The organism is Streptomyces sp. GESEQ-35 (genome assembly GCF_017948485.1).
Taxonomy (GTDB): domain Bacteria; phylum Actinomycetota; class Actinomycetes; order Streptomycetales; family Streptomycetaceae; genus Streptomyces.
Map to the genome: position 1 here is coordinate 55,450 of NZ_JAFFSX010000029.1, position 95,977 is coordinate 151,426.

The following is a 95,977-nucleotide window of genomic DNA, read 5'->3' on the forward strand; positions in this document are numbered from 1 at the left end:
TCCTCGACAACCCCGCCGCCGTCGACGGGGAGACCTTCGTCATCGCCGACGACCAGCGGCTGGCCGCCCTGGACATGCAGCGCACCGCCGTACGAGCCGCCGGATACACCGGCGAGATCGCCCTGGAGAGCGCCGAGGTGGGCGGCATGATGCAACTGGCTGCCGACCAGGACGAGTTGGTGACCAGCGCCAAGGCCCACCGCCTCCTGGGCTGGACCCCCCGCCACACCTCCTTCACCGACGATCCCACCCGCCACTACCACGCCTGGAAGGCCGCCCGACCCGCCGCATGACACTCCGCCGGGTGCGGGTAACGCGTTCGGCGGCCCGCACTCCGGTACCCGTCTCTCCCACCGCACTGGCACGGCGGTAGCCGAATTCACCTGAACCCTTCCCCCCCTTCCCCCGTCTACGTACTGACGAAAGGGACGGAGGGGGACATGAAGAACCGAACGTGGATCGCAGCCGCCATCGGTACCGCCGCCGTGATGGTCGCCGTCAGCCTGTGGGCAGACGCGTCGCGGACAGGGCATACCGACGGCGGCCTCAAGGCCGGCCCTGCCGGTGCCAAGGGCACGTCACCGTCCGGTGCGGTGACCGATTGCACCGGCACCCGACCCCCCGGCAGCCTCCCCGGCTTCCCGGGCGTCCCCGAAGGCAGTTCCGACGACACCCCGCTGTACCGGACGCTTGCCTACATCGATCTGGATGCCAAGCGCCGGTACTCCGCCGCCTTCACCGGGCTGTCCATCGACGAGCCCCACCGGACCCTGAAGGTCTGGCGCATCCCCTCCGCCGCCCTCGACGCCGACCTCTGCGGTGCCGCCGAGAAGGGCGTGAAGATCCGGCTGTACGACACCGACGTCAACCGCAAGACCCTCGACGCCCTCGCGGACCGGATCAGCGAGGACATGCACCGCTGGGACGGCACCTTCCAGATGCGTGAAGTCGGTGTGCAGGAGGAGGGGTTCGTTGGCATCGGCGTCGACGATCCCGCGAAGGCCGAACCGATCCTGAAGGAGGCCTACGGGGAGAGGTACCTCAAGGTCGGGCACGTGGAGCAGGCGCAGGACGCCGGGTGAGTCCGGCAGCGGGCGCCGGGGCGGGTCGAACAGCCGCACAGGGTACGGGGTTTCGATGTAGGCGTTCGGTGCTGCGCTTATGCTGAGCGTGCCCGCACAGGTCACAGGAGTCACCAGAGCCACAGGGCTCATACGGTCACCCTGGCCACCGGGCATGCGTGAACGTACCTGGAGGGGATTGTGGCAGCGCTGGAGCCCGACGACCCGGCCTCCGTGGGCGACTACCGGTTGCTGAGCCGACTCGGCGCGGGCGGCATGGGCCGGGTGTACCTCGGCCGGTCCCCCGGCGGGCGGCTCGTCGCGGTCAAGGTGGTGCACGCCGAACTGGTCCGCCGGCCGGAGTTCCGGTCCCGTTTCCGCCGGGAGGTGCGGGCGGCCCGGCTGGTCAGCGGGGCCTTCACCGCACCGGTGATCGACGCCGACCCGGACGCGACCCAGCCGTGGCTGGTCACCAGCTACATCGCCGGGCCGTCACTGGCGCAGCGGGTCGCCGAGAACGGTCCGATGTCCCCGGAGGCCGTGCTGGGCCTGGCGGCCGGGCTGGCCGAGGCGCTGCTGTCGATCCACTCCGTGAACCTCGTCCACCGCGACCTCAAGCCCTCCAACGTGCTGCTCGCCGAGGACGGCCCGAGAGTCATCGACTTCGGGATCGTCCGCACCATCGAGGCCGACTCGATCACCAGCACCGGCAGCATGGCCGGCTCGCCGGGATTCATGTCCCCCGAGCAGGTCAGCGGCGACGAGGTGGCGCCGGCCAGCGACGTCTTCTGCCTCGGCGCGGTCCTCGCCTTCGCGGCGACCGGCGGCAACCCCTTCGGCGGCGGCCCGACCCCCGCCCTGCTGTACCGCGTCGTCCACAACGAACCCGACGTCCAGGCGATCGCCGACCCCGCCCTGCGGTCCCTGATCAGCGCATGCCTGACCAAGGACCCCGCGGGCCGTCCCACACCGCGCGAGATACTCGCCCGCGTGGGCCCGGCGGGCGGCGAGGACATCGTTGCCATGTCGCGCGCCGCCCAGTGGCAGTCGGCTCCCGCATCGGGGGCGGCCCCGCTCCCGCACCCGGCCGTTCATGACGCATCGGCGCACCCGGCCGCCCATGAGGCGGGTACGCCCCCGGTCGCCCCCACCCCGGCCACCCGGCCGCACCCGCGCACCCCCACCCAGCCCGACCCGGACCATCCGGCCACGCAGTCGGACTCGGCCGGCGCCCCGCCCTCTCTCAGTGAGCCGCACCAGCAGACCGCCTTCTCCACCCCCGCCGCACCGCCCCGCGCCCGCAACCGCCGCGCCTTCCTCCTCTCCGGCGCCGGTGTGCTCGCCGCGACCGGGACCGGCGCCGGTTTCTGGCTCAACCGGTCCGCACGGGACGACGCGGCGGACAAGGAACGGGCCGGCACCGACGGTACGGGCGCGGCGGGCGGTGCCTCGCCCGCACCGTCCGCCACGCCCCGCCGCCCCCAGCCCGTCGGCGTATGGCGGCTCGGCGAAGCCTCGGGGAACGTCGTCAGAGCCACCGTCGGCGGCCGCAACGGCACGGCGACCGACGTCCGTTGGAACGCGGGCAAGGACGGTGCCGCCGCATTCGACGGGTCCAGCAGCCAGGTCGTCATCGACGGCCCCGTGCTACAGACCGGCCCCGGCCGCAGCTTCACGGTCGCGGCCTGGGTCTGCCTGCCCGCCGAACCGGACTCCTTCGCCACCGCCGTCAGCCAGGCGGCCGCCTCCGACAGCGGCTTCTACCTTCAGTACTCGGGCGCCGAGAAGCGCTGGGCCTTCGCCCGCCCCGGCCTGTGGGCGGTCGGATACACCGTGCCCGCCATGAACACCTGGACGCATCTGGCCGGCGTCTGCGACGGCCCCGCCCGCAAGCTGCGGCTGTACGTCAACGGCGTCCAGGAAGCGGCGATCGACGACACCAACCCGACCGTCTCCACCGGCCCTCTGCTGATCGGCCGGGCGCAGTACCAAGGCCGGCCCAGCGGCTTCTTCCCCGGATCCATCAAGGACGTCCGCGTCTTCGGCCAGGCCCTCACCGCCGCCCGGATCAAGACCCTGCCGTGACCGGCGGCTCCGTCTCCACCTGAGCCTTGGCCCGCAGTACCCGGTACAGCCCCGCGCTCACCACGAACCCGACCAGACACGTGATGTCGCCGAAGGACGGCCACTGCTCCGGCACCCAGCCCACGAACTTCTCCTGGTTGGAGAACAACGGCACGGACACCGCGATGCCGGTCAACAGGGCGGCGATACCGGGCCAGTTGGCGAAGGTACGGTCACTCAGGCGGCGGGACAGCACCGGGTCCGGCGTACGGGCCTGGAGCCACCGCTCCACCAGGACCACCCCCAGCCACGGACCCACCCAGTAGGCGATCACCAGCAGGAACGCCTCGTACGCATGCCCCGCGTCCGCGAGCGACGCCCACGCCGCCGCCGTACCCGCGAGACCGCACAGCACGACGATCGCGCCGCGGCCGAGCCACGTGGGCAGCTTCAGGCCCAGCGAGGTGATCGACATGGCGGAGGAGTAGACGTTCAGGGCGTTGGCGGAGACCGCGCCGAGGATGATGGCGAGCAGGACCAAGTTGCTGAGCCAGCCCGGGAGATGGCCCGTGAAGGCGGCTGTCGGGGTGGCGTCCTCGGGGGCGACGATCGTCGCCGATGCCGCGCCGATCACCGAGACCACCGCGACGGAGACGAAGAGGCCGACGGCCGGGTACAGGGCCGTCCGGAAGCGGTTCGCCGTGCGCGGGAGGTAGCGGGAGTAGTCGGAGGCGCCCGGGTTCCAGCCCGCCGCGTAGCCCCAGGCCGCGCTGAAGGCGAGCAGGAAGCCGCCGATGCCGCCGGCCGCGTCGGGGGCGCCGAGGTCCGCCTCCTTGAAGGTCCACACCCCGGCCAGCAGGAAGATCACCGCGAGGGCCGGGAACGCGTACCTCTCGAAGGCATGGACGAAGTTGTGGCCGATGAAGCCGATCACGATCTCGGCCGCCACCACCAGCAGGAGGGAGGGGAGCGGACGTAGACCGGTCAGCGTGTTGAGCGCGAAGGCCGCGCTCACGCTGTTCACCGCGAACCAGCCGACACCCGCGACCAGCGCGTTCACCCCGGAGGGCAGCAGATTCCCCTTGAACCCGAAGGCGAAGCGGCCGATCGCCATCTGCGGGACCCCGAACCGCGGGCCGTCCAGGGACAGGATCCCGTGGGTCAGCGCCCCGAGTGCCGTGCCCAGCAGCAGGGCCGCCGTCGCCTGCCAGAAGTTCAGGCCGAAGAAGAGGACCGAGATCACGCCGATGTAGACGGTCGCGAACTCGATGTTCGGAGACGCCCACGTCCACAGCAACTGGAGCGGACTGCCGTGCCGTTCGGCGTCGGGGATGGGTTCCGAGCCCGCCGTCTCGACGGCGATGACCTTGTCACCGTATTCGGGGGCGATCGTGCCGGCGGAGTCGGCGGGAGCTGTCGTCATGCGTGACAAGTGTCCGGCCCGCACGCACCCCGGCCCAGGGGCGCATTGTCCGCTTCGGGGGGCTCGGAGGCGTACAGCCTGTCAGTCGCGCAGCCTGTGGGTCGCGCAGCGTGTCAGTCGCCCTTGGGGTCGTCGCCGCGCTTCTTGTCCTCCTCCTCTTCCTGTTCCTTCTCGTCCTTGAGGGACTTGAGGAAGTCGGGGTTGTCGTCGGGCGCGACGAATTTCGTACGGCGGCCCGGGGAGAAGGGCGTGATGCCGCTCGATGGGGTCCTGCGGACCTTGCCCGCCACGAACCAGGCGACCGGGCCGACCAGCACCTCGCCGAAGAGCAGGATGATGAACACCCACGCCACCTTCGGCAGCCCCTTCACCTCGTTCTCCGGGGTGTTCAGGCAGTCGATGAAGGCGTAGATCCACAGGGCCAGGACCAGCAGAAGGGGCAGATACCTGAGCATGAACGCGGCGATCCCCCAAGAGACGGCGAGGGGCTCGGGACGGCCCCGGTGACGGGGCCAGGGTAGCCCGTGGCCGATACTGGGACACATGGCTTACGACGATCTTCGCTCCCTGCTCAGGGCGCTGGAGCGCGAGGGTGACCTCAAGCGCATCAAGGCCGAGGTCGACCCGTATCTGGAGGTCGGGGAGATCGTCGACCGGGTCCAGAAGGCGGGCGGCCCGGCGCTGCTCTTCGAGAACGTACGTGGTTCGAGCATGCCGCTCGCCATGAACGTCTTCGGAACCGACCGGCGCCTGCTGAAGGCCCTGGGCCTGAAGTCGTACGGCGCGATCTCCGAGAAGATCGGCGGCCTGCTGCGCCCCGAGCTGCCGCACGGCTTCGTCGGCGTGCGCGAGGCCTTCGGGAAACTCGGCGCGATGACGCACGTACCGCCGAAGAAGGTGAAGGACGCACCCGTCCAGGAAGTCACCTTGTACGGCGACGAGGTCGACCTCGACGACCTGCCCGCCCTCTTCACCTGGCCCAAGGACGGCGGCTCCTTCTTCAACCTGGGGCTCACCCACACCAAGGACCCCGAGTCCGGCATCCGCAACCTCGGGCTCTACCGCCTCCAGCGCCACGACAAGCGCACCATCGGCATGCACTGGCAGATCCACAAGGACAGCCGGAACCACTACCAGGTCGCTGCCCGGCGCGGTGAGCGCCTGCCGGTCGCCATCGCCTTCGGCTGCCCGCCGGCCGTGACCTACGCCTCCACCGCCCCGCTCCCCGGCGACATCGACGAGTACCTGTTCGCCGGGTTCATCGCGGGCAAGCGGATCGAGATGGTCGACTGCAAGACCGTGCCGCTGCAAGTTCCGGCGCAGGCGGAGGTCGTCATCGAGGGCTGGCTGGAGCCCGGCGAGATGCTGCCCGAGGGGCCCTTCGGCGATCACACCGGCTTCTACACCCCGCAGGAGCCCTTCCCCGCGCTGAAGATCGACTGTGTGACGATGCGGAAGCGGCCGCTCCTACAGTCGATCGTCGTAGGCCGCCCCCCGACGGAGGACGGACCGCTGGGCCGTGCAACGGAACGCTTCTTCCTCCCGCTGCTGAAGATCATCGTCCCGGACATCGTGGACTACCACCTGCCGGAAGCCGGGGGTTTCCACAACTGCGCGATCGTCTCGGTCGACAAGAAGTACCCCAAGCACGCCCAAAAGGTGATGCACGCTGTATGGGGTGCGCACATGATGTCCCTCACCAAGCTGATCGTGGTCGTCGACTCCGACTGTGACGTCCACGATCTGCACGAGGTCGCCTGGCGGGCACTCGGCAACACGGACTACTCCCGCGACCTCACCGTCGTGGAAGGTCCGGTCGACCATCTCGACCACGCCTCCTACCAGCAGTTCTGGGGCGGCAAGGCGGGCATCGACGCAACGAAGAAGTGGCCCGAGGAGGGCTACACGCGAGACGGCGGCTGGCCCGACATGGTGCTGTCCGATCCGGAGACGGCGGCGACGGTCGACCGCCGGTGGAAGGAGTACGGGCTTTGAGTTCGGCATCCGCCGCGATCCCGCAGCCGGGACGCACCAAGGCGTTCCTGCGTCTGGTGATGATCGAGCACTCGGTCTTCGCCCTGCCCTTCGCCTACATCGCGGCGCTGACCGCGATGTTCCAGTGGGACCGGAACATCCACTGGGGCCGGCTGCTGCTGGTCACCGTCTGCATGGTGGGTCTGCGCACCTTCGCGATGGCCGTGAACCGGATCATCGACCGCGAGATCGACGCCCGCAATCCGCGGACTGCACACCGTGAGCTGGTCACCGGTGCGATGTCGGTGAAGCACGCCTGGACCGGCGCGCTGATCGCCGTAGTGATCTTCCTGGGCTCCGCGGCGCTCCTCAACCCCCTCTGCCTCGCCCTCGCCCCGGTCGCCGTCATCCCGATGGTGATCTATCCCTACGGCAAGCGGTTCACGAACTTCCCGCAGGCCATCCTCGGTCTCGCCCAGGCGATGGGGCCGGTCGGGGGCTGGCTGGCGATCACCGGTGAGTGGTCCTGGGACGCGGTGATCCTGGGGCTCGCCGTCGGTATCTGGATCGGCGGCTTCGATCTGATCTACGCCTGCCAGGACGTCGAGACCGACCGTGAGGTCGGTGTCATGTCGGTTCCGGCGCGCTTCGGGATTCCGGCCGCGATCTGGGGCGCGCGCGTCTGCCACGCGATCACGACGGCGCTGTTCGTCTGGTACGCCCTGGACACCGGCGCCGGCGCCTTCTTCTGGTTCGGTCTGCTGATCGTCGCGGCCGCGTTTGTGTACGAGCACAACATCGTCCGCCCGCACGACCTGTCCCGCCTGAACAGGGCGTTCTTCAGCGTCAACGGGTTCATTGGGATTGCCCTGTTCGTGTGTGCGCTGATGGATCTGCTGGTGCGGGGACTTACCGTCTAGGGCGGTCTGTTGTCGGTCGGCTGCGGCGCCGTTGTGGCTGGTCGCGCAGTTCCCCGCGCCCCTGGGGGCGTTGCGGAACCGGGGTGGGTTTGGTGGCCGTGGGAGGTGCGGCGGTCTGTTGTCGGTCGGCTGCGGCGCCGTTGTGGCTGGTCGCGCAGTTCCCCGCGCCCCTTGCGGGGCGCTGTGGTGCACCGGGATTCGCCAGTCCCCGCCTGTGCGGCGGGCTGTGGTGCACCGGGATTCGCCAGTCCCCGCCTACGCGGCGCGCGGACCTATTGCCGGGCGGCGGAACAGATACGCCGCCACGACGCCCGACACCAGGCCGATCAGGTGGCCCTGCCAGCTGACGCTGGTCTGGGTCGGTGCGAGGCCGGCCAGGATCGAGCCGCCCCAGACCGCGGCGATGAGCAGGCCGACGAGGATGCCGAGTGGCCGGCGCTCCACGAAGCCGGTCACCAGCAGGAAGCCGAAGAGGCCGAAGATCAGGCCGGAGGCGCCCGCGGTGTTGCTGTGCGCCGGGGATATGAGCCACACACCCAGTCCGTCCGCGACGATGATCAGCGCGCAGACCATCGCGAACCGGCGTAGGCCGCCGAGGGCCGCGAGGAAGCCGAGGATCAGCAGCGGCACGCTGTTGGCGGCGACATGGGCGAAGCCGAAGTGGAGGAAGGCGGCGGGCACGATGTCGACCAGCTCGGACGGTTCGCGCGGGGTGATGCCCAGGCCGTCCAGCGCATGGCCGCTGACCACGTCGACCACTTCGAGCAGCCACAGCAGGGCCACCCAGCCCACCATCAGCTTGGCCGCGGTCTTCGCACGGTCGCCGCGCGCCAACACCGGGCCCGCACCCGCGCCGACACCCGCTTTCGCCGCCGCGGCACGCTGCCTCGCTCCCGCCCTCCAGCCGGAGCCCGCACCCATATCCGCCATGGCGTCCCCCAGCCCTAGCAGTCCTAGCCCGTCACTCATGGCAACGGCCCGCACCCTCGGCCGGTTCCCACCCCGTGAAGCCGGATAGGCTCGGGGTTGTGAACCGAGTCAAGCCAGGAGAGACGGGGCGTGTGCCTTGGATCGTAGGGGTGTCCGGTGCCTCCGGCACCCCGTATGCCGCTGCCGTGCTGCGCGCGCTGCTGGCCGCCGGGGAGGGCGTCGACCTGGTCGTCAGCCGGGCCTCCCGGCTCACGCTGCTCGATGAGACCGGCATCTCCTTCCGGGACGCGCACTGGCGGGAGGACCTGCGGGAATGGCTGTCGCGGGGGGCCGACGGCAAGCCGGACTCCTTCGACGTGGACGTGGACGTCACGGGCGTACGGCACTGGGCTCCGGGTGACCTGGCCGCGGGCCCGTCCTCGGGGTCGTACCCCACCAAGGGGATGCTGATCGTGCCCGCCTCCACCGCCTGCGTCGCGGGCGTCGCGCTCGGGCTGTCCAAGGACCTGTTGCAGCGAGCGGCGAGCGTGACCCTGAAAGAGCGCCGCAAGCTCGTCGTCGCCGTACGCGAGACACCCCTGAACGGGCAGACCCTGCGCCACCTGGTGACACTGGACGACGCGGGCGCGACCGTGGTGCCCGCCTCGCCCGCCTTCTACGCGGGGGCCACGCACATCCAGGACCTGGTGGACTTCGTGGCCGGCCGGGTCCTGGACGCGGCGGGTGCCGAGCACGACCTCTACCGCCGCTGGACGGGCGAACTCGGCGGCGGGGCCGGCACCACTTGAGGCGGCACCACTTGAGGCGGCACCACTTGAGGCGCCACCTGAGCCACTCAGCACACCAGAACATCGGAATCGTCGGAATCGGCGGAATCAGCGGAAGGCTTCGAATCGCATGGACGCGGTGGACAGGCAGCTCATCCAGGCCCTGAGAGAGAACGGCCGGGCCTCGTACGCGGAGCTGGGGCGCCTCGTCGGCCTGTCGGGACCCAGCGTCACCGACCGCATCAACCGGCTGGAGGCGGCCGGCGTCATCACCGGCTACCGCGCCACCGTCGACGCCGCCTCGCTCGGCCTCGGCGTCACCGCCCTGATCGGCATCTCGCTCTCCGACGCCACCGACCACGAGGACGTGGCGCAACGGCTGAAGGACCTCTCCGAGATCGAGGACTGCTGGTTCATCGCGGGCGAGGACTCCTACATGCTGAAGGTGCGCGCCGCGGACGTCGACGGTCTGGAGAAGATCATCCGCCGGCTCAGCGGCACCAAGGGCGTCTCCCGGACCCGCACCACGATCGTGCTCTCCACGAAGTGGGAGAACCGGGTCGGGGAACTGCCCGAGGAAGCGTAGACGTACGGTTGGACAGGTTGTCGGAGAAAGGTGTGAGCATGGACGTCGGGCTCAAGCGCGAGCTGGAGCAGAAGGTCAGGGCCGGTGAGCGGCTGACCCGCGAGGACGGCATCGCGCTGTACGAGTCGGACGACCTGGCCTGGCTGGGCGGTCTCGCGCACGAGGTGCGGACCCGCAAGAACGGCGACGTCGTGCACTTCAACGTCAACCGTCACCTCAACATGACCAACGTCTGCACGGCCTCCTGCGCCTACTGCTCCTTCCAGCGCAAGCCGGGCGAGAAGGACGCGTACACGATGCGCATCGAGGAGGCGGTGAAGCTCGCCAAGGCGATGGAGGGCGAGAACCTCACCGAGCTGCACATCGTCAACGGGCTTCATCCCAATCTCCCGTGGCGGTACTACCCCCGCTCCCTGCGCGAGCTGAAGGCCGCCCTCCCGAACGTGTCGCTGAAGGCGTTCACGGCGACGGAGATCCACCACTTCGAGACGATCTCCGGGCTGAGCGCGAGCGAGATCCTGGACGAGCTGATCGACGCCGGGCTGGAGTCCCTCACCGGCGGTGGCGCGGAGATCTTCGACTGGGAGGTGCGCCAGCACATCGTGGACCACCGCACCCACTGGGAGGACTGGTCCCGCATTCACCGCCTGGCGCACGAGAAGGGTCTGAAGACCCCGTGCACCATGCTGTACGGCCACATCGAGGAGCCGCGGCACAGGGTCGATCACGTCCTGCGCCTGCGTGAGCTCCAGGACGAGACGAACGGCTTCCAGGTCTTCATCCCGCTGCGCTACCAGCACGACTTCGTGGACATGAAGGACGGCAAGGTGCGTAATCGCCTTCAGGCGCGTACGCAGATGGCCACGGGTGCCGAGGCCCTCAAGACCTTCGCGGTCTCGCGCCTCCTCTTCGACAACGTCCCCCACGTCAAGGTCTTCTGGGTCATGCACGGCGTCCAGACCGCCCAACTGGCCCTCCAGCACGGCGCCGACGACATGGACGGCTCGGTCGTCGAGTACAAGATCACACACGACGCGGACAACTACGGCACGCCGAACAAGCTGACCCGCGAGGACCTGCTGGACCTCATCACGGACGCCGGCTTCCGTCCGGTGGAGCGCAACACGCGGTACGAGATCATCCGGGAGTACGAGGGTCCGGACCCGGAGCGCCGGGAGTCGCCGCAGCCGATGCGGGTCTGACCCGCCGTAATAGGTACGATCGGTCCGTGTCCCTTACTTTCACTCTCGACCCCGCCGTGGACCCCGCCCTGCGCGACGGGGTCCTCGACCTGTGGACCGATGTCTCCAACGCGGGCGGATCCGTCGGCTTCGTGCCGCCGGTGACGCGGGAAGCGATACGTCCGGAGCTGGTGAAGCACCTCGTGGCCATGGCCGAGGGGCGGACCCGGCTGCTCGTCGGGCACGACGACACCGGGCAGGTCGCCGCCGCGGCCTTCCTCGCCTTCAACACCCACCGGCTGATGACGCACTGGCTGTGGCTGTACACGGTGATGGTGCACCCCCGGCACCAGGGCAAGGGGTACGGGCGGGACCTCCTCGCCGCCGCCGAGGACGCGGCCCGCGGCTTCGACGGCGTCGAGGCGATCCGGCTGACCTGCCGCGGCGGCAACGGCCTGGAGCGGTTCTACGGCTCCTGCGGCTACAAGGAGGTCGGCCGGGTGCCGGGCGCGATCCGCGTCGCTCCCGGGGACGACCGCGACGACATCCTCATGCTGCTGTCGCTGAGGTGAGCCACGCACCCCCCTCCAAGATCGGATGCGGCGCGTGCTTCACTGGACGGGACTGTTCGTTACGGAAGAGTGGATTGAGATGCTCCGCTACACACTGATGCGCCTCGGGATCTTCGCGGGCTGCTTCGTGGTCGTCTGGGGCCTCGTCTACTCCGGCCTCGCCCCGCGCGGCCTCGGCGCCTCGAACGGCATGTGGGTCGTCCTCCTCGCGCTCGTGCTCTCCGCCCCGCTCAGCTTCGTTCTCCTGCGCAAGGAGCGGGACCGGGCGTCGGTGAAGATCGTCCAGAAGGTGGACCGGGTGAAGGCCAACCTGGACGCCAACCGCTCCCAGGAGGACGTGGCGGACGACACCTCCCGCGCACAGGGGCACGCTTCTTAGGGCTCTGCCGCGGCCTGCGAACCGTAGGCTGACCCTCATGGGTGTCGTGAAGACCAAGCGGATGCCGCGTGCCGTACGTGAGCAGCAGATGCTCGACGCCGCCGTACAGACCTTCGGCCAGCGTGGATACATGGCCGCGTCGATGGATGAGATAGCCGAACTCGCGGGCGTCTCCAAGCCGTTGGTCTATCTGTACCTCAACTCGAAGGACGACCTCTTCACGGCGTGCATCCGCCGGGAGGCGACCGCTCTGACCGAAGCGGTGCGCAAGGGCGTCGACCCGGGCCTCCCCGCGGACCGCCAACTCTGGGCAGGGCTGCGGGCGTTCTTCACGCACACCGCGCGGAACCCGGACGGCTGGTCGGTGCTGCACCTCCAGGCCCGTACGCACGGTGAGCGGTTCGCCGCCGAGGTCACCGCGATGCGCGAGGAGATCGTCGCGTTCGTGACCCAGTTGATCCTGGCCGGCGCCCGCGAGGCGCACCGCGACCCCGATCTGCCCGAGCGTGAGGTCGCCGGTCTCGCGGAGGCCCTGGTCGGCGCCGCCGAGTCGCTCGCCGCCTGGGCGAACGCGACCCCCGGCGTGACCGCCCGTCAGGCCGCCGCGACCCTGATGAACTTCGCCTGGGCGGGCCTGGGCGATCTGACGGAGGGCCGACCCTGGTCACCGCCGGAGGGTCAGACAGGGTAGACCCCGCCGCTGACGTGCGTCCGGTCGCCGCCCCGCAACTCGAACCGCTCTCCGCGCGCCGCGTATGTCACCGTCCCCGGCAACAGCACCGGCGCCCTGAACTCGGCGCGCACCAGCGCCCGTTCGGGAACCCCGTGCGCCGCCAGACACCGCGCCACCGTCCACATCCCGTGCGCGATGGCCCGCCGGAAGCCGAACAGCCGGGCGGTCAGGGGATGGAGATGGATCGGGTTGCGGTCCCCGGACGCGGCCGCGTACCGCCGCCCGATGTCCTCACCGAGCCGCCATTCGGCGATGTCGGGCAGCGGCCCCGGCCCTTCCTGCGGCGCCCGGTCCATACGGCCGTCCGTCCGGTGCCGGGCGAGATACGTGCTCCTCGACTCCCATACGACGTCCCCGGCCGCCCGCACCTCCGTGACGACCGCGGCCTCCGTGCCCCGTCGATGCGGCGCCAGTCCGTCGACGTAGACCGTCACTTCGTACTCCTCGGTCGCCGCCAGAGCCCGCCGCTGCGTGATCTCGATCGACGTGTGGACCAGTCCCAGCAGCGGCAGTGGAAAGCCCCGTCCGCTCATCAGCCGCATGGCCAGCGGAAAGCCCAGCACATACGGGTAAGTCACCGGCAGCGCGTCGTCCCCGGTGGCGAACCCGCACACGCGCTCGTACGCGGCCAGCCGGGCGAGGTCGACGCGCACGCCGGGCAGGACGAGCCGGGTGCGGGGGAAGTCGGCGTCGGGGCGGGGCCGCTTGAAGGGGGAGAGGAGCGCGCCGCGGGCGAGCAACGGCGCGAGGGCGGGCGCATCGGTCAGGACGGCCATGTCCAACTCCCCACGTGAAGGTCTCCGCTTACTCGGAAGTAAGGTTACCGCAGGTAAGGCTAGGTCGAGGAGTACGCTCGGAGGGCGTCGGAGGTGAGGATTTCTCACCTTGGGAGGCCGTCAACGGCCAGGTAGATTGGGTAAGTTGACCTCGTTTCGGCAGGGGCCTCGGTGACCGCCGAGGTTGCACATCCCCGGCCCTGTACCACCCCGTAACCCGCACCAACTCCACACCTGGGCACCGTACGATCTCCCACCTAACCAGCGGTAACACGCGTGGCCGCACACCCGCTGGTGAACGCCGCAGTACGCGCTGCGCGTACCTCATGCAGCAGAGCGGTACGAGCTGCACGCCCCAGGAGCTGCCATGTCGATCCCGCAAGCGTCATCGTCCGGCTACACCCCCGACTTCGGCATCGACCTCGACTACGACGGCGAGCCGGTCCTCAGGGCACCGGAGATACGCCGGCTCGACGGGGTGGTCCGGGAGGTGTCCATCCCTCCGCTGGTCGCGCCGGCCGCGCACGGCTCGCTCGCCGACCTGCCGTTCGACAACGAGGAGGCGGCACCGGGACAGGTGGTCCTCAGCCGCAAGACGGCGGACGGCAGCTGGACGGACGTGACGGCGGCCGAGTTCGCCGCGCAGGTGCACGCGGTGGCCAAAGGGCTGATTGCCGAGGGACTGGTCCCCGGCGACCGGGTCGCCATCATGGCGCGTACGACGTACGAGTGGACGCTCCTCGACTTCGCCGCCTGGGCGGCCGGCCTGGTGACCGTCCCCGTCTACCCCACCTCCTCCGTCTTCCAGGTCCGCTGGATCCTCCAGGACTCCGGCGCGGTCGCCCTGGTCACCGAAACCGTCGGACAGGCCTCCGCCCTCGGCCCCGAGCGCGAACGCCTGCCCGACCTGCGTCATATGTGGGTCATCGAGAAGGGCCATGTGGACCGGCTGGCGGAGCTGGGCGAGCGGGTGCCGGACCAGGAAGTGGACGTACGCCGCGGGATGCTGGTCCCCGACACCCTCGCCACCCTCATCTACACCTCGGGCACGACCGGCCGCCCCAAGGGCTGCGCGCTCACCCACGGCAACTTCTTCGCCGAGGTCGACAACGCGATCGAACTCCTCTACCCGATCTTCAAGTCGAGGACGAGCGAAGAGCCGTCGGTGCTGCTGTTCCTGCCGATGTCGCATGTCTTCGGCCGCATGGTGGCGATCGCCTGCGTCCGGGCGAGAGTACGGCTGGGCCATGCGCCGAGCCTGAAACCGGACGAACTGCTGCCGGATCTGGCGAGCTTCAAGCCGACCTGTCTGCTGGCCATCCCGTACATGCTGGAGAAGATCTTCAACAGCGCGCGGGCCCGTGCGGAATCCGGCGGCCGGGTCTCATCCTTCGACCGCGCGGCGAACGTGGCCATCAAGTACGGCGAGGCGACGGAGGCGAAACAGGCGAGGTCGGGCTCGGGCCCGAACCGGGCCCTGAAAGCCGCGCGCACCTTCTACGACCCTCTGGTCTACCGCCGTATCCGCAACGCCATGGGCGGACGCGTCCGGTACGCGATCTGCGGCGGCTCACCGCTGGGCAGGCGGCTGGCCGCGTTCTACGCCGGCGCGGGCATCGAGATCTACGAGGGCTACGGCCTGACCGAGGTCACCGGCGCGGCGACCATCACGCCCCCGCTCAAACCCCGCCTGGGCACGGTCGGCTGGCCGCTCCCCGGCACGAAGGTCCGGATCGCGGCGGACGGGGAGATCCTGCTGGCCGGCGATCAGGTACTGCGCGGCTACTGGGACCCGCAGGCCGGCGGTGTCGTCCCCGCCGCCCCCGACGGCTGGCTGGCGACGGGGGACATCGGCGTCCTGGACGACGAGGGCTACCTGACCATCACCGGCCGCAAGAAGGAGCTCCTCATCACCGCGGGCGGCAAGAGCGTGGCCCCCGCCCCCCTGGAGAACTGGCTCCGCTCCCACCCCCTGATCTCCCAGTGCATCGTCCTGGGCGACGGCCGCCCCTACGTCTCCGCGCTGATCACCCTCGACCTCGACGGCATCACCCACTGGCGCCAGATGAACGGCAAGCACCCCGTCCCCGCGGAACTCCTCGTCAACGACGACGAGTTGATCGCCATCCTCCAGCGCGCGGTGGACGAGGCGAACAAGCTGGTCTCCCGCCCCGAGTCGATCCGCCGCTTCGCGATTCTGCCCCAGGACTTCACGGAGTTCTCCGGCCACCTGACCCCTTCCATGAAGCTCCGGCGCGATGCGGTCATGCGGGACTTCTCGCAGGAGATCGAGGGGCTCTACGCGAGGTAGGTGGTGGGGGCGTACGTGAGGAAGTCGGCCCAGACGGTGGGCGAGACGGCGAGTCGGGGACCGTCTCCCTCCGGGTGCTTGGAGTCGCGGATGTGGATGGTGTGGGGGCAGGGGGCGACCTCTAGGCATTCGCCGCCCCCGCCGCTGCTATAGCTGCTCTTGAACCAGGTGAGTTCTTCAGCGTTCATAGCCGTCCCCGCAGTCTCTCGATCAGGTCCAGTGACTCGTTGGGCCTGAGGGCATGTGCCTGAAGGAGTCCGTAGCGCTCGTTCAGAACGCGCACTTCTTCCACGTCGGTGATCAGTCGTGGATACGTATGGATCTCCACGTACGCTACCTGCTCCCCCCTCCGGACTGTCAGCAGGTTGAACGGGCCATCCATGCTGGGTTGTTCCTCGCGATCCATGGGCATCACCTGGAGGGCAACGGTTCGCAGGCTCCCGAGCCGCAGCAGGTACTCCAACTGTGCGGCGTGCACGTCCCGCCCGCCGACGGGCCGCAGCAGCACGCTCTCGTCGAGCACGAAGCTGAACGTCGGCGACGGCCCGTTCTCGAGGATCCGCTGCCGAGCGATGCGGTCCGCCACACGTTTTTCGATGGCCAGCTCGTGCAGAAGCGGACGCCACTGGGTGAACACGGCTCCCGCGTAGTCCCCGGTCTGCAGCAGTCCCGGCACCAACTGGTTGCTGTACACGTGCAGAGCCGTGGCTTCGGCCTCCAGCACCGCATAGCCGCGATACCACTCCGGGTGCCGCGTCCGAGTCTTGGCCATCGCCTTCTTGACGTCAGGAATCGCCTCCTTCAACAACCCACCCGCATCCAGCAGTTCATCCGCCTTCTCCAGGAACTCCGGCCGAGTGACCCGCACCCCCCGCTCCATCGCGCCGATCTGGTCCGGCCCGTACCCGACCTTCTGTCCGAACTCCTTCTGCGTCCACCCCTTCCGCTCCCGCAGCAGCCGAATCATCTTGCCCAGCGCGCTGAAGAGTTCGGTCGTCCCCTCGGCCTCCGCCGGAGTCTCCGGCCTCCGCTCGTCCGTCACACGCGTCACCGCCCTCACGTCGTCGTGGTCACGGCCGACCGCCCGACTCCGTACCCCTCGCAGCCGTACAGCTACGCAGAGTCGCTCCGTCGCCCCTGGTCAGCGTAGATACAACCGACCACGCTCAGTGATGTGAAAGCCGAAATCTCCACCCCCGCGACCGTCCTCACGCAGCGCCTGAGCGCCACCCCCCGAGGCGCCCGCCTCGCCAGACGCCTCACCGCCCTGCAACTCACGGCCTGGGGGCACCCGTACGACAGCGAGGTCAACCGCACCGCCCAGCAACTCGTCGCCGAGCTCGCCGCAAATGCCGTGACCCATGGCCGTGTTCCCGGGCGGGACTTCGAGCTGCGCCTGCTGCTCCTCCCGGAGGGCACTCTGCGTATCGAGGTGAGTGACGCGAGAGGCGACCGGCAACTCCGGTTCGTCAATGAACCGGAGGGCGAGAGCGGTCGAGGCCTGATCCTGGTCTCTCTCCTCGCTCTCACCTGGGGTGTAGCCGAGCGGGGCGTCGGCAAGACGGTATGGGCGGAGCTCGCGCTCAAGGAACCCGAGCAGTGATCACGGAAAACGGTTGCTGTCTCGTTACGACAACAGCTTGACGTGACATGCCCTCTCCGCGTTTGCTACCGCCACTCGGGTTAGCAATGTCGCTCGTCCGCTCGGAAGGCGCCAGCAGTGAACGCTAGTTCCCCCCACACGTCAGCCGCACGTCGTGTTGTCATAGCCCTCGCCGCCTCGGCCTCGGCCTTTTCGCTCACCGCTTGCGGTGTCGTCGAGGGGATCGGGGGCGGCGACAGCTCCGCGTCCCCGGAGAAGGGCGACGACATCACGGTCGGTCTCCTCCTGCCCGACAAGGACACGGCACGTTTTGAGAAGTTCGACTACCCGCTCATCAAGAAGGAAGTCGCCACCCTCACCAACAACAAGGGCAAGGTCGTCTACGCGAACGCCGAGGCGAGCGTGGACGAGCAGAGCCGGCAGTTCCAGCGGATGATCGACGACGAGGTGGACGTGATCCTGGTCGACGCGCTGGACGCCAAGTCCATCGCGTCGGACGTGCAGAAGGCCAAGGACGCGGAGATTCCCGTCATCGCCTACGACCGGCTCGCGGAGGGGCCCATCGACGCGTACGTCTCCCACGACAACGAACAAGTCGGCGAGGTGCAGGGCCGCACCCTCGTGGACCAGCTCGGTTCCAAGGCCGCGTCCGGCAAGGTCGTCATGATGAACGGCGATCCCGACGATCCGAACACGGCGCGGTTCAAGAAGGGCGCACTCGACGAGCTCAACGGCAGGGTCGAGATCGTCAAGCAGTACGACACCGACAAGTGGTCGCCCGAAGTCGCCAGGGCGAACATGAAGAAGGCGATCGAGGCCGTCGGGCTGAACAACATCGCCGCCGTCTACTCCGCGAACGACGGCATGGCGGGCGCCGTCATCGAGGCCCTGGAGGACGCGGGCGCCACCAGTGTTCCGCCGGTGACCGGGCAGGACGCCAATCTGGACGCGGTGCAACGGATCGTCTCCGGTGAGCAGTTCATGACCGTGTACAAGCCGTTCCAGCTGGAGGCGACCAACGCCGCGAAGATGGCCGTGTACAGGGTCCAGGGGCGCTCGATCCAGTTCGACTCACTGACCCAGGACTCGGTCGACAGCCCGACGCAGAAGGACATCCCCGCGCAGCTGGTGCCCGTGGTCGCCGTCACGAAGGGCAACATCGAGGAGACGGTGATCGAGGACGGCGTCTACACCGTCAAGCAGATCTGCACTTCGGCGTACCAGGCGGACTGCGAGGCCATCGGCCTGAAGTAGTCGGCCCGCCCTTGAGGCTGCCGCGAATGGCCGCCTGGCGTCTGCGGGCCCGTCGTGGCTAGTCGCGCAGTTCCCCGCGCCCCTTTGGGGCGCTACCGCTCGGCGGGTTTGTGGACGATCAGGCTTGCCTGTCGGGTTGTCTCGTTCGGGGCGGGTTCGCGCACCATCCGCATGACGGGTGCGAAGCCGGTGGCCCGGAGCAGTCCGTCGATCCGGTCCGGCTGTCGCCGCTGGAAGTCCAGCACCACCTCGTGCCCGAAGGGCCGGTCGTGGCGGCGGGGCTCGTCGCCGATCTGGAAGGCGATCAGGAGGTGGCCGCCGGGTGCCAGGACGCGGCGGAACTCGGCGAACAGGGAGGGGAGTTCGTCCACAGGGGTGTGGATGGAGGAGTACCAGGACACCGCCCCCGCGAGCGAACCGTCGGGAAGGTCCAGCTCCAGCATGGAGCCCTGCTCGAACCGCAGCCCGGGATTCTCCCGCCGGGCGATCGCGAGCATCGACTCCGACAGGTCGAGCCCGAACACATCCAGCCCCAGCTTGGCCAGATGCCCCGTCACCCGCCCGGGTCCGCAGCCCAGGTCGGCCACGCGACCGCCCGTCCCCACCAGCTCCGCGAACCCGGCGAACACCGCCCGGTCCAGCGGCTTGATGGCGAGCTCGTTGTGGAAGAGGTCGGCGTAGTCCTCGGCGATGGCGTCGTAGAAGGTGCGGGTGGCGGTGAGGAATTCGGCTTCGGTCATGGTCGCGGACCCTATCGACCCCCACTGACACTCACCCCACTCCCGCCGCCCGCAGCACCGCCGTCGTGCCCGCCGCGCCGAGCACGACCACCACGAACGGCGCCCTCAGCCAAGCCAGCACCCCCGCCACCAGCACCCCACCCGGCCGCGCCCACCCCGCGAAGTCCCCGCCCTCGGTCAGCGCGCCGGTCGCGAGGAGGGCGGTGAGCAGGACGACCGCGCCTGCCGACATCAACTCCTGGACCCTCGCGGGGAGTTCGACCCGTCCGTAGAGGACCGGTCCGACCAGCCGGAAGGCGTACGTCCCGACCGCCAGCGCCAGAATCATCGCGATCGTCGCGCTCATATCGCCGCCCGCCTCCGTCCGTATATGAACAGCCCGGCGAGTGCCGCCAGCACCGGCACGCCGGCCGGGACGACGGGGGTCACCGCCAGCGCCAGGGCCGCGCCGAGCACGGCGGCTCGCCGTACCCCCGCGTCCTTCCGCAGCGCGGGCAGCACCAGCGCCACCAGGACGGCCGGGAAGGCCGCGTCGAGGCCGTACGTCCCGGTGTCGCCGAGCGCGCTCCCGGCGAGCGCCCCGGCCGCCACGCCCGCGTTCCAGACGACGAACAGGCCGATCCCGGAGACCCAGAACGCCGTACGTCGCCGTACGGGATCCGCCTGGGCGAGGGCGAAGGCGACCGTTTCGTCGGTGACGAGGTGTGCGCCGAGGAGGCGGGCCAGGCGCCCGGGGCCGATGATTTCCGCGACGGCGAGGCTGAAGGCGACCGTGCGGGTGTTGAGCAGCAGACCGGTGGCGGCCGCCGCGACCGGGCCGCCACCGGCGAGCAGCACGCCGACCGCGCTGAACTGGGCGGAGCCCGCATAGACGACCAGCGACATCACCACCGGCACCCACACCGGCAGCCCACCGGCCACCGCGATCGCGCCGAACGAGACACCGACGACGCCGCTGGCCAGCCAGACGAGGGCGCTGTCGCGTAGGAGGGGTGTCATCATCGGTGTTCGGATCAGCGAACGCATGTTTTCCACAATGAACGGTCAGCTATCGTTCGTCAAGGCGAACGATCGTACTTGCAGAGCGAACAGACGGAAGTGAACCGCATGAGCGAGCCCCTCACGTGGATCGCCGCCTCGCTGCGGCGCGAGCGTGCCCGGACCGGGCTGTCACTGTCGGAACTGGCCAAGCGGGCGGGGATCGCCAAGTCCACGCTTTCCCAGCTGGAGGCGGGCAGTGGAAATCCCAGCGTGGAGACGCTGTGGGCGCTGGGCGTCGCGCTGGGGGTGCCGTTCAGTGCTCTGGTCGAGCCGCCGACGCAGGCCGTACAGGTGGTCCGAGCCGGGCAGGGACCGACCGTGGCGTCCGAGCGGGCGGACTATGTCGCCACGCTGCTGTCGGCCAGTCCGCCCGGTGTTCGGCGGGACATCTACCACCTGTGGGCGGAGCCGGGGGCGGCCCGGGAGTCGGAGCCGCACATTCCGGGGACCGTGGAGCATCTGATCGTCAGCTCGGGGCGGCTGAAGGCAGGGCCGCGCGGGGGCGAGGTCGATCTCGGGCCCGGTGACTACATGTCGTATCGCGGGGATGCGCCCCATTCGTATGAGGCACTGCTGCCCGGGACCACGTTCGTGCTGGTCATGCAGCACATGTGAAAGGCAGGAGCCCCGCTGCCTTGCGGCACGGGGCTCCTTGGGTACTGCTCTCAGTTCCGGATCAAAGCACCAGGCTCCGAGGACCGAATGATCAGACGGGGGTGACGTTCTCCGCCTGCGGGCCCTTCGGGCCCTGGGTCACGTCGAAGGAAACCTGCTGGTTCTCCTCGAGGGAGCGGAATCCGCTCGCGTTGATCGCGGAGTAGTGGACGAAGACGTCGGGGCCTCCGCCTTCCTGGGCGATGAAACCAAAGCCCTTTTCGGCGTTGAACCACTTCACGGTTCCGGTAGCCATAAGCCCTCCTTGGGCCCAAAGGGTTGCCCTGCTCCAGAACCTGCAAGTGTGAAAACAGTGCCGCACAACTGCATACGTCTGAAAACGACGAGAGCCCGCGGTTACATGCTCCGCAGGCTCTGTACTGCAAGGGAAACCAAACTGCAACTTGCGGCGAGCCTAGCACGCAGGCAGCCGAAAGCAATAGAGGCCAAGATCACGTCACTCGGAAGTTTGAGGACCTCGGCTTGAGGTTGACGGGGCCTGTGTGGTGGTTCGCGGGCACCCTGAAGAGTGCACCGTACCTCATGGGGTCTAGTCTCGCGATGTGGACATTTCTCGCACCCGGCCGCGCGTCGGCCACATCCAGTTCCTGAACTGCTTGCCCCTTTACTGGGGGCTCGCGAGAACCGGCACCCTCCTCGATTTCGAGCTGACCAAGGACACGCCGGAGAAGCTCAGCGAGCGGCTGGTGCGCGGAGACCTCGACATCGGGCCCATCACGCTCGTCGAGTTCCTGCGCAACGCCGACGACCTGGTCGCCTTCCCGGACATCGCCGTCGGCTGCGACGGACCCGTGATGTCCTGCGTGATCGTCTCGCAGCTCCCGCTGGACCGGCTGGACGGGGCCCGGGTCGCCCTCGGTTCGACCTCGCGCACCTCGGTCCGCCTCGCCCAGTTGCTGCTCGCCGACCGTTACGGCGTACGGCCCGAGTACTACACGTGCCCGCCCGACCTCAGCCTGATGATGCAGGAGGCCGACGCGGCCGTACTCATCGGGGACGCCGCCCTGCGCGCCAACCTGCTCGACGGGCCGCGGTTCGGCCTTGAGGTGCACGACCTCGGCGCGCTGTGGAAGGAGTGGACGGGGCTGCCGTTCGTCTTCGCGGTGTGGGCCGCCCGACGCGACTACCTCGAACGCGAGCCGGTCATCACCCGACAGGTCCACGAGGCCTTCCTCGCCTCCCGCAACCTCTCCCTCGACGAGGTCGGCAAGGTCGCCGAACAGGCGGCCCGCTGGGAGGCCTTCGACGAACGGACCCTGGAGCAGTACTTCACGACCCTCGACTTCCGCTTCGGGGGCCCGCAGCTGGAGGCGGTCGCCGAGTTCGCACGCCGCGTCGGTCCGACGACCGGCTTCCCGGCGGACGTGAAGGTGGATCTGTTGCAGCCGTAGGAGCGTCTGGACCAATAGGCTCCCGGTTGGCGCAGGCGTACGGGGAAAAGGGGGCGCCATGCAACCGCTCGACGTCGACGAACCCACCGCCGTGGGTCCCTACCGGCTGCTCGGCCGGCTCGGCTCCGGCGGCATGGGCCGGGTCTACCTGGGCCGCAGCTCCGGCGGCCGCACGGTCGCGGTCAAGATCGTGCACCCGCACTTCGCGCTCGACGAGGAGTTCCGCGCCCGTTTCCGGCGCGAGGTCGAGGCCGCGCGCCGGGTGGGCGGAGCGTGGACCGCGCCGGTGCTGGACGCCGATCCCGACGCGCGGGTGCCGTGGGTGGCCACGGGGTACGCGGCGGGCCCGTCGCTGACCGCGGCGGTCGCGGACGTGGGTCCGTTGCCCCCGCATTCCGTACGGGCCTTGGGTGCGGGTCTGGCCGAGGCGCTGGCGGCCGTGCACGAACTGGGCCTGGTCCACCGGGATGTGAAGCCCTCGAACGTGCTGCTCACCCTCGACGGGCCGCTGTTGATCGACTTCGGGATCGCGCGGGCCACGGACGGTACGGCGTCCCTCACGTCGACCGGCGTCTCGATCGGCTCGCCCGGCTATATGTCGCCCGAGCAGATCCTCGGCAAGAGCGTCACGGGCGCGGCGGACGTCTTCTCGCTGGGGGCGGTGCTGGCGTACGCGGCGATGGGCGAGCCGCCGTTCCCCGGTGACTCGTCGGCGGCGCTGCTCTACAAGGTCGTGCACGAGGAGCCCGAACTCGGTTCCATGACAGGGGACTTGCGGGAGTTGACGGCGGCTTGTCTGACGAAGGACCCGGGTGGGAGACCCGCGCCTGGTGAGGTGGCGCGGCGGTTGGCTCCCGAGGGTGCGGCTCGGCTGGTCGCGGGTGGGTGGCTGCCGGGGGCGCTGGTCGAGCAGGTCAGTCGTAGTGCCGTACAGCTGCTGAATCTTGACGCGGTCGGGGAGCGGCCGTCCGGGCCGGTGGGGTTCAGCAGTCCGTCGGTGGGCTCCGGCAGTCCGTCGGTGGGGGAGTTCGGGCCGCCGCCTGTCATGAGCCCGCCGTCTGTTTCGGTGCCTGAGCAGCGTGACGCTTCCGTGCCTGAGCCGCGTGACGCCGAACCGGGGGCCGCCCAGCCGCCCGGCAAGCTCTCCGTCTCCGTCGCGGCGACGTCGGCGCCGGGGGCCGGTGGGCGTGGGCGTCGGCTGAGTTGCACGGTGGCTCTCGCGGTCGCCGGAGCGCTGGCTGCGGTGACGGTCGGGTCGGTGTTCGTGTTCGACCTGCTGCCGGGCAACGGCCAGGGCGACGGGGGCAGTTCGGACACCCAGGCCAGCCCTTCGGCCGGCGGGAGCGAGACCGAGTCGCCGGGTGCCGGCGGGTCCGCCGTCCCCGCCGCCTACCTCGGCACCTGGGAGGGCCAGGCCACCGGGCTCGGCGGCAGCCTGCCCATGGGGACCTTCCGGCTCACCGTCCACAAGGCGGACGTGGGCGAGGAGTTGGGCCGACTCCGGCAGACCGATCAGCTCGGCCTGGCCTGTAATGACGTACTGACCCTGAAGAGCGTGTCCGAGAAGCAGATCGTGGCGACGTCCGTGGGGGCGGAGGGCAATCACTCGGGGTGCAGTCAGGCCGCGGCGACGGTTCGGATCACTCCGGTCGGGGACGATCTCAACTACCGGTCGGACAGCGCGGAGTCGGGGAATCCGACGTCCCGGATGTCGAAGATCAAGTAACGGCCGCACTGTCAGGACATCTTTCGTCCATTCCTCCCCACGGTTCCGTATGTCAGACAACCATTCGTGAAGCACGCTCATCTAAGACGGCGAATCACCCGCAATTCGCCGGAGGCTTGCCGAGAATGGTCAGTCCGAGCCTGTCCTTGGCCGGTTCCCTGAGTGGAAGTGGCTTTACTCACAGGAACGCAAACCGCCGACCGGACAGGGACAGGGTGTGAACCCGACCACCCGTCCCGAGCGGACGCAACAGGCGACCCCCGCACCGCAGTCGCCCGGAGCCGCGCACGGTCCCTGGACACGGCTCCGCCTCCGCCTGCCGGGCCGGCCCACCGGTCCGGCCCCCACCGCCGCTCTGCTCGCCGCGGCCCTCACCGTCACCGTCCTGTGCGCCGGCGACATCGTTGCCCGCAGCTACCCCTTCGGCTTCCGTACCCGCAGCGTCAACGACCTCGGCAACCAGTACGTACCCTTCCACGCCCACCTGTGGGACCTGCTGCACGGACGGGCCGACGGCGGTCTCCTCGTCAACTGGCAGTCCGGCTACGGCTCCAGCTTCCTCCCCGACCTCGGTACCTACGTCAGCAGCCCGTTCGCCCTGCTCGTGGGGGTGTTCCCGCGGGACGAGATCGACCTCGCGGTGTATGTGATCACCCTGCTGAAAGTGGCGTCCGCCGGGGCCGCCATGGCCTGGCTGCTGCTCAGGATGCGCCCCGGCCGCTGGTGGGTGGCGGGGCTGCTCGGAGCGTCGTACGCCTTGTGCGGCTGGACCCTGGCGACGTCCGTCTACAACACGATGTGGCTCGACGGCCTCATCGCCCTGCCGCTGCTGTGCCTGGTCGGTGAGTGGACGCTCGACGACCGGCGCCGGGTTCTCGGTGTGGTGGTCGTGGCGGTCGCCTGGATCGCCAACTTCTATACGGCGTACATGGCCACGCTCGCCGTGGGTCTGGTGCTGCTGCTCCGGCTCTGGCTCGCCGACTCACCGGTGCGGCAGAAGCTCGCGGCCGCGGGCCGGGCGGCCCTGACCGTCGCACTCGGCGTGGGCCTGGCGGCTCCGCTCGTGGTGGTCGTGTACTTCGGCACCAAGCACGCCTACCCCGGCATGGTCCGGACGTTCGTGCCCGCACCGACGGAAGACCTGCTGGCCCGGCTGCTGCCGACGACGTACAGCTTCGGCTCGCCCGCCGTGTACGTCGGCATGACAGCGCTGCTGCTCGCCCTCGCCCTGCCCTTCCACCGAAAGGTCCCGCGCCGGGTCCGCTACGGCTGGACGCTGCTCGTGGCCGCCGTCGCGCTGTCGCTCCAGTGGGGCCCGACCCACCTTCTCTGGCACGCCTTCTCCACCCCGAACGGCAGCCCGTACCGCCAGACCTTCGTGCTCTGCGGGCTGCTGGTGATCGCCGCGTGGCATGCGCTGTCGTACGGCCCTCCCGGCCTGCGTGCGCTGGGTGCGGCGGGTGGGCTGCTGGTGCTGGTCATCGCCGTCGCGATCGGCAGTGCGCTGACGGACCGCTCCTTCATCCTGCCGCTCACGCTGCTCGCCGCCGTGGGCGCACTGGGCGGGCTGGCCCTGCTCGCCCAACGCCCCGCCAAGCGCCCCGCTCTGATGGCGGGGCTGGCCGTGACCCTGCTCCTGGGCACGCAGCTCGGCGAGGCCACCGCCACCTCCGCGGTGGCCACCCGGCTGCGCTTCGGGCACCTGGACGACTACGCGCCCTGGGGAGACCGGCAGCAGCAACAGGCGGACGCGATCGCCGAGGCCGACGGCTGGCCCCGGTACCGGACCGACCCGGGCCGGGAGCAGACCGTCGGCAACGACCCGCTGATGGTGGGCGGTCAGGGCGCCCAGTACTACAGCAGCCTGACCTCCGACGTCCTCAGCCGCACGCTCATCGCCCTCGGCGACGGCTACACCTCGCGCGGCCGCAACATCCAGAGCCTGGACAACGCCGTCACGGACGCGATCTTCTCCGTCGGCGCGCGGGTGCACTCCCCGCCGGACCCGCATCAGGGATGGTTCCCGCAGGACGGCAGCAAGGTGACCGTGTCCCGGCAGGAGGTGCCGCCCCTGGTGACGGTACGGCCGTCCGGCGGCGCGGGCGTCTCCGCCTTCGGTCCGTCGGCGTACCGCAATCAGGAACTGCTGCTGGGCGCCCGGGTGTACACCGTGCCCCGCATCAAGCGCGTCGAGACTTCCGCCAGGTCGACGATCACCACCACCTGCCCGGCCGGCAGCGAGGCGTACCTCTGGGCCCCGCGCTTCTCGGGCACCGCGAGCATCACCGGCTCGGACACCCCCGGGCGCTTCCGGTCCGACCCCGGGACCAAGATCGCCGCGATGGAGCGGCTCGGCACGGTCCCGGCCTCCGGACGGCTCCGCATCGAGCTGTCCCCGAACCGGCCGGGCGTCGTCGCGGACGGAGCGGTCGGCTGTCTGGACACCGCGCGCCTGCGGGCGGCCGTCGACCGGCTCAGGACCACCGGCGCCACGAAGGTGACCGTCTCCGACGGCACGATCCGTGCCGAACTCCCCGCCGGCAGCAAGGGAACCGCGGTGGTCGCGGCACCCCGCATCGCCGGGTGGCGGTGCACGACGGGCGACGCCGACGCCGTACCCGCACGGCAGTACTACGGCCTGATCGCCGTGCCCCTGGACGGCTCCTCGACCAGCCTCACCTGCACTTTCCACCCACCGGGCCTGCGACTGGGCGGAGCAGTGGGGGCCGCGTCCCTGCTGACCCTCATCGTCCTCGGCACCTTCGCCGCCGTCAGGCGACGGCGCGCACACGACCACGCGAGCGCATGACCACCGCTCTCTGACCGAATCCCACGGGGAGAACTCGCACCATGCTGATATCGATCGTCGCACCCTGTTACAACGAAGAAGACGTCATAAGCCGATTCCACGACGCGGTCCAGAAGATCGCGGAAGAACTCCTGCCGCTCGGCCACGACATGGAATTCGTGTACGTCGACGACGGCAGCCGCGACCGGACTCTCGCCGAATTGCAGCGACTGTCCGAACTCGACGCGCGGGTACGGTACGTCTCCTTCAGCCGTAACTTCGGCAAGGAGGCGGCGCTGCTCGCCGGCCTGCGCCACGCCTCGGGTGACGCCGTGGTCGTCATGGACGCGGACCTCCAGCACCCGCCGGAACTGATCCACCGCATGGTCGAGTTGCACGCACAGGGCCACGACCAGGTCATCGCCAAACGCACCAGGACCGGCGACCGGATCACCCGCACGGTCACCGCCCGCCTCTACTACCGCCTCATCAACCGCCTCGTGGATGTCGAACTGGTCGACGGCGTGGGCGACTTCCGTCTGCTCTCCCGGCGTGTGGTGGACGCGATCGTGGACCTCACCGAGTACAACCGCTTCTCCAAGGGCCTGTTCGCCTGGGTGGGTTACCCCAGCACCACCTTCGAGTACGAGAACGCCGTACGCACCCACGGCCGCAGCTCCTGGAGCTTCCGCAGCCTGCTCAACTACGGGCTCGACGGCCTGCTCTCCTTCAACAACCGGCCGTTGCGCGCCGCGCTCTACCTCGGCATGGGGCTGCTGCTGGTCACCGGGTTGTACACGGCGTGGATCGTGGGCGCCGCTATCGTCAACGGAGTGGAGACACCCGGCTATGTCACGATCATCACGGCCGTCACCGCCGCCGCCGCGATGCAAATGATCATGCTGGGGATCATCGGTGAGTACACGGGCCGGATCTACTACGAGGTCAAGGGGCGCCCGCACTTCCTGGTGAAGGCGACAAATGTGAAGCGAGTCCAGCACCAGGCGCCCTGCGGCGGGCACCCGACCAAGGATCTCATTCCCTGATGAGCACGAGCACGAGCACGAGCACCGCGGCACGGGAGGCGCGCCCGATATCGGGCCAGATCCTCGTCTTCGCCATTGTCGGTGTCATCAACACCGGGACGTACTACGGCCTTTACCTGCTCCTCCTCCCGCACCTGCCCTACATGGCCGCACATCTCCTCGCATCCGCCCTCAGCATGGTCGGATCCTTCTTCCTGAACACCCGCTTCACCTACCGGACCCGGCCGACCTGGCGGAAGTTCCTGCTGTTCCCCCTCACGAACGCCACGAGCTTCGTCGTCACGACGGCAGGCGTGTACGTCATCGTCGACATCCTTCACGCCGGGAGCCGATTCGCCCCGCTCCTCGCATCGATGGTGGCGATTCCGGCGACCTTCGTCGTCTCCCGCACGATCATGCTGCCGCGTAGTCAAGAGGATCTGCCGGCGTGAGCACCGTTTCGCTGATCGCCGTCGCCGCGCTGTGGGGCGCTGCCGCGGGGGTGTTCCTGCCCCGCGCCGCCTACCGCCTCTCCGTCCCGTCGGAGGAGGAATGGCGGGAGCGGTGTCCGGGCGGGCATGCGATCCGGGGATGGATCGGGCGGGCGCGCTGCGGAGAGTGCACGGATGATCCGTCGTACGGTCCCTCCGTCCCGCTCCTCTCCCTCGCCACCGCCCTCGTCTGCGCCGCCCTGGCCGCCGCCACCGACACCCGCCCCGAACTCGCCGTATGGCTCCTCCTCGCGCCGGTCGGCGTCCTCCTCGCGGTCGTCGACTTCCGGGTGCAGCGGCTGCCCGACGCCCTGACTCTCCCGCTCGCGGTCGCGGCGCTCGTCCTCCTCGGTGCGGTCGCGCTCGTCCCCGAGCACACCGGGGACTGGCTCACCGCCCTCCTCGGCGCCCTCTCCCTCGGCAGCGGCTACTTCGTCCTTTTCCTCATCAACCCCGGCGGCATGGGCTTCGGGGACGTCAAGCTGGCGCTCGGGACGGGCGCCGTGCTCGGCTGGTACGGCTGGGCGACCGTGATGCTCGGCACCCTCGCCGGGTTCCTGCTGGGGGCGCTGTACGGCGGTGTGCTCGTCGTCGCGCGGAAAGCGGGCCGCAAGACGGCGATTCCGTTCGGGCCGTTCCTGATCGCCGGCGCGTACGTCGGGCTGCTGATCGGTGCGTACACGGCCTGACGTGGGGCGGGCTTCATGGCTGGCGTAGGCTGGCTGGGTCCGTCCACAACCCTTGACGAAAGGGACGCTCCCGGTGACCGAGAAGGCCGACCTTCAGTCCGTCCTCGACCGTGCCGCCGAGGGTGGGCGGATCACCCCCGAGGAGGCGCTCGACCTCTACCGCGACGCCCCGCTGCACGCGCTGGGTGCAGCCGCCGACGCCGTACGACGCCGCCGGTACGCCGGGACCGAGCACATCGCGACGTACATCATCGAGCGCAACATCAACTACACGAACGTCTGCGTCACGGCCTGCAAGTTCTGCGCCTTCTACGCGGCCCCCAAGGACGCGGCCAAGGGCTGGACCCGCGACCTCGACGACATCCTGCGGCGCTGTGCCGAGACCGTCGAGCTCGGCGGTACGCAGATCATGTTCCAGGGCGGCCACCACCCGGACTACGGCGTCGAGTACTACGAGAAGCACTTCAAGGCGATCAAGGACGCGTTCCCGCAGCTGGTGATCCATTCGCTGGGCGCGTCCGAGGTCGAGCACATGGCCCGGATCAGCAAGGTGTCCGTGGAGGAGGCCATCTCGCGCATCCACGCCGCCGGCCTCGACTCCTTCGCCGGCGCCGGCGCGGAGCTGCTCCCCGCGCGCCCCCGCAAGGCCATCGCGCCCCTCAAGGAGTCCGGCGAGCGCTGGCTGGAGATCATGGAGGCGGCGCACAAGCTGGGTGTGGAGTCGACGTCCACGATGCTCATGGGGACCGGCGAGACCAACGCCGAGCGCATCGAGCATCTGCGGATGATCCGCGAGGTGCAGGACCGGACGGGCGGCTTCCGGGCCTTCATCCCGTACACCTACCAGCCCGAGAACAACCATCTGAAGGGCCGCACGCAGGCGACGCTCTTCGAGTACCTGCGGATGATCGCCATCGCGCGGCTGTTCATGGACAACATCCAGCACATCCAGGGCTCGTGGCTGACCACCGGCAAGGAAGTCGGGCAGCTCTCCCTGCACTACGGCGCCGACGACCTCGGCTCGATCATGCTGGAGGAGAACGTCGTCTCCTCCGCCGGCGCCAAGCACCGCTCCAACCGCATGGAGATCATCGACCTGATCCGCAAGGCGGGACGCGTCCCGGCGCAGCGTGCGACGACGTACGAGCACCTCGTCGTCCACGACGACCCGGCGAACGACCCCGTCGACGAGCGCGTCATGTCCCACATCTCGTCCACCGCGATCGAGGGCGGCACCGCGCACCCCGAGCTGAAGCTGCTCGCTTCCAACTGATGTACGCGTGCTGACGATTCACGCGGCGGACGAAGTCCGGTACGCCTGGGAGGGCGGGGAGTCCGTCAAGGACGGTGCGGTCGTCGTCGACGGAGCCCAGGTCGCCGCCGTGGGGCCGCTCGCCGAGCTGACGGAGCGGTTCCCCGACGCGAGGGTACGGCGCTGGCCCGGCGGGGTGCTCGGGCCCGCGCGCGTGTACGAGGCCCCGCTCCCGGTCGCGCCGACACCGCGCGAACGCATGCACGCGGTGCTGAAGTCCGGGGCGGTGGCCGTCCTTGCCGAGTACGCCGACACACCCGAACTCCGGGCAGCGGCCGCACGGAACGACGTGGTCGTGCTGATGCGCACGCGTCCCACGGCGATCATCGTCGACGGCAGGGCGGACCTGGCCGTATTCGACGAGACGGGCGAGTGCATGGCGACGGTGTGCGCGGGCCGACTGGTCCACAGACGCCGCTAGCTACAGCGCCCCGATAGGGGCGCGGGGCTGTGTCAATTTGCGGCTCCGCCGCGTGGGCGCGACCAGCCACGACGGCGCCGCAGACAACCATCGCACCGTCACTCCGCGAACGCCTCCGCGAACGCCCCCGCCTCCTGCTCGACCCCACTACAGTTCGTCGCCGCGTCATCGTCGTCCGCGTTCCCGTCCTCACACTCCTGATCCCGGAACGTCGACCACATCGACACCCAGGCGACCTCCTTCTCCTCCGCGAACGTCCGCACCTGCGCCGCGTCGGACAAAGTGAACGTCTCGTTGTCCACGTCATTGACCCCGATCATCGAAGTCAGCGCCATCCCCCGCCACGCGGCGGCATCGGACAGCCCGAAGACATCGGCCAGTTGGTCGTGCGCGGCCTTCGCCGCGGTGATCGCGTAGGCCCCCATGTCGTCGGCATACGACTCGCCGTAGTTCATGGTCATGATGTTGACCGTCGAGACCTGCACGGAGTTGTTGTTGGCCGACTCCAGCAAGGACAGGCTGTCGTCGTCCAGCCCCGACGGCATGACCGGCAGCGTGTACGACACCGTCAGGTCACTGCGCTCCTCCTGAAGCAACGCGATTGCCTTGGAACGGAGTTCGACCGACGCGGTGTCGGTCAGCGCGTCGCCCTCGATGTCGAAGTCGGCCTGTGTGGACCCGGCGGCGTCCAGTGCCTTGCCGTACGCCTTGGCCAACGCGCTCGCGCTGTCGCAGCTCTCCGCCAGCTCCTCGCCGGACGCCCCGCCGAAGGAGACGCGCACGGACGCGCCGGACTCCTTGAGCGCGGATATACGGGACTGCACGGCCGTGTCGCCGATGGCGTTCGTGCCGTTCCACTTCGGCGTGCAGCTGCTGCCGTCGGAGATCACGAAGGCCAGGTTGTACGTCGTGGGGGAGCCCGCGGAGTCGTTGTCGGACGCGGTCGTGGCACTGACGTACGGGGCGTACGACGTGCTGGACGACGCGGATTCGGAGGGGGACGCCGCCTGTGTCGGCGTCTCGGACGCCGAGTCCGAGGAGTCGTCGGAGCCACTGGAGCACCCCGCGGTGGCCAGGGCAATCAGACAGGTGAGCCCGGCCGCCGGCTTCAGGAAACTCCGCATTGCGTATGCACCCGCTCTCGTGATTTCTGTCTCAGGACGGAAACAAAGTGTGTTTTCTCGAGTGGAAAGGTCTCACACGGAGCTGAGCTTCATGAGGACAGGTATCGTACAGACGGCGCACAGATTCAGGTGAGCAAAGCGGGCCATACGGGCAAGGGGGCGGGACATTCAACTCCTTTTGCTGACCGATGGGTTCCGCAGCCGTCTCGGCAATCTCTCAGCGAATGGACAGGTTAAGGCGTTTCTCATGGGCGTCTCACATGAACTCCTGAGTTTTTGCCACATATAGGCTCCCTAATATCCGGGGAATGCATTCCGAGCCTGCCATCGAAACCCGCGCCGCGGTGCGCGGTCGCCGCCGCAAAAGCGGCAGTGGGCCCTCCGGCGAGGGCCCCGTGTTCGTTGACAACTCCGGGCGCCGGTCCAAGGCCCTGCGCCGGATCGGCGTCCTCGTCGGTGTCGTCTGCTTCGGGTACGCGGTCGTACTGGGCATGGCGTTCATGGGTGTCGGCATCTCGCTGAACCCGTCCCAGCTGCTGCCCTTCGTCGGCGGCCAGGGCGCCCCCGGCGGCAACCAGGGGCCCGGCGGCTATCAGCCGCAGGGCGGCGTCGCCCCCACCGGCACTCCGCCCACCGGCACTCCCCCCACGGGAGCCGCCACCGGCGCCCCACCGAGCGCCGCCCCGTCCGCGACCTCCGCCGCCAACTGACCGGAACGCAGCCACTCACATGACTTCGACGACGTCCTCTCGCGGCCGCAGGCGAGCCCCCTCGAAAGTGCAGCGGGTCGCCGGCAAGGCCGCGGCGCTCCAGAAACCGCGTGTGATCCTCGCCCTGCTGCTCCTGCTCGCGCTGACCAGCATCATGCTGCTCGACGGCTATCTGCGTGCCGAGGTCGGCGGCGATCAGCGGGTGCGCAGCGGAGCCAGCTCCAGCAAGGTCCCGGACAAGATCCTCGACGGCGGCCCGATCGTCACCTTCCGGGCCGGCGAGGCCACCTCGATGTCCGTCCCGAAGAAGACCATCGCGCTCACCTTCGACGACGGTCCGAACCCGACGTACACGCCCCAGGTACTGAAGATCCTTGAGGAGTACGACGTCCCGGCCACGTTCTTCGTGGTCGGCTCGATGGTCTCCCGCTACCCGAGCATCGTGAAGGACCTGGTCGAGCAGGGCAACGAGGTCGGCATCCACACCTTCACGCACGTCGACCTGTCGTACCAGAGCGATGCCCGCATCAAGCGCGAGATGACACAGACGCAGCTCGCTCTTGCCGGCGCCGCCGGCATCACGACCACCCTGTTCCGAGCCCCGTACTCCTCGGAGACGGACGCCATCGACAACTACAGCTGGCCCGTCTACAAGAAGCTCGGCGAGGACGGCTACACCAGCGTCTTCGTCGACACCGACAGCGACGACTGGAAGCAGCCGGGCGTCTCGAAGATCATCAAGTGGGCCACGCCGTCGAAGAGCAAGGGCGCGTCGGTCCTCTTCCACGACGCGGGCGGTGTGCGTGAGCAGACGATCAAGGCGCTGCCGACGTACATCAAGAAGATGAAGGCGAAGGGGTACACCTTCACCACCATCAGCGGGGTGATCCAGGACCAGCGCGAGAGCCAGCAGGCCGCCGCCGGGCAGCAGTCGGGCGCGGCTGCGGGAGCGGCGGGGGCAGCGGGAGCGGCGGGGGCTGCTGGGGCTGCGACCGGCGCTCCGGAGGCCGAGGGCCAGCGGCCGGGAGGGCAGCTGGACGGCCAGGCGGACAACGGCCGGACGGGCAACGGCACGTCGAACCTCCAGGCCGCCCACCGCACCGCCACCGGCGCCACCCTCTACGAGGGCAAGGCCCTCATCATCGCCGTCGCGGTCGCCGAATTGACCGTGCCGACGCTGTCCGTCGGGCTGCTGGTCGTCGGCGTGGCCGTGATGGGCCGGTTCGGGATGATGCTGATCCTGGCCCGCCGCCACTACAGACAGCGCAACAAACGCCGGTTCAGCTGGGGGCCGGCGGTCACCCGGCCGGTGAGCGTGATCGTCCCGGCGTACAACGAGAAGGAGTGCATCGCCAACACCCTGGAGTCGCTGGCGAAGAGCACCCACCCGATCGAGATCATCATCGTCGACGACGGTTCGTCGGACGGTACGTCCGAGATCGCGCGCAACGCCGCCGACTCGTTCGGCATGCGCAACGTCCGCGTCATCCGCCAGGAGAACGCGGGCAAGCCCGCCGCCCTCAACAACGGTGTCCGCAACGCCAGTTACGACATCGTCATCATGATGGACGGCGACACCGTCTTCGAGCCCGACGCCGTGCACCAGCTCGTGCAGCCCTTCGCCGACCCCGAGGTCGGCGCGGTCGCCGGCAACGCCAAGGTCGGCAACCGCAACACGATCATCGGCGCCTGGCAGCACATCGAGTACGTGATGGGCTTCAACCTCGACCGCCGCATGTACGACCTGCTGCGCTGCATGCCCACCATCCCGGGCGCGATCGGCGCGTTCCGCCGCGAGGCGGTCCTCCAGGTCGGCGGGATGAGCGAGGACACCCTCGCCGAGGACACCGACATCACCATCGCCATGCACCGCGCGGGCTGGCGGGTCGTCTACCAGGAGCACGCCAAGGCCTGGACGGAGGCGCCGGGGTCCTTGAAGCAACTCTGGTCGCAGCGCTACCGCTGGTCGTACGGCACGATGCAGGCGCTGTGGAAGCACCGCAAGTCCCTTACGGACAAGGGTCCTTCGGGCCGCTTCGGCCGGGTCGGTATGCCGCTGGTGGTGATCTTCCAGATCGTCACGCCGGTCTTCGCTCCGCTCATCGACGTCTTCACCGTCTACTCGATGATCTTCGTCGACTTCCAGGCGGCGCTGCTGGCGTGGCTCGCGGTCCTCGGCGTCCAGCTGTTCTGCGCGGCGTACGCCTTCCGCCTGGACCGGGAGCAGTACCGCTACCTCCTGATGATGCCGCTCCAGCAACTGGCCTACCGCCAGATGATGTACCTCGTCCTGATCCACTCCTGCATCACCGCCCTCACCGGCGGCCGCCTCCGCTGGCAGAAGCTGAAGCGCACCGGCGAGGTCGGGACACCGGCGGGGGCGAGCTGATGAGCTGGGAGCAGCAGGGGTACGGCCAGGGGTACGGCCAGGGACACGGCCAGGGCTATGGGTATGGCCAGCAGCAGGATCCGTACGGCTACCAGTACGGGTACGGGCAGCAGCAGCCGTATCCACAGCAGTACACGGACTACGGGCAGCAGCAGGCGGCCGACTCGACCGCGACGCTGCCCGTGATGGAGGAGCCGAAGCCGCAACCGGAGCCCGTGGGGGGGCTCAAGGCCGAGGCTGCTGTCGGGGCGGAGGAGGAGAAGCCTCCGCCACCGGCAAAACCCGCCGGCCGCGACCGCTACTTCGACACCCTGAGGGCACTCGCCCTGATCCGCGTCGTCACCTACCACACCTTCGGCTGGGCCTGGGCCGGCATGGTGTTCCCCTCCATGGGCATCATGTTCGGCCTGGCCGGCACCCTGATGGCGAAGTCCCTGGAGCGCCCCGCGGTCAAGGTGGTCAGGAGCCGGCTGCGCCGGCTCCTGCCGCCGTTCTGGTTCTGGGGCTTCTTCGTGGTCGTCGCGATGCTGATCCATGACTGGATGCCGGGCTGGCAGATCGTCTTCTGGATCGTGCCGCTCGGCGATCCGCCGGGCAACCGATGGGGGGTGCAGGCCTGGGAGATCCTCTGGTACCTGCGGACGTACCTCTGGTTCGTGCTGCTCTCCCCGGCGCTGCTGTGGGTTTTCCGCAAGGCGCCGGTCCCGGTGCTGCTGCTGTCCCTCGCGCCGATCCTGGTCGTGAACTTCGTCTGGGCGGGCCCGCCCGACCGCTTCGGCAACGCCCTGTGGGACCTGTCGACGTACCTCTTCTGCTGGATGCTCGGCTTCGCGCACCGCGACGGTGTGCTTCAGAAGATGAAGCCGGCCCTGGTGGTCGTCCTGTCGCTGGCCGCGATCGGCTTCGGCGGCTGGTACGCCTTCACGCACCAGGGCGAGGTGGGCACGTACGACCTCGACGAGATCCCGCTCGCGCAGGCCTTCTGGTCGGCCGGGTTCGTGATGCTGCTGATGTGGGCCAAGGCGTACTTCGGGATCGACTTCGCCGGGCTGACCCGCTTCAAGCGGCTGGACCGTCTCGTCACGATCTTCAACGCCCGTGCGGTGACGATCTATCTCTGGCACGAGATCGCGCTGATCCTCGCCGTTCCGCTGATCGACCAGTTCTGGAACGTGCCCGCGTTCGAGAAGTACCTGCCGCTGGAGAGCCAGTGGTTCATGTTCGGCATCGGCTGGATCCTGATCGCGGCCTTCGTGCTGCTGTGCGGCTGGGTCGAGGACGTGGCCGGGAAGAAGAAGCCGCGGCTCCTCCCCTGAGCAGGTACTGGAGGCCGTACTGCAAGAATGGCGGCGTGACCCGCGCTTCCCTGAACAAGCAGCCGCACGAAGTCGCCTCGATGTTCGACGACGTCGCGGAACGGTACGACCTGACGAACGACGTGCTGTCGCTCGGCCAGGACCGGGTGTGGCGCAAGGAGGTCGCCAGGGCCGTCGACGCCCGCCCCGCCCAGAAGGTCCTGGACCTGGCGGCCGGTACGGCGACGTCCTCACTGCCCTTCGCCCGCACCGGCGCCTACGTCGTCCCCTGCGACTTCTCCCTCGGCATGCTCCAGGTGGGGAAGCGGAACCATCCCTGGCTTCCAATGACCGCGGGGGACGCGACGAAGCTGCCCTTCGCGGACGATGTCTTCGACGCCGTCACGATCTCTTTCGGGTTGCGCAACGTCCAGGACTTCGACGCCGCCCTGCGCGAGATGTACCGGGTGACCAAGCCCGGCGGCCGGGTCGTGATCTGCGAGTTCTCGCACCCGACGTGGGCGCCCTTCCGCACGGTCTACACCGAGTACCTGATGCGCGCCCTGCCGCCGATCGCCCGCACGGTGTCCTCCAGCCCCGACGCCTACGTCTACCTCGCCGAATCCATTCGCGCCTGGCCCGACCAGCCCGCGCTGGCGGAGCGGCTGCGCAAGGCCGGCTGGTCGAAGGTTGCCTGGCGGAACCTGACCGGCGGGGTGGTCGCCCTGCACCGGGGCTTCAAGGAGAGCTGAGCTCAGGTCACCGGAGCGCCTTCACCGGATGACCTCGAAGGCGTCCCCTGGTGCGTCCAGCTCGCGCTGCATTCCGCCCCTGGGCGGATTCGGAAGCCTCGGCTCGCGCACGCCCGCACCTCCGCCGCCCTCGCCCTCACCGAAGTCGAACCACACGGTCACCACGGCCCCGCGCGGCACCTCGGCACCGGGCAGCGGGTACTGCCGTACGACGTAGTCGACGACCGTGAGATGGAAGTCGGGCCGGTCGGGTGCGGCGAGCAGCACTCCGTGTGCCTCTGCCGTCTCGCGCGCGTCCATGGCCATCAGACCGACCAGCTTCGGTACGCGCACTTCGGGCGTCTTGGGTGTTATGCGCACAGATGTCACCCCCTGCGGTACTGGCAGGGTAACCGCCCGGGGGTGTTATCCGGAAGCATCAAGTGGCTTTCTGTAGCAGCCAGTTACCCAGAGTTACAGATCAAGTCGGTAGCAGTGCCCCTCCTGCTTCGACTCCTGCGTCGTGAAGACCTCGGCCAGGTGCATACCGAGCCGCTGCGTCACCGCGATCGACCGTGCGTTGCCGGCGAGGACCATCGCCACGACGCTCGGCACCCCCGCCGCCCGCACCCGCTCCAGCGTCATCTGCGCGGCGGCGGTGACATATCCCCTGCCCCAGTACGCCCGCCCGAGCCGCCAGCCGATCTCGATCTCGCCCGTGGGACCCCACTCCCGCTCCCACGGCTGAGCCCCGGTGAAGCCGATGGCCTCGCCGGACTCGTCGAGCATGGTCCACAGACAGAAGCCGCGTTCGGCGTCGTGCCGGCGCTGGCGGGCCGTGAGTTCCTCGTAGACGGACAGCTCGGCCGACTTGCCGCCGTGGAACTCCATGACGTCCGGGTCGTCGAAGATCCGGTGCCAGGCGACGGCGTCCTCGTCGGTGGGGACACGGAGCCGTACCAGGGGGAGCGCTCGGTTCACGGGGCAGCCCTTCAGCCAGGTGATCAGTAACGCTGAATAGACTGCCCATGTCCAGTGCCCGTCGGCACGCAGATTTCGAACTTGGGGAGATCCCGTCGTGACCGAGCCCCTCTCCGAAAACACCGCCGATGTGATCGTCGTCGGCGCGGGGCCAGCCGGCTCCACGACCGCGTACTACCTCGCGAAGGCCGGACTCGACGTACTGCTGCTGGAGAAGACCAGCTTCCCCCGCGAAAAGGTGTGCGGCGACGGCCTGACCCCGCGAGCCACCAAACAGCTCGTCTCCATGGGCATCGACATCTCGGAAGAGGCCGGCTGGCTCCGCAACAAGGGGCTCAGGATCATCGGCGGAGGTGTGCGGCTCCAGCTGGACTGGCCGGATCTCGCCTCCTTCCCCGACTACGGCCTCGTCCGCAAGCGCGACGACTTCGACGAGCAGCTCGCCCGCCAGGCCCAGAAAGCGGGCGCCCGCCTGTACGAGCGCTGCAACGTCGGCGCCCCGGTCATCGACGACCGCACCGGCCGCATCACGGGCGTGCACGCCAAGCTCGGCGAGGAGAAACGCGAGGTCACCTTCCACGCGCCCCTGGTGGTCGCCGCCGACGGCAACTCCACCCGCCTCTCCCTGGCAATGGGCCTGCACCGCCGCGAGGACCGCCCGATGGGCGTCGCGGTCCGTACGTACTTCACCTCACCGCGTCACGACGACGACTACCTGGAGTCCTGGCTGGAGCTGTGGGACCGCCGAGGGGCCGAGGACCGGCTGCTCCCGGGCTACGGCTGGATCTTCGGCATGGGCGACGGCACGTCGAACGTCGGCCTCGGCGTCCTGAACACCTCCGACTCGTTCAAGGAACTGGACTGGCGCGAGGTCCTCAAGGCCTGGTGCGCCTCCATGCCCGAGGACTGGGGCTACACCCCGGACAACATGACCGGCCCGATCCGCGGCGCCGCCCTGCCCATGGCCTTCAACCGCCAGCCCCACTACACCAAGGGCCTCCTGCTGGTCGGCGACGCCGGCGGCCTCGTGAACCCCTTCAACGGCGAGGGCATCGCCTACGCCATGGAGTCCGGCCAGATCGCCGCCGACGTCATCGTGCAGGCACACGCGCGTGCCACGCCGGCCCAGCGCGAGATCGCCCTCCAGCACTATCCGCGCGTCCTCAAGGACACCTACGGCGGCTACTACACGCTGGGCCGCGCCTTCGTGAAGCTCATCGGCAACCCGAAGGTCATGAAGATCGCGACCCAGCGCGGCCTGACCCACCCGCTCCTGATGAAGTTCACCCTGAAAATGCTGGCCAACCTCACCGACCCGACGGGCGGCGACGCGGCGGACCGGATCATCAACGGGCTGAGCAAGGTGGCGCCGAAGGCCTGAGCCGGCAACGCCGAAGACCTGAGTCGGCAACGCCGAACTCCCCTTCGTCCGCTGTCTGTTGTGAGGATGCTGTAGGTGGCCGGGAAACGGGGTTCCGGCCTCCGGCGCCCCTCCCTACCCTCCCGTAGTCATGACAACAGAACACACGCAACAGCCCGAGCAGCAGTCCGGCCACACCCGTAGACGCTTCCTCGCCGGTGCGGGCGCGGGCGTCGCCGGGGGAGTGGCCCTCGCCTTAGGAGCCGCCGGGGGCGCCGTCGCCGCGGCGTCCGGCAAGCGCGTCGCCGTTCTCGGTGGCGGGGTCTCCGGACTCAGCGCCGCCCAGGAACTCGCCGAGCGCGGCTACGCGGTGACCGTCTACGAGTACTACGACACCCTCGGCGGCAAGGCCCGCTCGATGCCCTTCCCCGGCACGGCGGCCGGAGGACGGGCGGACCTCCCCGCCGAACACGGCTTCCGGTTCTTCCCCGGCTTCTACCGCAACCTGCCGGACACGATGCGCCGCATCCCCTTCCCCGGCAACGCCAACGGCGTCCACGACAACCTCCGCAGCGGCACGGAGGCCCTCTTCGCCCGCGAGGCCGGCCGCCCCGACCTGCACTTCCCGCTGCGCCGCCTCACCACCCCGCCCGCCCCCGGCGACCTCACCCCGTCCTGGATCCGGGACCAGCTCCTGTCCGTCCTCGACCTCGGCACCCGCCTGCCCGCCCACGAGGCCGCCTACTTCGCCGACCGTCTGCTCGTCCACCTCACCAGCTGCGAGGCCCGCCGCCAGGACCAGTGGGAGAAGACCTCCTGGTGGGACTTCATCCGCGCGGAGGAGATGAGCGAGGAGTACCAGACCCTCCTCGGCATCGGCCAGACCCGCAACCTGGTGGCCACGCGCGCGGAGGTCGCCTCCACCCGAACCGTCGGCCGCATCATCATCGAGGCCCTGCTGCTGTGGGGCCTCCTCGGCCGCGGCATGGACGGTGACGCCGACGTCGACCGCGTCCTCAACGCCCCCACCAGCGAGGCCTGGATCGACCCCTGGGAGACACATCTGCGCTCCCTCGGCGTCGAGTTCGTGCTGGGGACCGAGGTCAAGGAGATCCAGTACGAAGCCGGCCGGGTGACCGGCGTACGGGTCTCCGCGCGGGGCGGCGGCCAGGACCGCACCGTCACCGCCGACCACTACATCTCCGCCCTCCCCGTCGAACACGCCCGCCTCACCTGGGGCTCCGCCCTGCGCGCGGCCGACCCGCAGCTCGGGCGCTGCGACGTGCTTCAGACGGACTGGATGGTCGGCGTGATGTTCTACCTGCGCACCCCGACGCCCGTCGTCAACGGGCACATCAACTGCCTCGACTCACCCTGGTCGGTCACGGCCGTCGGCCAGGCCCAGTTCTGGGACGGACGGGACTTCTCACGCGACTACGGAGACGGCCGGGCGCACGACTGCCTCTCGGCCATCGTCTCCGAGTGGGACAAGCCGGGCATCCTGTACGGCAAGACTGCCCGCGAGTGCACACGCGAGGAGGTCGTCGCCGAACTCTGGGCCCAACTGAAGGACGGCCTGAACGACTCCGGCAAGACGACCCTCACCGACGAGGACCGGCTCGGCTGGTTCATGGACCCGGCGGTGACGGGCCTGGGCGGCGGCGACCCGCAGAACCGCGAGCAACTCCTCATCCACCCCACGGGCACCCTCTACAACCGCCCTACGGCCCGTACAAAGGTGCCCGGCTTCTATCTCGCGGGCGACTACGTCCGCACGGATGTGGACCTGGCGACGATGGAGGGCGCCAACGAGTCCGCGCGGCTGGCCGTCAACGCGCTACTGGACGCGGACAATTCGGACGCCGAGCGCTGTGAGATCCAGGAGCTGTTCCGCCCGCCGGAGATGGAGCCGCTGAAACGCATCGACGAGGTCCGCTACCGGCTGGGCCTGCCCAACACCTTCGACCTCGGCTGAACGCCCCGTAGAACGCCCCGGAAGGGCCGCTGCCCCCGAGCGGCTGCGGCCCTACCGGTCGTACGTTCGCTGTGCGCGGCTTCAGAGCACGCGCACCGCTCCGGACGCCGGGTACCCGGACAGGTCCTGGACGACAACGCCCTTGGAGGGGTTGGCCGCGTCCAGGTACTGGCCGTTTCCGACGTAGACGCCCACGTGGTACGCGGAGCCCTTGCCGCCCCAGTACAGGATGTCGCCCACCTGAACGTCGGACAGGGGGACATCGGTGCCGGCCATCGACTGGTCCTGCGAGACCCGCGGAAGGTCCACGCCGACCTGCTTGAACGCGGCCTGCACCAGGCTGGAGCAGTCCCAGGCGTCGGGGCCGGAGGCGCCCATGACGTAGGCGTCGCCAAGCTGCGACTGGAGGAAGGAGACGACCGTCGCGACACTGCCGCTGGCCGGTGCGGACACCGACGTGGACGTGGACGTGTCGGCGGAGAGCGTGGTCCGCTCGGCGGCGCGGGAGGCGGCTTCCTCCGCAGCGGCCCTGCGGGCCTCCTCCGCCTTCTTCTTGGCCTCGGCCTTCTGCTTCGCCTCGGCGAGGTCCTTCTTGGCCTCCTGGGCCGCCTCGGCGGCGGCCGCGTCACGCTCGGCCTGTAGCTCGTAGTTTGCCGCGGCCAGCTGGGTGGCCGCGGCGGACTGCTCGACCTGAGCGGCCAGGTCGGCGGTGAGCGTGGGCAGTTCGAGCGTCTGCGTCACCGGCTCGGCAGCGTAAGCCGAAGCGGACGCGCCGGCCACTGCCACGGTGCTGATGATGCCACCGGCAACTCCGGCTCGCATCGCGACTGTCGACGCGCTGCGGCGGGGTTTCCGGTGGCTGCGTATGTGAGCGGTGTGGGACATGGGACTAACCGGTATCAGGGGCTCCTCCATACCTTCAAGAAACGTGTGGTGCGCCACAGTTGTTCAATCGGCGCCCCGAATCCTGGGTGCGTCACTCTTTATTGACGCCGTAACGGACATTGTGGACGCAGCTCATTACGCCGGTGATCACGGCCTTTCCTTGTTACGCCCGAATTGCCCCCCACCTACCATTGGTTGGGACGGGTGGCCAAGCCCCGCTCTCAGCCGCCTCTCATGGGTGTGTCCGAGGTCACGCAACGGTCACGGCATTGGGTGCGTCCTGTGTGCACGCCTCCAGTGGATCCGCTCGTGAACCCGTGCACGCGTCCACGCCGCACCCGGCACCTCCCTCCGACGTGTGAATGCGGCCTCTACCAAGGCGTCCCGTCCAGCGCGAATTTGCATGCAAGGGAAGTCTCTTGATATGGAGACGCCGCCCCTCAACTGCGCCGACGAGCGGAAATATCACCTCTGGTGATCAGCTGGACGCTTCTTGTACGAAGATCACCGCTGATCCGACTTCATGATCCTTCGTCAGGTGGTGGAGATCACAAAGCTTGTGCAATACCCCGTGTCGCAGATCACAGAGCGCCGGGCATAAGATGCGAGGCAGTTGGGCTTGTGACCTGCTTCACATGTTCTCGATCTTCGCCGGGACGAGCGGGGCTCGTGGGATGGGTGAGGCGGGTGTGAACCCGACCAACCGCCAGCAGTCAGTGCCGACTGAGAGGAGCGAGGAGCGGTGAACGCGTATGCGCCCATCCTCGTACTGGGAGCCCTCGGGGCAGGCTTTGCGATCTTCTCCGTGGTCATGGCCACGCTGATCGGTCCGAAGCGATACAACCGGGCCAAGCTCGAGGCCTACGAGTGCGGTATCGAGCCGACCCCCACGCCGGCCGGCGGCGGGCGCTTCCCCATCAAGTACTACCTGACGGCGATGCTCTTCATCGTCTTCGACATCGAGATCGTCTTCCTCTACCCGTGGGCCGTCACCTTCGACGCCCTGGGTGTTTTCGGGCTCGTGGAGATGCTGCTCTTCGTGCTCACCGTCTTCGTGGCCTACGCGTACGTATGGCGGCGCGGCGGTCTGGAATGGGACTGAGGGGCCTTAGTCATGGGACTCGAAGAAAAGCTGCCGAGCGGCTTCCTGCTGACCACCGTCGAGCAGGCCGCGGGCTGGGTGCGTAAGTCGTCCGTCTTCCCCGCCACGTTCGGCCTCGCCTGCTGCGCCATCGAGATGATGACCACCGGCGCCGGCCGCTACGACCTGGCGCGCTTCGGCATGGAGGTCTTCCGCGGATCTCCGCGCCAGGCGGACCTGATGATCGTCGCGGGCCGGGTCAGCCAGAAGATGGCGCCGGTGCTGCGGCAGGTCTATGACCAGATGCCGAACCCCAAGTGGGTGATCTCCATGGGGGTGTGTGCCTCCTCCGGCGGCATGTTCAACAACTACGCCATCGTCCAGGGCGTCGACCACATCGTCCCGGTCGACATCTATCTGCCCGGCTGCCCGCCACGGCCGGAGATGCTGATGGACGCGATCCTCAAGCTCCACCACAAGATCCAGACCTCCAAGCTCGGCGTGAACGCCGAGGAGGCGGCTCGTGAAGCGGAGGAAGCGGCCCTCAAGGCCCTGCCGACGATCGAGATGAAGGGGCTGCTGCGGTGAGCGACGCCAACGGCACCGGCGCGAACGGTGTGAACCCCGAGAAGGACCTCGGCACCGACAACCTCCCCGGCCAGCGCGGCGAGGGCGGTGAGGAGATCCGCGTCCAGCGCGGCATGTTCGGCGCCAGCAACGGCGGCGACACCTCCGGCTACGGCGGGCTGGTCCGCTCGATCCGGCTCCCCGGACCGGCGAGTCGCCCCTACGGCGGCTGGTTCGACGAGGTCGCCGACGAACTCGAGGGCGCGCTGGAGGAACAGGGTCTCCTCCCCGAGAACGCGATCGAGAAGACGGTCGTCGACCGCGGCGAGCTCACCTTCCACATCGAACGTGAGCACCTGCTGCGCGTCGCCCGCACCCTGCGCGACGACCCCGCCCTGCGCTTCGAGCTCTGCACGGGCGTCAGCGGTGTCCACTATCTCCACGACAAGGGCCGCGAGCTGCACGCCGTCTACCACCTGCGCTCGATCACTCGTAACCGGCTGATCCGCCTCGAAGTCAGCGCCCCGGACGCGGACCCGCACATCCCGTCCCTGGTCTCCGTCTATCCGACGAACGACTGGCACGAGCGCGAGACGTACGACTTCTTCGGCATCGTCTTCGACGGTCACCCGGCCCTGACGCGGATCATGATGCCGGACGACTGGCCGGGCCACCCGCAGCGCAAGGACTACCCCCTCGGCGGCATCCCCGTCGAGTACAAGGGCGCCCAGATCCCGGCTCCGGACCAGCGGAGGTCGTACTCATGAGCACGCAGCACGCAACTCCGCGTGAGACCACCGAGGGCACCGTGTACACGGTCACCGGTGGCGACTGGGACGAGGTCGTCCAGTCCGCGGCCCGCGCCGACGACGAGCGGATCGTCGTCAACATGGGCCCCCAGCACCCCTCCACCCACGGGGTGCTCCGCCTGATCCTGGAGATCGACGGCGAGACGGTCACCGAGGCCCGCTGCGGCATCGGCTACCTCCACACCGGCATCGAGAAGAACCTCGAGTTCCGCACGTGGACGCAGGGCACCACCTTCGTCACGCGCATGGATTACCTGACGTCCTTCTTCAACGAGACCGCCTACTGTCTCGCCGTCGAGAAACTCCTCGGCATCGAGGACGAGATCACCGAGCGCGCCAAGATCATCCGGGTTCTCCTGATGGAGCTGAACCGGCTGTCGTCGCACCTGGTGTGCATCGCCACCGGAGGCATGGAACTCGGCGCCACCACGATCATGATCTACGGATTCCGTGATCGTGAAATGATTCTCGACATCTACGAGCTCATCACGGGCCTGCGGATGAACCACGCGTACATCCGCCCCGGCGGACTCGCGCAGGACCTGCCGCCCGGTGCGGTGGACCACATCCGCGAGTTCGTGAAGAAGATGAAGAAGAACCTCCCGGAGTACGACAAGCTCGCCACCGGGAACCCCATCTTCAAGGCCCGTATGCAGGACGTCGGCTATCTCGACCTGTCCGGCTGCATGGCTCTCGGTGCCACCGGCCCGATCCTGCGCTCCACCGGCCTGCCGCACGACCTGCGCAAGACGCAGCCCTACTGCGACTACGACACCTACGACTTCGACATCCCGACCACCGACACCTGTGACTCCTACGGCCGCTTCCTGATCCGGCTTGAGGAGATGCGCCAGTCGCTCAGGATCGTCGAACAGTGCCTGGACCGGCTACAGCCCGGACCGGTCATGGTCGCCGACAAGAAGATCGCCTGGCCCGCCCAGCTCGCGCTGGGACCGGACGGGCTCGGCAACTCCCTCGATCACATCAAGAAGATCATGGGCACCTCCATGGAGGCCCTGATCCACCACTTCAAGCTGGTGACAGAGGGCTTCCGCGTGCCGCCGGGGCAGGCGTACGCGGCGGTCGAGTCACCCAAGGGCGAACTCGGGGTGCACGTCGTGTCCGACGGAGGCACCCGCCCCTTCCGGGTCCACTTCCGTGACCCGTCCTTCACCAACCTTCAGGCCATGGCGGCGATGTGCGAGGGCGGCCAGGTCGCCGACGTCATCGTCGCCGTCGCGTCCATCGACCCCGTGATGGGAGGCGTCGACCGGTGACCACCATCCCTGAGGGTGTCAGCCTGGGCATGCCCCAACTGCCCGCGCCCGACTACCCGGACGACGTTCGAGCCCGGCTGGAGGCTGACGGGCGGGAGATCATCGCCCGCTACCCGGACTCCCGGTCCGCGCTCCTGCCGTTGCTGCATCTCGTGCAGGCGGAGGAGGGCCATGTCACGCGCACGGGGCAGCAGTTCTGCGCGGACCTGCTCGACCTGACCACGGCCGAGGTCGCCGCGGTCGTGACCTTCTACACCATGTATCGGCGCAGGCCGAGCGGTGACTACCAGGTCGGCGTCTGCACCAACACGCTCTGCGCGGTGATGGGCGGGGACGCGATCTTCGAGGAGCTCCAGGAGCACCTCGCGGTCGGCAACGGAGAGACCACCGACGACGGCAAGGTCACCCTGGAGCACATCGAGTGCAACGCGGCCTGCGACTTCGCGCCGGTCGTGATGGTCAACTGGGAGTTCTTCGACAACCAGACCCCGGTGAGCGCAAAGCGACTCGTCGACGACCTCCGCGCGGGACGCCCGGTCGAGCCCACGCGCGGGGCGCCGCTGTGCAGCTTCAAGGAGACCGCCCGGATCCTGGCCGGCTTCCCCGACGAGCGGCCCGGGGCCGTCGAGGCAAGCGGCGGAGCGGGACCCGCTTCGCTGGTGGGCCTCCGCCTGGCCAGGGGAGAGGCCGCACCCGCGCGCGTGGTCCACCCGAGGGAGGGCGGCCCGCACACCGAGCCACGGGACGGGGCCGTACACGACCCGTCACCGGGGGAGCACCTGAGCTCGCACGACGCGCCGCAGGACACGTCGGCCTCCGACCCTGCCCACCCGGCAGGGCCCACCGCCGAGGAGGGGGAGTGATGACCTTGGCACCCGAGTTCAAGGACACGAGTCCGGAGAAGCTGCTCGCACCCGTGCTGTCGGCCTTCTGGGACGAGGACAGGTCGTGGACGCTGGACGTCTACCGAAGGCACGAAGGATACGAGGGGCTCCGCAAGGCACTCGCCATGTCACCGGACGACCTCATCGCGTTTGTGAAGGACTCCGGGCTGCGTGGCCGCGGTGGCGCGGGATTCCCGACGGGAATGAAATGGCAGTTCATTCCGCAGGGTGATGGAAAACCGCACTATCTAGTTGTCAACGCCGACGAATCGGAGCCCGGAACCTGCAAGGACATCCCGCTCCTCTTCGCGAACCCGCACAGCCTCATCGAGGGCATGATCATCGCGTGTTATGCCATCAGGTCGTCGCATGCCTTCATCTATCTGCGTGGTGAAGTCGTCCCAGTGCTGCGGCGGTTGCACTCGGCCGTGAGCGAGGCCTATGCGGCCGGCTACCTCGGCAAGAACATCCTCGGTAGCGGCCTCGATCTCGAAATCACCGTGCACGCGGGCGCTGGCGCGTACATCTGCGGTGAAGAGACCGCGCTGCTCGACTCGCTCGAAGGCCGTCGGGGTCAACCGCGGCTCCGTCCCCCCTTCCCTGCCGTCGCGGGCCTCTATGCCTGCCCGACTGTGGTGAATAACGTCGAATCGATCGCGTCAGTTCCCGCCATCCTGAAAAACGGCAAGGAATGGTTCAGGTCGATGGGCAGCGAGAAGTCCCCGGGCTTCACGCTCTACTCGCTCAGCGGCCATGTCACCAATCCGGGCCAGTACGAGGCGCCGCTCGGCATCACACTCCGGCAGCTCCTCGACATGAGCGGCGGCATGCGGCCGGGACATCGCCTCAAGTTCTGGACGCCGGGCGGGTCCTCGACGCCGATGTTCACCGACGAGCACCTCGACGTCCCTCTTGATTACGAAGGAGTGGGTGCCGCGGGTTCCATGCTCGGCACCAAGGCTCTGCAGTGTTTCGACGAGACGACCTGCGTCGTGCGCGCCGTCACCCGCTGGACCGAGTTCTACGCCCACGAGTCCTGCGGCAAGTGCACACCGTGCCGCGAAGGGACGTACTGGCTCGTGCAGTTGCTGCGCGACATCGAGGCCGGCAAGGGCGTGATGACTGACCTCGACAAGCTCAATGACATCGCCGACAACATCAACGGCAAGTCCTTCTGCGCCCTCGGCGACGGTGCCGCCTCGCCGATCTTCTCCTCGCTGAAGTACTTCCGCGAGGAGTACGAGCAGCACATCACGGGCCGCGGCTGCCCCTTCGACCCGGCCAAGTCGACGGCCTGGGCCGACCGCACGGAGGTGAACGCATGACCGTGACCACCAACGCTCCCTCCGGAGGGGGAGAGGCGGCGGTCCCGCCGGAAGACCTCGTCACGCTGACGATCGACGGCGTGGAGATCAGCGTGCCCAAGGGCACCCTGGTCATCCGGGCCGCCGAGCAACTCGGCATCGAGATCCCCCGGTTCTGCGACCATCCCCTCCTCGATCCGGCCGGCGCCTGCCGCCAGTGCATCGTCGAGGTCGAGGGCCAGCGCAAGCCGATGGCGTCCTGCACGATCACGTGCACGGACGGGATGGTGGTGAAGACCCACCTCACCTCGCCGGTCGCCGAGAAGGCGCAGCACGGTGTGATGGAGCTGCTGCTCATCAACCACCCGCTGGACTGCCCCGTCTGCGACAAGGGCGGCGAGTGCCCGCTTCAGAACCAGGCCATGTCGCACGGCCAGGCCGAGTCCCGCTTCGAAGGAAAGAAGCGGACCTACGAGAAGCCGGTCCCGATCTCCACGCAGGTGCTGCTGGACCGGGAGCGGTGCGTGCTCTGCGCCCGCTGCACCCGGTTCTCCAACCAGATCGCGGGCGACCCGATGATCGAACTGCTCGAGCGGGGCGCGCTCCAGCAGGTCGGTACCGGTGAGGGCGACCCCTTCGAGTCGTACTTCTCCGGCAACACCATCCAGATCTGCCCGGTCGGCGCGCTCACCTCGGCGGCGTACCGCTTCCGCTCCCGGCCCTTCGACCTCGTCTCCTCGCCCTCCGTGTGCGAGCACTGCTCCGGCGGCTGTGCGACCCGCACCGACCACCGGCGCGGCAAGGTCATGCGACGCCTCGGGGCCAACGACCCCGAGGTCAACGAAGAGTGGATCTGCGACAAGGGGCGCTTCGGCTTCCGGTATGCGCAGCAGCGGGACCGGATCGATACGCCGCTGGTGCGCAATGCCGAGGGCGAACTGGTCCCCGCTTCATGGCCGGAGGCCCTACAGATCGCCGCCCAGGGGCTGCTCGCCTCGCGCGGTCGCACCGGTGTGCTGACCGGCGGACGCCTCACCGTCGAGGACGCGTACGCCTACAGCAAGTTCGCGCGCGTGGCGCTCGACACGAACGACATCGACTTCCGCGCGCGCGTCCACACCGGCGAGGAGGCCGACTTCCTGGCCGCCCGGGTCGCCGGGCGCGGACGGGATCTCGACGGTACGGGCGTCACGTACACCTCTCTGGAGAAGGCGCCCGCGGTCCTGCTGGTCGGGTTCGAGGCCGAAGAGGAGGCGCCGGGCGTCTTCCTGCGGCTGCGCAAGGCCTGGCGGGGACACGGACAGAAGGTGTTCGCGCTGGCCACGCATGCCACGCGCGGGCTGGAGAAGGCAGGAGGCACGCTGCTGCCCGCCGCTCCCGGCACCGAGACCGAGTGGCTGGACGCGCTCGCGAGTGGGGTCGGCCTGGAGGACGACGGCGCGAAGGCCGCCGAGGCGCTGCGCACCGAGGGTGCGGTGATCGTCGTCGGCGAGCGGCTGGCCGCGGTGGCGGGCGGACTGACCGCCTCGGTACGGGCCGCGTCCGCGACCGGCGCCCAGTTGGTGTGGATTCCGCGCCGGGCCGGCGAGCGGGGCGCGATCGAGGCGGGGGCGCTGCCGTCGGTGCTGCCCGGCGGGCGCCCGGCCACCGACCCACGCGCGCGTGATGAGGTCGCAGCGGTTTGGGGTGTCGCCGAACTCCCGCACCGGTACGGCCGTGACACCGGCCAGATCGTCGAGGCCGCCGCCGCCGGCGAACTCCAGGCGCTGCTTGTCGCGGGCGTCGAGATCGCCGACCTGCCCGACCCGGCACGCACGCGTGAAGCGCTTCACGAAGTGGGCTTCGTGGTGTCGCTGGAGCTGCGGCCCAGCGAGGTCACCGAGCTCGCCGACGTCGTGCTGCCCGTCGCCGCGGTGGCCGAGAAGGCGGGCACGTTCCTCAACTGGGAAGGCCGAGTGCGTCTCTTCGAGGCCGCTCTCAAGCCCGACCACATGACCCGCACCCTCGCGCCGACCGACGCGCGTGCGCTGCAGATGCTGGCCGACGCCATGGACGTACACCTGGGGCTGCCGGATCTGCGCACCGCGCGCGCGGAGCTGGACCGGCTCGGTGCCTGGGACGGGCCGCGAGCCACCGAACCGCTGGAAACCGCGGGCGTGTTGCCGCGGCCGGCCGCCGGGGAGGCCGTGCTCGCCGGGCACCGGCTGCTGCTGGACCAGGGGCGCCTCCAGGAGGGCGACGACGCGCTCGCCGGGACGCGACATGCGGCCCACGCGCGTGTGTCGGCCGCGACTGCCGCCGAGGCGGGCGTCAAGGACGGTGACGTGCTCGCGGTGACGGGCTCAGCCGGAGTAACCGAACTCCCGCTGCGGGTCACTGAGATGCCCGACCGGGTGGTCTGGCTCCCGTTGAACTCCGCCGGTGGGGGCGTCGCCTCCGACACCGGGGCGCTGCCCGGCGCCCTCGTCCGCATCGGCCCGGCGACGCTCGCCGGCGAGGCCCCCAAGGAGGTGGAGGCATGAACGCGTACTTCGCTGCTGAAGACCTCTCGATGTTCGGCCGCGACCCCTGGTGGCTGGTCGTCATCAAGGCGGTGTTCTGCTTCGCCTTCCTGATGGTGACCGTGCTCTTCTCCATCGTCTGGGAGCGCAAGGTCGTCGCCTGGATGCAGTTGCGCATCGGCCCCAACCGGCACGGCCCCTGGGGCATGCTCCAGTCGCTCGCCGACGGCATCAAGCTGATGCTCAAGGAAGACCTCATCGTCAAACGCGCGGACAAGGCGGTCTACGTCCTCGCGCCGGTCGTCGCGGCCATCCCGGCCTTCATGGCGATCGCGGTGATCCCCTTCGGACCGGCCGGCAACGAGATCTCGATCTTCGGCCACCGCACGACGATGCAGCTCACCGACCTGCCGATCGCGATGCTCTACATCCTCGCGGTTGCCTCGGTCGGCATCTACGGCATCGTCCTTGCGGGTTGGAGTTCTGGATCCACCTACCCGCTGCTCGGCGGTCTGCGCTCCTGCGCACAGATGATCTCCTACGAGATCGCCATGGGCGCCGCCTTCGCCTCCGTCTTCCTCTACTCGGGGTCGATGTCCACGTCGGCGATCGTCGAGGCGCAGCAGGACCGCTGGTACATCATCCTGCTGCCGGTCTCCTTCGTGATCTACATCATCACGATGGTCGGCGAGACCAACCGCGCCCCCTTCGACATGCCGGAGTCCGAGGGCGACCTGGTCGGCGGCTTCAACACCGAGTACTCGTCGATCAAGTTCGCGATGTTCATGCTCGCCGAGTACGTGAACATGGTGACCGTCTCGGCGGTGGCGACCACGCTCTTCCTGGGCGGCTGGCGGGCCCCCTGGCCGGTCACCACCTTCTGGGAGGGCGCGAACCACGGCTGGTGGCCGATGCTCTGGTTCGTTGTCAAGGTCCAGTTGCTGTTGTTCTTCTTCATCTGGCTGCGCGGCACGCTCCCGCGGGTCCGCTACGACCAGTTGATGAAGCTCGGCTGGAAGGTCCTCATCCCGGTCTCCGTGGTCTGGCTGATGCTCGTGGCCACGGTGCGGACGCTGCGGAACGAGAACTACGACTTCGCCGACATCGCCCTCTACGTCGGCGGCGGTGTCCTCGCCCTGCTGCTGCTCTCCTTCGTCGCCGACATGTTCCGCGAGAAGGGGAAGGCGGCCGATCGGCCCGCCGATGGACCCCCGGCCTTCGACCCGATGGCGGGCGGATTCCCCGTACCGCCACTGCCGGGACAGGACTTGCCGCCGGTGCCCCGGCGCCGTTCGCGCCGCGAGCGGGAGTTGATTGTCAGTGGTGGGTCGGATACTGCCAGTGACGGATCTCTGGATGGAAAGGAGGCGTCCGATGGCTGAGGAGCCCAAGGAGGCCGGGCAGACGAAGCCTGGTTTCCAGAACCCCGTGGCCGGCTTCGGCGTGACCTTCAAGGCCATGTTCAAGAAGCGGCTGACCGAGCAGTACCCGGAGCAGCAGAAGACCACCGCACCCCGGTTCCACGGACGGCACCAGCTCAACCGCCATCCGGACGGCCTGGAGAAGTGCGTCGGCTGCGAGCTGTGCGCCTGGGCCTGTCCCGCCGACGCGATCTACGTCGAGGGCGCGGACAACACGGACGAGGAGCGCTACTCGCCGGGCGAGCGGTACGGCCGCGTCTACCAGATCAACTACGCCCGCTGCATCCTGTGCGGCCTGTGCATCGAGGCGTGTCCCACGCGCGCGTTGACGATGACGAACGAGTTCGAGCTCGCCGACTCCAGCCGCGCCAACCTCATCTACACCAAGGAACAGCTGCTGGCCGGCCTCGAAGACGGCATGGTCGACGCGCCGCACGCCATCTACCCGGGGATGGATGAGCAGGACTACTACCGGGGCCTGGTGACGGAGGCCGCGCCCGGCACCGAGCCGCAGGTGGCCGTCTCCAAGGGCGAGAAGCCCGAGGACGAGGGGGTGGGCGCGTGAACGAGCAACTCGCCGCCTATTCGACCTCCACCGGAGAGGCCTTCCAGTTCTGGGTCCTCGGCACCGTCGCGGTGATCGGCGCCCTGTGCACCGTCTTCATGAAGAAGGCCGTGCACAGCGCGCTCTGCCTCGCCGGGACCATGATCATCCTGGCGGTGTTCTACCTCGCCAACGGCGCCTACTTCCTGGGCGTCGTACAGATCGTCGTCTACACCGGCGCGATCATGATGCTGTTCCTGTTCGTGGTGATGCTCGTCGGCGTGACGGCGGCGGACTCCTTGAAGGAGACCATCAAGGGCCAGCGCTGGCTGGCCCTTCTCTGTGGGCTCGGCTTCGGCATCCTGCTGGTCGCGGGCATCGGCAACGCCTCCCTGACGGAGTTCAACGGCCTGGCACAGGCGAACGCGAACGGCAATGTGGAGGGCATCGCCACCCTCCTCTTCACCAAGTACGTCTTCGCCTTCGAAATCACCGGCGCCCTGCTCATCACGGCCGCCGTCGGCGCCATGGTGCTCACCCACCGCGAGCGCACCGAGCGGGCCAAGACCCAGCGCGAGCTGGCCGAGGAGCGCGTGCGCGAGGGCAAGCACCTTCCGCCGCTGCCCGCGCCCGGCGTCTACGCCCGGCACAACGCGGTGGACATCGCGGGCCTGCTGCCCGACGGCACCCCGTCCGAGCTCACCGTCAGCAAGACGCTGCGCGAGCGCGGCCAGATCCGTGATGTGTCCGCCGAGGCGATCAGCGACCTCAAGGCCCTGGAACAGCGCTCCGAAGACCGTCTGGAGCGCACGAACAGCGGGGAGGCGTCGAAGTGAACCCGGTCAACTACGTCTATCTCGCCGCCCTGTTGTTCACGATCGGCGCCACCGGCGTGCTGATCCGGCGGAACGCGATCGTCGTCTTCATGTGCGTCGAGCTGATGCTCAACGCCTGCAATCTCGCGCTCGTCGCCTTCTCCCGGATGCACGGCAACCTCGACGGTCAGGTCATCGCGTTCTTCACGATGGTCGTCGCCGCCGCGGAGGTCGTGGTCGGGCTCGCGATCATCGTGTCGCTGTTCCGTTCCCGCCACTCGGCCTCGGTCGACGACGCCAGCCTGATGAAGCTCTAAGGGGTCGCTGAATCGTGGAGAACCTGATTGCGCTGCTGATCGCGGCGCCTCTGCTCGGAGCGGCCGTGCTGCTGTGCGGCGGTCGGCGGCTCGATGCCGTCGGCCACTGGATCGGGACGGTCCTCGCGGCCGCCTCATTCGTGATCGGCGCCGTCCTCTTCGTCGACATGCTGGGGAAGGGCGCCGACGAACGCGAGCTCAGCCAGCACCTGTTCAGCTGGGTGCCGGTCGAGGGCTTCCAGGCGGACGTCGCCTTCCAGCTCGACCAGCTGTCGATGACGTTCGTGCTGCTGATCACCGGCGTCGGCTCGCTGATCCACCTGTACTCGGTCGGGTACATGGAGCACGACGAGCGGCGCCGCCGCTTCTTCGGCTACCTGAACCTGTTCCTCGCGGCGATGCTGCTGCTCGTCCTCGCCGACAACTACCTACTGCTGTACGTCGGCTGGGAGGGCGTCGGTCTCGCGTCCTACCTGCTGATCGGCTTCTGGCAGCACAAGCCCAGCGCGGCGACCGCCGCGAAGAAGGCCTTCCTGGTCAACCGGGTCGGCGACATGGGCCTGTCGATCGCAATCATGATCATGTTCACGACGTTCGGGACCTTCGCCTTCGGCCCGGTGCTCGGCACCCACGAAGAGGCGGGCCTCTCCGCGGACACCAGTGAGGCCACGCTCACCGGCATCGCCCTGATGCTGCTCCTGGCAGCGTGCGGCAAGTCCGCCCAGGTGCCGCTGCAGTCCTGGCTCGGGGACGCGATGGAGGGCCCGACCCCGGTCTCGGCCCTCATCCACGCCGCGACGATGGTGACCGCGGGCGTCTATCTGATCGTCCGCTCCGGCGCCATCTTCAACGCGGCGCCCGACGCGCAGCTGGTCGTCACCATCGTCGGAGCCGTCACGCTCCTGTTCGGTGCGATCGTCGGTTGCGCGAAGGACGACATCAAGAAGGCGCTGGCCGGCTCGACCATGTCGCAGATCGGCTACATGATCCTCGCCGCGGGCCTCGGTCCCATCGGCTACGTCTTCGCGATCATGCACCTGGTGACGCACGGCTTCTTCAAGGCCGGGCTGTTCCTCGGCGCCGGCTCGGTCATGCACGGCATGAACGAGGAGGTCGACATGCGCAAGTACGGCGGCCTCCGCAAGTACATGCCCGTCACCTTCGTCACCTTCGGCCTCGGCTACCTCGCCATCATCGGCTTCCCGGGTCTGTCCGGCTTCTTCTCCAAGGACAAGATCATCGAGGCGGCGTTCGCCAAGGGCGGCACCGAGGGCTGGATCCTCGGCGGCGCGGCCCTGCTGGGCGCGGCCATCACGGCGTTCTACATGACGCGCGTGATGCTGATGACGTTCTTCGGCGAGAAGCGCTGGCAGCCCGATGCGAACGGCAATGAGCCGCACCCGCACGAGTCGCCGAGGTCCATGACGATCCCGATGATCGTGCTGGCCTTCGGATCGGTCTTCGCAGGCGGGTTCTTCAGCATCGGCGACCGCTTCCTGCACTGGCTGGAGCCCATCACCGGGCACGACCACGGCGACTCCCCGGTCAGCGCTCTGACGGTCACCCTGGCCACCATGGTGGTCCTGGTACTGGGCGTCGCCCTCGCCTACGCCCAGTACGGCCGTCGCCCGGTCCCGGTCCTCGCCCCGCGCGGATCGCTGCTCACCCGGGCCGCCCGCCGTGACCTGCTCCAGGACGACTTCAACCACGTCGTCCTGGTCCGCGGCGGCGAGCACCTCACGCGGTCCCTGGTGTACGTCGACCACACCCTGGTCGACGGAGTCGTCAACGGCACGGCGGCCTCGGTCGGCGGCCTCTCCGGACGCATGCGCAAGCTGCAGAACGGCTACGCGCGGTCGTACGCGTTCTCGATGTTCGGCGGTGCGGCCATCCTCGTCGCCGCGACCCTGCTGATGAGGGCGGTCTGATACCGATGTCCTTTCCACTGCTGACAGCGACGGCGGTGCTCCCCGCGATCGGGGCGATCGCCACGGCCGCCGTACCGGCCGCGCAGCGCACCGCCGCCAAGTGGCTTGCGCTGGTGGTCTCGTTGGGCACCCTCGGGCTGGCCATCACGACCCTGGTGCGCTTCGATCCGGACGGCGACCGCTACCAGCTCACCGAATCCCACGCCTGGATCGCGGAGTTCGGGGTCAGATACGAGCTGGGTGTGGACGGCATCGCGGTGGCGCTGCTCGCGCTGACCGCCCTGCTGATCCCGTTCATCATCCTCGCGGGCTGGCACGACGCCGACCCGTTGGAGACCGGCAGCAAGCGGTGGCGGCCGACGCAGGGCTTCTTCGCCCTGATCCTGGCCGTCGAGGCGATGGTGATCATCTCCTTCGAGGCCACCGACGTCTTCCTCTTCTACATCTTCTTCGAAGCCATGCTGATCCCGATGTACTTCCTCATCGGCGGCTTCGGGGACCGTGCTCACGAACACGGCGAGAAGGCGGCGTCCACGCAACGGTCGTATGCCGCCGTGAAGTTCCTGCTCTACAACCTGGTCGGCGGCCTGATCATGCTGGCCGCGGTGATCGGCCTGTATGTGGTCGCCGGGAACTTCTCGCTCCAGGAGATCGCCGAGGCGCGGGCCAACGGCTCGCTGGACATGGCGACCAACACCGAACGCTGGCTGTTCCTGGGCTTCTTCTTCGCCTTCGCGGTGAAGGCCCCGCTGTGGCCGCTGCACACCTGGCTGCCCAACGCGATGGGGGAGGCCACCGCTCCGGTCGCCGTCCTCATCACGGCGGTCGTCGACAAGGTGGGCACCTTCGCGATGCTCCGCTTCTGCCTCCAGCTGTTCCCGGAGGCGTCGAAGTGGGCGACGCCCGCCATCCTCGTACTGGCGCTGATCAGCATCATCTACGGGGCACTGCTCGCCGTCGGCCAGCGGGACATCAAGCGGCTGGTGGCGTACGCGTCGATCTCGCACTTCGGGTTCATCATCATGGGCATCTTCGCGATGACCAGCCAGGGCCAGTCGGGCGCGACGCTGTACATGGTCAACCACGGAATCTCGACGGCCGCGTTGATGCTGGTGGCCGGCTTCCTGATCTCGCGGCGTGGCTCGCGGCTCATCGCGGACTACGGAGGCGTGCAGAAGGTCGCTCCGGTGCTCGCCGGGACCTTCCTGATCGGAGGCCTGGCGACCCTGTCGCTGCCGGGACTCGCGCCGTTCGTGAGCGAATTCCTGGTTCTGGTCGGCACGTTCGCGCGCTATCCGGTGATCGGCATCATCGCCACCTTCGGCATCGTCCTCGCCGCGCTGTACACCCTCGTCCTCTATCAGAGGACGATGACGGGCCCGGTGAAGCCCGAGGTGGCGGCGATGCCGGATCTCAGGGTGCGTGAACTCGTGGTCGTCGCCCCGCTGGTCGCGTTGCTGATCGTCCTGGGCGTCTACCCGAAGCCCGTCACGGACATCGTCAACCCGGCGGTCAAGCAGACCATGTCCGACGTAGAGCAGAAGGATCCTCAGCCCGAGGTGGAGGCGGCCAAGTGAGTACAGCAGTCGTCCACAGCCTGTGGACAACCGCGGCCGATCCGATCTCGAAGATCGAGTCGCCGAAGATCGAATACGGACAATTGTCGCCGACCCTGATCGTCGTCGGTGCGGCGGTGGTCGGGGTGCTGGTCGAGGCGCTTGTGCCGCGCAAGGCCCGCTACTACGTGCAGGTGTTCATCTCCGTAGTCGCGCTCGTCGCCGCCTTCGCTGCGGTCGTCGCGCTCGCGGCGGACGGATACGGCACGACCAAGGCCGGTATCGCGGCGATGGGAGCGATCGCCGTCGACGGGCCGGCGCTGTTCCTTCAGGGCACGATCCTGCTGGCCGGGCTGGTGGGCCTGTTCACCTTCGCCGAACGGAGGTTGGACCCGGCGGCGCACGGCAACCGGGTGGACTCGTTCGCCGCACAGGCGGCCTCCGTGCCGGGCAGCGACAGCGAAAAAGCCGCGGTCAAGGCGGGGTTCACCACCACCGAGGTGTTCCCCCTGCTGTTGTTCGCGATCGCGGGCATGCTGGTCTTCCCGGCGGCCAACGACCTGTTGACGCTGTTCATCGCCCTGGAAGTCTTCTCGCTGCCGCTGTACCTCCTGTGCGCGGTCGCCCGCCGCAAGCGGTTGATGTCGCAGGAAGCCGCGGTCAAGTACTTCCTGCTCGGCGCGTTCGCCTCCGCGTTCACGTTGTTCGGCATCGCGCTGCTGTACGGCTACGCGGGCTCGGTGTCGTACGCGACGATCGCGCAGGTCGTCGACGGCACGGTCACCAACATCACCCCGGCCCTCGCGGACACCATGGGCAACGACGCACTGCTGCTCATCGGCGCCGCGATGCTCGTGATGGGCCTGCTGTTCAAGGTCGGCGCGGTGCCGTTCCACATGTGGACGCCGGACGTGTACCAGGGCGCACCGACCCCGGTCACCGGATTCATGGCGGCGGCGACCAAGGTGGCCGCGTTCGGAGCGCTGCTCAGGCTCCTGTACGTCGTGCTGCCCGGCCTGCGCTGGGACTGGCGGCCGGTCATGTGGGCGGTCGCGATCGTCACCATGCTCGGCGGTGCGATCGTCGCGATCACGCAGACCGACATCAAGCGGCTGCTGGCGTACTCGTCGATCGCGCACGCGGGCTTCATCCTCGCGGGCGTCATCGCGACCACGCCGGACGGAGTGTCGTCCGTCCTCTTCTATCTGGCCGCCTACTCGTTCGTGACGATCGGCGCGTTCGCGGTGGTCACGCTCGTACGGGATGCCGGTGGTGAGGCGACGCACCTGTCCAAGTGGGCCGGTCTCGGGCGCCGTTCGCCGCTGGTGGCGGCCGTGTTCGCGGTGTTCCTGCTGGCCTTCGCCGGTATTCCGCTGACCTCCGGCTTCGCCGGGAAGTTCGCCGTGTTCAAGGCGGCGGCGGAGGGTGGCGCGGCCCCGCTGGTCGTGGTCGGCGTGATCTCGTCGGCGATCGCCGCGTTCTTCTACATCCGCGTCATCGTGCTGATGTTCTTCAGCGAACCGACGCCCGAGGGCCCGACCGTCGCCGTGCCGTCGGCGATGACGACGACGGCCATCGCGGTGGGCGTCGCCGTCACGCTGGTACTCGGTGTGGCACCGCAGTATTTCCTGGACCTGGCGAGCCAGGCGGGAGTGTTCGTGCGCTGACCGATCCGCACACACAACCGCCCGGCATCCCTGGTTTCGGGATGCCGGGCGGTTGTGTGTGCGGGGGCGACTGCCGGTTCACGGACCGGGGCGCGGTCACCGCGGACTGCCGGGCGATCACGAGAGGGGACGGGTGAAGCCTGTGGATAACTCCGGGACTGTCGGTGCGGGCGCCTATCGTGGACGCAGTGGTCGAGGCACGACGTACGGGGGCACGGCGATGGGTGGGACGGGCGGGATCGGTGGAATGACAGCGGTAGCCGAGAGTGAGGCTCTTGCCACGCTCCACAGGGTCTTCGGGTACGACGCTTTCCGCGGCGAGCAGGAAGCGGTCATCGAGCATGTCGTGGCCGGCGGAGACGCCGTCGTGCTCATGCCGACCGGCGGCGGCAAGTCGCTGTGCTACCAGATCCCGTCCCTGGTCAGACCGGGTACGGGAGTGGTCGTCTCGCCGCTCATCGCGTTGATGCAGGACCAGGTCGACGCGCTGCGGGCGCTCGGTGTGCGCGCCGGGTTCATGAACTCCACGCTGGACTTCGACGAGCGCCGGGTGGTCGAGGCCGAGTTCCTGGCGGGTGAGCTGGACCTGCTGTACCTGGCGCCGGAGCGCCTGCGGCTGGACTCCACCCTCGACCTGCTCTCCCGCGGCAAGATCGCCGTCTTCGCGATCGACGAGGCGCACTGCGTGTCCCAGTGGGGCCACGATTTCCGCCCCGACTATCTGGCCCTCTCCCTGCTCGGCGAGCGCTGGCCGGACGTCCCGCGGATCGCGCTCACGGCCACGGCCACGCACGCGACCCACCAGGAGATCACCCAGCGGCTGAACATGCCGACGGCCCGCCACTTCGTGGCGAGCTTCGACCGGCCCAACATCCAGTACCGGATCGTCCCGAAGGCCGACCCCAAGAAGCAGCTGCTGAGCTTCCTGCGCGAGGAGCACCCGGGGGACGCGGGCATCGTGTACTGCCTGTCCCGCAAGTCGGTGGAGTCGACGGCCGAGTTCCTGAGCCGCAACGGCGTCGAGGCGGTGCCCTACCATGCGGGCCTGGACGGGGGCACGCGCGCGGCGCACCAGTCCCGGTTCCTGCGGGAGGACGGCCTGGTCGTGGTGGCGACCATCGCCTTCGGGATGGGCATCGACAAGCCGGACGTACGGTTCGTCGCGCACCTGGATCTGCCGAAGTCGGTGGAGGGGTACTACCAGGAGACAGGACGTGCGGGTCGAGACGGACTGCCGTCCAACGCCTGGATGGCGTACGGGCTCAACGACGTCATACAGCAGCGCAAGCTGATCCAGTCGGGCGAGGGTGACGAGGCGTTCCGGCGACGGGCCGCCGCCCACCTGGACTCCATGCTGGCGCTGTGCGAGACGGCGCAGTGCCGCCGGGCACAGCTCCTCGCCTACTTCGGTCAGGACCCCGATCCGGTGGGCTGCGGCAACTGCGACACGTGCCTGACTCCGCCGGAGACATGGGACGGCACCGTCGCGGCGCAGAAGGCGCTGTCGACGGTGGTGCGGCTCCAGCGGGAGCGCGGGCAGAAGTTCGGCGCGGTGCAGATCGTCGACATCCTGCTGGGAAAGCGCACCGGCAAGGTGATCCAGTTCGACCACGACCAGCTGTCCGTCTTCGGTATCGGCGAGGACCTGTCCGAAGGCGAATGGCGAGGCGTCGTACGGCAGTTGCTGGCACAGGGGCTGCTCGCGGTCGAGGGGGAGTACGGCACTCTGGTGCTCACCGAGGCGAGCGGGGCGGTACTGCGGCGGGAGCGAGAGGTGCCGCTGCGCAAGGAGCCGAAGAAGCCGGCGTCCGCGCGCACCACGTCCTCCTCGTCCGGCCGGGGAGAGCGCAAGCCCAAGGCGGCCGCGGCCGAGCTGCCCGGCGAACTGCTGCCCGCCTTCGAGGCGCTGCGCGCCTGGCGCGCCGAACAGGCCCGCGAGCAGGGCGTCCCGGCATACGTCATCTTCCACGACGCCACACTCCGGGAGATCGTCACGGTTTGGCCGACGTCCGTGCGGGGGCTGGGCGGCATCACCGGGGTCGGTGAGAAGAAGCTCGCCACGTACGGGGAGGGCGTCATCGCGGTACTGGCCTCGCTGGAGGGCGGGCCGTCCGGCTCCGCTCCGGCGGCCGCCGACACGGCGAGAGACGACGACCACTGGCCCGAGATGGACGCGGAACCGGAACCGGACGACTGGATATGACGGTCTGGGCCGTCGGCTCTCAGCGGTCGGCCGCCGGCCGCCTGCGGGGTCGGCCGACGGCCCTCCTCACAGGGCCCGGACCGCGTACGCCCTGACGTCCGCGTCAGAGTCCGACGTGACCGTGGCGAGAGCCGCGCGGGCCTCCTCGGTGTGGCGGTGCCGGGTCAGGGCCAGCACGGCGGCCTTGCGGACGTCGGCGTTCGGGTCCGCGAGAGCCTTGGTCAGGGCGGGCACGGCCACTTCCGGCTCGGTGGTGGACAGCGCCGTGGCGGCACCGGACCGCACCTGCCAGGCCGGATCGGCCAGGGCGGTCACGGCGCGGGCGGCGAGCGGGGCCGGGCAGCCGGTGGTCCCCAGCGCGGTGTAGGCGGCACCGCGGACAAGGGCGTCCCAGTCCAAGGTGAGCCGGTCCAGGGCGCTGTTGGGGAGCTCCCGGTCCACCGTCGGGAGGGTGGTCGCGCCGACGCCGGCCAGCGCCTTGGCCACGGCGACGCGAACCTCACGGGAGGCGTCGACGGCGGCCCGTGCCAGAGGGGGCACCGCGTCGACCGAGACGAGTGCGCGCACGGCCTCGATGCGGACGGCGATGTCGGGGTCGTCCAGGGCGACGGCGAACACGTCGGTGTCGCCCAGCCGTAGGGCGCGCAGTACGTCGAGGGCGGCGGCGCGGACGACGGGGTCGGCCTCGGTGAGCGCCTCGGTGAGGGCGTCCCGCAGGGCGGGTTCGGGCGGGAGGGTCTCGACGAGCTCGCGCAGGGAGGCTGCCGCGGCCGAGCGGACGCCGGCGTCGGGGTCGGAGAGGGCACCGGCCAGCGCCTGTCCGGTGCCGGAGGGCGCGGTCTCCGAGAGGACGGTGACCGCCGTTCGGCGTACTGAGGGATCGGGGTCGGTCAAGTAGGGCTTGACGAGGGCGAGTTCGGGCTCCTCCTCGGCGAGGGTCAGCAGTTCCAGGAGCCTGGGTGAGGCGGTGTCGCGCGGGCTGTCCAGGGACTCGGCAACGCGCGGGGACGTGGGCTCTGTCGCCACCAGCGGCACGTCCCGCGCCCCGGCCGTGGCCACGTGCTCGGGACGGATCTCGCCGAGATGCCGGGAGGGGCCGCCGGTCGGGGTGAACTCCTCGATCGGGACCAGATACGGAGCCACGGGACGGGCCGTGAACTCCATCGCACCAGAGGGGGACTTGTGCAGATCGAGATGGTGGAACCAGGACGCGTCGTCACGCCGGGGGTGGTCGAGGCGCTCGTGATAGAGGCCCCAGCGGGACTCAGTGCGGGCCAGGGAGGCGCGCGCGGCCATCTCCGCGCAGTCGCGGATGAAGGAGACCTCGGCGCACCGCATCAGCTCGTGCGGGTTGTGGGCTCCCATCGAGGCGATGTCCTCGCGCATCCGCTCGAAGGCCTCCAGGGCCAGCGAGAGGCGGGCGCCCGACTTCGGCGGGGCCACGTAGTCGTTCACGAAGCGGCGCAGTTTGTACTCGACCTGGGTCTGCGGCGGGCCGTCCGGGTTGCGCAGCGGGCGGTAGATCAGCTCGTGCGCCTCGCGGAGCTGGTCGAGGGGCAACTCCCCTTCGTACGGCGTGTACCGGGACGCGTCCGCGCCCGCCAGGTCGCCGAAGACGAACGCGCCGATCATGTAGTTGTGCGGGACGCAGGCCAGATCGCCGGCGGCGTACAGGCGGGGCACGGTCGTACGGGCGTGGTCGTCGACGCGGACGCCGGAGGCCGAGTGGCCGCCGCACAGGCCGATCTCGGAGATGTGCATCTCGACGTCATGGGTGCGGTAGTCGTGACCGCGGCCGGAGTGGAAGGTGCCGCGGGTCGGCCGCTCCGTGGAGTGCAGGATCGACTCCAGGGCCGAGAGCGACTCCTCCGGAAGGTGGCTCAGCTTGAGGTACACCGGGCCCCGGTCCGAGGCCACCTCGGCCGCGAACTCGGCCATCATCTGCCCGGACCAGTAGTCGGAGTCGACGAAGCGTTCGCCGTGCCGGTTGACCTGGTAGCCGCCGAAGGGGTTGGCGACGTAGGCGCAGGCCGGGCCGTTGTAGTCCTTGATCAGCGGGTTGATCTGGAAGCACTCGATGCCGGTCAGCTCGGCGCCCGCGTGGTAGGCCATGGCGTAGCCGTCGCCCGCGTTGGTCGGGTTCTCGTACGTGCCGTACAGGTAGCCGGAGGCGGGCAGACCGAGGCGGCCGCAGGCACCGGTCGCAAGGATCACCGCGCCGGCGCGGACCGAGACGAACTGCCCTGTACGGGTGTTGAAGCCCGCGGCTCCTACGGCCCGACCCTGAGCCGTCAGCACCCGCACCGGCATCACCCGGTTCTCGATGCGGATCCGTTTGCGCATCTCGCGCCGCCGCAACTGCCGGTACAGGACCTTCTTGACGTCCTTGCCCTCCGGCATGGGCAGCACGTACGAGCCGGAGCGATGGACCTGCCGGACCGCGTACTCGCCGTGCTCGTCCTTCTCGAACTTCACGCCGTACGACTCCAGGCGCTGCACCATCGCGAAGCCGTGGGTCGCGGTCTGGCGGACGGTGGACTGGTCGACGATGCCGTCGTTGGCGCGGGTGATCTCGGCGACGTAGTCGTCGGGTTCGGCGCGGCCGGGGATGACCGCGTTGTTGACGCCGTCCATGCCCATGGCGAGGGCGCCGGAGTGGCGGACGTGGGCCTTCTCCAGGAGCAGCACGTCCGCGCCGTGCTCGGCGGCGGTCAGTGCGGCCATGATGCCGGCGGTGCCGCCGCCGATGACGAGGACGTCGCAGCTGATCTCCTCGGCGTCGGTGAGGGCCGGAATCTGCACAGGGGTGTCCACCGGGGTGCCTTTCACGTACCGAGTGAGCTGAGGACGTCGCGGCGCAGCGCCACGCGGGCCGGGTCGTGGCGGGCGGTGCGGTCGCGCGGGCGCGGCACATCGCGCACGGAGACCGGCCGGCCGGTGCCGAGCAGCGCCACCCGGTCGCCGAGGAACAGCGCCTCGTCCACGTCGTGGGTGACGAACACGACGGTCGCGCCGGTGCCCCGCAACACCTCCACCAGCAGCTCCTGCATGCCGGCCCGGGTCTGGGCATCGAGGGCGCCGAAGGGCTCGTCCATGAGGACGGCGCGCGGGCTGCCGGCCAGGGCGCGGGCGAGCTGTGCGCGCTGGCGCTGGCCGCCGGAGACGCGGTGCGGCAACTGCCGTGCCTGCGCGGTGAGTCCGACGCGGGTGAGCCAGGAGTCGGCCTGGGCGCGGCGTTCGGCTCGTGGCAACCCCTTGATGGCGAGCGGAAGTTCGAGGTTGGCGCGCAGGGTGCGCCAGGGCAGCAGGGCATCCTCCTGGAAGACCAGCGCGCGGTCGGCGGACGGGCCGGGCAGCGGCTTCCCGTCCTGCTCGACCGAGCCGGCGAGCGCGGGCAGCAGGCCGGCGAGCGTGCGCAGCAAGGTCGACTTGCCGCAGCCCGAAGGACCGACGACGGTGAGGATCTCGCCGGCCGCCACGTCCAGGTCGAGATGGGTCAGGACCGGGGCACCGGGCCGGCCGAGCGTGGCGGCGCGGAGGGTGAGCCGGGTGCCGGGCGCGGCCTGCGCCTGCGCCGACGCATCGGCGAGGGTCTCAGACGAGGTGCTCATCACGTGCCTCCTCGGCCTCGGTCTTCGTGAGTACGGGGGCGGCGGACGCGGCGGCGGCCCGGGGTGTCCGGGGCCGGGCGCCGGGGACGTACGACGTGCGCGGCAGCCAGCGGGTCAGACGGCGGCCCAGGAGTTCCACGAGCGTGGAGGTGACCCAGCCGAGCACGCCGATCGTGACCATGCCGACGAACACGCCCGGGTAGTCGACGACCGTGTAGTCCTGCCAGGTGCGGTATCCGACGCCGTACTGGCCGGAGATCATCTCGGCGGAGATCACACAGATCCACGAGACGCCGATGCCGACCGACAGGCCGCCGAAGATGCCGGGCAGGGCGCCCGGCAGGACGACCGAGCCGAGGATCCTCCACCGGCCGCCGCCCATGGTGAGAACTGCCTCCTCCCATACGGGAGTCAGGGCGCGGACCGCGTGCCGGGTGGAGACCAGTACGGGGAAGAAGGCTGCCGTGCAGGTGATGAAGACGATGCCCTGTTCGTTGGAGGGGAAGAGGAGGATCGCGACGGGGACGAGGGCGATCGCCGGGATCGGGCGGATCACTTCGAGGACCGGGCCGAGGAGGTCCTCGGCCAGCCGGGAGCGGGCCACGAGCACGCCGGTGGCCACGCCCAGGACGGCGGCGAGCAGGAAGCCGGTGAGGATGCGGGTGAGGCTGTCGGTGAGGTCCGTCCAGTAGTCGGGGCCGGTCACACGGTCGGCGAAGGCTCGGGCCACGTCCGCGACGGTGGGGAACTGCGAGAAGCGCAGCCACAGGTCGACGTTCAGGCTGGTCAGCAGCTGCCAGAGGCCGAGGGCGGCAGCCAGGGCGGACACCCGCAGCGCATACCGGGTCACGACGCCCGCTCCAGCGCGTCGGCGTATGTGATGACGCGGGCGCCTCCGTGACCGGCGACGTACGCCTGCGCGGTTGCCGGTACGACAAAGGGGAGGAGCCGGCCGCCGTCGGCCACCCACACCGCTTTGTCGGCGAACCACAGGGTGCCGGTGGTGGCGTCGGGGACGTAGGCGGCGCGGGTGCCGTCCTTGTGCTGGGCGACGTAACTCAGCAGCTCGGCAGGGGACTTGAAGCTTCGCGTGTCCTCGGCGCCCTTGGGCCAGACCTCGCTCGCCGCGGGTGCGGGCGTGGCGGCGAGGCGCTTCGCATAGTCCGCGCCGAGGGCCTTCCTGACGTACTGGTCGTCGACGAAGGAGTCGACGTCCACATCGCCGGTCAGCTTCGCCGACTTGAGGACCGCGACGTCGTCCTTCAGGACGGAGACCAGCTGGGGCTTGATCGCCGGGTCGAAGGTGGCGATGCCGTGGGCGCCGTTGTAGAGGTAGACGACCTCGGCGGGCAGGCCGGTGGCCTCGGCGACCTTCTCGGCAGCGGCAACGGGGTGGTCTTCGACGTAGTCGGTGGCCTCCGCCTGTGCCTTGAGGAAGGCCTCCAGGACGGCGGGCCGCTGCTGGGCGAAGTCCTCGCGGGCGGTGACGCCGTGGAAGGTGGGGAGGTTCAGCTGGGCGCCGTCGTACAGGGCCTTCGCCTTGCCCTGGTAGGCGAGCAGGCCCGGCCAGGCGACGAACTGCGAGAGGGCGTCCGCGCTGCCGGAGGAGAGGGCCGAAGCGCCCACCGCGGGCTGCTGGTTGAGCTTCTCAATGTCCTGGTCGGGGTCGATGCCGGCGCGCTGGAGGGCTCGTACGAGGGTGCCGTCGGCGGCCGAACCGACGCTTGTCGACACCTTCTTGCCGCGCAGGTCGGCGAGGGAGGCCAGTTCGGAGTCCGGGGAGGTGACGATGGTGTTGAGGCCGCCGCGGAGGTTGTAGCCGGTGACGGAGACGAGGTGGGTGGGCTTGCCGAGTTGCTTGCCCCGGGCGGCGTTGATGAGGAGCGGGAAGTCGCCCATCGAGCCGATGTCGATCTTCCCCGCGGTCATCTGGGCCGTGATGGGGGCGCCGGTGGCGTAGTCCTGCCAGTTCACCTTGTAGGTGGTGCCGTCGTGAAGGGAGTTCAGCTGTTTCTCGAAGGAGCCGAGGGAGCGCAGCAGGGTTCCGGCCGTGACCGTGTTGATGGTCTTGGACTGGTAGCCGATGGTGACGGTGACCGTGGAGCCGTCGCCCGCCTCGGCGCTGCCGCCGCAGGCCGTCAGGGGCGCCAGCAGCAGGATTGCCGCGGCAACTGCTTTGTGTTTCATGCGAGTTCGAGGCCTCTCACCGGAGCAGATAGGGCATGTTGACCGTGACGGCTCCGGTGGGACAGCGGGCCGCGCACGGACCGCAGTACCAGCATTCGTCGACGTGCATGTAGGCCTTGCCGCTGCTCTCATTGATGGCGAGGGAGTCCAGCGGGCACATGTCCACACAGAGCGTGCAGCCGTCGATGCACTTCGACTCGTCGATGGTCACGGGCACGTCGGCCCGCTGGGGCGCCAAGGGCATGGCTGTCTCCAGGAAACGAGGCAAGCAGGGGTCAGAGGGAGCGGTGCAGCAGGCCGCCCATCGTGATGCGGTCGCCGCGGAAGCGGATGAACTCCAGGTCGACGGGGCGGCCGTCGGCCAGGTGCGTGAGGCGTTCCAGCATCAGGACGGCCGTGCCGCGCGGGGCTTCGAGTACGGCGGCGGAGTGGGCGTCCGCGTTCACCGCCTCCAGGGTGATCTCCGCGTGGCCGAGGTGCTGTCCGGTGATCGTCTCCAGCAGGCGGAAGACGTCGGTGTTCTCCAGGTCGGCGCCGAGCAGGTCGGTGCCGATGTCCAGGGGGATGTACGTGAGGTCCAGGGAGAGGGGGAGGGCATTGAGGCGGCGCAGGCGTTCGATGTAGAGGACGTCGGTGCCGGGTGGGATGTGCAGGCGTTCGGCCACGGGCGTGGGCGCCGGGGCGGGGCCCATCGTGCGGACCTCGTTGGTGACCCGGCCGTGTTCGAGGAGGGTTTCCGCGAGGCCCATCAGGCGGTCGAGACCGTGCGGGTATTTCTGGGCGACGACCACTGTGCCGACGCCGGGGAGGCGTTCTACCAGGCCTTCCGCGCGGAGTAGATCCAGGGCTTGGCGGACCGTGTTGCGGGAGGCCCGGTAGTCGGCGGCGAGGGTGGACTCGTGGGGGAGGGTGCCGTCCGGGAAGCCGCCGGTGAGGAGCTGGTGGCGGAGGAGGTCGGCGAGTTGGCGGGCCTGGTCCGCGCGCAGCCGACGCCGCGCGCGGTGGGCGGCGACGGTGGTCGCGCCCTGGCCGGCGTGGTCTCGGATGCGGTCGGAGGGGGGCATGTTTTGAACCATAGCGATCCGGTAGGGAAAGCTGTGTTGCGTGAATGTTGCGCCACCGGGGGCTCCGCCGGGTTGGCCGTTGAGCTGGGGTTTCTGGAGGGTTCGGGGGAGATCTGCCACCCGGGCTTGAGGCTTGCCCGGGGTGAGGGCTGGGCGGGGGTGGGTTGCGCAGCCCGGCGATGGCGGGGTGCCGCCTGCGCCCACCCGTGCCGCCCTAGGCGGCACGAATGCCCGCAGCTGTGCGGGGAGGCAGCGCCCACCCGCAGCGGCGGCGCCATGCGACTCACCGCGACTGCGACATACCTAGGGGCGCGGGGAACTGCGCGACCAGCCCCCACCGGCCCGCAGCCGAACGACGGCCCCCACCGGCCCGCAGCCGAACGACGGCCCCCTACGCCAGCGTCGACAACCCCGGGCCGAAGACGATCAGCAGCGGCAGCAATGGCACTAGCGCGGCCGTGGCCGTCGCAAGTGCCCGGTGCCGGCGGCCGAGCCGTGGCCGCGGTTCGAGCAGACGGTCCACACGCTCGCCCAGCAGGCGATGGCTGGACGCACAGGAGAGGACGCCGCGGTGTTGGTTGAGCTCGATCAGCGCCAGCGCGGTGGTCAGATGGCCGCACCGGCGGGACGCCGTGTCGTCCGCGGCGAGTTCGACCAGGCGATGGGTCTGGTCACAGAAGTGGGCGAACAACGGGATGCGGGGGAATCCGGTGGCCAGCGCGGTGGACAGGTGCAGCAGCCAGTCGTGGTGGGCGCGGGCGTGGTCGCGTTCATGGGTGAGGACGGCGTCGAGCTGGTGGTCCGTGAGGCGGTGCAGGGCGCCGGTGGTGACGACCAGCTGGGGCGGGTTGCCGGGCATCCACCAGGCGTCCGGGTACTCGTCCTCCAGGACCAGAAGGGGACCGCGCGCGGCGGCACCCAGCCCGGCCGGCAGTTCCGGGGCGCGTTCACGCAGGTGCGCTCGGGTCTGGCCGCGACGCCTGCGGGCCTCCACCAGCTCGCGGGCGAGCATCGCCGTCGTCCAGGCGGCACCGCAGGCCAGCAGCAGGGTGAGGGCGGCAGCCCAGGCCGGGGCCGTGGAGAGGTCGTACGCGGCGGTCACCGACGGCGGCGCCGGGGCGAACACATGGTCGCGGACGGTGTGGAAGACGGCGGCCGCGCCCAGCACGAGGGCCGTCAGACAGCACAGCAGCACGGTGGCGACCAGGCACTGCCACACCCACAGCCCGACCACGGGTTCCCGCTCCGGCCACAGGGCCCGGGTCAGCGTACGCGGAACCGGCACGGCGGCCGTGAGGGCGACGACGCTCAGCAGGAGCAGGCAGACAGTCATGCCAAGGGCTCCGGATCCTGGTCGGGAAGGGTGCGGCTACTCGTTGTGCGGTACGGGTGGCACTTGCTGTGCGGTACGGGGGCGGACGGCGCGACGGGCGCGTCGGGCACGTCGCCCGCCGTAAGTATGACGGCGATGGCCGCCCGCGTCATGGGCCAACCGTCACCCGACTCCCGCCCGGGTCATGGACGGTCGCCGCCCGATCCCCGGCCGAGTCCGGGACAGCCGTCACCCGATCCCCGCGTCAGCTCCCCGCCACAATCCTCCCGACAACCTCCCCCAGCCCCACCCGAACCCCGTCCGCCCCCGGCGCCCACGCCGACAGCGTCACCACATCCCCGTCCTCCAGGAACGTCCGCTTGCCGTCGGGGAGTTCGAGGGTGTCGCGGCCGTTCCAGGTCAGTTCCAGGAGGGAGCCGCGTTCGGACTCCGTGGGGCCGCTGACCGTGCCGGATCCGTACAGGTCGCCGGTGCGCAGGGAGGCGCCGTTGACGGTCATGTGGGCCAGTTGCTGGGCGGCCGTCCAGTACATGGTGGAGAAGGGGGGCTCGGAGATCACGTGGCCGTTGACGGCGACCGAGATGCGCAGGTCGTAGCCGCCGGGCTCCACGTCGGACGCGGTGTCGTCCAGATACGGCAGCAACGCGTGCGTGCGCTCCGGCGGCGCCGTCCGTGCCTCCTCCAGCGCTTCCAGCGGTGTGATCCACGCCGACACCGAGGTGGCGAAGGACTTGCCGAGGAACGGGCCGAGGGGGACGTACTCCCAGGCCTGGATGTCGCGCGCGGACCAGTCGTTGAGGAGGCACAGGCCGAAGACGTGGTCCCGGAAGTCGCCAAGACCCACCGGTCGGCCCATCCGCGACGGCGCACCCACAACGAAGCCGACCTCCGCCTCGATGTCCAGGCGGACGGACGGGCCGAAGACAGGCGCGGGGTCGGCAGGGGACTTGCGCTGGCCGGACGGTCGTACCACGTCCGTGCCCGAGACCACCACCGTGCCGGAGCGGCCGTGGTAGCCGATCGGCAGATGCTTCCAGTTGGGGGTCAGGGAGTCGGGGGCGTCGGGGCGGAAGATACGGCCGACGTTCCGGGCGTGGTTCTCGGAGGCGTAGAAGTCGACGTAGTCCGCGACCTCGAAGGGCAGGTGCAGGGTCACGGAGGACAGGGGGTGGAACAGCGGCTCGATGGTCTCGCGGTGGGACGGGACCGTCAGCCATGCCGTGAGGGCGCGCCGTACGTCCGACCAGGTGGTGCGGCCCGCGGCCAGCAGCGCGTCGAGGGTCGGCCGGGCGAGCAGGGGGGCGTACGGCGAGCCGAGCGCGTGCGCCGCCGCGCCCGCGTCGAGGACGTGGTCGCCGAGCCGGACACCGACCCTGCGCTCGGCGGTACCGGCGGGGGAGAAGACACCGTACGGAAGGTTGTGCGGGCCGAAGGGGTCGCCCTCGGGGACATCGAAGGGGGGCATGGGTGCTGCCTCGCTCTCGTGCGGTCCGTATGCCGGCTGTGTCATGCGGTCGCGGCACACGTTACGGGTGCGTTGCCCGCCGGGGGAGGCGCAGGTCAGCGAGGTCACGAAGTCGTCGAGGAGCCGGCCGGCGTCAAGATCTCAACGAGGCCCGGTTCACGGGGTGTTCGGGGCGCCGGGGGCGCATGTGTGCGCGGGAGGCGTCCGGTTCACGTCGAGTCGGTCAGGGATTCTGTCCGTATTCTCTGATCATGGCCGCACCCACCGCATATTCACTCATCGCCACTGACCTGGACGGCACGCTGCTCCGGGGCGATGACACGCTCTCCGACCGGTCGCTCGCCGCGATTGCGCAGGTGGCGGCGTTCGGCGCCCGGCACTTGGTGGTGACGGGGCGGCCGGCCCCGAGAGTGCGGCCGTTGCTCGACATCCTCGGCTGCGGGGGGCTCGCGGTGTGCGGACAGGGCGCGCAGGTGTACGACGCCGGCGCGGACCGTCTGCTGTGGTCCGTCACCCTGGACCGGGAGCTGGCCGAGACCGCGCTGGGCAAGATCGAGGCCGAGGTCGGGCAGGTGTACGCAGCCGTCGACCAGGACGGCGTCGAAGGGCTCACGCTCATCGAACCGGGGTACCTGATGCCGCACCCGACCCTGCCCGCCGTACGCGTCGGGCGCCGCGACGACCTGTGGTGCGCGCCCATCAGCAAGGTGCTGCTGCGCCATCCCGCCCTGTCCGACGACGAGTTGGCGGCGACGGCGCGATCGGTGGTGGGTTCTCTCGCGACGGTCACCATGTCGGGGCCCGGGACCGTCGAACTCCAGCCATGCGGAGTGACCAAGGCGACCGGTCTCGCGCTGGCCGCCGAGCACCTGGGGCTGGGGCCTCAACAGACCATCGCCTTCGGGGACATGCCCAACGACATTCCCATGTTCGACTGGGCGGCTCGTGGCATTGCCATGGCAAATGCCCATCCCGAACTCAAGGCGGTGGCCGACGAGGTCACCCTGTCGAACGAGGACGACGGCATTGCCGTCGTCCTCGAACGACTCTTCCCGAAGGGGTAGTTCTCCGTACCCGTCGAGGAATCGGCGCGCGTCGGGGACTCAGTACGCGCCGAAGACGTTGTCGATCGAGCCGTACCGCTGGAACGCGTAGTTGCAGGCGGCGGTGATGTTCGCGACCGGGTCGTACGAGTCGAACGACGTGCCGGCCACGTGGTAGGCCTGGAAGGTCGGGTCGATGACCTGGAGGAGGCCCTTCGACGGGGTGCCCGCGGCGGCGTTGGAGTCCCAGTTGTTGATGGCGTACTGGTTGCCCGAGGACTCCCGCATGATGTTGCGGTAGATGCCGTCGTAGGACCCGGGGATGCCGTTCTGCGCCATCACCTGGAGGGACGCCTGGATCCAGCCGTCGAGGGTGTCGGAGTAGCCCAGCGAGGTGGCGGTGGTCACGGTCGGGGTGGCCGCGGAGGCGCTGGTCGCGCCGACGATCGGCAGCGCGAGCACGGCGACGCCGGTGCCGGCGACGGCGATGGCGCGGGTGACTCGGGCGGTTCTGGTGCGGCGGTGCTTTCCGGCTGCGGACATGGCGAAGTTCCTCTCCGGCGCCTGCGAGGTGAGCTGTCGGGTTCGGGCTGGGAGGTGCCCGGCCACACCCTCACGGGCGTGACTTGACCCCAAGCCGTTCCGTCGTGATCTCCGGTCCGGCGGCTTACCTGGGTCCCCCGCTCCTGCCGTGCGGTGAGTTCGTCAACGGGTCGTTCGGGCGGCGGCAGGATTCGGCGTCCGCCCGACAGGCCGGGAACGTATGCGAGAGCACATGTCCGGAACAAGTACCGGATTCACACATCGCACCTATTGACCTTGGTCTGAGGTGAATGCGGCGCTTGATCCTTTGCGGTCGCCAAGCCCAACTGGCCGCAAAGAAAAGGCGGATCCGCTCATATCTGTGTGATTGCCGTGCGGGCCCGGACGTGAGTCAAGTCACGTCGGTGCGCAAGAATGGCAAATCGGGCAATCGGGCCAAGAGGGTTTAATTAACCGGCCGTTCGCGGGATGCGCTTCTCCCACGTCCGGTGGAAGAGGACCTGGCCGCCCTCCGTGCAGATCACTTCGTCGGAGGTGATGAAGTCGTCCCCCTCGCAGCTGATCTCCGAGCGGGTGCGGACCGTGGTGTCCCAGGCCGACTCCGGGCGGTGCAGCCGGATCGACCAGTCCGAGCGGGTACGGGCCGAGAGCGGATCCGTCTCCTCGATCGTGTACGTCTCCAGCGCGTCCTCGGTGAACTCGAGGCCGTCGGGGTACACGCGCGTGCCGCCGTACCGCGGGTCGACCTCCAGGCGCCACGAGCCCCGGGCGACATCCCGCACCACCAGGCGCTCGGGGCGCGGCTCATCGAGCGTGGCGGGGCTCCATCCACCAGCGGCCACGCCGTGGGTGACCCCCAGCGGCTCGGCCTGCTCGGGCTCCTCGAAACGGACATTCCGGTCCACTTCCTGCTTCCGTACGGGTAGTTCGAGGGAACTGCCCGCCGGGTCGAGGGTGAAGCCGGCCGCGGAGTCGGGCTGCGGCCAGATCCACGGCCAGTACGCGGAGGAGACGGCGAGCCGGATGCGATGGCCGGGCGGGAAGGCGTGACCGATGCCGTTCAGCTCGAAGGTCACGTCCTCGGTGGCACCCGGCGTCCACGGCACGGCCCGGTCGCGCCCCTGCCGCGCCGACAGGTTCAGCACCCCGCGCGTGACCAGGGTCGACGAGCCGTCCGGGGCCACGTCGCAGACCCGGGCGATCACCTGGCCGCGCGGGACGTCCGAGGTCAGCCGCAGCGTCACCCGCGGCCGCCCCAGCACCCACGTCGCCTCGGCCACCGGGAACTCGAAGCACACCGACCGCGCGTCCTCCTCCCGCTGGTCCGGCGGCAGGTCGGCATCGTTGCCGAAGGGGAAGAAACGCCCGGCGTCGATCCCGGTGTGCATCGGCGACCGTACGAGAACGGGGGCGCCCTGACAGCCGTACGACACTGTCGTGATGTTGGGGGAGGGCCAGGCGGGCTCGCCGACCCAGCGGCCGGGCAGGGTGTCGTAGAGCGTGGCCGGGGGGTGGGAGTCGGTGACGTAGGCGCGCAGCAGGGGCTCGGGGAGTCGCCCCTCGCCCTTCAGCCAGTGGTCCCACCAGCGCAGCGTCTCCTGGAGGAAGCCGATCGCCGGGCCGGGTGGCAGGCCGCGGTCGGGGTACTGGTGCGACCAGGGGCCGATCAGGCCCCGTACGCGATCGGAGGGAAGGTGCTCGACGAGCCGCAGCACCGTGTCGCGGTACGGGTCGTGCCAGCCGCCCACCGCGAGGACCGCCGCCTTGAGCGCGCCGTAGTCCTCGCAGACGCTGCTACGGCTCCAGTAGCGGTCCCGGGTCTGGTGGGCGAGCCAGGTGTGGATGAAGGGTTCGACGGCCTCCAGGCGCTCGACCCACATGTCGCGCCAGGCCTCGCCGGCGTACCGCGGATCGGGCGGGCGGGAGACGAAGGCGAGCATGGTGGCGGCCCAGGCGTGCATGTCGACCGCGAGGACGGAACCTCCCATGTAGTGCACGTCGTTGTCATAGCGATCGTCCGTGGAGCAGACCGTGACGATCGCCTTGAGCGGCTCGGGAGCGAGGGCCGCGATCTGGAGGGAGTTGAAGCCGCCCCAGGAGATGCCGAACATGCCCACTTTGCCGTCGCACCAGGGCTGCGCCGCCAGCCAGTTGACCACCTCGACCCCGTCGGCCAGCTCCGTCACCGAGTACTCGTCGCCCGGCACGCCCTCGCTGTTGCCGTGCCCGCGCACGTCGACGTGGACGGAGGCATAGCCGTGGCCCGCGTACCAGGGGTGGCGCTGGAAGTCGCGCGGGGCCGTCCAGTCGGTCAGGCGGTACGGGAGGTATTCCAGGAGCGCCGGTACGGGCTCGTCGGTCAGCGGGCGCCACACGCGCGCGTACAGCAGGGTCCCGTCCGACAGCGGGATGCGGAGGTCGTCGTGGGTCGTCTCGTAGGGGAAGGACGTACGGATGTGCATGCTCATCGCAGTGACCTCGGTGGACGGGGTGCATGGTGCGGCGCAACCTCCGCGCCGGAGAGTGTGAGCAGGCTTTTCGGCTGGCCGAAGAAGGCGGTGTCGTCCTCGGGAGGCGGTTGGCTGCCGGGCTCGGCATCGACGGTGGTTCCGGACACGCTCCACTACTTCCGGGTAAGTCGATAGATATCCATTCTTTTCAGATGATCGAAAACATACCGGTCGTGATCCGATACCGCCCGTGCTGCACGGGTGGGCGGCATCGGTGATCGAAAGATGACCGGATACGCTGACACGAGTGATGGCAGCGACCTATCGACAAGCCGTGTAACCGCAGTAGACACCAGCAGACAGGAGACCCCTCGTGACCGTCGTCGGGCCGTTCGGGCTGAGCGTGCGGGACCAGGCTCTGGAAGCCGATGTCCAGGCCGGATTGGCGGCTGTCGAGGAAGGGTTGCTCGAAGCCACCAAGAGCGAGGTCCCGTTCATCACGGAGGCCGCGCAGCATCTGGTCCGGGCCGGGGGCAAGCGGTTCCGGCCACTGCTCGTGATGCTCGCCGCGCAGTTCGGAGACCCGTATGCGCCGGGGGTCGTGCCGTCCGCGGTGGTCGTCGAGCTGACCCACCTGGCGACGCTGTACCACGACGACGTGATGGACGAGGCGGCCGTACGGCGCGGGGTGCCCAGCGCGAACGTCCGCTGGGGCAACTCGGTCGCGGTCCTCACCGGTGACTTCCTGTTCGCCCGGGCCTCGCACACTCTCGCCGATCTCGGTCCGGAGGCGGTGCGGGTACAGGCCGAGGCGTTCGAGCGGCTGGTGACCGGACAGATCCTGGAGACGGCCGGACCGACGGACGGTCGGGATCCGGTCGAGCACTACTTGGACGTCCTGGCCGGGAAGACCGGGTCGTTGGTCGCGGTGTCGTGCCGGTTCGGGGCGATGATGTCGGGCGCCGACGAGACGGTGGTCGACGTGCTGACGCAGTACGGGGAGCGGCTGGGAGTCGCCTTCCAGCTCGCCGACGACGTGCTGGACATCGCCTCCGACGCGCGCGAGTCCGGGAAGACGCCCGGGACGGACCTGCGCGAGGGGATTCCGACGCTTCCGGTGCTGCGGCTGCGCGAGCGGGCGGCCCGGCTGGGGCTGGCCGAGGATGTCGCGCTGAGCGAACTGCTGGACTCCGACCTGAGCGACGACGCGCGACTCGCGGAGGCGTTGGCGGGGTTGCGTGGGCATCCGGCGCTGGAGCAGGCGCGGCGGGACACGGTGCGGTACGCGGAGGACGCGCGGGCGGCTCTTGCTCCGTTGCGGGAGTGCGATGCGAAGGCGGCGTTGGTGGAGTTGTGCGACGCCGTGGTGCATCGGGCCGGTTAGATCTCGTCCCCCGAGCGGCGCCGACCGACACGGACAGACGTACGTGATACAGGTCACAGTTCTGGACTGAGTCCAAATTAAGATCCCCTCCGTATTCATGCCCAGAAGCTGACGCAGGGGGCGTCGGCTGCATTACGGGGAGAAAAAAGAAAATGGGCATGAACGCGACGTTCTCAACGCGCCGTAAGAGCCTGATCGTCACCGCTGTCGCGGTGGCCGCCGCCGGTGGTATCGCCGCCGCGGTGATTCCCGCGTTCGCCGCCGGAGACAACCGCGCTGACCACGCGGGGCACGGAGGCGAGGGCATTGTGAGCCAGAGTGGCACCGTGGCGGGCGGCAGGGGCGGGACCATCCTCGCCGCCAGTCTGCGGGGCGCCAACGAGGTGCCCGTGGAGGGCGGTCCGGCCGTCGGGGACAAGGACGGCGCCGCGCTCCAGTTCGTGAAGGTGGACGGCAACACCGTGTCCGTCGCCGTGAAGTGGCGCGCCACCGGCAAGCCGACCCTCCTTCACATCCACCAGGGCGCCAAGGGCACCAACGGCGGCATCAAGGTCGACTTCACCAAGCTGCTCGCGGGCAGCAAGGGCAAGACCGTCACCGGCAGTGTCAAGGTCGACGACCCCGCCCTGCTCAACTCGCTGAAGTCCGACCCCGGTTCCTTCTACGCCAACCTGCACACGGCTCAGTTCCCGGGCGGAGCCGTCCGCGGCCAGCTGCACAAGGTGACCACGGCCTTCGACTTCCGCGACGCACTCGACAACTTCCAGGCATCCGTCCTCAAGGGCAAGCAGATCTACGAGTGCAAGGCGGCCGAGGGCGGCGGGTTCGCCTTCGCCCAGCGGGACGTCGCCGCCGTGCTCGCCGGCCCGATCGCGCACTCCTTCGTGAAGCCCAACTCCGGTACGCCGCAGTGGATCGCGCCCGACCGCAGCGCCGTCACCGGATCCGTCATCAGCAAGACACCCAACGGCGACACGAACATCCCGGAGCTGGACCTGAAGGCCACCCAGTCCGGCAAGCACCGCGGGCTCCTCGCGAACACGGCGGAGATCCTGCGACTGAACACCGTCGGCGGCGTCGCCCCGGCCGGCTCCTGCGAGCCGGGTGCCATCGTCGGCGTGCCCTACCAGGCGGACTACGTGTTCATCCAGCGCTGATCCACCCAAACGCTGATCCACGCAGCGCTGATCCACAAGGAAGGGCGGCGTCTTCCCCGCACGACCCCTACGGGTCGGGGGAGGCGCCGCCCTCTCGTGTCATACCGCAGCAGTACACGGAGTTGGCTCCGCAGGTTGACGTTTCCCTCCCGTCGATTTGGTCAACTGGAGACCACGGAAAACACCACTCCTCACCGATTCGGGTGAGAATGGCGGCTCAGGGGACGTAGTGCAGTTAAGCGACAGCCGCCGCCGACGACGGAGGTAAGGCACACATGGCACCGTACGAAACCGACGACAGCACGACCGCCGGGGAGGTCGACGACCTCCGCGCGGGACGCCGCAAGGCCGCGCGCTACGTCGTCCCGGTCGCGGTGGTGGGCGTGGCCGCAGCGACCATCGGGCTCGTCCCGGCGATCGCCGACTCCGGCGACCCCGACCTGCCCAAGATCACCGCGCAGCAACTCATCGAGAAGATCGCCGCATCGGACGTGGAGCAGCTGTCCGGCACGGTGAAGGTCAGCACGGATCTGGGGCTGCCGGACCTCGGGGGTCTGGAGAGCGGTCTGATGTCCGGCGCGACCCGGTCGGGCGATGGCTCGTCCGCCGATCCGAGTTCCAAGCTCATGGAGCTGGCGTCCGGCACGCACACGCTGCGCGTCGCCGCCGACGGCCCGGACAAGCAGAAGCTCTCGCTGCTGGAGAACGCGGCGGAGTACAGCCTGATCCACAACGGCAAGGACGTCTGGGGCTACGACAGCGCGTCGAACGAGGTCTACCACGGCACCGCCACCGAGAGCGCGGACGGGAAGACGAAGGAAGACGCCCCCACCACGCCCCAGGAGCTCGCCGAGGAGGCCCTGAAGTCGGTCGACGACACGACCTCCGTGACCGTCGACGGCACCACGCAGATCGCGGGCCGGGATGCCTACCGGCTGGTCATCAAGCCGAAGGACTCCGGCTCCACGGTCGGTGCGATCACCATAGGGGTGGACTCGAAGACCGGTCTGCCGCTGAAGTTCACGCTGACTCCGGCGAGTGGCGGCTCCGCCGTCGTGGACGCGGGCTTCACCCAGGTCAGCTTCGCCAAGCCGGCCGCGTCGACCTTCGACTTCAGCCCGCCCAAGGGCGCGAAGGTCACCGAGGAGGGCGAGGTCGCGGCCGGGGCCGGGGCCGAGGAGCACGCCCAGAAGCCGGAAGCGGTCCCCTCCGAGGAGGGCCCGGAGATCATCGGCGAGGGCTGGAACTCCATCGCCGTCTTCGACACCGGCGGCGAGGGCATGCCCTCCGGCGCCGAGGCCGGTGGCGAGTTCGGGGGCTTCCTCGACTCCCTGGGCGACAAGGTGACCGGCAAGTTCGGCGAGGGCACGGTCTTCAAGACCCGCCTTGTCAACGCCCTGATGACGGACGACGGCAAGGTCTACGTCGGCACGGTCACGAAGGACGCCCTGGTGAAGGCGGCCGACGCGGCCAAGTAACAGCCGTACGCAGAACACTCGTACGCGAAGTACCGTACGCGTACGACGAATCGAGGGAGCCGATGGACGAGCCGCCCGCCACGGAGCCGGATGCGGAGGGTGTGGATGACGGTGTCATCCGGACCCGCGCGCTCACCAAGCGTTTCCGCGGCGGGCAGCTCGCCGTCGACGGTCTGGATCTGACCGTCCCGGCAGGCAGCGTCTTCGGCTTCCTCGGTCCGAACGGCTCCGGCAAGACCACCACCATCCGCATGCTGATGGGCCTCATCGAGCCGACCTCCGGCACGGCACGCGTGCTCGGGCAGCCCATGCCGCGGGCCACGCGCACCGTGCTGCCGCACGTCGGCGCGCTCATCGAAGGGCCCGCGCTGTACGGCTTCCTCTCCGGCCGCGACAACCTCATCCGGTACGACGCCGCCGACCCGACCGCCGACCCGCGCACCCGGCGTGCGCGCGTCGCGGCCGCGCTGGACCGGGTGGGGCTGACGGCCGCCGGGAGCAAGAAGACGAAGGCGTACTCCCTGGGGATGAAGCAGCGGCTCGGACTGGCCGCCGCTCTGCTCCAGCCCCGCCGCCTCCTCGTCCTCGACGAGCCGACGAACGGCCTCGACCCGCAGGGCATGCGCGAAATCCGTTCGCTGATCAGGGAGCTGGCCTCGGACGGCACGACCGTCTTTCTCTCCTCCCATCTGCTCGACGAGATCGAGCAGGTGTGCAGCCACGCCGCCGTCATGGCGCAGGGGCGGCTCATCACGCAGGGTGCGGTGGCGGATCTCGCGGCCGGGGCGCGCGGGCGCCTGGTCGTCACGACGCCCGACACCGGCGACGCGGCCCGGGTGCTGAAGGAGCAGGGCGCGGCTGATGTCATCGCCGGGGACGACCGGGTGACAGCGGAGCCGCCCGACCGCGATCTTGCCGAGGTGAACGCCGCGTTGGTGACGGCAGGCGTCCGGGTCCGCGGGTTCGGGGTCGAGCGGGCCTCCCTGGAGGACGCGTTCGTGGCGCTGACGGGGGAGGGCTTCGATGTCGCAGGTTGAGCTGGTCGGTTCGAGTGAGGTCCAAGTCCCCCGGCCGCAGAGCCCGTTGTGGACGTTCGGCCTCCTCCGCAGCGAGCTGGTGACGACGTTCCGACGCTGGCGCACGCTCGCGCTCCTCGGTGTGCTGGCGGCCGTTCCGATCCTGATCGGGATCGCCCTCAAGATCGAGACGAGCGACGGTTCGGGCGTGGGCGGTGGCGGCGGAGGCGGCGAGGGCCCGGCGTTCATCTCGCAGATCACCAACAACGGCCTGTTCCTGGTCTTCACCGCGCTCGCCGCCACGCTTCCGTTCTTCCTGCCCATGGCCATCGGCGTCATCGCGGGCGACGCGATCGCCGGCGAGGCGAACGCGGGGACGCTGCGCTATCTGCTCGTCGCCCCGGCCGGCCGAACCCGCCTGCTGCTCACCAAGTACGCGACCACGATGGCCTTCTGCCTGGTGGCCACGCTGGTGGTCGCGGTCTCGGCGCTCACGGTCGGCGCGTTGCTCTTCCCGCTCGGCGATCTGACGACGATCTCCGGAACGCGGATCAGCTTCGCCGAGGGCCTGGGCCGGGCGCTGATGATCGCGCTGATCGTCGCCGCGTCACTGATCGGCGTGGCGGCCCTCGGCCTCTTCGTCTCCACCCTCACGAACAGCGGCATCGCGGCGATGGCGACGACGGTCGGCCTGCTGATCACCATCCAGATCCTCGACCAGATCCCCCAGCTCCACGCGCTCCAGCCGTACTTCTTCTCCCACTACTGGCTGTCCTTCGCCGACCTCATGCGCGACCCCGTCTACTGGGACGACCTGGTGAAGAACCTCGGACTGCAAGGCCTCTACGCGGCGGTGTTCGGCGCGGCCGCCTGGGCGCGGTTCACGACGAAGGACGTCACCGCGTAGGGCTACGAGGCGTCGTAGGGGAAGCGGGCGAGCGGCGCCTCCTGCGCGAAGAACGTCTTGGCGCGGGCGAGCGCCTCGGCGTCCTTCAGTACGTCACCGGGCTTGCTGCCGTTGCCGAGCAGCACTCCGCCGAAGCGCATCCCCATATAGGCGGCCGAGTGGTTGAGGGTTCCGATCAGCGGGTCGGCGACCTCTTCCTCCTCGTGCGCGAGGGCGGTGACGCTCCAGAGGGTGCGTCCGGCCAGGGTTTCCTTGAAGTCGAGGCCGGGGGTGCGCAGCCAGCCCGACCAGTAGTCGAGGTAGCGCTTGGTGGAGGCGGACACCGAGTACCAGTACAGCGGCGAGGCGATCACGATGTCCGTCGCCGCGAGCGTCGCGTCCAGCAGGAACCCCGTGTTGCCCTCCGTGGGGCGGACATGGTCGCTGTCGTGCCGCAGGTCCTCGAAGTCGGGCAGCGGATGGGTGGCGAGGTCGATCCACTCCTGCTCGACGCCCGCGGGCAGTTGCTCGGCGGCCCTGCGGGCCAGCAGCTCGGTGTTGCCCTCGCTACGGCTGCTGCCCAGCAGGAACAGAAAACGGCGGCTCATGACATCCCTCACTTGGTCGGCGTACGGCGGTTGCATGCGTACGCAGTATATGCGCACACATGTAAATCTTCCAGGGGTCATCCGCCCGGGGTTTCCAGGGCTTCATCCGCGCGGCATTGCCAGGGCTCATCCGCCCGGCACTGGGATCACCCGCAACCCCGCTCGCCCCTCCGCCTCCCGTGCCACCCCCAGCAGCAGCGCCTCCCGCCCGCGCGCCGCCACCAGCTGGAGCCCGACCGGACAGCCGTCGGCGTCGAACCCCGCCGGGATGCTGATCGCCGGGTGCCCGCTCAGGTTGAACGCCCAGGTGAGCGCCGTGGAGTAGCGGTCGCCCGGGCCCTCGTGGCCGTGGGGCGGGTTCGGGGTCGTCGGGGTCAGCAGGAGATCCACGTCCGCGAAGAGGGCGTCCAGGCGCCGGTCGTTCTCCGCGCGGATGCGGTGGGCGGGGGTGGGATCGGCACCCGGGGTGCGGAGGGTGAGCCAGGCGGAGGCCGGGTCCTCGAGATGGGGAGCGGCACCTACGAGCCGTACAACGCCGGCGACCGCGAGGCGCTGCGCCGCCGTACGGGCGATCGCGCCGAGGTCCGGATCGAGGGCTGCGAAACCGAGGTCGGGGGACCAGGCGGCGGTCAATGCGGGAGAGAGGGAATCGGTGTCTGTGCGCGAGGTGGACCCGTCGCAGGCGGTGTCGGTGGGCGAGGTGGCTGTCGCAGTCGGTACGTGGCGAGTGGTGTCGGTGGGGGTGGTAGTCGGTATGTGGCGAGTGGTGTCGGCGGACGAGTCGGCAGTCACGGTCGGCGGATCGGAAGGCGGGCGTCGTTCCCCCGCCATCACCTGCCAGTACGCCGCCGCATCCGCCGCGCACCCCGCCAGCACCCCGGGCGCCGTGAGGCCCGCGCGGTCGGTGTTCGTCGTCTTCAGGCCGACGACGCCGCACCACGCGGCAGGGATCCGCACCGAACCCGCCCCGTCGCTCCCGGTCGCCAGCGGCACCAGGCCCGCGGCCACCGCGGCGGCGGACCCGGCGGAGGAGCCGCCAGGCGTACGGTCGGCGCGCCAGGGATTGACGGTACGGCCGTACGCGCCAAGTCCCCAGGTCTGCCAGGGAGTTCCGGGCCCGGGAACGGAGGTGGCGCCCACCGCGACGCACCCCGCCTCGATCAGCGGAGCCGCCGTACGCAGCCCGCGCCGCCGCCCCTTCACACCGATCGGCACCCCGGCCAGCGGCAGCCGCTCGCCCGCGGCAACCCGGGTATCCACCTCGGCCGCCCGCCGCAGCGCCTCCTCGCCCCACACCTCGACGAACGCGCGCAGCTCGGGCTCGGCACGCCGGATCCGCGCCAGCGACTCCGCCACGACGTCGACGGCACGCAGCGCCCCCGACCGTACGGCGGCGGCGATCTCGGCGGCGCTCAGCGAGCCCGTACCCCGGTGAGCCGCGCCAGATCCGCCGTCTCGCGCGGCGGCGTCCCGCTCAGGTCGCCCAGGCGCCAGCCCGGCACCCACGGAACGTGGTACACGTCGATCACCGACTCGATCGCCCTGACCTGCTGGGCGAGCGGGCGCGGCAGCCGGCCGGGTGCGTCCGCGACGAGGACGACGGCGTCGAGGTCGAGCCCCGGCGGTGCCTCTCCGCGCCGGAAGGCCTCCAGGGCGTGCAGGGCGGACGCCAGACCGGCCGCGTGGGTGCGGGCGACGAGCAGCACCGAGTGCGGATCACCGGGGCCGGGCCAGTCGCGTCCGCCGTCGTGACCGCCGTAGACGGCGGTCAGCGTGGAGACGCCCGCCCCGCCGTGCGTGCCGACCCAGGAGTAGCGCCGGGCCGTGACACCGGCGTGCGCGGGACCCTCCGATCCCGCCGTGGCCGTCGGCCCGCGGAGCCAGATCTCCGGCCCCTGCTGCGCATCCGTCCGCATGCCGCACTCCTTCCTCCTGCGTCGCCGATCTCACCCCGCCGGGGCTGGTTCCGTGACGGGGCGTGAGTCCTGGGACGAGGCTGTGACGCCACGGTGACGTGGGAACCGGGGGCGAGCGGAGAGACTACTCAACAGTACGTGTACGACCGGATCTTGTTGTCGGGGGGAGCGGGCGGAAGCCGCGGGGCCGGAGGGAGCACCATGGAAACCGAACCTGTACCCGAACGTCCCGTCCGCGGACTACCCGACGCATCCGAGTGAGGGAACGATGTTTCGACTCAGCCGCGAGAAGAAGCGGGAACAGCGGCACGCCGTCCAGTCGGCGGCGCCCGTGGTGGCCCCGATCGACGTCCACGTCCCCGCGGCGGGGTCCGGCGCGGGCACCGCATCCGTCGGCGGCGTCCCGGTTGCCGCGCCTCCCGGCGAGGAGATCCAGCACACCGTCCTGAACCAGCTCCACCGCATCGCCCTCGCCACCGGCCACCCCGTCCACGCCACGATCCACGACGAGCGCATCGGGTACGTCGTCCCACTCCAGATGAACGGCGACGGCTCGACACGGTTCACGGCGGAGCCGGTGCGGGTGGGGGGGACGGGGGGGTCTGGGCCGACGGGGGCTCCGGGTTCGGCGGGTGTTTCTGGGCCGACGGGGGCTCCGGCTTGGGCGGATGTTCCTGGTACGACCGGGGCTCCGAGTGCGGCGGGTGTACCTGGTGCGGCTGGGACTCCGGGTTCAGCTGGGGTTTCTCGTTCGGCTGGGGCTTCGGGGCAGGCCGGGGAGGCCGTACCCACGGCGGAGGCTGTACGAGGGCCGGCTCAGGGTGCCGTACCCCCGGCGGAGGCAGTGCGAAAGGGGGCCGTACCCCCGGCGGAGGCAGGACGAGGGCCGGCACAGGGTGCAGTACCCCCGGCGGAGGCGGTACGGGGGCCAGCACAGAGCGCCGTACCCCCGGCGGATCCCGTAAGAGACGCCGTACCACCGCCTACCGGTCCGCCCGCGCCGCCCCGCGACCCGTCCACCCACGTGCTGCACGCCCTAAGGGCTCCGGAGCCGGAACCGCAGCCGCAGCCAACCCGCGACGCGGCCCCCACCTTCCCGCTGCGCGCCGTACCGGAGTCGGTGCAGGACATCCCGCCCGGCACGGTCGCACCACCGACGGGCGAATTCGGCCCACCGCCGGTAATGGACGCGCAGCCGCTCCCGGCTCCGGACGCCGGTCCGCTTCCGGCCCCGGACGCTGGTCCGCTTCCGGCCCCGGACGCCGGTCCGGTCCTGCCGCAGGACGTGGCTCCGTCCGGTCCCATGGACGTGCCGCCGCAGCCATCCCAGGGCGTCCAGCCGCTCCCGGCTCCGGATGCCGATCCGAGCCTGCCGCAGGACCTGGCTCCGTCCGGTCCCATGGACGCGCCGCCGCCCCCGCCCCGGGACGTCCGGCCGCTCCCGGCCCCGGACGGCGGCTCGCTCCCGCCGCAGGATGTGCAGCCTTTCCGGCAGCCCGATCTTCCGCAGCCGCTTCTGCCGCAGGAACCGCGGCCCCTCCCGCCCGAGGACCCGCAGCCCCTGCCGCCCCAGCACCGCAAAGCACACCCACCCGTCGACGTGCCCTTCGCGCCCGACCCCGGTCTCGACCCGGACCCCAGGCCGACCCCGCCCCGGGGGTTCGACGCGGTCGCTGAAGCCGTGCTGGGGGACGACCCGCTGGCTGGTGCGCATGGTGAGGGCGTGGCTCAGCTCGCGGAGCCGGTGGCGCGGATCGGGGAGGCGGTGAAGGCGGGGCGGATCGAGGCGGCGATGGAGCTGGCGGAGGAGACGGTGACGCAGGCGTCGGGGACGCTTGGGCCGGAGCATCCCGAGGTGCTGCGGCTGCGTGAACTCACCGCCTACGTCGCCTACTTGGCGGGCGACCCGGTCCGGGCCTTCGGCCTCTCGCTCGACCTGGCCGGGATCCGCAGCCAGGCCGGCGATGCGGAGGCCGCGTACGCCAACGTGCAGAGTGCGGCCACCGCCTGGCGGGCCGTACGCGACCCGGAGCAGGGCCTGAGCCTGGGCGTCGACCTGATCGGCCTGTGGACCGGACTGACCACCGAGGACGGGCCCGCGTCCGAGGACATCGAGCAACTGGAGTCCGCCCGGGCACGGATGGGCCGCCTGGCCGAGCGCGCCCGGACCTTGGACTCCTAGACCTGTCCGGCGGATCATGCCGCGGACGCGGGGTCTGGCACGTCTCCTCCGCCTTGCAGTTGGAGGCACCAGACCCCGCTCACCGGCGCTGATCAGTCACCGTCGATTCCCTGCGACCTGATCCGCCGGGCAGGCCCTAGGAGGACAGCTCCCACACCGCGTGCGCCACCGCGTCGCTGTTGCGGTTCAGCGCGGTCGCGTTGATGTTGGACGTCGTGTCGCAGGACGAGTGGTAGCAGCGGTCGAACGCCTGCCCGGACGTACCGCCCCACTTGGTCACCTGTGCCGCCGTCTTGGCCCGGCTCGCGCCCGTGAACAGTCCGCCCACCGGCACGCCCGCGCTCTTGAACGGCGCGTGGTCGGAGCGGCCGTCGCCCTCGGTCTCGATCTCGGTGGCGACGCCGAGGCCGGTGAAGTAGTCCTTGAAGGTCTTCTCGATCGCCGGGTCGTCGTCGTAGACGAAGTAGCCGGGGTTGGGCGAGCCGATCATGTCGAAGTTCAGGTAGCCGCTGATCTTGGCACGGTCTGCCGACGACAGGTTGTTGACGTGGTAGCGGGAGCCGACGAGGCCCAGCTCCTCCGCGCCCCACCAGGCGAACCGGAGATGCTTGGTGGGCTGGTAGCCGGCCCGCGACACGGCGAGCGCGGTTTCCAGAACCGCCGCCGAGCCCGAGCCGTTGTCGTTGATTCCGGCGCCGGAGGAGACGCTGTCGAGGTGCGAACCGGCCATGACGACCTGGTTGGTGTCGCCGCCCGGCCAGTCCGCGATCAGGTTGTAACCGGTGCTGCCGGAGGACGTGAACTGCTGGATGGTCGTGGTGTATCCGGCCGCGTCCAGCTTGGCCTTCACATAGTCGAGCGAGGCCTTGTAGCCGGCCCGGCCGTGCGCCCGGTTGCCGCCGTTGGCGGTGGCGATGGACTGGAGCTGGGTGAGGTGGGCCTGGACGTTGGCCACGGGGATGTCGGGGGCGGCGGCCGGCGCGGGTGCGGGGGCCGCCCCCGCTATGGATCCGCCGACGAAGAGCGAGGTGGCCGCGATCACGGCGGTGGCCGTGGCGCGTCCGGGAACCGAGAGCTTCATGTGGGGGGCTCCGAATTCCAGGGGAATCACAGGGATTCCACAGTGAATGGGGTGCCTGGATGGTGAAGCTCTGGCTAACGCTCAGTCAAGAGCGGTATCAGGACAGAGGTGTTCGTATACCGGGCGTTTGTGGGCGATCAGTGCACGCAGAACTCGTTGTCCTCCGGATCGGCCATCACCACCCACGCCCCGGCGGGCTCCTTCACCTCCCGCAGCACGCTCGCCCCCAGCCCCCGCAGCCGTTCGACCTCGTCCGCGCGCCGACCCTCGCCCGGGTGCAGATCGAGATGGAGCCGGTTCTTGACGGTCTTGGCCTCGGGTACGTGCTGGAACAGCAGCCGCCGCCCCAGCCCGGTGCCGCTGTCCTCGTCGTACGGATCGTCCGGATGCCGCACGGCGACCAGGTCCTTGAAGGCGAGCCGCGCATGGAACTCGACGGTGGCTTCACGCGGCAGCGCGCCGAGTTCGAGGAGCCGCTCGATGAGCGCGTTGTTGTCCTCCACCTCGTAGTGGAGCGCGGCGGCCCAGAAGTCGGCCTGCTGCTGCGGGCCGGCGCAGTCGATGACGAGCTTCCAGTGGATGGGTGTGGCTGCTGTCTGTGTCATGGGTCACTTATAGCGGCGCACCCGGTCTCAGGCTGTCCTATATGGCCCTCGGCTTGCGGGTCACAGGGCTTCGGCCTACGACTCATGCAGCTCCGCCGGCCCACGCCCTGGACGGCTTCGGCCTCGCGCCGGTCATACGCCGTCCGCGCCGCCACGATCTCCCCCGCCCTGCTGATCATGGGCTGCGCCGCGATCGTCGCCCCGACGCTCACCCCGAAGCCGGTCGCCCGCTACGACAACGCCCGCGTGATCGTCGGCTGCTTCGCGCCGTCGGTCGTCGCGTACGGGCCGTCGACCATCGCGGCGACGGACGGGATCGCCGAGGAGGGGCAGGGGCCAGTGGCCGGCCGGCGGGCTGCTGACCACCGCGACGCAGTTCGGGTCGGCGATCGGATTTCAGCGGTGACCGCGGTCTACGGCCTGGCGTCGACCGGATCGGGGCCGGAGGCCACGCTGTCCGGGTTCCGTACGGCGCTCTGGGTGCCCGTCTGGATGGTGGTGCTGGGCCTGTTGATCTCGGCCCTGCCCCTGCGCGCCGCGCGCCAGGCGTCGGCGGTGAGCAGCGTCAGCGCCAGCCAGACCAGTGCGAACCCGGCCCAGCGCTCGGGCGGCATGGCCTCGCGGAAGTAGGCGACGCCGAGCAGGAACTGGAAGACGGGGGCCAGGTACTGAAGCAGCCCCAGCGTCGACAGGGGTACGCGGATCGCGGCCGCGCCGAAGCAGACCAGCGGCAGCGCGGTGACCACACCGGTCGCGGCGAGCAGCGCCGCGTGTCCCGCGCCCTCGGTGGTGAACGTCGCGTCGCCCTGCGAGCTCAGCCACAGCAGATAGCCGAGGGCGGGCAGGAACTGGATCGCGGTCTCGGCGGTCAGCGACTCCAGGCCGCTGAGGTTGACCTTCTTCTTCACCAGGCCGTACGTGGCGAAGGAGAAGGCGAGGATCAGGGAGATCCACGGGGGCCGGCCGTATCCGATGGTCAGCACCAGGACGGCCGCGGCGCCGACACCGACCGCCGTCCACTGCACGGGCCGCAGCCGCTCCTTGAGGAGCAGGACGCCGATGGCGATGGTGACGAGCGGGTTGATGAAGTACCCGAGCGAGGCCTCGACCACCTGACCGTTGTTCACGGCCCAGATGTAGAGGCCCCAGTTCACGGTGATCACGGCCGCGGCCACCGTGATCAGAGCGAGCCTGCGTGGCTGTCGCAGCAGTTCGCCCGCCCAGGCCCAGCGGCGTATGAAGACCAGCGCGACGGCGACGAAGGCCAGGGACCACACCATCCGGTGGGCGAGGATCTCGACCGCGCCGGCCGGCTTCAGCAGGGGCCAGAAGAGGGGGACGAGCCCCCACATCCCGTAAGCCGCGAAGCCGTTCAGCAGTCCTGTACGCCGCTCGCCCCTCGGCTCCCCGGTCACCGGCTCCTCCTTCATGCGTCGCTCGCCCGCACGAAGGTAGCGCCGAGGACCCCCGCCTGTCATGTCCGTATCGGCATACGGTCATGACGAGCGGGGGTGTCGCGGGCTCAGGCCTTGAGGGCCGCGGCGATCGCCTCGGACAGCGGGGTGGTCGGGCGCCCGGCCAGACGGGAGAGGTCGCCGGTGGAGACGACCAGCTCGCCCTTCTCGATGGACTGGTCCACGCCGGCCAGGATCGTGGCGAACGCCTCGGGCAGCCCGGCGCCGGTCAGGATCCCGACCAGCGCCTCGGCGGGCACGGAGCTGTAGGCGATCTCCTTGCCGGTCTGCTTGCTCAGCTCGGCCGCGTACTCGGTGAAGCTCCACGCCACGTCGCCGCCCAGCTCGTACGTCTTGTTCTCGTGGCCCTCGCCGGTCAGCACCGCGGTCGCGGCGGCCGCGTAGTCGGCGCGGGAGGCGGAGGAGATCCGGCCCTCGCCGGCGGCGGCGACCACCGCGTTGTGCTCCAGCACCGGGGCCAGCTGCTCGGTGTAGTTCTCGTGGTACCAGCCGTTGCGCAGCAGGGTGTAGGGCAGGCCGGACGCCAGGAGCACCTCCTCGGTGGCACGGTGGTCGTCGGCGAGCGCGGCGGTCAGGCTGCCGGGGGCGCTGGTGTACGCGAGCAGCGCGACACCGGCCGCCTTGGCGGCGTCGATGACGACCTTGTGCTGCTCGACGCGGCCCTTGTCGAACTCGTTGCCCGAGATGAGCAGCACCTTGTCGCCGGCGGCGAACAGGCCGTCGAAGGTCTCCGGGGCGTTGTAGTCGGCGACCGCGATCCGCACGCCGCGGGCCGCGAAGTCGGCGGCCTTCTCCGGGGTGCGGACGACGGCGGTGATCTGGTCGGCCGCGACCTCCTCCAGCAGCTGCTCGACGACGTGGCGGCCGAGGTGTCCGGTGGCTCCGGTGACAACGATGCTCATGATGCAGAACTCCTTGTGGGGTGCGTAGGCGCTAACCCTAGGAGCTGTACTAACTCTGCGAAAGTACCCACTTTGAAGTAAGGTACTGGCATGGCAGTAAGCGAATGGCAGCCCGGCGGCGAGGCGATGTGCCCGTACCGCCTGGTCCTGGAGCACGTCACCAGCAAGTGGGGCGTCCTCGTCCTGGTCCAGCTCCTCGACCGCCCGTACCGCTTCAGTGAACTGCGCCGGGCGATCGGCGAGGTCCGCCCGGTCAGCGAGAAGATGCTCACGCAGACCCTGCAGACCCTGGAACGCGACGGCATGCTCCACCGCGACGCCAAGCCGGTGATCCCGCCGCGCGTCGACTACTCCCTCACCGACCTCGGCCGCGAGGCGGCGGAACAGGTACGCGACCTCGCGCTGTGGACGCAGAAGCGAATGGACGCGGTGCAGGAGGCGCGGGAAGCGTATGACGCGACGAAAAGGCAGGGCTGAGCAGGTCTGATGCGTGCGGTCGTGGTCGGCTGACGCGCATGCGGACGGCGCTCGAAGGGCACACATATGTCGGGGCGTTGCTCGACATGCGAGACACGTCCTTCGGTGCGCCCCCTCTCCGCCTCCCACGCTTGCTTGTGCTGCCGGGCACGCTGGGAGCGGGGTGTCACGCCCACTGTGTGCCGCGCGCGTCGCCACCCGTCGGTGCACGGACACCAGATCCAGGGGGATGTTTTGACATGAGCACACAGACTTCGGTCGCGATAGGGCGAAGTATCGGTTCTGCAGTTGCGGTGGGGCTCGGCTTCTTGCGGGAATCTCTCACTCCGGGGACCCGTCGCCGACGCCAGGAGGAGATCCTTCTGGGCCTCCTCCAGCAGCTCACGTTGATGACCGAGGAGATCCATCGGGCGAACCTGATCCAGGAGCACCGCATCACGATGGATCAGATGGACCGCACGATCGACGACCCTTCGCTGGCCGACGCCCGCTCCACGCTGGCCGGGGTCTCCGAGGCCAAACGCCGACAGATGATCTTCGCTAATCGGCAGTACGCCTCGCTCCTGCTGGCATATCGCGTCGGAACGTTCGAATGGAGTGAACTCCTGGGGCACTTAAGGATTCTGTGCCGCAACGACATCTTCGCCGAGTACTGGGATCGCACGGCCGAGCATCGGCGCAGCCTGCCCGGGGATTCTCTGGAACGACGACTGGGCAGGGTCGTCGACGGCATGCTGGAGGAACTCGCCGACGATCCGGACCGGTGGTGGATCGTGGGTTCGGTCGATGCGTCGCCCGAGTGACACGTTTGTCAACAGCGGCCGCACCTCGTCCCGCACACGGGTGTGAAAACTAGCCCGTGGGGCTGAAGTTGTGAACGTGGCTGGTTTCTTCGCCTGGCCGCCTAGCCTTAACCGGACGTCCTTACGTCCGGATCATGAAGAGGCCTCCGAGTGTTCAGCGAACCCCGTGTCGTCACCGTCGTCCGTCGCCTCGGAGACTCCCCCCGCCTTAGGGGAAGCCACACGAATGAAACATGCCCCGACCTTTTCGAGCTGAGTGACGGCAACTTCGCCGTGATCGGCACGGAGGCCACCGCCGACCTCGACCCGCACCTTCCCCCGGACGCTGCCCGAGCCGACTACGAGCGCATCGTCGTGATCGACCGGGACACCCTGATCCGCGCCAAGAAGGACATCCCCGACGAGTAGCGCACCCGTGCGCCCCCGTCGCGTCCTGCGCGGACTTGAGGCCGAACGCCGAGGGCCCGGGTGCCGTGTCGCCCGGGCCCTGTGTGCCGTGCGGGCGCACCACACCGCCCCACGTGCCGTGTGGCCGTCAGCCCACAACCGTCCAGGTGTCGCCGCCGGCCAGGAGTGCCGCCAGATCCCCCTTGCCGTTCTGCTCGATCGCCGTGTCGAGCTGGTCGGACATCTGGGTGTCGTAGACGGGTCGGTCGACGGAGCGCAGGACGCCGATGGGGGTGTGGTGGAGGGTGTCCGGGTCGGCGAGGCGGGACAGGGCGAATGCTGTGGTCGGTGAGGTCGCGTGGGCGTCGTGGACCAGCACGTGTGCCTCGTTCTGCGGCGTCACGGTCACGACCTTGAGGTCGCCGGTGCGCTCGTCCCGTACGACACCCTTGGCGCCCTCGGCGCCGAAGCGGATCGGCTGTCCGTGCTCCAGCCGGATCACCGCCTCCTCGGCCTGCTGCTTGTCCTTGATCGCGTCGAACGCGCCGTCGTTGAAGATGTTGCAGTTCTGGTAGATCTCCACCAGCGCCGTGCCCGGGTGGGCGGCGGCCTGGCGCAGTACCTCGGTGAGGTGCTTGCGGTCGGAGTCCACCGTCCGCGCCACGAAGGACGCCTCCGCGCCGATCGCCAGGGACACCGGGTTGAAGGGCGCGTCCAGCGAGCCCATCGGCGTCGACTTGGTGATCTTCCCGACCTCTGAAGTCGGGCTGTACTGGCCCTTCGTGAGGCCGTAGATCCGGTTGTTGAAGAGCAGGATCTTCAGGTTCACATTGCGCCGCAGGGCGTGGATGAGGTGGTTGCCGCCGATGGACAGCGCGTCGCCGTCACCGGTGACCACCCACACCGACAGATCCCGGCGCGAGGAGGCCAGACCGGTCGCGATGGCGGGCGCGCGGCCGTGGATGGAGTGCATGCCGTACGTGTTCATGTAGTACGGGAAGCGGGACGAGCAGCCGATGCCCGAGACGAAGACGACGTTCTCCTTGGCCAGGCCCAGCTCCGGCATGAAGCCCTGCACGGCGGCGAGAATCGCGTAGTCACCGCAGCCGGGGCACCAGCGCACTTCCTGGTCGGACTTGAAGTCCTTCATGGATTGGCGGGCCTCGGCCTTGGGGACGAGCGAAAGTGCTTCGATCGTGCCCGTGCCTTCCGTGGACGTCTCAGCCATCGAGGGCCTCCTTGAGAGCCGTGGCGAGCTGTTCGGCCTTGAACGGCATTCCGTTGACCTGGTTGTAGCTGTGGGCGTCGACCAGGTACTTCGCCCGGATCAGTGTGGCGAGCTGACCGAGGTTCATCTCGGGGATCACTACCTTGTCGTAACGCTCCAGCACCTCACCCAGATTCCGCGGGAAGGGGTTCAGGTGCCGCAGATGCGCCTGCGCGATGGATTCCCCGGCCGTGCGCAGCCGCCGTACCGCCGCCGTGATCGGTCCGTACGTCGAACCCCAGCCCAGGACCAGCGTCCGCGCGCCGTCCGGGTCGTCGACCTCCAGGTCGGGTACGTCGATGCCGTCGATCTTCGCCTGCCGGGTGCGGACCATGAAGTCGTGGTTGGCGGGGTCGTACGAGATGTTGCCCGTGCCGTCCTGCTTCTCGATGCCGCCGATGCGGTGCTCCAGGCCCGGTGTGCCCGGGATCGCCCAGGGGCGGGCGAGGGTCTGCGGGTCGCGCTTGTACGGCCAGAAGACCTCGCTGCCGTCGTCGAGCGTGTGGTTCGGGCCCTGTGCGAACTGCACCCGCAGGTCCGGGAGGTCGTCGACGTCGGGGATCCGCCAGGGCTCGGAACCGTTGGCCAGATAGCCGTCGCTCAACAGGAAGACGGGCGTGCGGTAGGTCAGGGCGATCCGGGCGGCCTCGAGGGCAGCGTCGAAGCAGTCGGCGGGCGTCTGCGGGGCGACGATCGGAACCGGCGCCTCGCCGTTACGCCCGAACATCGCCTGGAGCAGGTCCGCCTGCTCGGTCTTGGTAGGCAGACCGGTCGAAGGACCACCGCGCTGGATGTCGAGGATGAGCAGCGGCAGCTCCAGGGAGACCGCAAGCCCGATGGTCTCCGACTTCAGCGCCACACCGGGACCGCTTGTCGTGGTGACGGCCAGCGAGCCGCCGAAGGCCGCGCCTAGGGCGGCGCCGATGCCCGCGATCTCGTCCTCGGCCTGGAAGGTCCGTACGCCGAAGTTCTTGTGCCGGCTCAGCTCGTGCAGGATGTCCGAGGCCGGCGTGATCGGGTACGAGCCCAGGAACAGCGGCAGGTCCGCCTGGCGGGACGCGGCGACCAGTCCGTAGGACAGGGCGAGGTTCCCGGAGATGTTGCGGTAGGTGCCCGTAGGGAACGCGGTGTCGGCCGGAGCCACCTCGTACGAGACGGCGAAGTCCTCGGTGGTCTCACCGAAGTTCCAGCCCGCGTGGAACGCCGCCAGGTTCGCCTTCATGATCTCGGGCTTCTTGGCGAACTTGGTCTTCAGGAACCGCTCCGTGCCCTCGGTGGGCCGGTGGTACATCCAGCTCAACAGGCCGAGAGCGAACATGTTCTTGCTGCGCTCGGCCTCCTTGCGGGTGAGGTCGAACTCCTTGAGCGCCTCGACCGTCAGCGTCGTCAGCGGCACCGGATGAAGGTTGTAGCCGTCGAGCGACCCGTCCTCCAGGGGGTTCGCGGCATAGCCGACCTTCTGCATCGCCCGTTTGGTGAACTCGTCCGTGTTGACGATGATCTCCGCGCCGCGCGGCACATCGGCGATGTTCGCCTTCAGGGCGGCCGGGTTCATCGCGACCAGCACGTTCGGTGCGTCGCCCGGGGTCAGGATGTCGTGGTCGGCGAAGTGCAGCTGGAAAGACGAAACGCCCGGCAGGGTGCCTGCGGGCGCGCGAATCTCGGCGGGGAAGTTCGGCAGCGTCGACAGATCGTTGCCGAAGGACGCCGTCTCCGAGGTGAAACGGTCACCGGTGAGCTGCATACCGTCACCGGAGTCCCCCGCGAACCGGATGATGACTCTGTCCAGCCGGCGGACGTCCTTCGTTCCTGCCGGTTTGCGCTGCTCTCCCACGACGGCTTCGTCGGCCTGCTCCGCTGGGCTGCTGACCTGGCTGGTCACTGAACTGGACCTCCCTCGAGGCGGCTGTCCGGGAGGGGCCCTCCCGCGGGCCTTCCCAGGATCAACCCTACGTCCGTAAGGGTCGCCTTCCCTGGGCCATTCGCATGATGGACGTGCCTTTGAGACGGTTCGCCGCCCTGACTTGTCATGATTTCCCGCCCTCTGACGCTTCCCTGAAAGACGCCCCCACACAGGGTTCGGTTCTACGCTCGTCCCTTGATCTCTCGTGCCGCTTGGGTCTCGCTTGTCCGTCCCCCTGTACGACTGACACGGCGTCGGGTCCTCAGGAGTTCAGGTAGGTCAGAACGGCGAGAACACGCCGGTGGTCGCCGTCGCTCTGGGACAGGCCGAGTTTCAGGAAGATGTTGCTGACGTGCTTCTCGACGGCGCCGTCGCTCACCACCAGCTGCCGGGCGATCGCCGAGTTGGTCCGCCCTTCGGCCATCAGGCCCAGGACCTCACGCTCCCGTGGGGTGAGTCCCGCGAGCACGTGCTGCTTGCGGCTGCGGCCCAGCAGCTGCGCGACCACCTCAGGGTCAAGCGCAGTGCCCCCCTCCGCCACCCGGACCACCGCGTCCACGAATTCACGCACTTCGGCTACCCGGTCCTTGAGCAGATAGCCAACCCCGCGGCTGGAACCTGCCAGCAGTTCGGTGGCGTACCGCTCCTCCACGTACTGCGACAGCACGAGCACGCCCAGTCCGGGATGTGCCTTGCGCAGCTGTACGGCGGCCCGGACCCCTTCGTCCGTGTGCGTCGGCGGCATCCGTACGTCGGCCACGACGACGTCGGGCAGTGTGCCGGCCGCGTCCAGCTCACCGATGGTCTTGATCAGCGCGTCCCCGTCACCGACACCGGCCACGACCTCGTGCCCCCGGTCGGTCAACAGCCGAGTCAGCCCCTCCCGGAGCAGCACCGAGTCCTCGGCGATGACCACACGCACCCTGTCCTCCACGATCCTCGGCCCCCCACAGCCCAACTGCGCCCACCAAGGCCTCCAGCATTCCAGCAAACGCCCCGGGCTGCGCCCACGCTGCGGAAATGGGGGAGGGAGGGATGGGTGGGCGGGTGCTGGAGGGGGCAGTAACAGGCCACCCGCGACTGCGAGCGGCCGACGCTCCGCCTTTGCCGCCGAGGGCGTCGACCGGGCCACGACGAACCCGCAGCCGCCCACGGCGGAAAGTCGGCCGGGCCACGACGCACCCGCAGCCGCCCACGGCGGAAAGGGGGCCAAGCCACGACGAACCCGCAGCCGCCCACGGCGGAAAGGGGACGGGGGGGGGGGTGTCCGCCCGCAGAGGACGGCGTCGACTCCGGTGCATCGAAAATCGACAGATCCGCCGTTCCGAGGACGGACCCCCCCCCCCCCGGCCCCGACCCACGACGAAACCGATGGCGCTACGCGTACCCACACAAACCCGCACCCCCGCCGGGAGGCACCTCGCCCAGCCACCATGGCGCTGTGCCTGCGCGACCCACCCCCCCCCCCCCCACCCCCACCCCACCCCCCCTCCCCCCCCCCCGCCCCCCCGCCACGGCAATTCCGCGGTCACCCTGGTAGGCCCACCCACCGGCGAATCCACCACCAAGATCCCCCCCCCCCCCGCCCACCACCCCC

The 95,977-nt window shown here is 69.6% G+C and carries 88 protein-coding genes, 1 pseudogene and 1 riboswitch (1 of these 90 cut by a window edge); of the genes and pseudogenes, 54 read left to right on the plus strand and 35 right to left on the minus strand.

The features are described 5' to 3' along the window. The 3 genes from KCH87_RS39410 to KCH87_RS39420 form a co-directional block, all read left to right on the plus strand. Positions 1-293: the final stretch of an NAD(P)-dependent oxidoreductase gene (locus KCH87_RS39410; RefSeq protein ID WP_210592702.1), read on the plus strand. The gene continues 613 nt to the left of window position 1, outside the view; 293 of the gene's 906 nt are visible here — the last part of the coding sequence; its start codon lies off the left edge, out of view; it ends in the stop codon at positions 291-293. A 147-nt stretch (positions 294-440) separates the two neighbouring features. Continuing rightward, complete coding sequence (locus tag KCH87_RS39415; RefSeq protein WP_210592703.1) at positions 441-1,082, plus strand: hypothetical protein; 642 nt, start codon at positions 441-443, stop codon at positions 1,080-1,082. A gap of 180 nt (positions 1,083-1,262) precedes the next feature. Then, positions 1,263-3,146, plus strand: coding sequence for a LamG-like jellyroll fold domain-containing protein (locus KCH87_RS39420; protein WP_210592704.1), 1,884 nt, complete (start codon positions 1,263-1,265; stop codon positions 3,144-3,146). On the opposite strand, the gene KCH87_RS39425 is transcribed toward KCH87_RS39420, so the two are convergent. Both KCH87_RS39425 and KCH87_RS39430 read right to left on the minus strand, forming a co-directional pair. Further along, entirely contained in the window at positions 3,130-4,548 is a 1,419-nt protein-coding gene (locus KCH87_RS39425) for a cytosine permease (RefSeq protein WP_210592705.1), read from the minus strand. The genes KCH87_RS39420 and KCH87_RS39425 overlap by 17 nt on opposite strands. 113 nt (positions 4,549-4,661) lie before the next feature. Then, positions 4,662-5,003 carry a PLD nuclease N-terminal domain-containing protein gene (locus KCH87_RS39430; RefSeq protein ID WP_210592706.1) on the minus strand — a complete coding sequence of 114 codons (342 nt, stop codon included), beginning with the start codon at positions 5,001-5,003 and terminating at the stop codon, positions 4,662-4,664. An 88-nt stretch (positions 5,004-5,091) separates the two neighbouring features. Here KCH87_RS39430 and KCH87_RS39435 point away from each other — a divergent pair, with 88 nt between their 5' ends. Both KCH87_RS39435 and mqnP read left to right on the plus strand, forming a co-directional pair. Continuing rightward, the gene (locus KCH87_RS39435; protein ID WP_210592707.1) at positions 5,092-6,543 is read left to right on the plus strand and encodes a menaquinone biosynthesis decarboxylase; all 1,452 of its coding nucleotides are present in this window, start codon (positions 5,092-5,094) and stop codon (positions 6,541-6,543) included. Beyond that, positions 6,540-7,442 carry a menaquinone biosynthesis prenyltransferase MqnP gene (gene mqnP / locus KCH87_RS39440; protein ID WP_210592708.1) on the plus strand — a complete coding sequence of 301 codons (903 nt, stop codon included), beginning with the start codon at positions 6,540-6,542 and terminating at the stop codon, positions 7,440-7,442. The genes KCH87_RS39435 and mqnP overlap by 4 nt, the downstream gene beginning before the upstream one ends. A 255-nt stretch (positions 7,443-7,697) precedes the next feature. On the opposite strand, the gene KCH87_RS39445 is transcribed toward mqnP, so the two are convergent. Then, positions 7,698-8,237 carry a rhomboid family intramembrane serine protease gene (locus tag KCH87_RS39445; protein WP_247197487.1) on the minus strand — a complete coding sequence of 180 codons (540 nt, stop codon included), beginning with the start codon at positions 8,235-8,237 and terminating at the stop codon, positions 7,698-7,700. Between the two features lie 266 nt (positions 8,238-8,503). Between KCH87_RS39445 and KCH87_RS39450 the strand changes: the two genes are divergently transcribed. The 6 genes from KCH87_RS39450 (at position 8,504) to KCH87_RS39475 (ending at position 12,548) form a co-directional block, all read left to right on the plus strand. Further along, on the plus strand, positions 8,504-9,160 hold the full coding sequence (locus tag KCH87_RS39450) for a UbiX family flavin prenyltransferase (RefSeq protein ID WP_210592709.1): 657 nt from the start codon (positions 8,504-8,506) through the stop codon (positions 9,158-9,160). A gap of 109 nt (positions 9,161-9,269) precedes the next feature. Beyond that, positions 9,270-9,725 (plus strand): Lrp/AsnC family transcriptional regulator, encoded by a 456-nt coding sequence (locus tag KCH87_RS39455; protein ID WP_210592710.1) that lies wholly within the window; start codon positions 9,270-9,272, stop codon positions 9,723-9,725. A gap of 38 nt (positions 9,726-9,763) precedes the next feature. Then, positions 9,764-10,927: an aminofutalosine synthase MqnE gene (gene mqnE, locus KCH87_RS39460; protein ID WP_210592711.1), complete on the plus strand. Its 1,164-nt coding sequence runs from the start codon at positions 9,764-9,766 to the stop codon at positions 10,925-10,927. Between the two features lie 26 nt (positions 10,928-10,953). Further along, the gene (locus KCH87_RS39465) at positions 10,954-11,478 is read left to right on the plus strand and encodes a GNAT family N-acetyltransferase (RefSeq protein WP_210592712.1); all 525 of its coding nucleotides are present in this window, start codon (positions 10,954-10,956) and stop codon (positions 11,476-11,478) included. A 79-nt stretch (positions 11,479-11,557) separates the two neighbouring features. Continuing rightward, the gene (locus KCH87_RS39470) at positions 11,558-11,857 is read left to right on the plus strand and encodes a DUF4229 domain-containing protein (protein ID WP_210592713.1); all 300 of its coding nucleotides are present in this window, start codon (positions 11,558-11,560) and stop codon (positions 11,855-11,857) included. A 37-nt stretch (positions 11,858-11,894) separates the two neighbouring features. After that, positions 11,895-12,548, plus strand: a complete 654-nt coding sequence (locus tag KCH87_RS39475; RefSeq protein ID WP_210592714.1) for a TetR/AcrR family transcriptional regulator — start codon at positions 11,895-11,897, stop codon at positions 12,546-12,548. On the opposite strand, the gene KCH87_RS39480 is transcribed toward KCH87_RS39475, so the two are convergent. Beyond that, complete coding sequence (locus KCH87_RS39480) at positions 12,536-13,366, minus strand: MaoC/PaaZ C-terminal domain-containing protein (RefSeq protein ID WP_210592715.1); 831 nt, start codon at positions 13,364-13,366, stop codon at positions 12,536-12,538. The genes KCH87_RS39475 and KCH87_RS39480 overlap by 13 nt on opposite strands. A gap of 367 nt (positions 13,367-13,733) precedes the next feature. Between KCH87_RS39480 and KCH87_RS39485 the strand changes: the two genes are divergently transcribed. Further along, positions 13,734-15,677 (plus strand): long-chain fatty acid--CoA ligase, encoded by a 1,944-nt coding sequence (locus KCH87_RS39485; protein ID WP_210592716.1) that lies wholly within the window; start codon positions 13,734-13,736, stop codon positions 15,675-15,677. On the opposite strand, the gene KCH87_RS39490 is transcribed toward KCH87_RS39485, so the two are convergent. Both KCH87_RS39490 and KCH87_RS39495 read right to left on the minus strand, forming a co-directional pair. After that, positions 15,665-15,865 (minus strand): DUF397 domain-containing protein, encoded by a 201-nt coding sequence (locus KCH87_RS39490; protein WP_210592717.1) that lies wholly within the window; start codon positions 15,863-15,865, stop codon positions 15,665-15,667. The genes KCH87_RS39485 and KCH87_RS39490 overlap by 13 nt on opposite strands. After that, positions 15,862-16,728 carry a Scr1 family TA system antitoxin-like transcriptional regulator gene (locus tag KCH87_RS39495; protein WP_374199091.1) on the minus strand — a complete coding sequence of 289 codons (867 nt, stop codon included), beginning with the start codon at positions 16,726-16,728 and terminating at the stop codon, positions 15,862-15,864. The genes KCH87_RS39490 and KCH87_RS39495 overlap by 4 nt, the downstream gene beginning before the upstream one ends. Positions 16,729-16,851: 123 nt before the next feature. Between KCH87_RS39495 and KCH87_RS39500 the strand changes: the two genes are divergently transcribed. Continuing rightward, positions 16,852-17,280, plus strand: a complete 429-nt coding sequence (locus KCH87_RS39500; RefSeq protein WP_210592718.1) for an ATP-binding protein — start codon at positions 16,852-16,854, stop codon at positions 17,278-17,280. A gap of 117 nt (positions 17,281-17,397) precedes the next feature. Further along, entirely contained in the window at positions 17,398-18,534 is a 1,137-nt protein-coding gene (locus KCH87_RS39505; protein WP_210592719.1) for a sugar ABC transporter substrate-binding protein, read from the plus strand. 92 nt (positions 18,535-18,626) lie between these two features. On the opposite strand, the gene KCH87_RS39510 is transcribed toward KCH87_RS39505, so the two are convergent. From KCH87_RS39510 to KCH87_RS39520, 3 genes are read right to left on the minus strand one after another with little or no spacing between them, the layout of a single operon-like run. Next, complete coding sequence (locus KCH87_RS39510; RefSeq protein WP_210592720.1) at positions 18,627-19,274, minus strand: class I SAM-dependent methyltransferase; 648 nt, start codon at positions 19,272-19,274, stop codon at positions 18,627-18,629. A gap of 31 nt (positions 19,275-19,305) precedes the next feature. Next, entirely contained in the window at positions 19,306-19,620 is a 315-nt protein-coding gene (locus KCH87_RS39515; protein WP_210592721.1) for an AzlD domain-containing protein, read from the minus strand. Further along, entirely contained in the window at positions 19,617-20,300 is a 684-nt protein-coding gene (locus KCH87_RS39520; protein WP_210592722.1) for an AzlC family ABC transporter permease, read from the minus strand. The genes KCH87_RS39515 and KCH87_RS39520 overlap by 4 nt, the downstream gene beginning before the upstream one ends. 81 nt (positions 20,301-20,381) lie before the next feature. Between KCH87_RS39520 and KCH87_RS39525 the strand changes: the two genes are divergently transcribed. Continuing rightward, positions 20,382-20,930: a helix-turn-helix domain-containing protein gene (locus KCH87_RS39525; RefSeq protein WP_210592723.1), complete on the plus strand. Its 549-nt coding sequence runs from the start codon at positions 20,382-20,384 to the stop codon at positions 20,928-20,930. Between the two features lie 91 nt (positions 20,931-21,021). Here KCH87_RS39525 and KCH87_RS39530 read toward each other — a convergent pair whose 3' ends face one another. Then, positions 21,022-21,225: a cold-shock protein gene (locus KCH87_RS39530; RefSeq protein ID WP_003992177.1), complete on the minus strand. Its 204-nt coding sequence runs from the start codon at positions 21,223-21,225 to the stop codon at positions 21,022-21,024. A gap of 307 nt (positions 21,226-21,532) precedes the next feature. Here KCH87_RS39530 and KCH87_RS39535 point away from each other — a divergent pair, with 307 nt between their 5' ends. The 8 genes from KCH87_RS39535 to KCH87_RS39570 all read left to right on the plus strand — a co-directional run bounded on the left by KCH87_RS39535 (position 21,533) and on the right by KCH87_RS39570 (position 30,833). Further along, positions 21,533-22,381 carry a menaquinone biosynthetic enzyme MqnA/MqnD family protein gene (locus KCH87_RS39535; protein WP_210592724.1) on the plus strand — a complete coding sequence of 283 codons (849 nt, stop codon included), beginning with the start codon at positions 21,533-21,535 and terminating at the stop codon, positions 22,379-22,381. Positions 22,382-22,439: 58 nt separating this feature from the next. After that, positions 22,440-24,107: a serine/threonine-protein kinase gene (locus tag KCH87_RS39540; protein WP_210592725.1), complete on the plus strand. Its 1,668-nt coding sequence runs from the start codon at positions 22,440-22,442 to the stop codon at positions 24,105-24,107. 217 nt (positions 24,108-24,324) lie between these two features. After that, a complete protein-coding gene (locus tag KCH87_RS39545) occupies positions 24,325-26,916 on the plus strand; it encodes a YfhO family protein (RefSeq protein WP_374199092.1) in 2,592 nt (863 codons plus the stop codon). Positions 26,917-26,957: 41 nt separating this feature from the next. Beyond that, entirely contained in the window at positions 26,958-27,941 is a 984-nt protein-coding gene (locus tag KCH87_RS39550) for a glycosyltransferase family 2 protein (RefSeq protein WP_210592726.1), read from the plus strand. Beyond that, entirely contained in the window at positions 27,941-28,372 is a 432-nt protein-coding gene (locus tag KCH87_RS39555) for a GtrA family protein (RefSeq protein ID WP_210592727.1), read from the plus strand. Before KCH87_RS39550 ends, KCH87_RS39555 begins: the two co-directional genes overlap by 1 nt. Then, positions 28,369-29,100, plus strand: a complete 732-nt coding sequence (locus tag KCH87_RS39560; RefSeq protein ID WP_210592728.1) for an A24 family peptidase — start codon at positions 28,369-28,371, stop codon at positions 29,098-29,100. Before KCH87_RS39555 ends, KCH87_RS39560 begins: the two co-directional genes overlap by 4 nt. A 73-nt stretch (positions 29,101-29,173) precedes the next feature. Continuing rightward, the gene (mqnC, locus tag KCH87_RS39565; RefSeq protein WP_210592729.1) at positions 29,174-30,373 is read left to right on the plus strand and encodes a cyclic dehypoxanthinyl futalosine synthase; all 1,200 of its coding nucleotides are present in this window, start codon (positions 29,174-29,176) and stop codon (positions 30,371-30,373) included. Positions 30,374-30,380: 7 nt separating this feature from the next. Beyond that, entirely contained in the window at positions 30,381-30,833 is a 453-nt protein-coding gene (locus KCH87_RS39570) for a hypothetical protein (RefSeq protein ID WP_210592730.1), read from the plus strand. Between the two features lie 98 nt (positions 30,834-30,931). Here KCH87_RS39570 and KCH87_RS39575 read toward each other — a convergent pair whose 3' ends face one another. Beyond that, positions 30,932-31,957 carry a chitinase gene (locus tag KCH87_RS39575; protein WP_210592731.1) on the minus strand — a complete coding sequence of 342 codons (1,026 nt, stop codon included), beginning with the start codon at positions 31,955-31,957 and terminating at the stop codon, positions 30,932-30,934. Positions 31,958-32,265: 308 nt separating this feature from the next. Here KCH87_RS39575 and KCH87_RS39580 point away from each other — a divergent pair, with 308 nt between their 5' ends. From KCH87_RS39580 to KCH87_RS39595, 4 genes are read left to right on the plus strand one after another with little or no spacing between them, the layout of a single operon-like run. Then, positions 32,266-32,667: a hypothetical protein gene (locus KCH87_RS39580; protein WP_210592732.1), complete on the plus strand. Its 402-nt coding sequence runs from the start codon at positions 32,266-32,268 to the stop codon at positions 32,665-32,667. Positions 32,668-32,686: 19 nt separating this feature from the next. Further along, on the plus strand, positions 32,687-35,056 hold the full coding sequence (locus KCH87_RS39585) for a bifunctional polysaccharide deacetylase/glycosyltransferase family 2 protein (protein WP_210592733.1): 2,370 nt from the start codon (positions 32,687-32,689) through the stop codon (positions 35,054-35,056). Next, complete coding sequence (locus KCH87_RS39590; protein ID WP_210592734.1) at positions 35,056-36,372, plus strand: acyltransferase; 1,317 nt, start codon at positions 35,056-35,058, stop codon at positions 36,370-36,372. The genes KCH87_RS39585 and KCH87_RS39590 overlap by 1 nt, the downstream gene beginning before the upstream one ends. Before the next feature lie 35 nt (positions 36,373-36,407). After that, positions 36,408-37,103: a demethylmenaquinone methyltransferase gene (locus KCH87_RS39595; protein WP_210592735.1), complete on the plus strand. Its 696-nt coding sequence runs from the start codon at positions 36,408-36,410 to the stop codon at positions 37,101-37,103. Positions 37,104-37,124: 21 nt separating this feature from the next. On the opposite strand, the gene KCH87_RS39600 is transcribed toward KCH87_RS39595, so the two are convergent. Together KCH87_RS39600 and KCH87_RS39605 are read right to left on the minus strand one after the other, a co-directional pair. Continuing rightward, on the minus strand, positions 37,125-37,463 hold the full coding sequence (locus KCH87_RS39600) for a PASTA domain-containing protein (protein ID WP_210592736.1): 339 nt from the start codon (positions 37,461-37,463) through the stop codon (positions 37,125-37,127). Between the two features lie 93 nt (positions 37,464-37,556). Continuing rightward, positions 37,557-38,063 (minus strand): GNAT family N-acetyltransferase, encoded by a 507-nt coding sequence (locus tag KCH87_RS39605; RefSeq protein WP_210592737.1) that lies wholly within the window; start codon positions 38,061-38,063, stop codon positions 37,557-37,559. A 97-nt stretch (positions 38,064-38,160) separates the two neighbouring features. On the opposite strand from KCH87_RS39605, the gene KCH87_RS39610 reads away from it, so the two are divergent. Further along, complete coding sequence (locus tag KCH87_RS39610) at positions 38,161-39,444, plus strand: geranylgeranyl reductase family protein (RefSeq protein ID WP_210592738.1); 1,284 nt, start codon at positions 38,161-38,163, stop codon at positions 39,442-39,444. Positions 39,445-39,574: 130 nt separating this feature from the next. Beyond that, entirely contained in the window at positions 39,575-41,398 is a 1,824-nt protein-coding gene (locus KCH87_RS39615) for an FAD-dependent oxidoreductase (RefSeq protein WP_210592739.1), read from the plus strand. 81 nt (positions 41,399-41,479) lie between these two features. On the opposite strand, the gene KCH87_RS39620 is transcribed toward KCH87_RS39615, so the two are convergent. Further along, a complete protein-coding gene (locus tag KCH87_RS39620; RefSeq protein WP_210592740.1) occupies positions 41,480-42,313 on the minus strand; it encodes a C40 family peptidase in 834 nt (277 codons plus the stop codon). Positions 42,314-43,025: 712 nt separating this feature from the next. Between KCH87_RS39620 and KCH87_RS39625 the strand changes: the two genes are divergently transcribed. The 15 genes from KCH87_RS39625 to recQ all read left to right on the plus strand — a co-directional run bounded on the left by KCH87_RS39625 (position 43,026) and on the right by recQ (position 61,157). Continuing rightward, on the plus strand, positions 43,026-43,385 hold the full coding sequence (locus KCH87_RS39625) for an NADH-quinone oxidoreductase subunit A (RefSeq protein ID WP_007383963.1): 360 nt from the start codon (positions 43,026-43,028) through the stop codon (positions 43,383-43,385). Positions 43,386-43,397: 12 nt separating this feature from the next. Next, a complete protein-coding gene (locus KCH87_RS39630) occupies positions 43,398-43,952 on the plus strand; it encodes an NADH-quinone oxidoreductase subunit B family protein (RefSeq protein WP_043442859.1) in 555 nt (184 codons plus the stop codon). Further along, positions 43,949-44,698 (plus strand): NADH-quinone oxidoreductase subunit C, encoded by a 750-nt coding sequence (locus tag KCH87_RS39635; RefSeq protein ID WP_210592741.1) that lies wholly within the window; start codon positions 43,949-43,951, stop codon positions 44,696-44,698. The genes KCH87_RS39630 and KCH87_RS39635 overlap by 4 nt, the downstream gene beginning before the upstream one ends. Next, the gene (locus tag KCH87_RS39640) at positions 44,695-46,017 is read left to right on the plus strand and encodes an NADH-quinone oxidoreductase subunit D (RefSeq protein ID WP_210592742.1); all 1,323 of its coding nucleotides are present in this window, start codon (positions 44,695-44,697) and stop codon (positions 46,015-46,017) included. The genes KCH87_RS39635 and KCH87_RS39640 overlap by 4 nt, the downstream gene beginning before the upstream one ends. 29 nt (positions 46,018-46,046) lie before the next feature. Next, positions 46,047-46,880, plus strand: a complete 834-nt coding sequence (nuoE, locus tag KCH87_RS39645) for an NADH-quinone oxidoreductase subunit NuoE (protein WP_210592783.1) — start codon at positions 46,047-46,049, stop codon at positions 46,878-46,880. Then, the gene (gene nuoF / locus KCH87_RS39650; RefSeq protein ID WP_247197474.1) at positions 46,880-48,226 is read left to right on the plus strand and encodes an NADH-quinone oxidoreductase subunit NuoF; all 1,347 of its coding nucleotides are present in this window, start codon (positions 46,880-46,882) and stop codon (positions 48,224-48,226) included. The genes nuoE and nuoF overlap by 1 nt, the downstream gene beginning before the upstream one ends. Further along, positions 48,223-50,727 (plus strand): NADH-quinone oxidoreductase subunit G, encoded by a 2,505-nt coding sequence (locus KCH87_RS39655; protein WP_210592744.1) that lies wholly within the window; start codon positions 48,223-48,225, stop codon positions 50,725-50,727. The genes nuoF and KCH87_RS39655 overlap by 4 nt, the downstream gene beginning before the upstream one ends. Then, complete coding sequence (gene nuoH, locus KCH87_RS39660) at positions 50,724-52,088, plus strand: NADH-quinone oxidoreductase subunit NuoH (RefSeq protein ID WP_210592745.1); 1,365 nt, start codon at positions 50,724-50,726, stop codon at positions 52,086-52,088. The genes KCH87_RS39655 and nuoH overlap by 4 nt, the downstream gene beginning before the upstream one ends. After that, positions 52,081-52,692 carry an NADH-quinone oxidoreductase subunit NuoI gene (nuoI, locus tag KCH87_RS39665; RefSeq protein ID WP_210592746.1) on the plus strand — a complete coding sequence of 204 codons (612 nt, stop codon included), beginning with the start codon at positions 52,081-52,083 and terminating at the stop codon, positions 52,690-52,692. The genes nuoH and nuoI overlap by 8 nt, the downstream gene beginning before the upstream one ends. Further along, positions 52,689-53,507, plus strand: coding sequence for an NADH-quinone oxidoreductase subunit J (locus KCH87_RS39670; protein ID WP_210592747.1), 819 nt, complete (start codon positions 52,689-52,691; stop codon positions 53,505-53,507). The genes nuoI and KCH87_RS39670 overlap by 4 nt, the downstream gene beginning before the upstream one ends. Next, entirely contained in the window at positions 53,504-53,803 is a 300-nt protein-coding gene (gene nuoK / locus KCH87_RS39675) for an NADH-quinone oxidoreductase subunit NuoK (RefSeq protein WP_210592748.1), read from the plus strand. The genes KCH87_RS39670 and nuoK overlap by 4 nt, the downstream gene beginning before the upstream one ends. Before the next feature lie 14 nt (positions 53,804-53,817). Then, the gene (gene nuoL / locus KCH87_RS39680) at positions 53,818-55,731 is read left to right on the plus strand and encodes an NADH-quinone oxidoreductase subunit L (RefSeq protein ID WP_210592749.1); all 1,914 of its coding nucleotides are present in this window, start codon (positions 53,818-53,820) and stop codon (positions 55,729-55,731) included. Between the two features lie 5 nt (positions 55,732-55,736). Next, entirely contained in the window at positions 55,737-57,308 is a 1,572-nt protein-coding gene (locus KCH87_RS39685) for an NADH-quinone oxidoreductase subunit M (RefSeq protein WP_210592750.1), read from the plus strand. Next, a complete protein-coding gene (gene nuoN, locus KCH87_RS39690) occupies positions 57,305-58,954 on the plus strand; it encodes an NADH-quinone oxidoreductase subunit NuoN (protein ID WP_210592751.1) in 1,650 nt (549 codons plus the stop codon). The genes KCH87_RS39685 and nuoN overlap by 4 nt, the downstream gene beginning before the upstream one ends. Positions 58,955-59,174: 220 nt before the next feature. Further along, positions 59,175-61,157, plus strand: a complete 1,983-nt coding sequence (gene recQ, locus KCH87_RS39695) for a DNA helicase RecQ (protein WP_210592752.1) — start codon at positions 59,175-59,177, stop codon at positions 61,155-61,157. Positions 61,158-61,223: 66 nt separating this feature from the next. Here recQ and KCH87_RS39700 read toward each other — a convergent pair whose 3' ends face one another. The 8 genes from KCH87_RS39700 to fahA all read right to left on the minus strand — a co-directional run bounded on the left by KCH87_RS39700 (position 61,224) and on the right by fahA (position 70,817). Further along, the gene (locus KCH87_RS39700; RefSeq protein WP_308299028.1) at positions 61,224-63,986 is read right to left on the minus strand and encodes a fumarate reductase/succinate dehydrogenase flavoprotein subunit; all 2,763 of its coding nucleotides are present in this window, start codon (positions 63,984-63,986) and stop codon (positions 61,224-61,226) included. Further along, the gene (locus KCH87_RS39705; protein WP_210592753.1) at positions 63,983-64,768 is read right to left on the minus strand and encodes an ABC transporter ATP-binding protein; all 786 of its coding nucleotides are present in this window, start codon (positions 64,766-64,768) and stop codon (positions 63,983-63,985) included. Before KCH87_RS39705 ends, KCH87_RS39700 begins: the two co-directional genes overlap by 4 nt. Continuing rightward, on the minus strand, positions 64,752-65,618 hold the full coding sequence (locus KCH87_RS39710; RefSeq protein ID WP_210592754.1) for an ABC transporter permease: 867 nt from the start codon (positions 65,616-65,618) through the stop codon (positions 64,752-64,754). The genes KCH87_RS39705 and KCH87_RS39710 overlap by 17 nt, the downstream gene beginning before the upstream one ends. Continuing rightward, complete coding sequence (locus KCH87_RS39715; RefSeq protein WP_210592755.1) at positions 65,615-66,955, minus strand: ABC transporter substrate-binding protein; 1,341 nt, start codon at positions 66,953-66,955, stop codon at positions 65,615-65,617. The genes KCH87_RS39710 and KCH87_RS39715 overlap by 4 nt, the downstream gene beginning before the upstream one ends. 16 nt (positions 66,956-66,971) lie before the next feature. After that, complete coding sequence (locus KCH87_RS39720) at positions 66,972-67,199, minus strand: ferredoxin family protein (RefSeq protein ID WP_210592756.1); 228 nt, start codon at positions 67,197-67,199, stop codon at positions 66,972-66,974. A gap of 31 nt (positions 67,200-67,230) precedes the next feature. Beyond that, positions 67,231-68,019: a GntR family transcriptional regulator gene (locus KCH87_RS39725; RefSeq protein WP_210592757.1), complete on the minus strand. Its 789-nt coding sequence runs from the start codon at positions 68,017-68,019 to the stop codon at positions 67,231-67,233. Between the two features lie 391 nt (positions 68,020-68,410). Then, entirely contained in the window at positions 68,411-69,352 is a 942-nt protein-coding gene (locus KCH87_RS39730) for a M56 family metallopeptidase (protein ID WP_210592758.1), read from the minus strand. A 244-nt stretch (positions 69,353-69,596) separates the two neighbouring features. Next, entirely contained in the window at positions 69,597-70,817 is a 1,221-nt protein-coding gene (gene fahA, locus KCH87_RS39735; protein ID WP_210592785.1) for a fumarylacetoacetase, read from the minus strand. Between the two features lie 251 nt (positions 70,818-71,068). Between fahA and KCH87_RS39740 the strand changes: the two genes are divergently transcribed. Beyond that, positions 71,069-71,881 (plus strand): HAD family hydrolase, encoded by an 813-nt coding sequence (locus tag KCH87_RS39740; RefSeq protein WP_210592759.1) that lies wholly within the window; start codon positions 71,069-71,071, stop codon positions 71,879-71,881. Between the two features lie 39 nt (positions 71,882-71,920). Here KCH87_RS39740 and KCH87_RS39745 read toward each other — a convergent pair whose 3' ends face one another. The 3 genes and pseudogenes from KCH87_RS39745 to KCH87_RS50865 all read right to left on the minus strand — a co-directional run. Further along, positions 71,921-72,403 carry a transglycosylase SLT domain-containing protein gene (locus tag KCH87_RS39745; protein ID WP_210592760.1) on the minus strand — a complete coding sequence of 161 codons (483 nt, stop codon included), beginning with the start codon at positions 72,401-72,403 and terminating at the stop codon, positions 71,921-71,923. Between the two features lie 3 nt (positions 72,404-72,406). Further along, positions 72,407-72,569, minus strand: a riboswitch (cyclic di-AMP (ydaO/yuaA leader). A 283-nt stretch (positions 72,570-72,852) separates the two neighbouring features. Beyond that, positions 72,853-74,865, minus strand: coding sequence for a CocE/NonD family hydrolase (locus KCH87_RS39750; protein WP_210592786.1), 2,013 nt, complete (start codon positions 74,863-74,865; stop codon positions 72,853-72,855). Between the two features lie 44 nt (positions 74,866-74,909). Beyond that, positions 74,910-75,125, minus strand: a pseudogene (locus KCH87_RS50865) (hypothetical protein); the annotation flags it as partial. A 101-nt stretch (positions 75,126-75,226) separates the two neighbouring features. Between KCH87_RS50865 and KCH87_RS39755 the strand changes: the two are divergent. From KCH87_RS39755 to KCH87_RS39775, 5 genes are all read left to right on the plus strand, one after another. Continuing rightward, the gene (locus tag KCH87_RS39755; RefSeq protein WP_210592761.1) at positions 75,227-76,237 is read left to right on the plus strand and encodes a polyprenyl synthetase family protein; all 1,011 of its coding nucleotides are present in this window, start codon (positions 75,227-75,229) and stop codon (positions 76,235-76,237) included. A gap of 158 nt (positions 76,238-76,395) precedes the next feature. Then, positions 76,396-77,394: a CHRD domain-containing protein gene (locus KCH87_RS39760; RefSeq protein WP_247197475.1), complete on the plus strand. Its 999-nt coding sequence runs from the start codon at positions 76,396-76,398 to the stop codon at positions 77,392-77,394. A gap of 275 nt (positions 77,395-77,669) precedes the next feature. Beyond that, positions 77,670-78,872: an outer membrane lipoprotein carrier protein LolA gene (locus KCH87_RS39765; RefSeq protein WP_210592763.1), complete on the plus strand. Its 1,203-nt coding sequence runs from the start codon at positions 77,670-77,672 to the stop codon at positions 78,870-78,872. Between the two features lie 62 nt (positions 78,873-78,934). Next, positions 78,935-79,909, plus strand: a complete 975-nt coding sequence (locus KCH87_RS39770) for an ABC transporter ATP-binding protein (protein ID WP_210592764.1) — start codon at positions 78,935-78,937, stop codon at positions 79,907-79,909. Further along, on the plus strand, positions 79,896-80,795 hold the full coding sequence (locus tag KCH87_RS39775) for an ABC transporter permease (RefSeq protein WP_210592765.1): 900 nt from the start codon (positions 79,896-79,898) through the stop codon (positions 80,793-80,795). Before KCH87_RS39770 ends, KCH87_RS39775 begins: the two co-directional genes overlap by 14 nt. A 2-nt stretch (positions 80,796-80,797) precedes the next feature. Here KCH87_RS39775 and KCH87_RS39780 read toward each other — a convergent pair whose 3' ends face one another. The 3 genes from KCH87_RS39780 to KCH87_RS39790 form a co-directional block, all read right to left on the minus strand. Further along, complete coding sequence (locus KCH87_RS39780; RefSeq protein ID WP_210592766.1) at positions 80,798-81,382, minus strand: flavodoxin family protein; 585 nt, start codon at positions 81,380-81,382, stop codon at positions 80,798-80,800. 126 nt (positions 81,383-81,508) lie between these two features. After that, the gene (locus KCH87_RS39785) at positions 81,509-82,798 is read right to left on the minus strand and encodes an amidase (RefSeq protein ID WP_210592787.1); all 1,290 of its coding nucleotides are present in this window, start codon (positions 82,796-82,798) and stop codon (positions 81,509-81,511) included. Then, the gene (locus KCH87_RS39790) at positions 82,795-83,298 is read right to left on the minus strand and encodes a DUF6668 family protein (RefSeq protein WP_210592767.1); all 504 of its coding nucleotides are present in this window, start codon (positions 83,296-83,298) and stop codon (positions 82,795-82,797) included. Before KCH87_RS39790 ends, KCH87_RS39785 begins: the two co-directional genes overlap by 4 nt. A 1,024-nt stretch (positions 83,299-84,322) precedes the next feature. On the opposite strand from KCH87_RS39790, the gene KCH87_RS50570 reads away from it, so the two are divergent. Then, positions 84,323-85,480, plus strand: a complete 1,158-nt coding sequence (locus tag KCH87_RS50570; RefSeq protein ID WP_308299029.1) for a tetratricopeptide repeat protein — start codon at positions 84,323-84,325, stop codon at positions 85,478-85,480. A 136-nt stretch (positions 85,481-85,616) separates the two neighbouring features. On the opposite strand, the gene KCH87_RS39800 is transcribed toward KCH87_RS50570, so the two are convergent. The 4 genes from KCH87_RS39800 to KCH87_RS39815 form a co-directional block, all read right to left on the minus strand. Further along, a complete protein-coding gene (locus tag KCH87_RS39800) occupies positions 85,617-86,561 on the minus strand; it encodes a M28 family metallopeptidase (RefSeq protein ID WP_210592769.1) in 945 nt (314 codons plus the stop codon). A 137-nt stretch (positions 86,562-86,698) separates the two neighbouring features. Beyond that, a complete protein-coding gene (locus KCH87_RS39805) occupies positions 86,699-87,166 on the minus strand; it encodes a VOC family protein (protein ID WP_210592770.1) in 468 nt (155 codons plus the stop codon). A 413-nt stretch (positions 87,167-87,579) separates the two neighbouring features. After that, entirely contained in the window at positions 87,580-88,596 is a 1,017-nt protein-coding gene (rarD, locus tag KCH87_RS39810; protein ID WP_210592771.1) for an EamA family transporter RarD, read from the minus strand. A 92-nt stretch (positions 88,597-88,688) separates the two neighbouring features. Beyond that, complete coding sequence (locus tag KCH87_RS39815; RefSeq protein WP_210592772.1) at positions 88,689-89,543, minus strand: SDR family oxidoreductase; 855 nt, start codon at positions 89,541-89,543, stop codon at positions 88,689-88,691. Between the two features lie 90 nt (positions 89,544-89,633). On the opposite strand from KCH87_RS39815, the gene KCH87_RS39820 reads away from it, so the two are divergent. The 3 genes from KCH87_RS39820 to KCH87_RS39830 all read left to right on the plus strand — a co-directional run bounded on the left by KCH87_RS39820 (position 89,634) and on the right by KCH87_RS39830 (position 91,231). Further along, the gene (locus tag KCH87_RS39820; RefSeq protein ID WP_210592773.1) at positions 89,634-90,020 is read left to right on the plus strand and encodes a helix-turn-helix domain-containing protein; all 387 of its coding nucleotides are present in this window, start codon (positions 89,634-89,636) and stop codon (positions 90,018-90,020) included. Positions 90,021-90,259: 239 nt separating this feature from the next. Continuing rightward, positions 90,260-90,823, plus strand: a complete 564-nt coding sequence (locus KCH87_RS39825) for a DUF6082 family protein (protein ID WP_210592774.1) — start codon at positions 90,260-90,262, stop codon at positions 90,821-90,823. Between the two features lie 150 nt (positions 90,824-90,973). Beyond that, positions 90,974-91,231, plus strand: coding sequence for a hypothetical protein (locus KCH87_RS39830; protein WP_210592775.1), 258 nt, complete (start codon positions 90,974-90,976; stop codon positions 91,229-91,231). Positions 91,232-91,358: 127 nt separating this feature from the next. On the opposite strand, the gene KCH87_RS39835 is transcribed toward KCH87_RS39830, so the two are convergent. The 3 genes from KCH87_RS39835 to KCH87_RS39845 all read right to left on the minus strand — a co-directional run bounded on the left by KCH87_RS39835 (position 91,359) and on the right by KCH87_RS39845 (position 95,302). Continuing rightward, the gene (locus KCH87_RS39835; RefSeq protein WP_210592776.1) at positions 91,359-92,438 is read right to left on the minus strand and encodes a 2-oxoacid:ferredoxin oxidoreductase subunit beta; all 1,080 of its coding nucleotides are present in this window, start codon (positions 92,436-92,438) and stop codon (positions 91,359-91,361) included. After that, positions 92,431-94,359: a 2-oxoacid:acceptor oxidoreductase subunit alpha gene (locus KCH87_RS39840; protein WP_210592777.1), complete on the minus strand. Its 1,929-nt coding sequence runs from the start codon at positions 94,357-94,359 to the stop codon at positions 92,431-92,433. The genes KCH87_RS39835 and KCH87_RS39840 overlap by 8 nt, the downstream gene beginning before the upstream one ends. A gap of 283 nt (positions 94,360-94,642) precedes the next feature. Continuing rightward, positions 94,643-95,302 (minus strand): response regulator transcription factor, encoded by a 660-nt coding sequence (locus KCH87_RS39845; RefSeq protein ID WP_308299030.1) that lies wholly within the window; start codon positions 95,300-95,302, stop codon positions 94,643-94,645. Between the last annotated feature and the right edge of the window lie 675 nt (positions 95,303-95,977).

Excerpts from the sequence above, each read along its gene's own strand:
- KCH87_RS39415 (WP_210592703.1), top strand. The coding sequence starts at position 441 with ATGAAGAACCGAACGTGGATCGCAGCCGCCATCGGTACCGCCGCCGTG.
- KCH87_RS39425 (WP_210592705.1), bottom strand. The coding sequence starts at position 4,548 with ATGACGACAGCTCCCGCCGACTCCGCCGGCACGATCGCCCCCGAATAC.
- KCH87_RS39430 (WP_210592706.1), bottom strand. The coding sequence starts at position 5,003 with ATGCTCAGGTATCTGCCCCTTCTGCTGGTCCTGGCCCTGTGGATCTAC.
- KCH87_RS39435 (WP_210592707.1), top strand. The coding sequence starts at position 5,092 with ATGGCTTACGACGATCTTCGCTCCCTGCTCAGGGCGCTGGAGCGCGAG.
- KCH87_RS39445 (WP_247197487.1), bottom strand. The coding sequence starts at position 8,237 with ATGGTGGGCTGGGTGGCCCTGCTGTGGCTGCTCGAAGTGGTCGACGTG.
- KCH87_RS39455 (WP_210592710.1), top strand. The coding sequence starts at position 9,270 with ATGGACGCGGTGGACAGGCAGCTCATCCAGGCCCTGAGAGAGAACGGC.
- mqnE (WP_210592711.1), top strand. The coding sequence starts at position 9,764 with ATGGACGTCGGGCTCAAGCGCGAGCTGGAGCAGAAGGTCAGGGCCGGT.
- KCH87_RS39470 (WP_210592713.1), top strand. The coding sequence starts at position 11,558 with ATGCTCCGCTACACACTGATGCGCCTCGGGATCTTCGCGGGCTGCTTC.
- KCH87_RS39475 (WP_210592714.1), top strand. The coding sequence starts at position 11,895 with ATGGGTGTCGTGAAGACCAAGCGGATGCCGCGTGCCGTACGTGAGCAG.
- KCH87_RS39480 (WP_210592715.1), bottom strand. The coding sequence starts at position 13,366 with ATGGCCGTCCTGACCGATGCGCCCGCCCTCGCGCCGTTGCTCGCCCGC.
- KCH87_RS39485 (WP_210592716.1), top strand. The coding sequence starts at position 13,734 with ATGTCGATCCCGCAAGCGTCATCGTCCGGCTACACCCCCGACTTCGGC.
- KCH87_RS39490 (WP_210592717.1), bottom strand. The coding sequence starts at position 15,865 with ATGAACGCTGAAGAACTCACCTGGTTCAAGAGCAGCTATAGCAGCGGC.
- KCH87_RS39510 (WP_210592720.1), bottom strand. The coding sequence starts at position 19,274 with ATGACCGAAGCCGAATTCCTCACCGCCACCCGCACCTTCTACGACGCC.
- KCH87_RS39515 (WP_210592721.1), bottom strand. The coding sequence starts at position 19,620 with ATGAGCGCGACGATCGCGATGATTCTGGCGCTGGCGGTCGGGACGTAC.
- KCH87_RS39520 (WP_210592722.1), bottom strand. The coding sequence starts at position 20,300 with ATGCGTTCGCTGATCCGAACACCGATGATGACACCCCTCCTACGCGAC.
- KCH87_RS39525 (WP_210592723.1), top strand. The coding sequence starts at position 20,382 with ATGAGCGAGCCCCTCACGTGGATCGCCGCCTCGCTGCGGCGCGAGCGT.
- KCH87_RS39530 (WP_003992177.1), bottom strand. The coding sequence starts at position 21,225 with ATGGCTACCGGAACCGTGAAGTGGTTCAACGCCGAAAAGGGCTTTGGT.
- KCH87_RS39540 (WP_210592725.1), top strand. The coding sequence starts at position 22,440 with ATGCAACCGCTCGACGTCGACGAACCCACCGCCGTGGGTCCCTACCGG.
- KCH87_RS39550 (WP_210592726.1), top strand. The coding sequence starts at position 26,958 with ATGCTGATATCGATCGTCGCACCCTGTTACAACGAAGAAGACGTCATA.
- KCH87_RS39555 (WP_210592727.1), top strand. The coding sequence starts at position 27,941 with ATGAGCACGAGCACGAGCACGAGCACCGCGGCACGGGAGGCGCGCCCG.
- KCH87_RS39575 (WP_210592731.1), bottom strand. The coding sequence starts at position 31,957 with ATGCGGAGTTTCCTGAAGCCGGCGGCCGGGCTCACCTGTCTGATTGCC.
- KCH87_RS39580 (WP_210592732.1), top strand. The coding sequence starts at position 32,266 with ATGCATTCCGAGCCTGCCATCGAAACCCGCGCCGCGGTGCGCGGTCGC.
- KCH87_RS39585 (WP_210592733.1), top strand. The coding sequence starts at position 32,687 with ATGACTTCGACGACGTCCTCTCGCGGCCGCAGGCGAGCCCCCTCGAAA.
- KCH87_RS39590 (WP_210592734.1), top strand. The coding sequence starts at position 35,056 with ATGAGCTGGGAGCAGCAGGGGTACGGCCAGGGGTACGGCCAGGGACAC.
- KCH87_RS39615 (WP_210592739.1), top strand. The coding sequence starts at position 39,575 with ATGACAACAGAACACACGCAACAGCCCGAGCAGCAGTCCGGCCACACC.
- KCH87_RS39620 (WP_210592740.1), bottom strand. The coding sequence starts at position 42,313 with ATGGAGGAGCCCCTGATACCGGTTAGTCCCATGTCCCACACCGCTCAC.
- KCH87_RS39630 (WP_043442859.1), top strand. The coding sequence starts at position 43,398 with ATGGGACTCGAAGAAAAGCTGCCGAGCGGCTTCCTGCTGACCACCGTC.
- KCH87_RS39640 (WP_210592742.1), top strand. The coding sequence starts at position 44,695 with ATGAGCACGCAGCACGCAACTCCGCGTGAGACCACCGAGGGCACCGTG.
- nuoE (WP_210592783.1), top strand. The coding sequence starts at position 46,047 with ATGCCCCAACTGCCCGCGCCCGACTACCCGGACGACGTTCGAGCCCGG.
- nuoF (WP_247197474.1), top strand. The coding sequence starts at position 46,880 with ATGACCTTGGCACCCGAGTTCAAGGACACGAGTCCGGAGAAGCTGCTC.
- KCH87_RS39655 (WP_210592744.1), top strand. The coding sequence starts at position 48,223 with ATGACCGTGACCACCAACGCTCCCTCCGGAGGGGGAGAGGCGGCGGTC.
- nuoH (WP_210592745.1), top strand. The coding sequence starts at position 50,724 with ATGAACGCGTACTTCGCTGCTGAAGACCTCTCGATGTTCGGCCGCGAC.
- nuoI (WP_210592746.1), top strand. The coding sequence starts at position 52,081 with ATGGCTGAGGAGCCCAAGGAGGCCGGGCAGACGAAGCCTGGTTTCCAG.
- KCH87_RS39685 (WP_210592750.1), top strand. The coding sequence starts at position 55,737 with ATGTCCTTTCCACTGCTGACAGCGACGGCGGTGCTCCCCGCGATCGGG.
- recQ (WP_210592752.1), top strand. The coding sequence starts at position 59,175 with ATGGGTGGGACGGGCGGGATCGGTGGAATGACAGCGGTAGCCGAGAGT.
- KCH87_RS39705 (WP_210592753.1), bottom strand. The coding sequence starts at position 64,768 with ATGAGCACCTCGTCTGAGACCCTCGCCGATGCGTCGGCGCAGGCGCAG.
- KCH87_RS39715 (WP_210592755.1), bottom strand. The coding sequence starts at position 66,955 with ATGAAACACAAAGCAGTTGCCGCGGCAATCCTGCTGCTGGCGCCCCTG.
- KCH87_RS39720 (WP_210592756.1), bottom strand. The coding sequence starts at position 67,199 with ATGCCCTTGGCGCCCCAGCGGGCCGACGTGCCCGTGACCATCGACGAG.
- KCH87_RS39725 (WP_210592757.1), bottom strand. The coding sequence starts at position 68,019 with ATGCCCCCCTCCGACCGCATCCGAGACCACGCCGGCCAGGGCGCGACC.
- KCH87_RS39730 (WP_210592758.1), bottom strand. The coding sequence starts at position 69,352 with ATGACTGTCTGCCTGCTCCTGCTGAGCGTCGTCGCCCTCACGGCCGCC.
- fahA (WP_210592785.1), bottom strand. The coding sequence starts at position 70,817 with ATGCCCCCCTTCGATGTCCCCGAGGGCGACCCCTTCGGCCCGCACAAC.
- KCH87_RS39740 (WP_210592759.1), top strand. The coding sequence starts at position 71,069 with ATGGCCGCACCCACCGCATATTCACTCATCGCCACTGACCTGGACGGC.
- KCH87_RS39745 (WP_210592760.1), bottom strand. The coding sequence starts at position 72,403 with ATGTCCGCAGCCGGAAAGCACCGCCGCACCAGAACCGCCCGAGTCACC.
- KCH87_RS39750 (WP_210592786.1), bottom strand. The coding sequence starts at position 74,865 with ATGCACATCCGTACGTCCTTCCCCTACGAGACGACCCACGACGACCTC.
- KCH87_RS39760 (WP_247197475.1), top strand. The coding sequence starts at position 76,396 with ATGAACGCGACGTTCTCAACGCGCCGTAAGAGCCTGATCGTCACCGCT.
- KCH87_RS39765 (WP_210592763.1), top strand. The coding sequence starts at position 77,670 with ATGGCACCGTACGAAACCGACGACAGCACGACCGCCGGGGAGGTCGAC.
- KCH87_RS39770 (WP_210592764.1), top strand. The coding sequence starts at position 78,935 with ATGGACGAGCCGCCCGCCACGGAGCCGGATGCGGAGGGTGTGGATGAC.
- KCH87_RS39775 (WP_210592765.1), top strand. The coding sequence starts at position 79,896 with ATGTCGCAGGTTGAGCTGGTCGGTTCGAGTGAGGTCCAAGTCCCCCGG.
- KCH87_RS39780 (WP_210592766.1), bottom strand. The coding sequence starts at position 81,382 with ATGAGCCGCCGTTTTCTGTTCCTGCTGGGCAGCAGCCGTAGCGAGGGC.
- KCH87_RS39790 (WP_210592767.1), bottom strand. The coding sequence starts at position 83,298 with ATGCGGACGGATGCGCAGCAGGGGCCGGAGATCTGGCTCCGCGGGCCG.
- KCH87_RS39800 (WP_210592769.1), bottom strand. The coding sequence starts at position 86,561 with ATGAAGCTCTCGGTTCCCGGACGCGCCACGGCCACCGCCGTGATCGCG.
- KCH87_RS39805 (WP_210592770.1), bottom strand. The coding sequence starts at position 87,166 with ATGACACAGACAGCAGCCACACCCATCCACTGGAAGCTCGTCATCGAC.
- rarD (WP_210592771.1), bottom strand. The coding sequence starts at position 88,596 with ATGAAGGAGGAGCCGGTGACCGGGGAGCCGAGGGGCGAGCGGCGTACA.
- KCH87_RS39815 (WP_210592772.1), bottom strand. The coding sequence starts at position 89,543 with ATGAGCATCGTTGTCACCGGAGCCACCGGACACCTCGGCCGCCACGTC.
- KCH87_RS39820 (WP_210592773.1), top strand. The coding sequence starts at position 89,634 with ATGGCAGTAAGCGAATGGCAGCCCGGCGGCGAGGCGATGTGCCCGTAC.
- KCH87_RS39825 (WP_210592774.1), top strand. The coding sequence starts at position 90,260 with ATGAGCACACAGACTTCGGTCGCGATAGGGCGAAGTATCGGTTCTGCA.
- KCH87_RS39835 (WP_210592776.1), bottom strand. The coding sequence starts at position 92,438 with ATGGCTGAGACGTCCACGGAAGGCACGGGCACGATCGAAGCACTTTCG.